Source organism: Pantoea eucrina, assembly GCF_002095385.1.
Classification (GTDB): domain Bacteria; phylum Pseudomonadota; class Gammaproteobacteria; order Enterobacterales; family Enterobacteriaceae; genus Pantoea; species Pantoea eucrina.
Map to the genome: position 1 here is coordinate 1 of NZ_MIPP01000003.1, position 115,343 is coordinate 115,343.

Sequence of the window (115,343 nt, forward strand, 5' to 3'; positions counted from 1 at the left end):
CCGGCTCGCCCTGCTGCTGACGACAGGCGCTGACGCCCGCCAGCGGCAGCTGCAGGTTGCGCGCCACGTCGGCGGCCAGCGCTTTAACCGGCGAGATATAAAGCACGCGCGTGGTTTCTTGGTGCGCAACGGCGGCATCCGGACTGCGCTCGCGAAACAGCGCATCGATGGCGTGCAGAAACGCCGCCAGCGTTTTGCCGGAGCCGGTCGGCGCCACAACCAGCGTATGGCTGCCGCCGGCGATCGCCTTCCAGGCCGCCTGCTGAACCGGCGTCGCCTGATCAAACGTCTGTGTAAACCACAGGCGCGTGGCGGGTAGAAAGTGCGACAGCGGTGGGACAGACATCCCGGACTCCTTGCGGGTAAGAGGGCGCGATTAGCAGTGTAGTCGCCCGCGCGCGGCTGAACAGGTTATATACTTGATGCTCAGCGATTTATTACGGGAGCTTGTTATGAACAGCGTAAAAAAGGCGTTACTGGCGCTGGCGCTGCCGGTCAGCGCGCTGGCCGCGCCGGTATTTACCCTGCAGTCGCCCGATTTTCAGGATGGCGGTATGCTGCAGAAGGCGTTTGCCGGCAATAAACCGGGCAATCCGGCGTGCAGCGGCGAGAACCTCTCACCCGCCTTCAGCTGGCGCGATGCGCCGCCGGGCACACGCAGCTTTGCGCTGCTGATGACCGATCCGGTGGGTGCGAAAGGGCTGGGCGTGGTGCATATGGTCGCCTATAACATTCCGGCGGAGCGGCAGCAGTTTGCGCGCGGCGAGCTGAGCAGGGGAACCGGTTATACCGGCGGCACCAACAGCCCCGGCACGGCGCGCTACTACGGACCCTGTCCGCCTGCGGGCAGCGGCATGCATCACTACAACTTTGTGATTATCGCCACCGATCTGCCGCCGGACAGGCTGCCAGCCGGGCTGACGCATGATGCGCTGATCGCTCAGCTTAAAGGCCATGCGCTGGCTGGTGCCACCCGCGTCGGCCGTTTTACCAACGATGAGTAAACCGCCACGCCCGCGACCTTGCCGGGCGGGCCGTTACCTGGCGTCCGCGGGCGCCAGCTCCAGCTCCAGCTGGTTTTCTGCCAGCGTTTTTCCCTGTGCGTCGATAAGCCAGGTCTGCACCCGCAGCGGGGCGGCGCTGATGGGGGTGAGCGGCACATCAAGCACCTTACGGCCGGTATCAGCGGCCGCCGTGACCTGCCAGCTGCGCCTGATAGCGCTGGGTGTTTTTGATGAAGTCCTGAATGTTCTTGCCCCGGCTAATGCCCGCGTTTTTAAACGTCTGGATCGGCTGGAAATTATGATACTTCCAGCGGGTCCAGAGCGGATCGCCGGGTTCGGTTGAGGCAGGCCACCATTCGCGGCGCGGAATGATCGTTTTCAGCGTCGCCAGGTCTGGCAGCGCCTGTGCACCAAACTCCGTGACGGTGGCCGTTTTTGCCGGTTCAAGCAGATTATTCAGCGTGCCAAAATACCAGCCCGCCCAGTAGTGCTCCTCCACAGCCGAATAAGGATGCACGATGCGGCTGCGATCTTCCGCCAGCGCGTCGGCTACCCGCCGGGTCAGGGTACGATTGAGATCTTTATGCCAGTCGGGAAAACGCTTTTCCATCCACGGCGAGTTAAACGGCGGCTCGTTCTGGCCGCCCCAGACCACGATAGCCGGCGAGTTGCCAAACTGCGCGGTCATGGCGCGGGTCTGCGCCACCGCGTTATCCGCAAAGGCGGCAGAGTCGTTATAGCCCCACTGCAGCGGCACATCCTGCCAGATCAGCAGGCCGCGTTCATCAGCCGCCTCATAAAGCGCCCGGCCCGCCACGTGACCATGCACGCGGATAGCGTTGGCGTTCATCTTCTCCACCAGCGTAAAATCGCGCAGATAGCGCGCTTTGTTCATGGTGCTGAGCCACGGGGAACCGAGGTAGTTGGTGCCGCGAACAAAGATCCGCCGATCGTTGATGCGCCAGCCCTGATTATTTTCCAGCGCCTCCACCTTGCGCAGACCGGTGCGGCTGCTGCGCCGATCCATCACGCCGCGATCGTCACGGAGCGTGGCGCTGACCTGATAAAGATGGGGTTTGCCGTAGCCCACCGGCCACCACAGCCACTCCACCAGCCGGGCAGAGATGGTCAGCCCGAGCCCGGTGCCGCCATATTTGCGGGTGGTCGAGGTGTCTGCCTGGCTGAACGATTCAAATATCAGCTGCTGCTTCTCCGGTGGAATACCGATGCCGGTGTCGCGCACCTGAAAGCGCAGCCGGTTGTGCGTGGCATCGCGCGTCACGGCCAGTTCAACCTCGCCCTGATGGGTAAACTTCAGCGCGTTGCTGATGAGATTGGTCAGGATCTGGCGCAGGCGTACGGTGTCAGCGAGAAAGGTGGCGGGAACATCCGGGGTGACGTTAATCAGCAGCTCCAGCGCTTTTTCACTGGCGGCCGGCATCAGCGGCCGGGCCACGGCGTGCAGAAACGGGCGGATCTCAAACTGCTCTTCATCCAGCTCAATTTTTCCCGCCTCTATTTTGGAGTAGTCGAGAATATCGTTAATGATGCGCAGCAGCACTACCGGGTGCATTTTTCCTGTGATGAGCAGGGCGTCACCGTCACGTTGTCCGATAGCGGGCAACCGGTGCCTGGCCGCCAGCCTCGCTGCGCACGCGGTAGCGCTGAGCGATACGCGGCATAATCTCCTGCGTTAACTCACGATCGGCTGCCTGCGCGTTACGCAGATAGAAGGTTTCACGCCGGGAGGCGGGCGCAAAGGTCTCGGGGATGGCATCGCTGATATCCGTCTCCGTATCCGGGATCACCACCAGCATCGGGACAATTTTACCTTCCGCCAGCAGGTTATCCATGATTTGCGGGATGCGTCCCTGGGTTACCACCGACAGCGCGGTGTCGCCAAAGCCGTGATAGAAATAGAGCACGGGCAGGGGATCCGCGGCGTCTGCCGCGCCCGGCGGTACCCAGACCGCCAGCTGTCGCTCGCGCTTCAGCACCTCTGAGTGCCAGGTCAGGGTATGGATTTCGCCATGCGGGACCTGACGCGTATCCAGCAGGCTGCCGGGCACCAGAATCAGGCTGGTATTGACCTGTCGCTGTGGTTTAGGCAGGGGATTGCCGGTATCGATGCTGCGAAAGCCATCTATATTAAAGAAATATTCATACAGGCTCGGGGCGAGCGGTGCGCTGGTAAAGCGCCAGATGCCGCGCTCATCTTTGGTCATGGGATGCGCGACATAGCGGTCAGGCGTGGCACCGGTGACCACATCCACCGCTTTTGCCGTCGGCGCCCAGAGCCGCCAGGTTATGCTGTTATCGGCGTTAACCGCAGAGAGATATTGTTCAGGGACCAGCGTATCCGGCGGGCGCTGCGGCAGAGGCTGCGCACCCGCTCCGGCGTTCCACAGCGCGGTGCAGATCAGGGCGATAAGTGAGTAACGCATCAGTTTTCCTTACCAATAAACGGTATCACAAGTGTGGCACAGGCCGCCTGAAATTGAGAGAAACGGTGAGAAAAGTGTGAGAACTGCAGGCAATTTGCAGGAAGCTTAGCGGGAATCGCGAACTGCGCTACCTTTAATAACGGGTGTTTACGCGTTAAATAATATCATTAATAGGGAGACAGCGGTGAAAATAGCCTGTTTAGCATGGGGGTCACTGATCTGGAAACCTGGTGAACTGCCGGTTGCCGGCGAGTGGCATGCGGATGGTCCGGCGCTGCCGGTGGAGTTCTGTCGCATTGGCGATGGCGGTGAACTGGCTACGGCGCTCTGTATGAACGCGGCACCGGTTAACGTTTACTGGGCAGTACTGGCGAGCGTTTCGCTGCCGGAAGCGGTGGCGGCACTGCGTCTGCGCGAGGCGATCCCTGATGAGCGTGAAGATGGCGTCGCATACTGCTGCAGCCGCAGCATACGCCGGGTGTGCTTAGCGACTGGGCGCAGGATCGCTGCCTTGATGCGGTGATCTGGACCGCGCTGCCGCCGCGCTATCAGCACCAGGAAGGCTTAATCCCCAGCTGCGACGAGGCGCTCGCGCATCTCGCCAGCCTGAGCGGTGAGGCGGCTGAACACGCATTTGATTATATTCGTCGCGTGCCGGCGCAGTTCGACACCGCTTATCGCCAGCGCCTGCAGGCGCTGATCGACACGTCAGCTCAAGTGGCGTAGAGCGGCGTAAAAGTTATCCTGAAGAATTTTGATGCGGTATGAGATGGCACTGTACCGTATCGTTGAACAGCTGATGGCAATATTTGCAGCTGAACCGGAAAGCTATAATGTGCCGGCAGCATTCTGGCAGAAAGCGTTACCGGTTAAAGCAGCGGACATGAAAAAGTATGTGGAGCGTATTCGCCAGGATAAGCAGCGGCGACTGCAGCAGAAAAAGCAGAAGGCTAATGATCTCAACGGAAGAGGTGAGGCGGGTAGCAGGGAAAACGGTCTGACAGAGTTCTGAGGTCATTGCGTCGTCACGGATGAAATCCATCATTTAACATAATATACATTATGTGCACTTTGGTAGTGGCCGGTAATCTATCGCAGAATAGACATTTATACAGAATCGGCCGCATGTACCTGGGCGCATTAATGGCGCCCCTACAAAACCGTATGCGGCCCGGATCCGACAACCGCGCGGGCCTGGGCGCCATTAATGGCGCCCCTACAAAACCGTATGCGATCCGGATCCGACAACCGCGCGGGCCTGGGCGCCATTAATGGCGCCCCTACAAACCGTATGCGATCCGGATCCGACAACCGGCGGGCCTGGGCGCCATTAATGGCGCCCCTACGGGATAACAATGCCAACCGTAGGGGACGCATTTATGCGTCCCTGGCGTATTTATGCGCCCGCGGTGATGTCCGGGCGCCATTAATGGCGCCCCTACGGGGTTTTATGGGCGTGCGTTGAATGATGACGTGTTATCCGGGCGCTCCGGCGAATTTTGTAGGGGGCGCATTAATGCGCTCCTGGTGAACATGCGCCCGCCCCCTGGTAAAAGAACATGCGCCCGACCCCGGCTCACGCATAAATCCGGCGACCGCCCGGCGGGATTCAATTAGCATGTATTCATGCGTCATCTTTTATCGTGGTACTTTCTGACAAAGTACCTCGGACAACCCGATCGGCCACAGGATGTGTTAAATGAAGATCCTTTCTGTTCAGTATCTGCGCGGGCTGGCCGCGCTGCTGGTTGTTGTTGCGCATAACGCGTTACTGTTACCGGATGGTATGGCGGCGCATATTCCGGGCGCGCTGGGCGTCGATATCTTCTTTATCATCAGCGGCTTTATCATGACCTTTATTACGGTACACTCCGCTGAACGTCCGCTGCCTTTTCTGATTAAGCGTTTCTTTCGCATCTGGCCGGTGTTTTTTCTGGTCTGGCTGGCGGCCTGGACGCTGGTGTATAACGAACGCGGATTCCAGCAGATGGGCTGCGTGCTCTACTTTTGTCTGCAGGATTACAGCAGCACCGGACCGGTGTTTGGTTACAGCGCGCTGGGGCCGCCGTGGACGCTGACTTATGAAGTGCTGTTCTATACGCTGTTCACGCTGGCGATGTGTATCAGCTATCGTCAGCGCAGTCTGGTTTGCAGCCTGATGTTTATCGTTGCCTCCGTCGGCTTTCAGCTGGCCTATAACGGCAGCGTCACCCTCTCCTCTCAGGCGTCTCCGGACCTGGTGGTAAACGCCTGGTGGCAGGCGTGGATCAAACTCAGCAGCAATACCATCGTATTTGAGTTTATTACCGGCATGCTGCTGGCCGAACTGGTCGTCAGCGGCAACATGCCAGCGCTGCGCACCCGCGGACAACGCATTGTCTGGTTAGCGCTCGCCGCCGCCGCGGGTATCGCATTATTGACAGGCCCGCAGCCATTTGGCCTGCACGGCGGCTACTGGCTGGCCGCCATTATCATGGCCTGCGTCATTCTGCTTAGTGACGAACGACAGTCAGCGCCGCAGCCGGTGCTGAATTTCCTCGGCAACATCTCTTACTCCCTCTATCTGGTGCACTATCCGCTGCGCCGCGTGCTGCTCAACCAGCTGCCGGCTGACGCCAGCGCAGGCACAAAGCTGCTGGTCTTTGCGCTGTCGGTAAGCGGCAGTATCGCGCTGGCTGCACTGCTGTTTCGCTATGTCGAACGCTACGCTATCCGCGCGGGGAAAAAGCTGGCCGATAGCTGTTATAGCTGGTTCTCCGTGCAAAAAAGCTGACCGAACAGCCGTGCCAGGCAGCTGAGGATACCTCCCCGCCGGGTGCTGTCCTGCTGATTGCGTCTGGCTGGAGGCGCTGGCCGATGAGGTAGGTCTGTTATTATGTTAAATAGCCCGGTTTACTCCGGGCTGCCAGCGGCGCGCTTGATCGGTGCAACCACCACGTTGACCCCGTTATCCTGCATGCGACGCAGCAGCGGCAGCGGCGTGCCCTGATTCACAATCACCACATCAAACTCGCGCAAATCGGCAAAGCGATGCAGCGCGCGCCGGCCAAACTTGGTGTGATCCATCAGCAGAATACGCTTCTGTGCCGACTCAAACATGGCGCGCTTGGTCTCTACCGTCTCTGCTGACTGATGAAACACCGCATCATCCACAATGGCGGACATGCTGACAAAAAAGATATCCGCGCGCAGCGAGGCGATCTCTTCGCGCGTCATGCGCCCCATAAACGCGTTACACCAGGGGTGATACTGCCCGCCCAGCCCCATCAGGGTAATATCCCGCCCGTTACGCAGCTCGTTCATAAGGGTCAGCGAGTTGGTGATCACCGTCAGCGGCGCTTTCGCGTAAAGCTGCCGCACCAGCTGAAATACCGTGGTGGAATCATCCAGAAACAGCGCCTGCCCTGGCTCCAGATAGCTGGCTGCAACTTCGGCAATCGCCTGCTTCTCCTCCAGCTGGCGCGTAGCGCGATAGATATCGCTCGATTCCACCAGGCTGGTTGAGGTAGCCGATACCACCCCGCGCGACTTATGCAGCAGGCCGCGCTCGACCATTTCATCAATATCACGGTGTGCGGTCATCAGACTGATACCAAACCGCGCGGTCAGATCTTCGATTCGTACGGCGCCCTCGGCCATGACCGCTTCCGCGAGCAGCTGGCGGCGCGCCTGCTGGCGTGCCTGGCGACTGTCGCCGGGCAGCGTATCCGCCGTGAAAACACCAGGCAGCGTGTCGTGTGGGTTATGCGCCATATAGATTCCGGAGAGGAGTAAAATGCAGGATTAGTTTTAATTACAGCGCGTTATACCCATTAATGCAAATAACCGATCGCCTGCACCCCGGCCAGCTGCGGCCAGCCGGGGATGCTGCGGTTACTGTTTAAGCACAAACGGTGAAATGAAGTTGCCGGCGTTCTCTTTGGTGATCAGCACGCAGTCAAACAGCTGTTTTTCAGCCGGTGCGCCGGTTTTTCCGGTTTTCAGGAAAGTATCTGCCTGCTCAATCGCTTTCTGTGCAAACAGCGCTACCGGCTGCATAACGGTATAGGCCAGCGTGCCGGCTTTCACCGCATCGACCGCGTCCGGCGTGCCGTCAAAGCCCCCGACCTTGATCTGCCCCAGTTTGCCGGCCTGTTTCAGAGCCGCAATAGCGCCCAGCGCCATCTCATCGTTACCGCTGATCACGCCTTTGATATCCGGATTCGCCTGCAGCAGCGACTGCATCTTGTTAAAGCCCTGCGTGCGATCCCAGTTCGCCACTTCCTGACCCGCCTTTTTCAGATCGGGATATTGCGACAGCACGGTATCAAAGCCGTTGGCGCGGGTTGCCGCATTATTATCCGAGGGCGGCCCTACCAGCTCAACATAGTTACCGCTGTCGCCCACCTGCTTCACCCACTCCATGGCACCAGCAGCGGCGCCCTGCGCGTTGTTTGAAACCAGCTGCGCTTTCGCCAGCCCGCTCTGATTCAGCTCTGCGTTAATGACAAACACCGGAATATTGGCGGCAATCGCTTTTTTCACCGAGCCGATGGAGCCGTCAGCGTTGGCCGGATCGAGGATGATCGCTTTAGACTTATTGGTGATGGCGGTATCGATCAGCTGGCTTTCCGCGTTGGTATCGCCTTTATGGGCGCTGACTTTGGCGCTGTAGCCAAGTTTTTCAGCCGCTTTCTGCGCGACCTGGCCCTCCGTCAGCCAGTAAGGGTTAGAGGGATCGTTGACGATAATGGTCATCAGACCTTTATCGGCCCAGCCTGGTGCAGCAAAGGTGCTGATGGCGACGGTAGCGGCAAGCATAAGACGTTTGGTAAACATAGTGACTCCGTTATTATCAGGGTACAGGTTTTTTTTACGGATAAACGCGCACCGCAGCGGCGCGCGCAATTCAGCGGCTGCGTCGCCCGTACTGCAGCGTATTCAGTAACACGGCCAGTACAATCACGGCCCCGGTAAACACCGTCTGCCAGTAGGCAGAAACGCCGATAATCACCAGACCATCAGAGAGAAAGCCAATCACGAATGCTCCCAGTAGCGTGCCGCGCACGTTACCGCGCCCGCCGGTCAGCGCCGCCCCGCCAATGACCACGGCCGCAATCGCCGTCAGCTCGTAGGTGGTACCCGCCGTCGGGCCGGCAGAGGTGAGCTGCGAAGAGAGCACCAGCCCCGCCATCGCGGCACAGATACCTGACAGCACATATACGCTAATCTTCACGCGTTTCACCGGCACGCCGGAGAGATCGGCGGCACGCTCATTGCCGCCTGACGCATAGAGCCAGCGGCCAAACGCGGTACGGCTCAGCAGAAAACCGCACGCCAGCGCCACCGCGCCGAGTACCAGCACGCCAACCGGAATGTTGAACAGCCGGTTAAACCCAAGCCAGTCAAAGCCGGTGTTGCCCAGGGATTCACTGCCGGAAAGCTTGTTATAGGTCAGACCGTTAGTCATCAGGAGCGCAATGCCGCGCGCCACATACATAGTGCCAAGCGTGGCCACGAAGGCGGGTACGCGGCAGATGGCAATCAGTACGCCGTTCACCAGCCCTACCAGCGCGCCCACGACCAGCGTCAGGATCGCCACGGCCCACACCGGCAGATAGAGCACTACGCCGAGCGCCTCAAGGCTGATGCCCTGCATCATAAAGCCCGCCATTACGCCAGCCAGTCCCAGCGTGGAGCCGACGGAGAGATCGATGCCGCCATTCAGGATCACCAGCAGCATACCGATAGCGGGCAGGCCGAATATCGCCACGTGTGACGCCATCGTCAGGAAGTTAGCTCCGCTAAAATAGTTAGGCGACAGAAACGAAAACGTCGCGATAATTACCAGCAGCGCAATAAAGGCGCGTCCCTCCAGCAGCAGGCGAGCCAGGTTAAGCTGTTTTGTAGTGCGGGAGGCATTCGCCGCGGGCGAGGTGGCCAGCGTTTGCGTTTGATCGGTCATACTTTTCACTCCGTTTTTCATGTTATGCCACCAGTGCTTCACCCGACGCCGCCATGATGCGCTCTTTACTCACGCTGGCGTCGAAAATGGCGGAGATACGTCCTTTGCTCATCACCACGATGCGGTGAGCGATGCTAAGACATTCACCAACCTCGGAGGTGGTATAAACCACCGCCAGCCCCTGCTTCGCACTCTCTGCCAGCAGGCGAAACACTTCTGCTTTGGCACCGATATCGATGCCGCGGCTTGGCTCATCGAGCAGCAGCACGTTGGGCCGCGTCGCCAGCATCTTGCCAATCACAACTTTCTGCTGATTACCGCCCGAGAGCGAGCCGATTGCCGCGTCACCGCCTGCGGTTTTCACCGTGACGTTGCGAATGGTATCGCTTACCAGCTGCTTCTCACGGCGGGCGGAGAGCATCAGTCCCCGGACAAACTCACCGATGCTGGCCAGCGACAGGTTCTCCCCTACGCTCATGGTCTGTACCAGTCCGTCGCGCTGCCGATCTTCCGGCACCAGCGCCAGCCCGATAGCGATACGCTGCGCCAGAGATAAGCGGCTAATCTCCGTCTCCTGCAGCCGGATATCGCCGCTGCTCTGCGCGATACGTCCGGCAATGCACTCCAGCAGCTCCGTGCGCCCTGCTCCCATCAGGCCATAAATACAGACTATCTCGCCCGCCTTTATGGTCAGCGACAGGTTGTCTACCAGCCGGATGCCGGTTTTACTCTTCACCGTCAGGTTCTCAACCGTCAGCGCGGGCGGGCCAAAGGCGTAACCCTGCGGCGGCGAGCCGAGATCGAAATGCTCCCCCACCATGTTGCGCACGATCCACTCAAGATCGATATCGCTGCGCTGCGCCCAGGCGGTCATCACGCCGTCGCGCAGCACAACGGCGCGGTCGGTGATCTCCAGCGCCTCCTCCAGATGATGGGAGATATAAACGATGGCGACGCCCTGGCTGGTGAGATCGCGGATCACCTGAAACAGCACCCGGACTTCGGCGGCGCTCAGAGCCGAGGTCGGTTCATCCATGATCAGGATCTGCGAATTTACCGACAGCGCCCGGGCAATCTCCACAATCTGCTGCTGGCCGAGACGCAGGTTCTCGACCGGCGTCAGCGGATCGATATCCTCTTCGAGCGCCGCCATCAGGTGCCGGGTCAGCCGTGCCTCTTCGTCGTAGTCAACGCCGGTAGCCCCCATGATTTCGCGTCCCATGAAGATGTTGTCACGGACATTCATATTGGGCGCGAGATTCAGCTCCTGATGAATAATGGAGATACCGCAGCCGCGCGCCTCGGTGGCGGAGTGAAATAGCTTACTTTCGCCATTGAGCAAAATTTCCCCGGATGTTGGCGTAATCACGCCGGATAAAATCTTCATTAAGGTCGACTTGCCGGCGCCGTTTTCACCAAACAGCGTGGTGACTTCGCCGCGGCGTATCTCAAAGTTCACGCCTTTTAGCGCATGCGTTGAGCCATACACCTTGCTGACGTTACGCGCCTGCAGCACCACTTCACCTTTTAACAGCGCCGGATTAACAGGAAAGGGTTTCATTTAACCTCCACGCTGACCGGTGTGATCAGCCAGTTACCGGCATTAAGGAGGCGAAACACCCCGATGACCTCCACGGTCTTGCCCGGCAGCGCGTTGCGGTCAAGCTTCTCCAGAACGCTTTTTTTCATGGCGCGGTTCAGCGCTGCCCCGGCGTTCTGATACTCAATCTGGTTGGTAAAATCGCCGAACTGAATAGTGCCGCTGGCGTCGCGCAGATCGGTACCGCTCAGGGCCGGCCCGGTCTGCAGGCGTACTTTCAGGCTCTCCGGCACGCCGGCGACCTGCAGCGGAAAAATCCCCTTCTCGCCCGGCTGCACTACGCCCTCCAGCCTGACCGGGATCACCGGCAGCGGCGAGCCGACACCATACTGCGCGGCGGCGGCCTGCTGGTTCGCCTGCAGCGCTGCGGCCAGCGTTTGCGCCGCAACGGCGCGACGCTCCACGCTCTGCTTCACCTCAGGAAAGTGCTGTTCCGCCCAGCTGTCTGGTGAAAAGCCCTGCTGCGTCTGCCCGGCGGCGTCGGTTCTGACAACGTGGGTATCCAGGGCAATGCCGGCTATGACGGCACAGCTCAGCACGGCGGTCAGCAGCAGGCGACGCCTGCGCTGCCGGTCAAGCTGGTGTGCGAGCACTGAAACATCAGACATAACGACACCTCATCGGGTTAACAGCCCGGAATTAACGCAGGCTGTGTTATATATGTGATAACTAATGTGATGAGAATTGTGCTGATGTGACTAAAATGTCAACAGCCCGGCGGCGATTTTTTCAGGAGAGCGATCTGGATCGCTGTTTGAACCGCAACCGCTGATAAAGGTTTAAATTCCCTTATTTCAGGGATGCTGGCGAGGATAAGTTGTCTGGAGGTGACTCAGTCGGGCGGTAATTTCGTGATCCTGCTCGCTAAGTGAGATGAAATATTTTACCTGTATTGAAATTTAATACGAAAGATATGTTATCTAAGTGAGAAAAGAAGTATCACTAGCAGCAGCATAATAATCACACGCCGTTAACACGGCATACGGCGGGATCACAGGCAGCCCGCAGCACATACCAGGTGGAGGTGTCGGTGGAGAGTGGCGATATCATTGTGGGCCTGGATTCAGGTACCTCGGTGGTCAAGGCGGTAGCCTTTGATTTGACCGGCAAACAGCTGGCCTGCGCGTCGGTACGTAACCGCTATTATCGCGCAGCAGGTGGCGCAGCGCAGCAGTCGATGTCACAAACCTGGCAGGATGCGGCCAGCGCCCTGCGTCAGCTCGGCGACCATATCGACAACCTGGCCGCCCGCGTAGTGGCGTTAGCCGTGACGGCTCAGGGGGACGGCAGCTGGCTGGTGGATGCGGAAGATCGGCCAGTGGGTGACGCCTGGATCTGGCTTGATGCCCGGGCGGCCCCCACGGTGGCCACGCTGAATCAGCACCCGCTGGCGCAGGCGCGCTTTAGCGCAACCGGCACCGGACTCAATACCTGCCAGCAGGGGGCGCAGCTGGCACACATGGACAGGCACTTTCCTGAACTGCTGGCAAAGGCTGACGTCGCGCTGCACTGCAAAGACTGGCTCTATCTTAACCTGACCGGCGTACGCGCCACCGACCCGTCTGAGGCGAGTTTTACCTTTGGCAACTTTCGTCACGCCGGCTATGACGACACCGTGATTGACGCGCTGGGGCTGACGCACCGGCGTCATCTGCTGCCGGAGATTGTCGAGGGCACAGAGACCACGCATCCCCTGACCCGCGAGGCGGCAGCGCTGACGGGCCTGCGGGCCGGGACCCCGGTAGTGCTGGGCTATGTGGATATGGCGATGACGGCGCTGGGCGCGGGCGTCCACACCGGCGAGGCCAATACCGCCTGTTCGATTGTGGGTTCAACCGGCGTCCATCTGCGCAGCGTTACTGTTGATGATGTCTGGCTCAATCCGGCGCAGACCGGCTACGTGATCCCGCTGCCGTGGCCCGGTTATGTCACGCAGGTTCAGACCAATATGGCCTCGACGCTGAATCTGGACTGGCTGCTGAATGTCGCCGGAGACCTGCTGCAGAGCTTTGGCTGCGAAACCGATCACGCCCGGCTGGTGGCGCAGATTGATAGCTGGCTGACGCACACCACACCCGGCACGCTGCTGTTTCATCCCTATATTTCACTGGCGGGCGAACGCGGTCCCTTCGTGAATGCCAGCGCGCGTGCCGGTTTTACCGGCCTGCACTATCAGCACACTTTTGGAGACCTGGTGCGCGGCGTGGTAGAGGGAATTGGTATGGCGGCGCGCGACTGCTACCAGGCGATGGGTCAGGATCGGCCCGGCGAGATCCGTCTGACCGGCGGTGCGGTGCGTTCAGCACCGCTGCGGCAGATCCTCGCGGCGGCTATCGGTGCCCCGGTGCGTATCAGTCAGCGTGAAGAAGCGGGCGCGGCCGGCGCGGCAATGATGGCCGCGGTTGCAGTGGGCGCGTTCTCTTCTATGGCCGCGTGTGCCGAAACCTGGGTCCGCCCGCTGCTTGACGCGCCGGAAACGCCGCAGCCCGATCTGATGCAGCGCTACGACGCGCTGTTTCCTCATTATCAGCAGATCCGCAGCGATCTGCCGGCCTGCTGGCAGGCGCTGAATACCTGTAACGGAGTCAATCATGAATGACACTATGCTGGATCTGTTTGTTATTGGCGGCGGCATTAACGGCGCCGGTATCGCCCGCGATGCCGCCGGTCGCGGCCTGTCGGTGGCGATGTGTGAAAAAGACGATCTGGCGCAGGGCACCTCCTCCCGCTCCGGGAAGCTGGTGCACGGCGGCCTGCGCTACCTGGAGTATTATGAGTTCCGGCTGGTGCGCGAAGCGCTGATTGAGCGGGAAGTGCTGCTGAATGCCGCCCCGCATATTATCTGGCCGATGCGCTTTGTGCTGCCGCACAGCCCCTCCGATCGCCCTGCCTGGCTGGTACGGCTCGGCCTCTTCTTCTATGACCATCTGGGCGGCCGTAAGAAACTGCCCGGCACCCGCACACTGGATCTGACGCGCGATCCCGAAGGCGCCCCGCTGCTCGACAGCTATAAAAAAGGGTTTGAGTACTCCGACTGCTGGGTCGATGACGCGCGGCTGGTGGTGCTGAACGCGCTGGATGCCGCTGAGCGTGGCGCAACCATTCTGCCGCGCACACGCTGCGTTGCCGCACAGCGCCTGGCCGGCAAGTGGCAGATAACCCTTGAAGATGTCAGCAGCGGCGAGCGCCGCACGCTGTTTGCGCGGGCAATCGTCAATGCGGCGGGGCCCTGGGTGCTGGACATTGTCAGCGACGTGACGCAGAGCCACAGCCAGCGCCGGGTGCGTCTGGTGAAAGGCTCACACCTTATCGTGCCTAAATTCTGGGAGGGTCAGCAGGCGTATCTGGTGCAGAACACCGATAAGCGCGTGATTTTTATCAATCCTTATGAAGGCGATAAAGCGCTGATTGGCACGACGGATATTCCGTGGGAAGGCAAAGCGGAAGCGGTGACCGCCGACGATACGGAACAACAGTATCTGTTAGACGTCGTTAACCGCTACTTCAAAGTTAAGCTGCGCCCGGCTGACGTTATTACCCGCTTCTCCGGCGTGCGTCCGCTGTTTGACGACGGCAAAGGCAACCCCTCCGCGGTGACGCGCGACTATGTGTTTGACCTCGATAACCAGCAGGATGCGCCGCTGCTGCACGTCTTCGGCGGGAAAATCACTACATTCCGCAAGCTGGCAGAGCACGCCCTGCAGAAGCTAGCCCCCTTCTTTCCGCAGATGGGCGCTGACTGGACGCGCGCGGCCACCCTGCCGGGAGGCGATATGGCTGACGCCGACTTTGAAACCTTCCTTGAGCAGTGCAAAGCGCGTTGGCCGTGGCTGCCGCAGCCGCTGCGTAAACACTACGCCCGCCTGTATGGGACGCGCATCGCGCAGCTGCTGGCAGACGCAACGGCGCTGAGCGATCTGGGGCGTCATTTTGGCGGGCTGCTGTATGAGGCCGAAGCACGCTATCTGGCTGACCACGAGTGGGCGCAGCAGGCGGAGGATATTTTGTGGCGGCGCACCAAGCATCAGCTGCACCTTACCCCGGCGCAGCGCGACGCGTTCATCACCTGGTTTGAAGCAGCTTCCGCGCGCGTGATCCCGCTGCGAGCCCGTGCAGGACAGGAGAACTGATATGGCCCTTACCCTTTCGCTTAATACGAATCCGCTGGTCAACCGCTTTGCCGATCCGCACGACTTAATTATCACGGTGGCGGAACAGATCCGCATTCGCGACCTGCAGCTGACCCATGAATTTATCAATCCGGGCTGGCCTGCCGCGACGATCACCGCCATGACGCGTCGTATGCAGCAGGCGCTGAACGCCACCGGCGTGCGCGTCACCTCCGGTATGACCGGCCCCTACGGGCGACTGAACCACTTTGGTCATCCCGATGCCGCGGTGCGCCGCTACTATATTGACTGGTTTAAAACCTTTGCGGATATCACCGCTGAACTGGGCGGTGTGGCTATCGGCTCGCAATTTGCCATTTTTACGCAGCGCGACTTCCGGGACGCAGAGCGCCGCGAAACGCTTATCGATATCGCCACTGACTGCTGGCAGGAGGTCGCTGAACATGCGCGCGCGGCGGGGCTGAAATATCTTTTCTGGGAGCCGATGAGTGTGGCGCGCGAGTTTGGCGAAACCATTCCCGCCGCGCTGGCACTGCAGCAGCGCCTGAGCCAGCGCGATTTTGCCCTGCCGATGTGGATGATGGCGGATATTGATCACGGTGATGTGACCTCGGCCGATCCGCAGGATTACGATCCTTACGCCTGGGCTGAAGCGGTGCCGCGCTGCTCACCGATCATTCATATCAAGCAGAGCATGATGGATAAAGGCGGGCATCGTCCGTTTACAATGCAGTACAATGACGGCGGCCGTATTCAGCCGCAGCCGCTGCTGGAGGCGCTGGCGCGTGGTGGCGCGCAGGATAATGAAATCTGCCTGGAGCTGAGTTTCAAAGAGCGCGAGCCCACCGACAGTCGCGCCGTGGCGGAGATCGCAGAGAGCGTCGCTTTCTGGGCCAGCCATATTGAAACCGGCGTGGCGGACCTGCATCTGGCGACGCACCGGCCCGCCGGAGCGCGCAGCTAAACACGCGGGCCGGAGCCCGCGTCGTCTTCTACTCTGAATGGACAAAGACATGAAATCCGCACCTGCTTCTGCCGATCGCGATGACTCTCTGGCGCTGCGTGCGGCCTGGCTGCACTATGTAGGCGGTCTGACTCAGGCTGAAGTCGCTAAACGACTGGGGTTGCCTTCGGTAAAAACGCACCGCCTGATTGCGCGCATGGTGGCGGAAGGCGCAGTAAAAATCACCATTGATGGCGATATTCTCGACTGCGTGGCGCTGGAGGATAAGCTGCGTCAGCACTTTGGCCTGCGGTTTTGTCAGGTTGCGCCCGATCTGGGTGAGACCGGGCTGCCGGTGCGGGCGCTGGGGATGGCTGGCGCGGACTATCTGCGCCAGCTGCTGCTCGGCGCGCCCGCGATTACGCTCGGGCTGGGGCATGGCCGTACCCTCTCCGCGGCGATCCATCAGCTGGCGCGCCTTGAGGCTCCCCAGGCGCGCTTTGTGTCGCTGCTGGGCTGCCTGACGCGCAACTATGCGCTCAACCCGCATGATGTTATGCACCGCATCGCCGCCAAAACCGGCGCGCAGGCTTACATGATGCCGGTGCCGTTCTTTGCGAACACTGAAGAAGATCGCGATGTTCTGCTGGCGCAGCGCGGCGTCAGCGAGATTTTTGATATGGCCGCGCGCAGTGAGGTCAAGCTGGTCGGTATCGGAACGGTAGAGCCGGCGGCTCAGCTGGTTGAAGCCGGCATGCTCGAAGAGGCGGAGATCAACGCTCTCTCTGCAGCCGGCGCGGTGGGAGAATTGCTGGGCCACTTTTTTGCCGCCGACGGCACGCTGATCTACAACTCACTGACGGCGCGGACACTTTCCGTGCCGCTCAGCCAGAACCGCAGTGAGATTGTGGCGCTGACGGGTGGCCTGAGTAAAGTGGCGGCTATTCGTGCCGTGCTGAGCAGCGGTCAGCTCTCCGGGCTGATCACCGATGAGGTCACGGCGCAGGCGCTGCTGATATAACGCTGACCGGTCAGTAAAATAGCGCTCTGCACCGCCAGGTTAAATCTGCGTGACCTCCGTTCCCTGCGCCGTCAGCAGCGCCTGAGCGGCCGGATCAAGCTCGCTGTCGGTAATCAGCTGCCTGAACGGCTGATGCGGCGCCAGCGCATAAGGGTGGATCTGACCAAATTTAGAGGAGTCGGTCAGCGCAATAGTGTGCGCAGGCTTTTCCAGCAGCGCATGAACCACATCGCAGCGCAGCATGTTGCGCCCGGTAAAGCCGGTGGCGCGATCCCAGCCATCAATGCCGATAAAGACTTTATGAAAGCTGAGCTGCTGAATACAGAGCCGGGTCAGCGGACCGACCACCGACTCACTGCTTTTCTGAAACAGACCGCCGAGAATAATGACGTCGCCGCCCTTTTCACGCAGCAGGCCGGCAATATAGTGGCTTACTGTGACCAGCGTAACGTCATGCCGCTCGCTCAGCGTCTGTGCCAGCAGCGCATTGGTGCTGCCCCCCTCAATAAATACCGTTTCCCCTGCATTCACCAGAGAGGCGGCATAATCGGCCAGCCGTTTTTTTACGGCAAGACGGGTTTGCATCCGGGCGCTGACGTCGTCACCGCCCGCAGCAACGGCGGAGCCATGCACCCGACGCAACAGCCCCTCTTTTTCCAGCTGGTTAAGATCCTGGCGCATCGTGACTTCAGAGACGCCGGTGGTCAGCGCCAGCTCGCTGACGCTGACGCTGCCGCGCGCGCTGAGCAGCTCGATAATTGACTGATGACGTGCGTTCATAGTGTCCTGCAGTTAGTCAGTAAGGCCCAGCGCCTGACGGCCGCGGGCGTTCAGATGCTGGGGCGTAAAGCGATCCTGCCAGTTAACCTCATAATTTTCACGCGGGAAATCACCGGGTGAAACACCCTCTGTCAGCGCCTGCGCCACCTGATGCGCGTAAGCGCGATTTTTGTCGCACATCGGCGCGGCCGGAATATACATCACATTACCCCAGCCCTGCTGATCTTCTACCGGCGCGACAGAATGTATCACATCGCAATGCCACCATACGGAATCGCCCGCTTCCAGCGCCGGAATGGAGCAGAGTCCGGCAATCAGTTCAGGATGCCAGCGCTCCGATACCGGCAGGACTTTACCCGGCTCAACCCCGCATAGCTCCTCTTCCGGTACATCGCTGAGCAGAGGACGCAGCAGCAGTAACGCCATTGCCTGCGGCACCGGCACAACGTGCAGCAAACCCTGACCCGGCTGCATATCAGAGAGCGCCGTCCAGCCCTGAAACGTACGGAATACCGAACATTTTGTGGTAGTACCGGACTGGTATTCATTTACCTCTGTGCGGTATGCCGCATCCCACGGGTCGTACTGTGCAAAGCGGTTATTAAAGATATGTCTGAATACCTGCTGATAAGCTGGCAGCAGCCAGCGCTCCAGCGCACCGGAATCGGTATGCGCACCGAGCCCTTTAGAGGTTGTGCCGGGCAGCCGCCGGCGGATGCGGTCGGGATAGATAATGCTGACATCAGGGTCAAACCAGCGTTTACCCTGAGAATCAAACCGCCACAGGTGATTGAGGAATCGCTGGGTGGCAGCCATCGCCTCACTCTGCCGCGCGGCCATCTGCGCCTGACTCCAGTAAATCGGATAGATTTCCGGCCGCGACGCCGCAAGATTGCCAAAGAAATCATCTCCCGGTCCCCGGTAGCCGGTCATAAAATCGTTATCGTCCAGATAACGCATCATCGATGCATCCCATCCCAGCGCGCATTCGCGGCTGAAATTACCTTTTACCACAACACAGCCGCGCCGCCGGATATGTGCTTTCTGCGCCTCACTGATTTCACCTGCGGCTATCGCCTGCCAGCTCAGCTGGGGCCAGGCGGAACCAGACTGCGCCTCTTCATTTCTGGCCGCGGTAAGCTCCGTCACCACGCTCTCCCGCACCTGCTTATACAGCGCCTCCACATCTCCGATCTGCTGGCGCAGCTGCTGCTTCATCTGACGAATGCTTTTTCTGAAATCGTCGGGCTGCTGCTCTGAAGAGAATACAGTGGTCACAGAAATCACCTCTCGCTCTGGTTTCAAATGAAAGTTAACTGAATTTCATTCATAACATGCAGCTGGCGTATAGCAAGTCAGCCGTGGCGGAAATCCGGACGCGGTCACAGCTGGCAGAAGGTTTCATTTGAAAGTGTGCGGTAATAGAGCGCTCAGCTCCTGCGGGCCGCCCTGCCCGCTGCTTATATTTTCTGTCAGGCGATTTCTTGCAGAGGAGGTTAACCCTTTTTATCATGGAAAAATTGTTTGTTGTAACTACTGAAGTGCTACCAGATAACGATACTGAATAAATTCCGTTTTCGTTGCCAGCCGGTCGTACAGCGCCCGTGCGGCGAAGTTTCCCTCCTGCGTGTTCCAGTAGACCCGTGAACAGCCGCGCGCTCTGGCCTGCTCATAGACGGCCAGTATCAGCGCCTCACCCGCACCGTTACCGCGCGCCGCTTCTGCGACAAACAGGTCCTGCAGATAACAGTAGTCACCGCGCGTCCAGGTGGAGCGATGCGTCAGAAAATGCACCAGCCCCACCATGCTGCCACCCTGCTCCAGCATCAGACAATACATCGGTTCCGCACGGGAGAGCATGCGCCGGTCGTCGCCTCATCAATCTCTGTCTGATAAAACTGCTGGTAGCCCTGCCATAACCGCAGCCAGGCCACATAATCCTCAGCCCGCAATGCCCGTATATTCATCGTCTCTCCTCACTTTGCCAGCGCACGGATAATCTCATCTGCAGCAATAACGCGATCGTCATTGGGTATCCATTTATTGGCCAGCATAATCAGCCCCACCCTTTGGGAAGGGATAAACACCGCATAGGCTGAAAAGCCATTGGTTGAGCCGGTTTTATTATACCAGGCGCGCAGCGGCACCGGCGCAGAAGGAGAAACCGGCGTGGCCCGCATACCGTTAAGTATGATTTTGCTGCTGTTCCCCGCCACCAGCTGCTGCTGAGTAACAGGCAGCGGGTAGTACTCCCACATCATCGCCTGCGTAAATGCCGCCGTGCGAAAATAGCCCTGATGGGTGGCAGCCACCGCCTGCCGCCAGGCGGGTACCACGTTAACCTCTCCCATCTGAATGCCGATCCAGCGAATCAGATCTTCTGACGTTGATTTCAGCCCATACGCTTCTGCATCCAGCGGCCCGGGCGTCACGCGCACCGGCCGGTTCTGTTTATCGTAGCCCTGCGCGTAATACGGCATGGCGCGCGGCGGCACCTGAAGAAAAGTACGATGCATTCCCATCGCCGGCAGCAGCATCGACTCCATTGCGCGCATAAATGACATATTCAGGCTCTTCGCCGCGATCATGCCGAGCATACCAATACCGAGGTTTGAATAGACGCGCTCTGTTCCCGGCTCTGCCTCAGGCTGCCACGCCTTATACCATTGCATCAGCTGCGCGCTATCCGTGACCTCCTCCGGCACAAACAGCGGCATGCCGCTGGTATGCGTCGCCAGGTTCAGCAGCGTAACGCGATCGAGCGCGCTGCCCTGCAGAGCAGGCAGCCACTGGCTGGCGCTGTCGCGAAGCTGCATTTTATGCTGCTGTACGGCGTAGCTGGCGAGCGTGGCGGTGAAGGTTTTGCTCAGCGAGCCGATCTCAAACAGCGTGCGGGAGGTGACCGGCTCTCCGCGATCGGTTGAAGTGACACCGTAACTATAAAAGGTCGTCTGGCCCTTGTTCAGCACGGCAACCGCCATGCCGGGGATCGCAAAGCGCGCCATCAGCGGCTCAATAATCTCATCCGGTGCCCGGGCAGCAGCGGAACTGGCGATAAACAGCAAAAATGTAGCCATAACGCGGCGTCGCATGAATAATCCTTATTCCTCAGAACCAAAAGCGGTGCGCATAGTATATCCGCCCCCGGCCCACCCCACATGCCCATTCGTGGTGTAAGTGAACAGAGTCACATCCTGAGTAAGCGGGTTTGCCGTTTTGGCTGCGCACTCCTATACCTTTGACGGATAAGCCTTCACCGTCAGGGAGCGTGCTATGGCTACTGTGTTAACCCGTAATGAGCGTCTCGACAGGCTGCGCCAGCGTCAGATTACACCGGTCCTGATTGCCGGAGGCGGCATAAACGGCATCAGTACCTTTCGCGAACTGGCCCTTCAGGGCATCCCGGCTATTCTGGTGGAGCGCGATGACTGGTGTCAGGCGGCAAGTGGTGCCCTGTCGCGCATGATCCATGGCGGCCTGCGCTATCTTGAAACCGGTGAGTTTGGTCTGGTTAAAGAGTCTGTGATCGAGCGCGACCGGCTGCTGAAAAACGCGTCGCACTATGTTTTCCCGCTGCGGACGACGGTCCCTGTGGAAAACTTCGGCGGCGGCATGGTCAACGCCACGCGACGGTTTCTGCGCCTTAGTGACAAACCTGCCCGGCGCGGTGCGCTGCTGATCAAAACCGGCCTCAGCCTGTATGACCTCTATACGCGCCAGTATGGCTCCATGCCTAAACATCAGGTACGAAGCGAGGCGGCAACCCGCGATCGCTGGCCGGGCTTTGCGCCGTGGGTGAAATATAGCGCCAGCTACTATGATGCGTGGATCAGCGCCCCTGAACGGCTGGGGCTTGAGCTGGTGGAGGATGCGGAGCGCGCCTGCAGCGACGCGCTGGCGCTGAATTATATGCAGTTAATCAGCAGCGACGGTGAGAGCGTCACGCTGAAAGATACGCTGAGCGGAGAGCAGTTTCGCCTGCAGCCACACGTGCTGGTCAATGCCGGCGGCGCATGGATTGATCAGCTTAACCAGCAGATCGCGCCCAAAAGCGCCCGGCAGAAGCTGATTGGCGGGACCAAAGGGTCACATCTGATCCTCGATCATCCGGAGCTGCTGCGCATGCTCGATGGTGAAATGGTCTACTTCGAGAATCAGGAGGGGCGCGTCTGCATCCTCTATCCGTGGGGAGGTAAAGTCCTGGCCGGCTCAACGGATATCCGCGTTGACGATCCCGATAACGTGGTCTGCGAGGCAGCCGAGAAAGCGTATATTCTTGAGTCGCTGCGCTTTGTCTTTCCTGAGGTGGTGGTGCCGGAGTCCGCCGTGGTCTACACCTTTTGCGGCGTACGTCCGCTGCCTGCCAGTGATGCAAAGCTGAGCGGTCAGATATCACGTAACCACTCGCTGGTGATGCTGCCGCCCGATCCCACCCGCGCCTGGAGCACGCTCTGCCTGGTAGGTGGTAAGTGGACCACTTTTCGCCGCTTCGGTGAAGAGGCGGCCGATCGCGTTCTGCGGCTGCTGGGCGAAAAGCGCCATGTTTCCACCACTGATTTAGCGATTGGCGGCGGGCGCGACTTCCCTGCTCCGGCGGCCCAGCCCGCCTGGATCGCCCAGCTGGCGCAGCAGCATGCGCTGCCGCTGCCGCGCGTCACGCAGCTGGTAAAACGTTACGGCAGCCGCGCCTTACCGCTGCTGTCGCTGCTGCGCGATGACGACCGTCCGCTGCATCACCACGCCGATTACAGCGCCACGGAACTGCGCTATCTGACAGAGCATGAGCAGGTGTGCCAGCTGGAAGATCTGCTGGTGCGCCGCACGTCGCTGGCGATCGGCGGCGAGCTGACCCCGCCGCTCATTCAGGAGATCTCGCTGCTGATGGCGCAGACGCTGGGCTGGAGCGAGCGGCAGCGGGTACAGCAGCTGCAGCGCTGCTGCGCGTCGCTGGCGCGTTTTCACGGCCTGCATGGCCTCTACCCTACGGTGATGCAGCAGGAGGCACAGCATGTCAGCGAGCAGTAAGGCACGCATGAAGCGGTTATTCCGTCACGGCCGCTGTCTGGACGTAGCGGTCGATCACGGTATTGCCAATGAACCCGATTTTCTGCAGGGGCTTGAGAATATTGACGCGGTGATGCAGAACCTGATTGCCGCGCAGCCCGATGCGATTCAGCTCAATTACGGACAGGCAGATCTGCTGCAGTGCGCGGAAGGAGTGAAACCCGCTCTGGTGCTGCGCACCGACGTCGGCAACGCCTATAACGCCGTGCGCCATCGCGAGATGTGGGCAGTGCTGCATAATCCCGATGAGCCGATTCTGGCGGCGCTGCAGCTGGATGCGGCCGCCGTGGTGGTGAATCTTTATCTTATCCCCGATGAACCCGCGATTTTTCGCATGTGCATCGAAAATATTGGCCGGCTGCGCCATGCGTGCGACCGCTACGGCATGCCGCTGATGATTGAGCCGCTGGTGATGGCACCCGCCGGTCAGGGGGCCGCCTACGGTTCACTGGGCGATGCAGAGCAGATTGTTCCGCTGGTGCGGCTGGCGCGCGAACTGGGCGCCGATATTATCAAAGCGGATCCAACCGACAACCCGGCTGATTTTCATCGCGTGGTAGAGGCGGCGCGCTGTCCGACGCTGGTGCGCGGTGGGGGTAAAGGCGAGATCGGTGCGGTACTGCACAAAAGCGCGCTGCTGATGGCGCAGGGCGCCAGCGGCATGGTGTATGGGCGCAATGTTTATCAGCACGCCTCTCCAGCACGGGTCGTCGCCGCCCTGATGGCCATTATTCATCAGGGTGTTAGCGGCGAGGATGCGCTGGCCCTTTATCAGCAGGCTGACGCCTGACCTGGCGCACGTTCTGTGCGCGCTCTCCTCTGCGGTTTTACGGAGCCGGATATGAAAATCCTGGGTATTGATGCCGGTAATACGATGATCAAGGCGGTGCTGTTTGATCTCAGCGGGACGATACTGGCCGTGGCTGAGCATAGCGGCGAAACGCTGCAGCCGCAGGAGGGCTACGCCGAGCGTTCGATAGCCGCCATCCGGCACGGTACTGAACAGGCGATCCGTCACTGCCTGCTGCAGGCGGGCACGGACGCACAGGATATCATTGCAGTGGGCGCCGCCGGACACGGCAATGGCCTCTATACGCTGGACCGGGCGCTGCAGCCGCAGCTTGGCATTCAGTCGATCGATCGGCGGGCGGACGATATTGTCGCTGCGCTGGAGCAGGCTGAAAAACAGCACGCCATTTATACCCTCTCCCGCCAGACGCCGTGGGCAGCCTCCACGCCGGTGCTGCTGAGCTGGGTTAAACAGCACCAGCCTCAGATATGGCAGCAGATCGGTGCGGTACTGAGCGCTAAAGATGTTATCGTCCATTTTCTCAGCGACGCGCTCAGCAGCGACTATTCAGATGCGGCGGGTGCCGGGCTGATTGACTATCGCGTTCGCGATTACAGCAGTGAACTTCTGGCACTCTATGACATTGAGGAGGCAGCAGCCTGGCTGCCGCCGCTGCGTGAATCGAGCGCTGTCAGCGGTTATGTTACCGCGCTGGCGGCGGCACGCACCGGTTTGCCGGCGGGTATACCGGTGGTGGCGGGTCTGTTTGATGTGGTGGCCAGCGCAGCGGGATCGGGGGTCGTCAGCTGCGGTGACGCCTCAATCGTAGCAGGTACGTGGAGTATCAATCAGGTTGTGGTGGATAAACCTGACTATCTTCGCCCGGTTTCCATGAGTTCAATGATAGAGCGGGATCGCTTTATGGCGATTGAGGCCAGCGCAACCTCGGCGGCCAACCTCAACTGGTTTCTGCGGGAATTTGACGACCGGCGCGGAGGAAAAGGCGCGGTGCAGAGCAGTGAGTGCGTGGCGCAGATCCGTCAGGATCCGCATCTGCCGTTTTATCACCCCTACCTCTACTCCGGCCGCAAACCGGAACCGGCCCGCGCCGGCTTTTACGGGCTGGGCGGCTGGCATACCCGTGCAGATATGCTGTTTGCCCTGTTTGAGGGCGTGACCTTTGCTCACCGGGCGCATATTGACCGGCTGCACGCTGCCGGCCTCCCTTTTACCCGCGCAACGCTCTCAGGCGGCGCCGCGCGCAGCGTCATCTGGCCGCAGATGTTTGCCGACGTTCTGAATATCCCGGTGCGGGTGGCAGAGTGTACGGAAACCGGCGCGCTGGGCGCCGCGCTCTGTGCAGGCGTTGGCGTGGGCGTGTGGCGGGATCTGACGGATGCGGTGCAGCATGCGGTGCGTCTGCAGCCGGAAGAGCGGCAGCCACGGCCGGAGTGGGTCAGCTTCCACGACGCGCGCTATCACCAGTTTAAAAAACTGGAGCTGGCGATGCGCGACATCTGGCGCGAGACCCGCTGATACTCAGCGACACTGGCTGGTGCAGTTCTGTACACAGATTTGCGCCAGCGAGCCACATCCGCCGCCGCTATCATTTTTGCACTGTGACTGCTGTACGTAGCAGTTTTGCTGACAGGCCGACAGATCGCATTTTGACGCGATCGGGGTAAACATAGCAGACGGCGATTTGGGCGACGGCTGCCAGCTGCTCTGCGCCATCGCGTTTACGCTGCACGCCATCATTAACGCAATTATCCACTTCATGATTAATCCTCCGCTCTGAAGCTTTAAGTATGCGCAAAATCTGGTCAGAATGCCGCATGAAACAAAAGATTCATGCACATAGAGTTGCACTATAAAAGTGCGAACGCACTGCAACAATCGTTTCATCATTATGTCTCTTTTATAAAAAACCATAGTTATCAACACGCTGTCTGTTGGCGCGCATCTGGTACAGAAGTTGCAGTATCCCCCTGTCTGAGCACAGGAGAGCATGATGAAAGTGATTGTTATTGGCGCCGGTATCGGCGGAATGAGTGCTGCTATCGCCCTGGAACGGGCGGGCTTTGAGACGGAAGTCTATGAGGCTGTTGCGGAGATGAAGCCGGTTGGCGCAGCCATTTCCGTCTGGCCTAACGGCGTGAAATGCCTGAATGCCCTCGGTCTGAAACAGCCGCTGCGCGCGCTGAGCGGCAATATGGCCTGGATGGCTTATCACGATGCGCGAAGCGGTGCCCCCCTGACCCGCTTCAGCCTGGATCCGCTGGTGCAGCGCACCGGTGAATATCCTGCGCCGGTATCACGCGCCGGGCTGCAGGCGATGCTGCTTGATACATATGACCGGACGCGCGTTCGTTTTGGCAGGCGCGTCACGCATGCTGAACAAACCTCGCAGGGCGTTACCGCTTTCTTTGCCGACGGCAGCGAAGCCACAGGCGACCTGCTGATCGCTGCGGACGGCACGCACTCTGTACTGCGCGAGGCTGTTCTGGGCGAGCGCGTGGCGCGTCGCTATGCGGGCTATGTAAACTGGAACGGGCTGATTAACGTGGACGAAGCGATAGCACCCGCCGATCAGTGGACCACTTTTGTCGGCGACGGCAAACGCGTGTCGCTGATGCCGGTTGCCGGCAACCGCTTCTACTTCTTCTTTGATGTGCCGCTACCTGCCGGCCTCGCTCAGGATCGCACCACGCTGCGCGCCGATCTCAGCGGCTATTTCGCCGGCTGGGCCGAACCGGTGCAGCGGCTGATAGCGCAGCTCGATCCGCTCACCACTAACCGGGTCGAAATACACGATACCGAACCCCTTACCCGCTTTGTGCGCGGACGCGTGGCGCTGCTGGGCGATGCAGCCCATAGCACCACCCCCGATATTGGTCAGGGCGGCTGCGCGGCAATGGAAGATGCCGTGGTGCTGGCACAAACGCTGGCGACACATTCGCTGGGGGTGGAAGATGCGCTGCTGCGCTATCAGGCGCGCCGGCTGGACCGTACCCGCGACCTGGTGCTGAAGGCACGCAAGCGCTGCGACGTGACGCACGGTAAAGAGCCCGCGCTGACGGCAGCCTGGTATGAAGAGCTAAAAACCGAAAACGGCGAGCGGGTGCTGGCTGGCATGTGCGACACAATCTGCGGTGGCCCGATGGGATAGCGCGCCACCGCTTCTGCCCTACTCTGCGCTTAATCCGCGATGGCGCAGCATCGGCTCTGGCGCTGGCGCTTTACCGCGCCAGCTCAGCCAGACGTGCTGCAGATCGCTGCTGTTTCCGCGTGACAAGACCAGATCCCGGAAGCGCTGCCCGTTCTCCCGCGTCAGGCCACCCTGTTCAGTGAACGCCTGATAACCATCGTCAGCCAGCATCTGCGTCCAGATATAGGCGTAGTAGCCTGCCGCATATCCTCCTCCCCAGATGTGACGAAAATAGCTGGAGCGATAGCGCGGCGGCACCGCTGCCAGCGCAATGTTTTCTGCCTGCAGCGCCTGCCGTTCAAAATGTTCCACATCCTGTGGCTTATCGTGCGCGGAGAGGGAGTGCCACTGCAGATCCAGCAGCGCCGCGGCCAGCAGTTCGGTCATGTCATAACCTTTATTAAAGGTAGCGGCCTGTACCATTTTTTCGCGCAGCGCAGCGGGCATCGGCTCCCCGGTTTCCCAGTGGCGCGCATAGCTGGCGAACACCGCCTTATGACTGGCCCAGTGTTCGTTAATCTGCGACGGAAACTCCACAAAATCGCGCGGCGTGGCCGTACCGGAGAGGCTGGCGTAGCGCTGGCTGGCAAACAGGCCGTGCAGCGCATGACCAAATTCGTGGAACAGCGTGATAACATCATCCCAGCTCAGCAGCGCCGGCTGGCCAGGCTGCGGTTTGGTATAGTTGCAGACGTTGTAGATCACCGGTTTCTGATCCAGCAGCGCAGACTGGTCAACAAAGTTGCCCATCCATGCCCCGCCGCTTTTATTATCACGAGCGAAAAAGTCGGTATAAAACAGCGCCAGCGGCGTCTCATCGGCGTCGAAAATCTCATAGACGCACACATCCGGATGATAGACCGGCAGATCGTGGCGCTGGCTGAACCGAATACCGTAAAGCTGCGTGGCGGCCCAGAACGCGCCGCGCTCCAGCACGCTATCCAGCGCGAACCAGGGGCGAATAGCGTCTTCATCAAAGTCATATTTCGCCTGGCGCACCTGCTCTGCGTAAAAATTCCAGTCCCAGGCGCGCAGGTCAAATCTCTGCTGCTGCTCAGCCATCAGCTGTTCTATTTCTGCGGCCTCGCGCCCGGCGCGCTGGCAGGCTGCCGGCACAATATTGCGCATAAAGTCCAGCGCGGCCTCCGGCGTTTTCGCCATCTGATCCTGCAGGTTCCACGCCGCATAGCTGCTATAGCCCAGCAGCGCCGCCTGCTCCGCCCGCAGCTGCGCCATACGCGAAACCAGCGGCCGCGTATCGTTAACATCGTTACGCTCACAGCGCTTCAGCGCCTGCTCAAACAGCGCTTCCCGCGTGGCGCGGATGGTTAACCGGCTCAGCGCTGGCTGCTGCGTGGTGTTTTGCAGCGGGATCAGCCACTGATTATCCAGACCACGTGCGGCCGCAGCGGCACGCGCCTGCTCCAGCGCTGCATCGTCGAGTCCCGCCAGCGCCTCCGGGCTGCTGACGGTATAAGCGGCTGACTGCGTCGCCGCCAGCAGACGGTTACCAAAGCGGGTGCTGAGGCCTGCCAGCTCCTGATTGATGTCGCGCAGCCGCTGTTTTTCATCATCACTCAGGCTGGCTCCGGCCAGCTGAAACGCCTGCCGGGTAACCTCCGTCAGCCGCACCGCCTCTGCGTCCGGGCAGGCGATGCTGCGCTGCTGCCAGACCGCCTCCAGCCGGGCGAAGAGCGCGCTATTGAGGTAGATCTCATCGTGCAGCGCCGCCAGGGCGGGCGTAATGATCTCTTCCACCTCCTGCAGGCGTGGCGACGTATTCGCTGCCGTCATGGCTGAAAAGACCTGCCACACCCGGCTCAGTAAGAGGCCGCTGCGCTCCAGCGCTTCAAACGTATTAGCAAAGTCCGGTGGCGCAGGGTTTGCGATAATCGCGGCGACTTCGCGGCGTTTCTCTTCGATGCCCGCTTCCAGCGCCGGCAGAAAATCGTCTTCGCTTATCTGATCGAACGGCGGCGCCTGATACGGCAGCGTGCTGGCGCTAAAAAAGGGATTGGCGGATCGGTTCATTATCGCTCCTGATGATCAGCAACGCCGCAATAGCCTGCGGCAGAGAGCCTTTATCCTGGCACGCCGGTGTGCGGGCAACAACCCGGCGTGCTGCCCGCCCTCTCTTTTTGCCACACCGGCTGGCCATTTACCCAGGTCTGCGCAATGTTGCGATCGTCACCCAGCGTCATCAGAACAAACAGCTGCTCGAAGATATCTTTACTGTTGCCATGACGCAGCTGCTGCAGCGGCGATACGGCCGGATCCAGCACCACAAAATCCGCCTCTTTGCCGGGCGTAAAGCTGCCAATTTTATCGTCGAGATCCAGCGCCTGCGCCCCGCCCAGCGTGGCGCGATAAAGCGCTTCGCAGGCGGTCAGCTTATAGTGCTGCAGCTGCCCGACTTTATACGCCTCGCCCAGCGTCTGCAGCAGGTTGAAGGTGGTACCAGCGCCAACGTCGGTGCCGATCCCCATGCGCACGTTCTCCTGCCAGCAGCGTTTGAGATCAAACAGCCCGCTGCCAAGAAACAGATTTGAAGTAGGGCAAAATGCGATGGCTGAACCGGTGTCGTGCAGGCACTGCCACTCATGGTCCTGCAGATGCAGGCAGTGGGCAAATACGCTGCGTGCGCCGGTGAGCTGATAGTGGTGATAGACATCGAGATAGCCGTTGCGCTCGGGAAAAAGCTCTCTGACCCACGCCACCTCCTGCGGATTTTCACTCAGGTGCGTGTGCAGCCAGGTATCGGGAAACTCTCTCCGCAGCTGACGCACCCGTTCCAGCAGCTGTGGCGAAGAGGTCGGCGCAAAGCGTGGCGTCAGCGCATAGCCAAGACGGCCGCGCCGGTGCCAGCGTTCTATCAGCGCCCGCGTCTGCTGATAGCTCGTTTCGGGGGTTTCAGTCAGGTAGTCCGGCGCGTTGCGGTCCATCATCACTTTACCGGCAATGAGCCGCATGCTGAGCCGCTCCGCCGCGCTGAAAAGTGCGTCAACCGACTGCGGATGCACCGTGCCAAACACCAGCGCGGTAGTGGTACCGTTAGCCAGCAGCTGCTGCAGGAAAAAATCGGACATCTTTGCCGCATGGGTTGCACAGTGATACTGCTGCTCAACCGGAAAGGTATAGTTATTCAGCCAGGTCAGCAGCTGTTCGCCAAACGCGCCCATCATTTCCGTCTGCGGATAGTGAATATGGGTATCGATAAACCCCGGCACAATCAGCTTGCCGCGCAGGTCCGTGACCCGCCGGCTATCCACCCGTGGCGCCGCGCTGCTCCAGCTCTCCAGGCTGACAATTTTTCCTGCACGCAGCGTGAGCAGACCATCAGCGAGATAGCGTGCGGCGTCACTCAGCGCCTCAGGCTGATCTACCGTGCGGGTAAAATCAAAAAAACTGGCGCGCAGCAGCGTCTCGTTGTCAGCATTCATAACTCATCCTCTCAGTAAGATAAAATGAGAGTGCAAAAGCCGTGCCAGCGCCTGGCTATTTATCTGCCAAATCATAGGGTTAGATTAAAATAAAAGCAACCGAATGCGCAAACGATTACGCGCTTCTGCGCCGGCGTTAAGATGCGCTGGCGACCGCTGGCTCTGCGCCGTGATGCGTCAGCGCGGTGCACGCCTGCACCCTGTTAACGCATGCTGGCGACAGAGAGTTTGCCAGCCGCTTTTTTTCAGCAGGCGAAGAATGATGGTGATATGGTTAAACGCGGACTACCTGAAAACAGTTAAGGAACAGTGAGATGATTATTTTTGTTACCGGTGCTACTGCGGGGTTTGGTGAAAGTATTACCCGTCGCTTCATTGCCACAGGCCATAAAGTGATCGCCAGCGGGCGGCGCGCCGAACGGCTGCAGGCGCTGAAGGATGAGCTGGGTGAAAACCTCTATACCGTTCAGCTCGATGTGCGTAATCGTGCCGTTATCGAGGAGGTCATCGCTGCGCTGCCGGCAGAGTGGCGCAACATTGATGTACTGGTCAACAACGCCGGCCTGGCGCTGGGCACTGAGCCAGCCCATAAAGCCAGCGTCGATGACTGGGAGAATATGATCGACACCAATACCAAAGGCCTGGTTTTCATGACCCGGGCGCTGCTGCCTGCCATGGTAGAGCGCAACGTCGGGCATATCGTCAATATCGGTTCCATTGCCGGCAGCTGGCCCTATGCGGGCGGCAACGTCTATGGCGCAACCAAAGCGTTTGTGCGCCAGTTCAGCCTGAATCTGCGTACCGATCTCCACGGCACCGCGCTGCGCGTGACCGATATCGAGCCGGGTCTGGTAGGCGGAACGGAATTTTCCAACGTGCGCTTTAAAGGCGATGACGATCGCGCCGGCGCGGTGTATGAAGGTACAACGGCGCTGACGGCAGAGGATGTCACCGAGGCCGTTTACTGGGTAACCACGCTGCCAGCGCACGTCAATATCAACACGCTGGAGATTATGCCGGTCAGCCAGACCACCGCCGGGCTGAAAGTGCATAAAGACGCATAACCGTGTGTGACAACGTCACCTGATAGCACCGGGTGACGCTGTTACGCTTTTCCCCAGCCGGTGACAATAATCAGCATTCCGCACAGCGCTATCAGCGCGCCCGCCCAGTCCCATGCGCTCAGCCGTACCCCATCTACCACGCGCAGCCAGATCAGCGCCGTAAATACATAGACGCCGCCATACGCCGCGTAAACCCGCCCGCTCGCCGCCGGATGCAGCGTGAGCAGCCAGACAAATAGCGCCAGACTCGCCGCAGCCGGCAACAGCAGCCAGGCGCTCATCCCTTTACGCAGCCAGAGCCAGGGCAAGAAACAGCCCGCAATCTCTGCGACAGCCGTAATGAAAAATAATAGTGCGGTCTTGATCAGCATAACCCTGCTCTCTGTTCCCTCAACGCACTGCACACCGCTGGTGAGCAGCAAAAGCAGGATGATATACTAGCCGCTGTTACGGCAACAGCCTCGCACGGCTGACCGGGTCTGACTAAAGGACAATATCATGAAAAACTATGCTTCCGTTCTGTTTACGGCGCTGCTGACGGCCAGCGTGCTGCTGAGCGCTCCCTTTGCCGCTGCCCGTACCGATCGCCTGATCGTGGAAGATGGCAATAGCGCGGCCAGCAATGAAGCCGCCCGCCAGAGTAAAGAGCAGTGGAACGATATGCGTAATCTGCGCAGCAAGATTAATACCCGGACAGAGAAAGAGTTCGACAAAGCGGACCGCGCGTTTGATACCCGCGACGCCTGCGACAAGAGCTATAACGTCAACGCTTACTGGGAAGAGAATACCCTGCGCTGCCTCGATCGCCGCACCGGTCGTCCGGTCGCGCCGTAACGCGGCGCTGCTGCTATAGTGTTCAGAGAGACAGTCAACAAGGAGTTTGCGATGAAAAAGGGTTCTCTGGTACTGCTGCTGGGTGTGATGACGCTGCCGCTGATGGCTCAGGCCTCCTGCGACAGCGTTCGCGCCGATATCAGTAAAAAAATTGTCAGTAATGGCGTGGCGGAGTCAGATTTTACGCTGGATATCGTGCCAAACGATCAGGCCGATCAGGCGGGCGGTCAGGTGGTCGGCCACTGTGAAAATGATACGCAAAAAATTGTTTATAAAAAGAATATGCGGGACGCAGAGGGCAGCGCCCCCGACAGCGCCGGCAGCTCTCAGGATATGTCAGCGCAGTAACCTGCAACCGGGGCAGCCGCCGCTGCCCCGCTTCTTCTCTTCTATTCCATCTCCGGTCGCTGACGCGGCATCAGCCAGGCGATCCACACCGTCAGCAGCGCGATCAGCAAGGCCACGATAAATACCCAGTGCAGCGATGCGGCAATCTGGGTCGTCCAGAGCTGCAGTTCTGCAACCGGCAGCGCCTCCCGGCTTTCCGGCGACATGATTTTTTGCATCGGATCCTCCGCCTGCGGCAGCCGCTGCGCCAGATTGATGTTTAAAACCGCCCCCATTAGTGCGGTGCCCAGCGCTGAACCAAGCATCCGGCTGAACATAATAGAGGCGGTACAGATACCGCGGATCTCATACTGCGCATGGTTCTGCACGGAAACCAGAAACGTGGTGCTGGTCATGCCCATGCCGGTGCCGATAACAAAGGCCGTAAAGCCCGCCTGCAGCACGGAACTTTCCGCGTGGAGCAGCAGCAGCAGCGCGCTGCCGGCGATCAGTAACAGTGCGCCAAGCTGAGCGGTGAAGCGATAAGAGGTCACGAGCATCAGGCGACCGCTGAGCGTACTGGCAATCGGCCAGCCAATTGACATCATCGCCAGCGCGCTGCCCGCCTGCAGCGGCGTACCGCCGGTGATCCCCTGGATCCAGGTGGGCAGAAACGCGCTGATGCCCATCATGGTGGCGCCGATAATCAGATTACCGGCGTTGCCTGCCACAATCAGACGGCTGCGCCACAGCGCAAGCGGGAAAAGCGGTGCCGCCGTCTGCTGTTCGTGCCGTTTGAGACGCCAGCCTGCCACGCCTGCCAGCAGCAGAAACGGCAGCAGCCAGTAGCCGAGCGCTTCCGCCTGCAGCAGCGCCACCAGCAGCGCAGTGACGCTGATCATCAGCCAGCAGCTGCCGGTAATATTCAGCGCACCCGCTGCGGAGACCGGGCGGGCGGGCAGGAAACGCGCCAGCAGCAGCATAGAGATCAGCCCTATCGGCACGTTGACCCAAAAGATCACCGCCCAGCTAAAGTGCTGCACCAGCCACGCACCGCTAAGCGGTCCGATAATTGCCGCCACGCCCCAGACGCTGGAGAGCCAGCCCTGAACGGTGGCGCGTTCACGCGGGGAGTAGATATCCGCCACAATGGTAGTGGTCAGCGGCATAATGGCACCCGCTCCCAGCCCCTGAAAGGCGCGAAACAGAATGAGCCATGTCATGGTATGAGCAAAGCCGCACAGCACTGAGCCAAACAAAAACAGCGATACCCCGACAAAAAGAGCCGCTTACGTCCCCATATATCGGCTAAACGGCCATAAAGCGGCACGCTCACCGCCTGCGTCAGGAGATAAATAGAAAATACCCAGCCAAACTGCGCGAAGCCGCCCAGATCGGCAATGATCGTAGGCATCGCCGTCGCCACAATCGTCACCTCAATTGCGGCCATAAACATAGCCAGCATACAGGCAAACAAAATCCATGGACGATGGCTGCGCAAAACTTCAGCGTGCTCTGACATAACGCTCCTTATCCCGTTTTACTCTCTCTTATCCCGCCACACAGCCCGTGCTTATGTGACAGGGTAACCTTTTTCGATGAGTTTTTTTTATTGTCATACCATCCCGCACCCGGTGCGGGCTGCAGGCGGTTTTGACCCCTCACTGTCAGCTGTTTTTTGCGTTAAATGCTGGCGTTGCCGATCAGAGATTGCTATAGACTTTTAGCCGTCAGGTTAATTATCTGTGAATTTATGCCGAATTAACGCAGGCAACCCGCACCTTAACCATAAAATTTTGCTATCGAACGCGGCCTCTTATCCTGCCGCTCAGCAGAGCAATCATAGCTGATAGTTCTGTTTATTCAGGGAGAAAACGGTTATGCCTCACGCATCGCTGATCCGGCGCACCGGATTGGCTCTTCTCACTCTTACGCTACTCGTTGCGCTTCTGATCTGGGGCATTGGTCCGGATACGCTGCGCGCCCGCCAGACCGATCTGATCTATCTTGGCCAGCAGCATCTCTGGCTGGTTTTCTGGTCCATGCTCTGCGCCCTGCTGGTGGGGATCCCTGCCGGGATTGTGCTGAGCCGTCCTTTTGCGCGACGTCAGGCTGAATATGTTATGCAGATCTTCAACGTCGGCAATACCCTCCCGCCTCTGGCCGTGCTGGCGCTGGCTATGGTCGTGGTGGGCATCGGTGAGCGACCGGCGCTGATTGCGCTGTTTCTTGCTTCGCTGCTGCCCATTGTGCGCAATACCTATGCCGGCCTGTGCGCGGTTCCACCTGCGCTGACCGAGGCGGCTAAAGGCATTGGCATGACCCGCCTGCAGCGGCTGCGCCAGGTTGAGCTGCCGGACGCGCTGCCGGTGATATTAGCCGGCGTGCGCATCGCCACCGCAATTAACGTCGGCACCGCGCCGCTGGCCTTTTTGATAGGCGCCAGCAGCTATGGCGAGCTGATTTTCCCCGGGATCTATCTGAACGATTTCCCGACGCTGATTCTGGGTGCGGCCGCTACCGCGCTGATTGCCCTGATCCTGGACATGCTGCTGGCCGCGCTGGGCCGCATTCTTTCGCCACACGCTGCAACTTAACTCATGGAGCACGTTTTGATGACCCCCACCAGGCTGTTTTTCAACCGGCTGCGCGGCGCTGTGCTGGCCCTGAGCGCTGCGCTACTGCTTAATCAGTCAGCGCTGGCGGCTGCGCCTATTACGCTCTCAACCAAAAGCTTTACTGAACAGCATATTTTGTCTGCCCTGTCCGTTTTATGGCTGCAGAAAAACGGGTTTACGATCGTCCCTAAGACCAATATTGCAACCACCATCAGCCGTAATGCCATGATCAACAAACAGATCGATATGACATGGGAATATACCGGCACCTCGCTCATTATTTTTAACCACATCAGTAAGCCTATGTCTCCTGAACAGGCGTGGGAAACAGTAAAAAAGCTGGATGCGAAACTGGGCCTGGTCTGGCTTGAACCGGCACCGATGAACAACACTTACGCTTTCGCCATGCAGCGACGTCGCGCAGAGCAGGAGGGTATCACCACCCTGTCGCAGCTGGTCAGCAAAATGGAGCAGGTGCGCGCCAGCGATCCGGAGCATAACTGGCGGCTGGGACTCGACCTGGAGTTTGCTGGTCGCTCCGATGGCCTGAAGCCGCTGCAAAAAGTTTATCAACTGCCGCTTGATCGCCCGCAAATCCGTCAGATGGATCCCGGCCTGGTCTACAACGCGGTCCGTGACGGGTTTGTGGACGCCGGCCTGATTTATACCACTGATGGCCGTGTCAAAGGCTTTGACCTGCTGGTATTGAAAGATGATAAGCACTTCTTCCCCAGTTACAACGTCACGCCAGTGGTACGTAAAGAGGTGCTCGCTGCACATCCGGGCCTGGAGAAAGCGCTGAATCAGCTGTCAGCATTGATTACTGATGACGCTATTTCAGAAATGAACAAGCGGGTGGATATCGATCATCAGTCACCCGCTCAGGTTGCACGCGATTTCCTCCAGACCCGCAACATGCTGTAAGGAGACACCATGGATACCCTCTATTACATCACTGATAACTGGCAGATGCTGCTCGGCCTGACCTGGCAGCACACCTGGCTGGTGCTGGTGGCGGTTGGTTTTGCCATCCTGGCTGGCGTACCGCTGGGCATTTTAATTGTCCGCTTTAAGTGGCTGGCGACACCGGTGCTGGGCGTCGCCACTATTGTACTGACCATTCCGACTATTGCGCTGTTCGGGCTGATGATCCCGTTGTTTTCGCAAATCGGCCAGGGCATCGGCGCCCTGCCCGCCATCACGGCAGTGTTTCTCTATTCGCTACTGCCTATTGTGCGGAACACCCATACGGCGCTGGAAAACCTGCCCTCCGGACTGCGCGAAGCGGGACGCGGCATCGGTATGACGTTCTGGCAGCGGCTGCGCTGGGTAGAGATCCCGATGGCGCTGCCGGTGATTTTCGGCGGCATCCGCACGGCGGTGGTGATGAACGTCGGCGTTATGGCGATCGCCGCCGTTATCGGTGCAGGCGGTCTCGGACTGCAGCTGCTGGATGGCATCGGCGGTAGCGATGTACGCATGCTTATTGCCGGCGCGCTGATGATATGTCTGCTGGCTATCTTTCTTGACTGGCTGCTGCACCGGCTGCAGCTGGCACTGACCCCGAGGGGGATTCGCTAATGATTAAACTGGAAAACCTGACGAAAACCTTTACCCAGAAGAGCGGCGCAGCTTCAATGCGGTTGATAACGTCAGCCTGGAGGTACCGGCAGGCGAAATGTGCGTGCTGCTCGGCCCTTCCGGCTGCGGCAAAACCACCACGCTGAAGATGATTAACCGGCTGATACCGGCCAGCGGCGGCCGGATTTATATCAACGGAGAGGATACCAGCGGCCAGGATACGGTAACGCTGCGCCGCAATATCGGCTATGTGATCCAGCAGATTGGCCTGTTTCCGAACATGACGATTGAGGAGAATATTACGGTGGTGCCGCGTATGCTGGGCTGGGATAAAAAGCGCTGCCGCGAACGGGCTACGGAGCTGATGAGCATGGTGGCGCTGGACCCGACTAAATTTTTGCATCGCTATCCGCGTGAAATGTCCGGTGGTCAGCAGCAGCGTATTGGCGTTATCCGCGCCCTGGCCGCCGATCCACCGGTATTGCTGATGGATGAGCCGTTTGGCGCCGTCGATCCGATAAACCGCGAAGTAATCCAGAACGAGTTTCTGGAGATGCAGCGACAGCTGAAAAAAACGGTCATGCTGGTCAGCCACGATATTGATGAAGCGCTGAAGCTCGGCGATCGCATTGCGGTGTTTGGTCAGGGAAAAATTGTGCAGTGCGCCAGCCCGGATGAGCTGCTGGCAAAACCTGCTAATGACTTTGTCGGATCCTTCGTTGGTCAGGATCGCACCCTTAAGCGCCTGCTGCTGGTACAGGCGGGCGACGTCACTGACCAGCAGCCCACCATTACCGTACGCCGCAGCACGCCGCTTACAGAGGCCTTTGCCACCATGGATGACAACGATATGCGTTCCGTTACGGTTGTCGATGAGGATGGCAGGCCGCTCGGATTTGTGAAGCGGCGCGAAGCGCGCGGCGCTGCCGGCCAGTGCGGAGAGCTGCTGCACCACTTTCGCGTCACCGGTAAAGCTGAAGAGAACCTGCGCGTGGTGCTGTCAAAGCTGTATGAGCACAATACCGTCTGGATGCCGATTGTCGATGAAGATGGGCGCTACAGCGGCGAAATTTCGCAGGATTACATTGCGGATTATCTCAGTTCTGGCCGGACCCGCCGCCGTCTGAACCCCTGAACGCTGCGTGCGCCGGAAGCGGCGCACGCGTGGCTCGTTAATCGTGTTCTGACAGGCTGACAGCTGCGGGTCAGCCAGCTGCGGGTTGTGCCCTGGTAAAGGAAAACGCCGGCCCGGTTAACGCCTCCGGATCGATATAGCGCGTGAGATCGCGCTGCTCAGCGCGCGGCAGATAAGGCAGCTCTCCCAGCAGCGGCGCGGCAAGCCGGTCGCGCAGCACGCTGACAATCTCCGCATAGTGAGCCAGGCCCGGATTGATGCGGTTTGCGACCCAGCCTGCCAGCGTCAGGCCATCGTGCGCAATCGCCTCCGCTGTCAGCAGCGCATGATTAATACACCCCGTTTTTATCCCCACGACCAGCACGACCGGCAGCTGCTGCTGTACCCAGCTGGCGAGCGGCTGCCGATCGTTTATCAGGCTGCGCCAGCCGCCTGTGCCCTCCACGATCACATATCCCGCCTGCGCCTGCAGATCGGCCAGATGACGATCCAGCAGCGCGTAATCGATATGCTGCCGTGCCCCCGGTCCGGACGCATCATCGGTCAGAATAACCGGATTAACCGCCGGATAGCTGAGCGTCAGCCCTGACGCCTGCTGCAGCAGTTCTGCATCGCGGTTGCGTAATCCTTCCGGCGTGACGCGCGCCTCTTTTGCCACAGGTTTAAAACCTGCGGCGCAGATGTTTGCCTGTGCCAGCAATTGCAGCAGCGCACATGCAACCACTGTTTTTCCTGCTCCGGTATCGGTACCTGTGACAAATAGCGTTTTCACCTGTTCCACTCCTTCCAGTAAGCAGCATGGATAGCCTGCGAAGAAGGCAGTGTAGGTAATTGACGCCGCCGGATGCTTGCGTTAGCGCAAACTTAAGGTGGGCTGTAGTTATCCCTGCAGCAGTTTAATCAGCAGATGACCGTTATAGAGGGCATCTTTGATCAGCGCTGCCGCCCCCAGCGTACCGGGATCGCTCATTAACGCAGGCACCAGCTCCAGATCGCGGCTGTAAGCGGGCAGCGCCTGCTGCCGGATAGTGCTGTTTATGGCGGGGAAAAGTACGTCTGCCGCCTGATTGAGTGGCGAACCGATAAGAATTTTTTGCGGGTTGAAAATATTCACCATCATCGCCAGCATACGCCCGACGTGATGCCCCACGCCGGCAATCGCATCGTGCGCCAGCCGGTCACCCTGCTGCGCAGCGCGGCAGAGGTTTTCCAGCGTCAGCGGCTGCTGATGCAGCGGGCTGTCAGGCTGTAGCGCCAGCCGCTGCTGCGCCAGCTGCAGCAGACTGGAAGTGCTGGCCACGGTCTCCAGGCAGCCGTGATTACCGCAATAGCACTGCTGGCCCCAGGGATCGATCTGGGTATGCCCTATCTCCACCAGCGCACGGCCGCTTTTATGCAGCAGCTGACCGCCACTGATGACCCCTGCGCCTACGGTCTCATCAATAACAATCTGAATAACATCCTGCGCGCCGCGCGATGCGCCAGACTGCGCCTCTGCCAGCGTCCACGCTGAGATGTCATGCTGCACAAACACCGGCAGGCCGGAACGCTGCGCCAGCGTTTCGCCCAGCGGCATATCCTCTACATCATAGCCCGGCATGCGATGAACCACGCCGGAGGCGGCGTTGATAAGCCCCGGGGTGGTGATAGCGATAGCTGTCAGACGCTCCAGCCGCTGCTGATGCCGGATAAAGAACGCATCCACCAGCGTCTGCAGCGTCTGCAGCAGCGGCACGTCAGACGTCACGGGCAGCGGCAGGCGATCCTCTTCCAGTGCGCGGCTGCTTAAATCGCGCAGCGTCAGCGTGATTGCGCCGGGCTGAATACGTATCGCCAGATAGTGCCACGCCAGGGTATCGAGCACGAGACCAATCGCCGGACGACCGCGGCTGCCCGGCTCCTGAAACTCCGTTTCCTGCACCAGATGCGCATCCAGCATTTCGCGTACAATTTTAGTAATGCTGGCGGGTGCCAGCTGCGCCCGCCTGGAGAGTTCAATACGTGATATCGGCCCATGCTGGTCAATCAGACGGTAGACTACGCCTGCGTTAGTCTGTTTGATGTGGTCAATATGACCAGGCTGACTCTCCCGATTCACACCCTGCTCCCGGATATTTTCGCGCTTCTAAATAAACATTCGCTATGGTGAGGCACTTTGCCGGAGAGCGTTAACTATTTGGCTGGAAATGTGACTGGTCGCACAGATTGTTCGGCTCCGTCTGCCCTGATTGCGTCAGATTTCAGCGTTTTCCAGCATCAGCGCCTGCATGTTGCGCATCTGGGCGGTGGGTTCCCGCAGCGCTGACCAGACCAGCCACACTTCCGAGCGCGCATCGCTCTCCTCCAGCGGGATCCAGATCAGATCGGCGAGCCGCGCCCGGGCAAACGCAGCGGGCAATACCGAGATCCCCAGCCCGGTCGCTACCAGTCCCAGAATCGTCATCGCCTCACCCGCCTCCTGCGTGATAACCGGGCTGACGTGATAGCGATGCAGCAGGGCCAGAATGTCACCGTAGAGCGCAGTACCGCTCTGCGCGTCAAAGAAGATAAACGGCTCCCCGGTCAGGCGCGAACGGAAAGGCTGCGGTGCTGCGCCAGCGGATGATCGCGGTGCATCACCGCATATAACGGCTCCCGCAGCAGCAGCTGGTAATGCAGATCTGCCGGCAGCGGCGTATTGCGCATCACACCCAGATCGAGCTGGCCATCAAGCAGCGGCGTCAGCTGCTGGCGGGTGTTGTGCTCCTGCATATGAATATGCACTTCCGGCCAGCGCTGACGAAAACGAAACAGCGCATCGGAAACCAGTCCGGTAAACGGGGCTGATGAGGTGAAACCGATGCGCAGTTCGCCCTGCTGCCCCTGATGAATGCGTGCCGCCCGGTCAGCGCTCTGGTTTACCTGCAGCAGAATAGCGCGCGCATCCTGCAGAAAAGCGGCACCGGCCGGCGTCAGCTGTACACTGCGATTGGTGCGCACCAGCAGTCGGGCCTGAATGCTCTGCTCCAGCTGCTGGATCTGCTGGCTGAGCGGCGGCTGAGAAATATTAAGGCGCCGCGCCGCGCGGCCAAAATGCAGCTCCTCAGCGACAGCAATGAAATAGCGCAGGTGACGCAGCTCGATAGCCATATTTTTAACATATCAGTTGAGAGGATTAATATATTGTACATCTCATTAACGCCTTTCTACAGTAAATCACTCTCTCTCAATAAGGATATCCTGTGAGCCGTCTTACCTCGCTGATATGGCGTAACCCTATCGACGTCACTGCTGACGCCACCCCGTCCCGCATCGGGCGCGACTCACCGCAGTTCCTGCCGGTGACGCTGGCGCTGTTTTCTGCCGGCCTTGCCACTTTTGCTCTGCTCTACTGCGTCCAGCCTATTCTGCCGGTGCTGTCGCAGCAGTTTGGCATTACGCCGGCGCAAAGCAGCATCTCGCTCTCGCTCTCTACCGGATTGATGGCGCTGGGGCTGCTGTTTACCGGTCCGCTTTCAGACGCTATTGGCCGTAAGCCGGTGATGGTAACGGCGCTGATGCTGGGGGCGCTGTGTACGCTGCTGTCGGCGATGATGCAGAGCTGGCACGCCATTCTGCTGATGCGTGCGCTGATCGGCCTGTCGCTCAGCGGCGTGGCCGCCGTTGGCATGACCTATCTGAGCGAAGAGATGCATCCCCGGGTGGTGGCTTTTTCGATGGGACTCTATATCAGCGGTAACTCCATTGGCGGCATGAGCGGCCGTCTGCTCACCGGGGTGATCACCGATCTCTTTTCCTGGCGAATCGCCATTGGCGTCACCGGCTGCTGCTCGCTGGCGGCGGCGCTGATGTTCTGGAAAATCCTGCCCGCATCGCGTCACTTCCGCCCCGCCTCGCTCCGCCCGCGCCATCTGCTGATCAACTTCCGCCTGCACTGGCGCGACGGCGGGCTGCCGCTGCTGTTTGCCGAAGCCTTTCTGCTGATGGGCGCGTTTGTCACCCTGTTTAACTATATTGGTTACCGGCTGATGAGTGCGCCGTGGACTCTCAGCCAGGCGGTAGTAGGATTACTGTCGCTGGTCTATCTCACCGGCTCATGGAGTTCGCCAAAAGCAGGAGCCCTGACCGGCCGCTTTGGGCGCGCGCCGGTGATGCTGAGCGCTATCGCTATTATGCTGGCCGGACTGCTGCTGACGCTGGCACCCACCCTGTGGCTGATCGTTCCCGGCATGCTGCTCTTTACCGCCGGTTTTTTTGCCGCTCACGCCGTTGCCAGCGGTTGGGTGGGAACCCGCGCCCGGCGCGCCCGAGGCCAGGCCTCTTCACTCTATCTGTTCAGCTACTATGCCGGATCCAGCCTGGCCGGTACGGCGGGCGGCCTGTTCTGGCATAGTTACGGCTGGCCGGGCGTCACGTTATTTATTACGCTGCTGCTGCTGCTGGCACTGCTCACCGGTTTTCTGCTGCTGCGCCGCCGCCTCTGACCCGCGCTTATGGCCAGGCGGAGCGCCCCGGCTCCGCTTCTGCCACCTTTCTCCAGGTCCACCTGAAACAAAACTGCAATTCATCGTTATAATCTTTTCTATTCCAATAATAGTCAGACGTTTTTTTTTACAGCAATGAGGTGGTTAATGGCGCTTTTTTACTATGTTGATAAACATGCCGGGTATAACAATAATCATGTGGTGCACGCAAAAGGCTGCCCGTTCCTGCCTGCCGACCCTGCGCGGCGCTTTCTTGGCACTTTTTATGCGCCGAACGCGGCGATCCAGCAGGCGCGTAAATTCTATCCGGGCGCCATGGGCTGTGAGCACTGCTGCCCGGTGGGTGTAAAAAAAACCTGACCCCCTGCAATAGCGTGGCCCTGAAACATATGGTGTGACTCTGATAATTCTGGTCTGAAGTCACACTGTTATAAATAAGGGTTACGTCGCCACTCTGTCAGCCCTGAATTCCGCGCTTTTCCCCGCCAGCGGCTGATGCCGGTAATAAACAGAGGAATAAAAAAGCCTTAGCAGGTTTCCATCTGCCGGTTCATCAGCCACAATAGAGATAATTTGTGACGCAGATCACCTTTGAGGCGTCTCTGCTCCCGTTAACCTGCTGTCTGACTAATTTGAACTTCATGCAAACATCTACCGTTTCCCGTAAAACAGCCTGGCTACGCGTTGTCCTGCTGGCCATTGCGGCGTTTGTCTTTAATACCACTGAATTTGTGCCGGTCGGCCTGCTTTCTGATATTGCAGCAAGCTTTACGATGAAAACGGCAGATGTGGGGATCATGCTCACCATTTATGCCTGGGTGGTGGCGCTGCTGTCGCTGCCGCTGATGCTGCTGACGCGCAACGTTGAGCGGCGTCTGCTGCTGGCGGTGCTGTTTATTCTCTTTACCGGCAGCCACGTGCTCTCAGCGTTTGCCTGGGATTTCCGCTCTCTGGTGGTGTCCCGTGTCGGGATTGCGCTGTCACACGCCGTGTTCTGGTCGATTACTGCCTCGCTGGCTATTCGCGTGGCACCGGCAGGTAAAAAAACGCAGGCGCTGAGTATGCTTGCCACCGGAACCGCACTGGCAATGGTTCTGGGGGTGCCTATCGGGCGCGTAATCGGGCAGTATCTCGGCTGGCGCACCACGTTTGGCATGATTGGCCTCTCGGCGCTGGTGCTGATGATCCTGCTGGTGCGTGTGTTACCGCGGCTGCCCAGCGAGCATACCGGCTCACTCAGCAGCGTGCCGATGCTGTTCCGCCGTCCGGCGCTGGTGACGATGTATCTGCTGGTGACGCTGGTGGTCACGGCGCACTACACCGCTTATAGCTATATTGAACCCTTTATGCAGGTGGTAGCGAACGCGGATGCCAATTTTACCACCCTGCTGCTGCTGCTGTTCGGCTCTGCGGGCATTCTCGGCAGTATTCTGTTCAGTACGCTGGGTAACCGCTTCCCGTCTGCGATGTTAATCGCTGCTATTGCGCTGATCACGCTCTGTATGGGACTGCTGATTTTTGCAGCGGTGCGCCCGACCGCCATTATCACCCTCTGTATTATCTGGGGCATGGCGATGATGATGATCGGACTGGCGATGCAGGTTCGCGTGCTGTCACTGGCCCCGGATGCCACCGATGTGGCGATGTCGCTCTTCTCCGGTATTTATAATATCGGTATCGGAGCCGGCGCACTGCTCGGCAGCCAGGTCAGCCAGCATCTGCAGCTCTCAGACGTGGGTAACGTCGGGGCGCTGATAGGGCTTTTCTCGCTGTTCTGGTGCGTGGCGATTTTCCGCCGCTATCCGCAGTTACGCTCTAATGGCTGACTGACTGACCGGCAGCTGCAGGGATGCACGTTGCCGGATCCCGCTTTTTGTATTACGCCTCGCATCCTGTCCGTTTTGCCCTTTATAATCCCACTGACTCTCTCCGCAGGGACCGTTATGAACAGTAAACGAGTAACGCTGATTCTGTCGCGCGCCGTCAGCCACGTCATGCTTGAGGATATCCGGGCGATTGTGCCAGCCGCTGCGCTGAGCGTTTTTATCAATACCCTGGATGAAACCCGCTACGCCACGGTTGAGTGCCTGCAGAGCGAAGAGAACTGTGCGCTGCTCGCCTCCGCTATTGTGGTCTGGCGTCAGCTCGGGCAGATTCAGCACATTGACTACCATAAAGGCGATCGCCTGCGGCAGATCGCGGATGCCACGCAGTTTGAACTGTTCAGCATGATGAAAACGCAACGCGCGCTGCTCCGGCTCGCTTAATAAGGATTGCTATGAAGATTGGTTTGCTGTTTCCCATTGCCATTATTGTTGCCGGCGTAACGTTTCTGGCCTGGTTTATCGCCAGCGGTGCAGCGGTGCCGGGGTCGTAAAGCGGCACCGCTGCGGCGGCGGCAGCCGACGTCTGCGCCTTAACGGATATGCTTCTGGCTAAAGAGCAACGCCGCGCCGCTCAGCAGCGACATCGCCATCAGATAATAGCCCGGTGCCAGGCTACTTCCCGTCCAGCTAATCAGCAGCGTGCAAATCAGGGGCGCAAAGCCGCCAAAGAGGGTAACGGCGACGTTATAGCTGATCGCCATGCCGCTGGCGCGCGTGCCCATCGGAAAGAGATCGGCCATCACTGAAGGCACCACGGAGAAGTAGACCGACTTCAGCAGCGCCATCCAGCAGACCAGCAAAATCAGCGTCACCGGCGTGGTATGGTTCGCTAACAGCCGGAACGCCGGCCAGATGGTAACCATTAGCAGTATCAGCGATCCCCACATCAGCGGTGCGCGGCCAACGCGCTCCGCCCACAGGCCCATCAGCGGCGTCACCAGCGTCAGGATCACCCCGCCCAGCAGCGTAGCGGTAAAGGCCGCGCTGCCTGAAAGGTGCAGATTTTTGGTCGCCCAGGTCGGCACATAGTTCAGCATGTAGTTAACCGCCGTCGAGATCACCATCAGGCCAATCGCCAGCAGCATCAGCTGCTTCTGGCGCCCGAACAGGCGCTTCAGCGGCGCGGGCTCTGGCGGGCGGCCGGCAAAGCTTGCGGGCTCATGCACATGGCGGCGGATATAGAGACCCAGCGGACCAATCAGCAGCCCAAAGGCAAACGGAATGCGCCAGCCCCACGCCTGCATTTCACTTTCGCTCAGCAGCTGCGTCAGCCCCAGCCCAAACGCAGAGGCCATCAGCGTACTGGCTCCCTGGGTCGCGAACTGCCAGCTGGCAATAAAGGCTTTGCGCTCGGGATAGTGCTCCACCAGAAAGGCCGTCGAGCTGCCAAACTCGCCGCCAGCTGAAAATCCCTGAATTAGCCGCGCTACCAGAATCAGCAGCGGCGCCAGCAGCCCGATGTGCGCATAGCCCGGCATAAAAGTGATGATCGCCCCGCCCAGCATCATCAGATTGATTGAGAGCAGCAGCGCCCGCTTGCGTCCGTGGCGATCGGCGTAGTTACCCAGCACGATTGCCCCCAGCGGGCGGATCAGAAATGAGACGCCAAAACTGCCAAAGGTCAGCAGCAGCGAGACCGCCGGATCGCTGACCGGGAAAAACGCGTGGGCAATATAGCTGGCAAAAAATCCATATACCGCAATATCAAACCACTCCAGGGCGTTGCCGATGCAGGTGGCAAACAGCGTTTTATGCAGCGCAGGTTTACTCCCCGCGAGCGTGGCGGCCGGGTTCAGGCTGCTCATTGTGCACCTCCTGCTCTGGCACGATGCTGTGCAATAAGCGCGTCACCCCGCTCGCCCAGATCCCACAGCAGCGCGGTCATGATCTGCAGCCCTTCGCGCGCCACCGGCGTCAGCAGATGCTCATTGACGCCATGCTGCCCGCAGGCCGGATAGGAGTGCGGCACCCAGAGCGTCGGTAATCCCAGAATGTCCGCAAACACATCGTTCGGCAGCGATCCGCCCAGATTCGGCAGCAGCGCCGGAGGCTGCTCACACAGCGCCGTCATGGTATGCATGACCCACTCCACCAGCGGATCGGTCGGATCAAAACGCGTTGCCGGCGATCCGTGCAGCACCTCAACCTCAACGTCAGTAAAGCCTGCGGCGGCAAGGTGACCCGTAACGTGCTCGCCCAGCCGCTGCCAGTCGGTTCCCACCACGAAGCGCAGCTGGCATACCGCCGTGGCGCTGGCGGGGATAGCATTCATCGGGCGTGCCGGATTGCCGGTGATAAAGGTCAGCACTTCCAGCGTGTTCCAGCCATAAAGGCGTTCGGCAGGCGTCAGCCCCGGCTCCCCCCAGTTGCAGACAAGCGCAGGATCGCCCGGCATGCCGCCCACGCGGATGCTGCTCAGGATCGCACGCACCGCGGGCGTCAGAGAGTCAGGTTTCAGCGCGGCGACCTGCAGCTCACCGCGGGCGCTTATCAGTGCTGCGATCGCATGGGCCAGCCGGGTACCGGGGTTACTCAGCAGGCCGCCCCAGTTGCCGGAGTGACAGGCGTTGTCGCGCGCGTTGATGGTGAGACGAAAATTCACCGCGCCGCGTGAGCCGAGAAACAGGGTCGGACGGGGTGCGCTGACGCGCGGTCCGTCTGACGCGATAAAGAGATCCGCCTTCAGCAACGCAGCATGTTCCCGGCAGAGTTCCGCCAGGCCCGGCGAGCTAATCTCCTCACCCATTTCAAACAGCAGTTTGCAGTTAAAGCCGAGCCGGCCGCCCCGCGCGTGCCAGACCTGCTCCAGCGCCGCCAGATTTATGCAGTGCTGGCCTTTATTATCCGCGCTGCCGCGCGCATACCAGCGATCGCCCTCTGCCGTCAGCTGCCAGGGATCCAGATCGGCGCGCCAGTTTTCATCGTCACCAAAGACCACATCGCCGTGACCATAGCTCAGCAGCGTGGGCAGCGTCGCCGCTTCCATACGGATGGCAACCAGGAACGGCGGCTTATCCGCCAGCGGGTTGGCGATAAAGTGCAGCTCAAAACCGAGCGCGCTCAGCTGCGGGCCGATCTCCTCGCGCAGGTAATGCGCCAGCTGCGGCGCACGATCTGGTCGCTGACTCTCCGTGCGCAGCGCCACGCGTCTCGCCAGCAGCTGCTGAAACTCACCGCTGTCGAAGTAGCGCAGCGCGGCTGATATCGCCCGATCTCGTGTCATGTTTGCATCTCTGTTTGCGTTATTGTGCTGACATAGTTACGAAATCACTGCTTTGCCACAATTATCAATTTATCGAGTATGCTTTGCTTTTACAGCAAAGCTTCCCTGCCCGTTTCTGAGGCATGCACTATCATGAGGCACGTCGATGTTAAGCACTGAACTTCGCTATTTTCTGGTGGTTGCCCGGGAAGGATCGCTCAGCGCGGCCAGCGCGCAGCTCTACGTGGCCGTTTCCGCTATCAGTCGTCAGATACAGCGGCTGGAGACGCAGGTTGGCACGCCGCTGTTTCAGCGCCACGCGCGCGGGATGGTGCTGACGGAGGCGGGGGAAATCTTTGCGCATCACGTGCGAAAAACGCAGCTTGATATGGAGTATGCCCTGGCGGAAATCAACGGATTACGTGCGATGCGGCGCACGCTGATCCGCGTGGCCTGTACCGATGGTCTGGCGTTCAGCCTGCTGCCGGCGCTGATCGCCGCGTTTCGCGCTGACCACCCGGCCACGCTGTTTGAGGTACAGGTGGCAGACGCACAGGGTGTGGCAGAGCAGCTGCGTCAGGGCGCGTGCGATATTGCGCTGCAGTTCAGCCTGCGTGCTGAACAGGGAGTGGAGGTTATCGGCTCCTGGCCTGCGCCGGTGTTGCTCCTGATGCAGCAGCAGCACCCGCTGGCCGCAGCGTCCGCTATTACGCTGGCGCAGCTCAGCCACTATCCGCTGGCGCTGCCGCAGCAAAATACGACCGTACGCCAGCTGTTTGAACTGGCGAGCCACATGAGCGGCCAGCTGATTGAGCCGGTGTTAACCTGCGACAACTTCTCGGCGCTGTTTAACTTTCTGCTGCAGACGCCGCAGGCGGTGACAATCTGCAGCGCCTTTACCGTACGCGGCCAGACCGGACGGCATCAGCTCGCCCTGCGGAGCATTAATATCGAACAGCTCAGTCAGCGTACACTCCAGCTGCAGGCGCAGTCAGGGCGGCCCTGACGCTGTTCCTCGCGTTCCTGCAGCAGCAGCTGAGCGCAGAAGATCCAGCGCTTACTGCTTAATATCGACCGGATAGAAGTTGTGCTTGCCAAACGGATCAACCTGATAGCCGCTGACCGACTTGCGCACCGGTTCAAAAATAGTGGAGTGTGCGATCATGACCGCCGGCATCTGGTCATGCATCATCTGCTGCGCTTCCTGATAGAGCGCAACGCGCCGCTCGTGATCCTGCTCGGCGCGCGCGGCGGTGATGATTTTCTCAAACGGCTGATAGCACCACTTTGACGAGTTGGAGCCGCCATTCGCTGACGTGCAGCTGTAGAGCGGACCAAAAAAGTTATCCGGATCGCCGGTGGCGGTGGTCCAGCCCATCAGCGCCGCCTGATGCTCGCCGCCCTTGACCCGCTTAAGATATTCGCCCCACTCATAGCTGACGATGCTGGCTTTGATGCCCACCTGCGCCCAGTCCGCCTGAATCATCTCAGCCATCCGGCGCGCGTTGGGATTATAGGGGCGCTGCACTGGCATCGCCCAGAGCGCGATTTCGGTACCGGGTTTGATGCCCGCCTCCTGCAGCAGCGCTTTGGCCTGTTGCGGATCGTAGGCGTAATCTTTCAGCTGCCGATCCGCGCTCCAGACGCCCGGCGGCAGAATGTTTTTCGCTACCGTGCCGGTGCCTTTGAAGATTGCGTCGATAATCGCCTGTTTATTGATGGCCATTGCCAGCGCCTGGCGCACCTTCACATTATCCAGCGGCGCTTTGGTGGTGTTAAACGAGAGAAAACCGGTGTTCAGGCCCGACTTCTGCTCCAGCGTCAGATCGGGATTGTTGCGCATCTTATCGAGATCGGCCGGATTCGGGAACGGCATAACCTGGCACTCATTTTTCTCCAGCTTCGCCAGTCGCACCGAGGCGTCCGGCGTGATTGAAAATATCAGCCGATCCAGTTTTGCTTTGCCCTGCCAGTAAGCCGGGAACGCCTTATACAGAATGCGTGAATCTTTCTGATACTGCACCAGCTCAAACGGGCCGGTGCCAATCGGCTGCATATCAACCTTTTCCGGCGTGCCCGCCTTCAGCATTTTGTCCGCATACTCGGCGGAATGAATGGAGGCGAAATACCACGCCAGATCGGCGAGAAAAGGCGCTTCCGGGTGCGCCAGCGTGATACGCACGGTGTGATCATCTACGCGGTCAATGGCGGTGATGAGTTTTGCCAGCTCCAGGCTCTCAAAGTTCGCGTAGTTGCCGCCGGATACGGTGTGATAGGGATTTTTTGCATCCATCTGCCGCATAAAAGAAAAAATCACGTCGTCCGCATTGAAGTCGCGTCCCGGCGTGAAAAGTTTATTGCTGTGGAATTTTACGCCTTTGCGCAGATGGAAGGTGTAAACCCTGCCATCGGGGCTGATCTCCCAGCGTTCTGCCAGCGCAGGCTGTAAATCGGTCGTGCCGGGACGGAAGTCCACCAGCCGGTCAAACAGCGGTACGGCGCTGGCATCCACGCTGGTGCCGGAGGTATAAAGCTGCGGGTTAAAGTTTTCCGGGGAGCCTTCAGAACAGTAAACCAGCGTCTTCGCTGACACACCGCCCGCCACAGCCACGCCCAGCAGGCTTAGCGCCAGTTTGCTCATCATCATTTTCATACTGTTTCTCGCTTTTTATTGACTTATGTTGGTCTGCATCGCTATTTATTTCATTGATAACATGTTTTCACCGCCAGGCGTATCACCTGCGGACCCTTACTGATAAGGAATTGTGATGACAGACCAGCTTGCCCGGGAACTGACCCGGCGGTTTTATCGTTATCTGGCGGTCTCCAGCCAGAGTGATGCAAAGTCCACCACCCTGCCCAGTACGCCCTCTCAGCATGAGATGGCTGCGCTGCTGGCACAGGAGCTGCGAGACCTGGGGCTGCAGCAGGTCGAGATTGACCAGCACGCCACCGTAACCGCCGTTAAGCCCGGCAACACGCCTGGCGCACCCCGTATCGGTTTTATTACCCATATTGATACCGTGGACGTTGGCCTCTCGCCCGATATCCATCCGCAGACGCTGACCTTTACCGGCGACGACCTCTGTCTTAATGCTGAGCAGCAAATCTGGCTGCGCGTGGCGGAACATCCGGAGATCCTGCCTTACCGCGGTCAGGAGATTATTTTCAGCGACGGCACCAGCGTGCTGGGTGCCGATAACAAAGCTGCGGTAAGCGTGGTGATGACGCTCATGGCGAATCTGCAGGGCGCGCACGGCGATGTCGTGGTCGCGTTTGTGCCGGACGAAGAGATTGGGCTGCGCGGTGCCAAAGCGCTGGATCTTGAGCGGCGTTTTAACGTCGATTTCGCCTGGACCATCGACTGCTGTGAGCTGGGAGAGGTGGTCTATGAATGCTTCAACGGCGCCAGCGCTGAGCTGGTGTTTAGCGGCGTGCCGGCGCATCCGATGTCAGGGAAAGGGGTGCTGGTCAATCCGCTGCTGATGGCGCATGATTTTATCAGCTGTTTTGATCGCCAGGCGACGCCGGAACAGACCGAGGGCCGCGAAGGCTATATCTGGTTTAATGAGATGCAGGCGAACGCCAGCCAGGCGGTGCTGAAAGCCTCCATTCGTGATTTCGATCTGCAGGGTTTTGCCGCGAAGAAACAGCAGCTGGCAACGGTTGCCGAACAGATTGCCGCCCGCTATCCCACCGGCAAGGTGGCGCTGACGATAGGCGACGTTTACAGCAATATCAGCAATGCGATTGGTGAAGATCGCCGCGCCATCGATCTGCTGTTTGCCGCGCTGGCGCAGGCTGGCGTGACGCCGAAAGTGATCCCGATGCGCGGTGGCACCGATGGCTCTGCGCTGTCAGCGAAAGGTCTGCTGACGCCTAACTTTTTTACCGGCGCGCACAATTTTCATTCGCGCTTTGAGTTTCTGCCGATCCCCTCGTTTGTGAAGTCGTATCAGGTGGCGGAGGCGCTCTGCGCGCTGGCTGCCAGGCCAGCCTGACAGAGGGCAGGCGTTGCGCCTGCCCCTCTTTATCAGGGCTGTTTGCTGGCGGTCACGTCAATGCCCGGAAAATATTTGGCTGCCAGCCGGGTCACGGTGCCGTCCGCCTGAACCTTGCTGATAGCTTCATCCAGCGCCGTTTTCAGCTGGCTGTCGCCTTTGCGCAGTCCATAACCGATGCCGGTGCCCAGGATAGCGTCATCCTCAACCGGTCCGCCGGCAAAGGCAAAACCTTTCCCCTGCGGCTTATCCAGGAAGCCGGACTGCCCGGCCGCCGACATCACCAGCGTGCCGTCCAGACGACCGGCGACCATATCGTTATAGACCTGGTTCTGATCCTGATAGGACGTTACCGTCACGCCCTGAGGCTCCCAGTGTTTCTTCGCATAGGTCTCCTGAATAGAGCCCTGCAGCACGCCGACCGATTTGCCTTTCAGCGCATCTGCTGAAGGCTGCAGCTTCTCGCCCGCTTTCACAATCAGCATGCTGGGAATACGGTAAATCGGTTTGGTGAAATCGATGCTTTTTGCCCGCGCCTCGGTGATGTTCATCGCGGAGTTAATCGCATCAAACTTTTTCGCCTGCAGCGCCGGGATCAGCGCATCAAAGCTGCTCTCCACCCAGCTGCAATTGAAGTTGCCGGTTTTACAGATGGCGTTACCCAGCTCAATATCAAAGCCTTCCAGCTCGCCGTGCGCGTTGCGGCTCTCAAACGGCGGGTATTGTGACTCCACGCCATAGCGCAGACTGGTCTGCGCCAGCGTCTGTGCCGATGCGATCATGCCCAGTGCAATAAACAGCGCGTTTAGTTTTTTCATTATATGTCCTCTTTTACCCTGTAACCCGGCAGAGCGCAGCTGCGCCCGCCTCAAGTGTGGCGTCATCTTTAGCAAACGAAAGACGGATTAATCGGTTATCGGTGCCATCTGAATAAAACGCTGAGAGCGGAATGGTCGCCACGCCGTAATCAACGATAAGACGTTTTACCATTTCGCTGTCGCTCTCGTCACTGAAATCGCGAAAGCTCGCCAGCATAAAAAAGGATCCGCTGGCGGGCAGCAGCCTGAACGGTGACGCCTGCAGCAGCGTGGCCAGCCGGTCGCGCTTTGCCTGATAGAGCGCAGCGAGCTGCAGATAGTGCTCCGGCTGCGCGAGATAGCAGGCAAACCCCGCCTGCATCGGCGTGTCTGCCGCGTACATCATGAACTGATGGATCTTGACGATTTCTGCCATGATCGCAGCCGGTGCCAGCGCGTAGCCAACCCGCCAGCCGGTGACGTGAAAGGTTTTGCCAAATGACGAGACGATAACGCTGCGCTGCGCCAGTTCCGGATGGGTCGCCATACCGCAATGCTGACGGCCATCAAACAGAATATGCTCATACACCTCATCTGACAGCACAATAATATCGGTGTTGCGCGTCAGCTGCGCCAGCGCGCTCAGGTCTGCCGGCGTCAGCACCTGTCCGGTCGGATTATGCGGCGTATTAATAATGATCATGCGGGTACGCGGTGAGAGACGGGCGCGTACCTCATCCCAGTTAATGGCAAAATCGGGCTGCTGCAGCTTGATCCCTACCGGCGTGGCGCCCTGCAGGCGCACCACCGGCGCATAGCTGTCGAAGGCTGGCTCAAAAAAAATCACTTCATCGCCTGCGTGCACCAGGGCTGAAATCGCCATATAGAGCCCCTGGCTGGCGCTGCCGGTGATCAGCACTTCGCTGTCAGCATCATAATGCTGGCCATAAAGCGTGCGCACTTTTTCCGCCAGCGCGTTTTTCAGCGCCGGCAGGCCGGTCATCGGCGCGTACTGATTCTGGCCGTCGCGCATCGCCTGCGCCACCAGCTCCACCAGCAGCGGATCGCAGGGAAAATTGGGGGCGCCCTGCGACAGGTTAATCGCCTGATGGCGGGCCGAGAGCTGACCGATCACGCTAAAGATCGTGGTGCCCACATCGGGCTGTTTTGAACAGAGAGAAACTGGCGTGGTGATGCTCATTGCTGCGGCCTCGCTGACTGACAGAGTAAGATTGAAAGATCAGATCGTTATTCAACGCATAGCGCCTTGAGACGACAAGCGAATTGTCGTCATAATAGCCATGAGAAAATTGCATAGCTGAGGATGTTATGGCCTGTTCTGCTCCTCCCCTGACAGCGATTAACGCGTTTCTGGTGACGGCGCGCTGTCTCAATCTGACGCATGCGGCGCGCGAGCTGTACCTGACGCAGAGTGCGGTAAGCCGCAAAATTGCCACGCTGGAAAACTGGCTGGGCTTTGCGCTGTTTCAGCGCCATGCGCGTGGCCTGCGGCTGACTGAACGCGGCGCGGCGCTGCTGCCGGAGCTGCAGCAGAGCTATCAGCAGCTGCTGGCGGTAACGGAACGGGCGCGCCAGCCGTCGCAGACGCTGCGGCTGAAAGCGCCCAGCTGCATTATGCGCTGGCTGCTCCCGCGCCTGATTGCGTTTGAACAGCGCTACCCGGCAACGCATGTCGCGCTGACCACGACCCAGGAGCATCTCTCTCAGCTGGAGGAGTTCGATGCGGCGATTGTTTATGGTCTGCCGCCACCCGATGCGCTGCGGCTGTTTGATGAGCGTCTGACACCGGTGCTGGCCGCCGGGATGGCGATCCCGCAGCGAATTGAAGAGATGAGCGCGCTGACGTTTCTGCATCCGACGCCAGACCGGCGTGACTGGCAGCACTGGCTGCAGCAGCAGCGGATTGAGCTGGTGATGCAGCGTAATCAGCATTTTGCCACGATGGATCTCGCTATCAGTGCGGCAATACAGGGGTTTGGTATTACGGTGGCGGATATCACGCTGATTGAAAACGATCTGCTGGCGCAGCGCCTGGTGACGCCGTTCCCCGGCAGCGTGGCAACCGGGGCGGCGTACAGTTTACTGCAGCGTCAGGATAAGCGCGTCCCGCCGCTGCTCGCTGAGCTGGTGTCGTGGCTCAGCCGTGCCTAAAAAGCGACCCACTCCTCACTGGCTGCGGGTTTCGCCGCCGGCGTAGCGCCAGCCAGCGCCGGACGACGCAGCGGAGCAGCGGAAACCGGCGGCGCATGATGAACCGGCGCGGCGGCAGAGAGGCGGAAACGCGCGACGGAGAGCTGCAGCGCTTCCGTCTGCCGCTCCAGCGCGCTCGCCGCCGCAGAGACCTGCTCAACCAGCGAGGCGTTCTGCTGCGTCACGCTGTCCATCTCCGTGACTGCGGTGCCAACCTGCGAGATCCCTTTACTCTGCTCTTCGGAGGCCGCAGCGATCTGTTTCATAATTTCGCTGACATCCTGCACGGACGTCAGGATCTGATCCATCGTGGTGCCGGCGCTGCTTACCAGCACGGAGCCTTTGTCCACCCGCTCCACCGAGTCGGCAATCAGGCTGGCAATCTCTTTTGCGGCTCCGGCGCTGCGCTGTGCCAGATTGCGCACCTCGCTGGCCACTACGGCAAAGCCGCGCCCCTGCTCACCGGCACGCGCCGCTTCAACTGCCGCATTGAGCGCCAGGATATTGGTCTGGAAAGCGATGCTGTTGATGACGCTGGTAATTTCAGCAATTTTCTTCGAGCTGCCGGAAATGCCCTGCATCGTGGCAACCACTTCGCCTACCAGCTGACCACCCTGCTGCGCGGTGCCGGTCGCGGTATCAGCCAGCGCGCTGGCCTGACGGGCGTTATCGGCGTTGAGTTTCACCGTCGCGGTGAGTTGCTCCATGCTGGCCGCGGTCTGTTCCAGCGCGGCCGCCTGCTCTTCGGTGCGTGAAGAGAGGTCATTGTTGCCGGCGGAGATTTCCGACGCGCCGCGGTAGATATTATCTGTCCCGCTGCGGATAGCGCTGACGGCATCGCGCAGGCTCTCCTGCATGGCGCGCAGCAGCGGTATCAGTTTGCCCACGCAGTTGCGGCCTGCATCCTCCATTGGCTGGCTGAGATCGCCCTGCGCGATCAGCGTAAAGTGCTCGCGGATCCGCGCCAGCGGCCTGACCAGCATGCTCACCAGATACCTGTCCGTAAACAGCAGGATCAGCAGACCTGCGGCCACCGCCATCACGATGATGACTTTGGTCATGCCTGTCAGCCGGTCTACCGTGACCCGTGTTGCATCCAGTTTGCTGCCCGCGGACTGATTAAAGGTTTCGGCAGTGGCGCCAAACGCGCGGCTCAGCGCCGGCGTCACGCCGGTCGCCTGCGCTTTGTACGCTTCAGGCGTGCCCTGGCGCGCCAGCGCGACCTGCGGCGCAATGCCCTCATCCAGCAGTTTCTGCCAGCTGTTGATTACGCTCTGCGCTGTTGCCGGATCCATCGGACCGGGTGCCATCGCTTTAAACTGATCCAGCTGCGCTTTCATGCTGCTGAGCGCCTGCTCAACGGGGGCAAAGGCTTCTGTGCTGATTGCCGCGCCGGCGGTACGGCTCTCCATGACGCGCGACAGACGCGTTACTACCCGAAAATATTGATCGTTGCCTTTGCTCAGCACCGTCATCTGATTCACCAGCTGGCGATCGACCTCATTGCCTTTCCCCAGCGCATTCAGCGCATAAACGCTGAACAGACCGACGCCGCACCACAGCAGGCAAAACAGCCCGAGCAGCGCCAGTAAAACCGCGCGAATCGTAAAATTTTTAAAGATACCCATACCTGTTCCCCTGGATTGATACGCGTTATCGCCCGATAAAATCGGGCATATTGCGGTTATCGGCAGCAGGCAGGGAAAATGTAACCGTTTTGTAAGCTAAATAAGCGCCAGCGCAGCGGGGGGGAACAGCGCGATCGTGCGCCGGTCTGCTACCGGCATTACAGCTGCACGTGGCTGCGCATCATCAGCCGGAACAGGCGCAAACGGCGACGCATAAAGCGCTTTTTTAAAGTGGTAACCGCACGGCCCTGTTCACCAAACGCGAGCGTGACATCCTCTCCGGTGCGCCAGACGGGCCACTCCGTTTCATTGCGACCGCGCAGGCGATAGCTGAATTCAGTGGCATCCCTGGCAAACGCCACCCAGTATGCGCTTACCTCTGCCGCCACAGTTTTGTCCGCGGCAGTATAAGGCCGGTTATCGGGCGGCGGCAGCGTCTCCAGCGCGTTAAACACATAGGGGATTTCATTACCGTGCCAGGCGCCGTGCGGGTAGAGATCGCGCGCATTTTCAGAAACATAGTTAAACCAGTAGCGCCAGACGGGCATGCCGGTACCGGACTGCGACTGCGCGATCAGCAGCGGCATGACGGTAAACGCCATGTCGCGTGCCACCGCGCGTCCCAGCAGCGCATCATCATGAATGTCATATAACCATTTCAGCAGGCGATAGGTGAAGCGGTTCTTTTCGCGCATCTGCAGCAGCACGCCGCGCGCGTCGACACCAAAATAGTTGAGTACGCTGGCTTCATCGCTGTTGCTGCCAATCATCAGCGGCACGCGATGCTGCCGGCCGGCGATAAAGGTGTCGAGCATCGGCTTTGGCAGCACGGCATCCCCGCTGATCGCTACCGGTCCCGGTGCCAGCGGCTGCGCCAGCGACCAGAATGCATCGCCGGGCAGCGCGCGCAGCTGTTCTGCCGTTGCGTTCTCCGGCAGTCCGAAATGGGCGGCGACCTCTATTCCCTTCTGCCGCGCCTGCGGCTGCGTCAGATCGGGCAGACTGTAGCTGCTCTGGACGATGCCTTTGTGAAACAGCCCTTCTGCCAGCGGTGAACAGCAGAGAGAGAGTACGCTGCGGGCGCCAGACGATTCACCAAATAGCGTGATATTGCGACGGTTGCCGCCAAAGGCGGGAATATTGCGCTGGATCCACTGCAGTGCCGCTATCTGGTCGAGCAGCGCAAAGTTATTGACGGTTGCGCCCGCCTTATACTGCGCATCCAGCGCCGGATGTGAGAAAAAACCAAGATGGCCCAGCCGGTAGTTAAGTGTGACCACCACCACGCCCTGGGCGGCCAGCGCTTTACCCTGATAGGGATCCAGGCTGCCGGCACCGAGGGTGAAACCACCACCGTGCAGCCAGACCATCACCGGCAGCGGTGCGCCAGGCTCAGGATCGGGGGTCCAGATATTGAGATATAAGCAATCTTCACTGAATGTGCCCGGATCGCCACCACCGATGCCGATACAGTATTCGCGATTTTGCCAGCTCGCCGCTCCCCACGCGGTCGCGTCGCGTGCGGTTTGCCAGGGGGTAACCGGCTGAGGCGGCCGCCAGCGTAGCGCGCCCGTCGGCGGCGCAGCATAAGGTATCCCTTTGAAAACATAGATGTCATCATCCATCAGGCCGCTGAGCTCGCCTTCTGCTGTCTTGATCCTCAGACGCGGTTCATTTTTCATATCGGGTTCCCTGATAAAGCGTGCCTCATTATTTGCAGCGACCTGATAAATGTCTATGTTCTTAAAGCATTTGCAGATTATGCCGAAACATGACCCGGATCGCTGAATGAGATCATCAAATATTTTGGCTTACTGTCGGCAGGCTGTTTAGTCTATTGTGGCGGGGCTGAATCCGGCAGGTCAGATGAGTTTCATCCTGAACGGGCGGATCTGATCGAATACCATGCTTACATCGGGGAAAAAGCGTAACCGTTCTGAACGGTGCCGCTGAGCAGAAGCGTATTTACATATGCGTCTGCCATTATAATGATAAAAAATCGCCGGCTGCTGAAATCATCGCTGATTTCGCTGACCGGCTCTCTGTTATCCCTCGTGAATTCCGCAGCGAATCAGACTGCGCTGCTGCATCTGCGCATAGAGCGCCATCTCATCCTGTACTGACGCGCCCAGCGCCGCTTCAAACGCTGCCTGACTGGCGTGACCCGCCTCGCGCGTTATTACCGCATTACCCAGATTAGACTGAAATATGCCCGCCGCGCTGACCGGCAAAAAATCTTCATACACGATAGGTTCTGCCTGCAGCCGGCCAGCCTGCAGCAGGGCTGACACGCTCTCTCCGGCGCGCGGAGGCTGCTGTTCACCGCGCTCCGTCAGACGATAGCGGAACCAGGCGAGCTGCTGCTCGCGCAGCGTCTCTTCATCATCAGGGAAATCACGAAATACCTCACTGAGGCGCTGCTGATGCTGCGCATTATCGCTGCCGGAGCCGGCGGCAGCCAGCAGCCGGTCATACAGAGCCCGGCCGGCCGGGGTCAGCGCTGCACCACGCTGCTCTATCTCGCCGAAGCGCGCCGTGTGCGTGCCCGGCGTACCGTCACTGAAATGCACCGCCTCTTCCAGCGCTTTAAAGCTGGTCTGCCGCAGCAGGATCGGAACCTGGCGCCGCGGCGGGCCTTCAATCAGCACTTTTGGCTCGATACCGCGCGACGGCATCAGCGCCTGCACGCGATCGATATCCAGCGTACGCGGCGTCAGATGGTTGATATGGCAGCCGCGGAAGCAGACAACGTCAGCGATCAGCCGGTGCTGCTGGCTCAGCGCATGATAGGTTTTGCTGTCCACCGTGGTCTGCGCGTGCCAGCGAAACGTTTCCAGCGCCTCGCTGACAAACGCGGCTGCGTCTCTGGCATTGAGGCCGCCCTGCTCCTGATGACGCCGGATAAGCCTGCGGCAGCCGGGCGTAAAGATGTCACGCGCGCCGAGTATCGCCATCGCTCGGGCGTGCAGCGCCGGATCGTCAATCAGCTCAGGACGCAGCAGCGACGTGAAAACGCGAAACGGATTGCGGCGCAGCGCGGTCTCGCTCACGGGCCGGAAAGCCGTGGAGTGAACCGGTACGCCCGCCTGGGACAGGTCGTAATAGCCCACCGGCTCCATGCCCATCACGGCAAACATCTCCCGCAGCAGAGAAAGCTCGGCGGCCGTCCCGACCCGGATAGCGCCATGGCGTTCAACGCTCAGCCGCGCCAGCTCATCCGCCGCTGCCAGCCGATCTTTCAGCGCGGGGTTCGCTTCCAGCGTGCGTTCATTAACCGCGCTGACCAGCTGCGTCAGCGCGCCATACTGCGGCACTTCCTGCTGATACATGGCCGACATGGCCTGTGAAAATAGCGTGCGGATCGCATCAGAGCTGAGAAAATTTTCCATAACAGGGGTCCTGAGCCGGAACAGTGCTGTTACTCTAAATCAAGGCACGCAGCGCAGGTAAAATTTTCCCTGAAGTGTGATCGCCCTGTCACTCCACGCCCGGTTTTGGATCGGCAAAGCGGTACTTGAGCACCAGCATCAGGGTTGTCAGCACGGCCGGTATCGCCAGCAGCAGGAAAATCTGGCTAAACGCCCAGCCCAGCGTCAGCAACTCTGCGCCGGCAAACGCGCTGAGAATCGCACCGATACGGCCTACGCCGTGCATCCAGCTTGAGCCGGTGGCGCGGGCGTGTGTGGGATAGAAGTGAGCGGAGAGCGCATTCATGCCGGTATTGGCGCCGTTAAAACAGAAGCCGCTGCAGAACGCGATTGCGCTCATCAATCCGACCTGCGCCGGAGAGAAGCCAAGCGCAACTATCGCAATGCCGCCGCAGAAGTAGATGGTCGCCAGCGCAAGACTGGCGTTCATGCGGTCCATCAGCCAGCCGGCAAACAGCGAGCCCAGCGTGCCGCCCGCCTGATACATGGCCGTGACAATCGCGGCCCCGGTGAGCGACATCCCCAGCGTGTTGATAAGCGACGGCAGCCAGCTGCCAATAAGGTAGACCAGAAACAGTCCCATAAAATAGCCGCCCCAGAGCATCAGGCTGCCAAACAGATAGGATTCTGATACCACGGTAGCTATCGCGCCGCGCCGCACGTTCAGAGTTTCACTGGCGTGATAGCGGCTGCCTGGCGCCACCTCTCCTGGCAGCATACGCTCAAGGATCGCGTGTATACGCGCCGCCGGCGCGCGCTGGTGAATCAGAAAACGCACCGACTCCGGCAGGCCATACATCAGCCAGGGCAGCACCAGCAACGGCAAAATGCCGCCCATGAGTAACACCGCGTGCCAGCTGTAGCGCGGTAGCAGCCAGGATGCTGCGAATCCGCCAGCCGCTGCGCCAAAGGTGAAGCCGCAAAAGACTACGGTGATAATAAAAGATCGGCGACGTTCAGGAGCATATTCCGCCACCAGCGTGCCCACGTTGGGCATGGCGGCGCCCAGCCCCAGTCCGGTCAGAAAGCGAAACAGCATCATCTGCTCGATGTTCTGCGCCAGCGCGGTGGCCAGCGTCCAGAGCCCAAAAAAGAGCACGCTGAGCAGGATCATGATGCGGCGCCCATAGCGGTCGGCCAGCGGCCCGGCCACCATCGCCCCCAGCGCCAGACCAATCAGCGCGGCGCTGATCACCATGCCCAGCTGATGGTTTGTTACGCCCCAGCCTGCTTTTAGCGCGGGCGCAATGAACCCCATCAGCGCGATATCCATACCGTCCAGTGCCACAATCACAAAGCAGAGCGCGATAAGCCGTTTCTGCCAGCGGCTCAGCGCATGACGGTTGATTAACTGGCGAACATCTACGGCTTCGGCGCTGGTCACGGTTTAACTCCTGCTGTTCAGCAAAAAGGTCATCAGTTTTGGTAAAAAAAACGGCGGATATGATAGCCCATCGTTAACCCTGCACTGCACAATTTTTTCACATGACGCCCATTTCACTCAAAAACAGAACGATTTAAGCCTCTGATAAAACATACTTTTGCAAAAACTGCTTTTCAGCCAGCCGGGACCAGGTTGCAAAAACAAGGGGTTAAGGGAGACCGTGTATGAAAAGACTTTTGTTAAATTCATTTTGCAATTAAGTTAACAGAACGCATTTTTGCTGGTTGCTCTCGCCAGCCCTTACGGATTACGTTGACCCTATGGATAAAAACACGGTTTTCAGCCAGCGCATTCGCCTGCGCCATCTGCACGCTTTCGTCGCCGTTGCGCAACAGGGAACGCTGGGGCGTGCAGCAGAGACGCTCAGCCTGAGCCAGCCTGCGCTCTCCAAGACCCTGAATGAGCTTGAAGAGCTGGCAGGCGCGCGCCTGCTGGATCGCGGGCGTTCAGGCGCGCAGCTGACCACGGCGGGCGAACAGTTTCTGGTTTACGCAGTAAAAGTGCTGGACGCGCTGAATCATGCTGCGCAAAGCTTTAACGCGCCGGCACCGGGACGGCCGGTTATTATCCGGCTGGGGGCGCTGACCACGGCGGCAATGGGCATGTTACCGCAGATTCTGAACCGCTTTCATGAGCAGCAGCCAAACACCACGGTGCAGGTAGCCACGCTGCACAACAACGTGCTGCTGGCCGGGCTGCGCGCCGGTGAATTTGATGTCGGCATTGGCCGCATGGCCAGCAGTGAAATGATGGCGGGGTTAAGTTATGAGTTGCTGTTTCTGGAGTCGCTGAAGCTGGTCGTCAGGCCGGAACATCCGCTTTTAAGTGACAACGTCACACTGTCCCGCGCCATGCAGTGGCCGGTGGTGATCTCGCCGGAAGGCACCGCGCCGCGGCGCATCGCGCAGCATATGCTGGATGAGCAGAGCTGCAGTTTGCCTCCGGACTGCGTTGAAACCTCCTCTACCTCCCTTGCCCGCCAGCTGGCGCTGCGCTACGACTACGTCTGGTTTGTTCCTTCTGGCGCGGTCAAGGAGGATCTTGAACACCATGCCCTGCATGCACTGCCGCTCGCCTCACCCGGTCCGGGCGAACCGGTAGGGATCATCACCCGCAGCGGCTATCCGCTCAGCCTCAGCGCTGAAGTGCTGATCGCCACGATCCGCAAGTTTCACCATTAGCGGCTGCGCTTTGCATGCCGCTCGCGGTTGTCGAGCCGCGCCTGCTCAGTTTTACGCAAACTCACATAAAGCGCGCCCGCACCGCCGTGCTGCGGCTGTGCGGTACAGAAGCTTTGCACCTGATCAAACTGCTGCAGCCAGCGCGCCAGATAGCTGCGCACAATGTTGGCATGCGACTCGTCATCACGTCCTTTGCCGTGAATAATCAGCAAATTACGCAGCCCCTGTCGGCGCGCTTCCTGCATAAAACTGAACAGCGACTGGCGGCAGGTCTCCACCGGCTGACGCAGCAGATTCAGGCTCGCCTCCAGCGGATATTTGCCCAGCCGCACTTTATCCACGACGCCCTGCTGAATGCCTTCTGCCCGGTACTCCAGCGGTGATGTGAGCGGGACAATCTCCAGAAAACCGCGCGTAAGAAAGTTCTCTTCGCTCTCCGGCGGCACAGTCCGTGGCGCTTTAGTGGAGGGCGCACGCAGCCACTGCGTATTAGCACAATCTTTCAGGGGCGTGACATCCCCCATGGCATCGCGGAACAGGTCTTCATCATCAAGGTTCATCATGTTTCCCCATACCCGTTTAAGCATATGCGCACGGCATACTGATAAAACTGAAGAATAGCAAAGGTTGCCGTACGGGGTAAAAGGTCTGCACCGCAGAGGCCGGATGCTGTTACGCCGCGCGGGTGAGATCAATCGGGCGAATACCCATTAATTGTAAGGTTTTTGTGCCAGATCCAGCCTGCATGCATTCACAGCAGGAAGAAAAATGGTAAAATTGACGGCAGTCAATAATCATCGAGCGTACAGATATGATCCAGGAAAAACGCAGCATTCGACGTATTCAGTCTGGCGGATGTGCGATCCACTGTCAGGATTGCAGTATCAGCCAGTTGTGTATTCCTTTCACACTGAATGAGCATGAGCTTGATCAGCTGGACAACATCATCGAACGTAAAAAGCCGATTCAGAAAGGCCAGACATTATTCAAGGCGGGTGACGAACTGAAGTCGCTGTATGCCATTCGCTCCGGCACAATCAAGAGTTATACCATTACCGAACAGGGCGACGAGCAGATCACCGGCTTTCATCTGGCAGGCGACCTGGTCGGGTTTGATGCCATCGTTAACGCTAAGCACCCGGGCTTCGCACAGGCGCTGGAGACGGCCATGGTCTGCGAAATCCCTTTTGAGACGCTGGACGATCTGTCAGGCAAAATGCCCGCACTGCGTCAGCAGATGATGCGTCTGATGAGCGGAGAGATTAAAGGCGATCAGGATATGATTATGCTGCTCTCCAGAAAAAATGCTGAAGAGCGGCTGGCCGCCTTTATCTGGAATCTCTCGCGGCGCTTTGGCCAGCGCGGTTTTTCGCAGCGCGAGTTCCGGCTGACCATGACGCGCGGCGATATCGGCAATTATCTGGGACTGACGGTTGAAACCATCAGCCGCCTGCTGGGGCGTTTTCAGAAAAGCGGCATGCTGGCTGTTAAAGGCAAATATATCACTATTGAAGATCACGCCCTGCTCTCTGAGCTGGCGGGTCAGGCGGAACAACCCGCCTGAGGCGTTGCCGGGTCAGTAATTGTTATTTTATTGATCCGGCTACACCTTTTCCGCTTCTGCACGCCCGGAACTTAGGCTATCTTTATTCCATATGGCCTGGGTCTAAGGAGAGTGCGCTATGTCCCGTTACCAACATGTTCTGGTCGCGATCGATCCTCAGCAGGACGATCAGCCGGCGCTGCGTCGCGCGGTTTATCTGAATCAACGCATCGGCGGAAAAATTAAAGCGTTTCTGCCTATCTATGATTTCTCCTATGAAATGACCACCCTGCTTTCGCCTGATGAGCGCACGAATATGCGCAAAGGGGTGATTAGCCAGCGCACCGAGTGGATCCGTGAGCAGGCGCAGGCCTATCTGGATGCCGGCGTAGATATCGAAATCAAAGTGGTCTGGCACAACCGCCCTTTTGAAGCGATTATTCAGGAGGTGCTGGCGCACAATCATGACCTGGTGCTGAAAATGGCACACCAGCATGACCGGCTGGAGTCGGTGATTTTTACCCCCACCGACTGGCATCTGCTACGTAAATGTCCCTGCCCGGTGTGGATGGTAAAAGATCAGCCGTGGCCGGAAGGCGGTAAAGCGGTGGTGGCGGTAAACCTCGCCAGCGAAGAGCCGCATCACGATGAGCTGAATCAGAAACTGATCCGCGAAACCGCGCGTCTGGCGGAAATGGTAAATCACACCGAGGTCCATCTGGTGGGCGCTTATCCGGTTACGCCGATTAATATCGCCATTGAGCTGCCCGATTTTGATCCCAGCGTCTATAACGACGCTATCCGCGGTCAGCATCTGGTGGCGATGAAAGCGCTGCGACAGAAATTCTCCATCGGTGAAGAGTTTACTCACGTCGCTAAAGGCCTGCCGGAAGAGGTGATCCCCGATATCGCTTCACAGCTGGATGCCGGTATTGTCGTGCTCGGTACGATAGGCCGTACCGGCCTCTCGGCGGCCTTTCTTGGCAACACCGCTGAGCAGGTTATCGACCATCTGCGCTGTGATTTACTGGCCATCAAGCCGGATGATTTTAAATCGCCGGTCGATCGTGATGATGAGGAAGATGAAGAGGATTAACCGTCACGGGCGCTGCGGCGCCCCTGCATGATGACGCCCGTCCTGATCCATTACCCCGCTTAACAACATCCTATACCGCAGCGCGTAGCCTGAACGGGCTACGCGCTTAACTGCCCGACAGACGCATTCGCGATTTCAGAAAAAATATTGCCGCAAAAAGAGACATGCATCCATACGGCATTCACGCTAAATTGGCTGAGACAGGCTGATTATTACATGCAATAATCAGCGGCTAATCTGTTATACATCAAGAGTCCAGCACGTTTTCGTACTCATTTTGCGTAAGGCGAAGGATCATTTTTATGAAGCTGAAGAACACCATTCTGGCGTCTACTCTGTTATCGCTGCTGGCAGCTAACGCGTTTGCTGCCAAAGAGCTGACGCCGGAACAAGCGGCCGGCCTGAAACCATTCGAACGTATTAATATCAACGGCCGCTTCAACGCAATCGGTGATGCCACCAGCGCAGTCTCGAGAGCAGCAGATGAGAAAGGCGCTGACTCGTTTTACGTTCAGGGCATCAATGATACCAACGGTAACGGCGGCAACTGGCGCGTCACCGCAGATTTATACAAAGCGGACGCCGCTAAAGCATCGACCGATACGCAGTATCGCGTGATCAACGGCGTTAAAGAGCTGCCGAAAGCGGAAGCCTACCGCCTTGAACCGTTCGACACGGTTTCAGTCAGTGGCTTCTTCTCCAGCCAGCCCGCGGTAAATGATGCGATCTCCAGAGCCGCACAGAAAAAAGGCGCCGCCTCATTCTTTATCGTGCGCCAGGTTGATGCCAATAACGGCGGCAATCAGTACGTCACCGCCTATGTCTATAAAGCTGATGCCAAAGCGCGTATCGTCCAGGATACATCAAACTCGATTCCTGCTGATTCTGAAGCCGGAAAAGCCGCGCTGGCCGCTGGCGGCGCAGCGGCGTCGCGCGTGGCGCTGCCGGGCGTAGCCTCTTCTGATACGCCAAGCACCAATGTAGGTCGCTTCTTTGAGACGCAGAGTTCAACCGGCAAACGCTATACGGTGAAGCAGTCAGATGGCCGCAGCGTGCAGGAAGTCAATGCGATTACCGCCGCGCAGATGCAGCCGTTTGATACCATCACCTTCTCCGATCATTTCGGCACGCCGACTGAGATTTCAGAGGCCGTCGGCAAGCGGGCTATCGCCAAAGGCGCGAAGTATTACCACATCACGCGCCAGTGGCAGAACCAGAGCGGTGGCAACCTTACCGTTACCGCCGACCTGTTTAAATAATGATGCAGCGGGGCAGCCAGACTGCCCTGCTGTTTGCATAGTTCCTGCACAAATCTGCATACTCTTGCATTGCCATCCCTCTCTCCTCCTCGTAAAATCTGCCGCCTGTTTTCAGGGGATTCCGTTTTAATCTGCGCCTGATGGTGCACTACACTTCTACGGAAAGTTCACGACCCAGCATACTCTGCTGTTCAGGAAAGGCATTTTGGATAAAAAATTAGGTCTTAGCGCGTTGACGGCTCTGGTGCTCAGCTCCATGCTTGGCGCGGGCGTGTTTAGCCTGCCGCAGAATATGGCGGCCGTCGCGGGGCCGGCGGCGCTGCTCATCGGCTGGCTCATCACCGGCGTGGGTATTATTTTTCTCTCCCTCGCAATGCTGCTGCTGACGCGGCTCAAACCGGAGCTCGACGGCGGTATCTTTACCTATGCCCGCGCCGGGTTTGGTGAGCTAACGGGATTCTGCTCGGCGTGGGGCTACTGGCTCTGCGCCGTGATCGCCAACGTCTCTTATCTGGTGATTGTGTTCTCTGCGCTGAGCTTTTTTACCGATACGCCGCAGCACGTGGTGTTTGGCGACGGTAACACCTGGCAGGCGATGCTGGGCGCTTCGGTGCTGCTCTGGCTGGTACACTGGCTGGTGCTGCGCGGCGTGCAGACCGCAGCGAGCATTAATATGCTGGCCACGCTTGGCAAGCTGGTCCCGCTGCTGCTGTTTGTGGTGCTGGCGCTGCTGGCATTTAATTATGACCGGTTCAGCTTCGATTTCAGCGGCGCTGAGCTGGGTCAGCCCCTGTGGCAGCAGATCAAGCAGACCATGCTTATCACGCTGTGGGTATTTATCGGCGTTGAGGGAGCGTGGTGGTATCGGCGCGCGCGCGCAATAAACAGGATGTGGGGCGCGCCACGCTGCTGGCGGTGCTGGCGGCGCTGCTGGTTTATCTGCTGGTCACGCTGCTCTCGCTGGGTGTTATCCCGCGCGCTGAGCTGGCGCAGCTGCGCAACCCGTCAATGGCGGGGCTGATGACGCATCTGCTGGGTCACTGGGGCGATGCGGTGATAGCGGCGGGGCTGATTGTCTCGGTCTGCGGCGCCTATCTCAGCTGGACCATCATGGCGGCTGAAGTTCCCTTTATCGCTGCCCGGCAGGGTGCATTTCCGCGCAGCCTCGCCCGACAGAACCGTCATAACTCGCCTGCGGCGTCGCTGTGGCTGACCAACGGCAGCGTACAGGTTTGCCTGATCGCCATCGCGCTGACCGGCGCTGACTACAATACCCTGCTCACGATCGCCTCAGAGATGATTCTGGTGCCTTACCTGCTGGTGGGACTCTATCTGATGAAGGTGGTGCGCGGCCAGCAGAAACCGCTGGCGATGAGCATCGGGCTGGGTGCCACGCTGTATGGCCTCTGGCTGCTCTACGCCTCAGGCCCGCTGCATCTGCTGCTCTCCGTGGTGCTTTACGCGCCGGGACTGCTGCTGTTTCTCTACGCGCGCCGCGGCGGACGCGGTGACAAACCGCTGCTGCAGCTGGAGCGCATGGCGATTGTGCTGTTGATGGCGGCATCGCTGCCCGCGCTGTGGCAGCTTACGCAGTAATCAATGCGCGAGTGCCGGAATGGAGACGCACAGCAGATCGTTCTGCTGTGTAAGATTGAGGGGTTTGCTGTATTCGTGGTGGATCCCATCAAGCTGTTCCGCAGAGAGCGGATAAGGCAGCTGGATATCAAACCGGCTGATATGCTGCTGCTCCGCCAGCGTGATCAGCCGGGCGATATTGATCTCATCGCTGACCTGCGTTGAAATGATTTGCAACGCTAATTCTTTCAAGTGATCGTCGCTGGCCTGTAAGCTGTGCGCAGACTTACGGGTCACCATGCCAAAAATGGGCATGACACCGTAAATGGCGTCAACAAAGCTCCAGCGTTTTTTGCAGGAAGCGGAGAGAAAGTCACTGTAATTGAAGCAGATGCGATCACTGTATCCGGCTGAAGCCAGCTCTTTATCAGACACCCTCGCACTCCTCCTGTTTTTCAATGCGGTTCCGAACCTTGCGCCTTAACGCGCCGCTAATAATGGCACATTTCACGGTATACATACCAGTGAGACAGGGATATTTCGTGCGGTAGCGTAGTGCTCAGGACCAGGAAAAGCTATGCTGCTGCCATTCTTTTTCAGCGCGCTTACCTATGAACAAAATTGTCTATGTTGAAGATGAGCCGGAAGTCGGCGAGCTGATCGCCGCCTATCTGGGTCGCCATGATATTGACGTGGTGGTCGAAACGCGCGGCGATCGCGCCGAGGCGACGATTCTTAACGTCCAGCCGGATCTGGTCCTGCTGGATATTATGCTGCCGGGTAAAGATGGCATGACGCTCTGCCGCGACCTGCGGGCGCACTGGAGTGGTCCCATTGTCCTGCTGACCTCGCTCGACAGCGATATGAACCATATTCTCGCGCTTGAAATGGGCGCCAATGACTACATTCTCAAGACCACGCCCCCTGCCGTGCTGCTGGCGCGGCTGCGTCTGCATCTGCGCCAGGCGGTGGTCAACAAGCCGGAGAGCACGCCGGCACAGCAGCAGTCGCAGAAAGTGCTGCGGTTTGGTTCGCTGACCATCGATGCGCTGAACCGTCAGGTGCTGCTGTTTGATGAGAACATTACGCTTTCAACGGCCGACTTCGATCTGCTGTGGCAGCTGGCGAGCCACGCCGGCGAGATCCTCGATCGCGACGCGCTGCTGATGACGCTGCGCGGCGTGAGCTATGACGGCATGGATCGCAGTATTGATGTGGCTATCTCGCGGCTGCGCAAAAAGCTCTATGACAGCGCGACTGAGCCGTTTCGCATCAAAACCATCCGCAACAAAGGCTACCTGTTTGCGCCTCAGGCCTGGGATACCCGCAGCTGATGAGAAAGCTCTTTATTCAGTTTTACCTGCTGCTGTTTGTCTGCTTTCTGGTGATGACCCTGCTGGTGGGCCTGGTGTATAAGTTTACCGCCGAGCGGGCTGGCCGGCAGTCGATGAATGACCTGATGGCCAGCTCGCTGTTTCTGATGCGCAGCGAGCTGCGCGAGATCCCGCCGCGCGACTGGAACAAAACTATCCGCAGTCTCGATCTTGACCTCTCTTTCGATCTCAATATCGAACCTATGAGCAAATACCAGCTGGATGAGAGGGATATGAAACGTCTGCGCGCCGGCGAAATTGTCGCGCTCGACGATCAGTACACCTTTCTGCAGCATATTCCCCGCAGCCACTACGTGCTCTCTGTCGGGCCTATCCCCTATCTGTTTTATCTGCATCAGATGCGGCTGCTCGATATTGCGCTGGTGGCGTTTATTGGTATGTCGCTGGCACTGCCGGTATTTATCTGGCTGCGTCCGCACTGGCAGGAGATGCAGCGGCTGGAGAAAGCCGCGGAGCGCTTTGGCCGCGGTGAGCTGGACGTGCGCACCCATTTTGAAAGCACCTCCAGCCTTCACAGTCTCGGCGTGGCGTTTAACCAGATGGCGGATAACATCAATACGCTGGTGGCCAGCAAAAAACAGCTGATTGATGGCATCGCCCACGAGCTGCGCACGCCGCTGGTGCGCCTGCGCTACCGGCTGGAGATGAGCGATAACCTGACAGAGGCGGAGTCCGCCGCGCTGAATCGCGATGTGGGCCAGCTGGAGAGCCTGATTGAAGAACTGCTGACCTATGCCCGGCTGGACCGTCCGCGGGTCGACCTGCATCTGCAGTCGTTCGACCTGGCGCAGTGGCTGCGGCTCTATATTGCTGATGTACAGAGTATGCAGCCGCACACGCAGATCGCGCTGGATATTCCGCAGCTGCAGAATACCGGCAGCGCCGACATGCGGCTGATGGAGCGGGTGCTGGATAACCTCGTCAATAATGCGTTGCGCTACGCTACTGAGCGGCTGCGCGTCAGCCTCTGGTTTGACGGCACAACCGGCATTTTGCAGGTAGAGGATGATGGTCCCGGCATTCCGGCCGAAGAGCGCCAGCGGGTTTTTGAGCCTTTCGTTCGTCTCGATCCCAGCCGCGATCGCGCGACCGGCGGCTGCGGCCTCGGGCTGGCTATCGTCCATTCGATTGCCCAGGCGCTGCAGGGTCAGGTGGTGATCGAGAGCTCGCCGCTCGGCGGCGCCAGCGTTCGCTTTTGCTGGCCGGTTGATTTACCCTTGCGTGAGACACCCCCCCGCTTACCCGCTTAAGGAGATCTGGCTGTGACATCAGCTTATCAGGAACTTACCCGCACGTTTCAGCGCCTTTCCCGTTTCGGTCACCTCGGTGCGATTGCCGGGGTTGATATGCAGACTACCATGCCGCCCGGCGGCAGTCAGGCGCGTGGCGAAGCGCTGGCCGAACTCAGCGTATTTATGCATGAGCTGCTGACCGCGCCGGCGCTGGAAGGGCTTTTCTCTGCTGCTGAGCAGGAGTCGCTGAACGATGTTGAGCAGGCAAACGTGGCGGAGATGCAGCGCGCCTGGCGTCAGGCAACGCTGCTTCCCGCCGCGCTGGTCGAAGCAAAATCGCTGGCGGGCTCGCGCTGCGAGCATGCGTGGCGATCGCAGCGCCCGGCGAATGACTGGCAGGGCTTCAGCGCTAACCTCAAAGAGGTTGTCCGACTGAGCCGGGAAGAGGCGCAGCTGCGCGCCGCTGCGGCCAGCACGTCGCGCTATGACGCGCTGCTGGATCTGTATGAGCCAGGCATGACCAGCGCCCGGCTTGACGCCACTTTTGGCGCGCTGAAAAGCTGGCTGCCTGATTTACTGCAGCGGGCGGTGGCAAAGCAGGCGCAGGCGCCGCTTCAGCCGCTGGGACCCTTTGCCGTTGAGTCACAGAAGCAGCTGGGGCTGAGCGTAATGAAGCTGCTCGGCTTCGATTTCAATCATGGTCGTCTGGATGTCAGCGCCCACCCTTTTTGCGGCGGTGTGCCGGACGACGTGCGCATCACCACGCGCTACAACGAAAGCGAGTTTCTCAGCGCCATGATGGGTGTGATCCATGAGACCGGGCACGCGCGCTACGAACAGAATCTGCCACAGCAGTGGCGCGGTCAGCCGGTGGCCCTGGCGCGCTCTACCGCGATTCATGAGTCGCAGAGCCTGTTTATGGAGATGCAGCTGGGCCGCAGCCGCGCCTTTTTGCAGCATATTCAGCCGCAGGTTGTCGCGCTGATGGGTGAGCAGCCTGCGCTGGAGACGCCTAACTTTATTCGTCTGGCGCAGCGCGTCAAGCCTGGCTTTATCCGCGTCGATGCCGATGAGCTGAGCTATCCGGCACACGTTATTCTGCGCTATGAGATTGAGCGCGCGCTAATTGAAGGTGAGATTGAGGTAGAGGATATTCCGGCGCTGTGGGATGAAAAAATGCAGCAGTCGCTCGGCATTGATACCCGTGGCAACTATCGCGATGGCTGTATGCAGGATATCCACTGGACCGACGGCGCGTTCGGCTATTTCCCGACCTATACGCTGGGCGCGATGTATGCGGCACAGCTTTATCAGGCAGTTAAGCGCGCGATCCCGCAGCTGGAGACGCTGATCCTCAACGGCGAGCTGCAGCCGGTATTTGACTGGCTGCAGCAGAATATCTGGCAGCACGGCAGTCGCTTCCCGACTGAACAGCTGCTGCGCAACGCCACCGGTGAAGCGCTGAATCCGGACTATTTCCGTCAGCACCTTGAGCAGCGCTACCTCGCCGATTGACCCCGCAGGCGGCCGCACCGGCCGCCGTTTTTCCGCCTTGTACAATCCGTTACACGCCGATACCAATCCCTCACGGAAAGCGAAATCGCTTTTTCATATAGTGTTTTCACCGGCCCCGCAGTGGGCTACATATGAAAAAATAGTCCGAGGATTAAGCGATGAAAAAATTATGTGCACTGGTAATCGCCGCTGCTATGGGTCTCTCTTCTGCTGCTTTTGCTGCTGAGACAACCGCTGCTCCGGCGGCAACTGCCACCACCAGCTCCACTACCGCTGCGCCAGCTAAACATAAAATGGTGCATCACAAACATAAAGCTGCTGCGCAGAAAGCCCAGGCTGCGAAAAAGCATCATAAAAAAGCAACCAAGCCTGCTGAACAGAAAGCGCAGGCCGCTAAAAAGCATCACAAAAAATCAACTCAGCCCGCTGCACAGAAAGCGCAGGCTGCCAAAAAGCACCACGTGAAATCCGCTAAACCTGCTGCACAGAAAGCGCAGGCGGCTAAAAAGCACCACGCTAAAGTTGCGCAGAAAGCGCAGGCAGCTAAAAAGCATCACAAAATGAAAAAATCAGCGAAATAAGTTCGCGCCAACACCACGATGTTGTTTAAAACACCCGGTTATGCCGGGTGTTTATTTACTGGAGTAGCGAAAAATGGTGCGTCGCTATCGCTTCGAAATTATTCTCTTTGTGATGATTCTCTGCGGCATTGTCGCGGCCAGTTTTTTTATTTGATGGCTGTAGCGCGCTGATTACTCCGATATTTCTCCCTTTTTTACCGCTCACCGACTATAGTTATCGCCTAAGCGTGATAACAAAAACTCCCTTTTATTCTCCCTGTCGAGAGAACTATGCGCCTGGCAATTCTGTTATTTATTGGTATTTTCGGCTTTACCCTCACAGCACACGCCGATGATGAAGACGGGCTGAGTCCCGAAGAGATCAAGACGCTGTTTTTTGGTAAAGACCATCGCCAGGCAATAAGCGACGTGGCCGCTGCGCCCTGGGATGCCATTGGTCAGCTGGAGACGGAAAGCGGCAACCTCTGCACCGCCACGCTGATCTCTGCTCATCTGGCCCTGACCGCCGGCCACTGCCTGCTGACACCGCCAGGCCGGTTCGATAAGCCGGTTGCGCTGCGCTTTATAGCGGGTGAAAAAGGCTGGCGTTACGAAATTCACGATATAGATGCCCGGGTTGAGCCGTCGCTGGCGCGGCGCCTGCAGGCCGATGGCGAGGGCTGGATTGTGCCCTCTGCCGCCGCGCCTTACGATTATGGTCTGGTGATCCTGCACAACCCCCCTTCAGGTATTGTGCCGATCCCGCTGTTTGATGGCTCTCGCAGCGATCTCACCGCCGCGCTCAAAGAGAGCGGACGCAAAGTCACGCAGGCGGGTTATCCGGCCGATCACCTCGATTCACTCTATTCGCATAGCGACTGTATAGTCACCGGCTGGGCGCAGCGCGCCGTGCTTTCGCACCAGTGCGATACGCTGCCTGGCGACAGCGGCTCCCCGCTGCTGCTGAAAAAAGATGATGGCTGGCAGCTCATCGCCGTACAGAGTTCGGCTCCGGCGCCGGTCGATCGCTATCGCGCGGACAACCGGGCCATTGCCGTGACCTCGTTTAAAGATAAACTCGAAGAGCTGGCTGAGTAAGCAGGCAGGCGCGCGATCACGCACACCTGCATGCGTTATGCATTCAGCTCAGCTGCTCCATCGCCTGCAGCACCCGCTTATCTGAAACCGGATAGGGAGTACCCAGCTGCTGAGCAAAGTAGCTGATGCGCAGCTCTTCAATCATCCAGCGGATCGCCACTACATCGGCATCATCCCGGCGCTGCGGCGGCAGCTTGCTGCGCCAGACGTTCCACGCCTGTTCCACCGCCTGTACCTTCAGCATGCGGGCGCGGTCGCTGTGCGGATCGGCGGGCAGCTTCTCCAGACGGCGCTCGATTCCCTGCAGATAGCGCAGCGTATCTCCCAGCCGATCGTAGCCGTTGCCGGTGACAAATCCGCGATAGACCAGACCGCTCATCTGCTGTTTGATATCCGCCAGCGCCAGCGCCAGCGTCATATCCACGCGGCCTTTCAGAAATTTGTTGATATTGAACACGCAGGTGAGGATCTGCTCAACCTGCTGCGCAATCGTCACCACGGTGTCGTTCAGCTCCGCCCGCACTTTATCGCGCAGCTGCTCAAAATTCTGCTGCTGCCACGCGGGGCCGCCCGCCTCCGCCATTAGCTTATCCACGCCGCAGGCAATACAGTCGTCTATCAGCTCCAGCACTTTGCCATACGGATTAAAGTAGAGCCCGAGCTTGGCTTTATTCGGCAGCTTTTCATGCAGATATTTAACCGGTGACGGAATGTTCAGCAGCAGCAGGCGACGCTGACCGCGCCACATCATCTTCTGCTGCTCCTCTTCACTGTCAAACAGGCGGATCGCCACGCTATCTTTTTCATCTACCAGCGCCGGCCAGGCTTTGACCTGATAGCTGCCGCGTTTCTGCTCATAACTCTGTGGCAGGTCGCCAAAACTCCAGATGTGCAGGCCGCTCTGCTCCAGACCATCATCGGCAACCTTCGACAGCGTCTCCTGCACTTTGCCTTTCAGCGCCTGTTTCAGCTGATGCAGATCTTTACCTTCCTGCAGCTTGCGGTTGTGCTCATCCACAATGCGGAACGTCATTTTAAGGTGATCGGGCACCTGATCCCAGTGCCAGGCATCGCGCTCAATCGTCACGCCTGACATGCGCCGGAACTCACGCTCCAGCGCATCCAGCAGCGGCTGTGCCAGCGGCTGAACGCGACCGAGAAACGCTTCCGCGTAATTGGGGGCCGGCACAAAATTGCGGCGCAGCGGTTTGGGCAGCGATTTAATCAGCGCGATGATAAGCTCACGCCGCACGCCGGGGATCTGCCACTCAAAACCCGCTTCATCCACCTGGTTCAGCAGCGGCAGCGGGATATGAACGGTCACGCCATCCGCATCGGCGCCTGGCTCAAACTGATAGGTGAGCCGCAGCTTCAGATCGCCCTGCTGCCAGACATTAGGGTAGTCGAGCTGGCTGACCTTATCTGCCCCCTCTTTGATCAGCATCTGCTTGTCGAAGTTGAGCAGGTCCGGATTCTCTTTACTGGCCTGCTTCCACCAGCTGTCAAAGTGACGGGCAGAGACCACCTCTTTGCCCAGACGGCGATCGTAAAAAGCAAACAGCGTTTCGTCATCCACCAGAATGTCGCGGCGGCGTGACTTATGCTCCAGATCCTCAACTTCACTGCGCAGCTTCAGGTTGGTGCGGAAAAAGGCGTGGCGCGTCTGCCAGTCGCCCTCAACCAGCGCATGGCGAATAAACAGCTCGCGGCTCAGCTGCGGATCGATGCGGCTGTAATTCACTTTACGCGCCTGCACGATGGGCAGCCCGTAGAGCGTTACCTTTTCCGTAGCCATCACCGCGCCCTGTGCTTTCTCCCAGTGCGGTTCGCTGTAGCTGCGCTTGATAAGGTGCTGAGCCAGCGGCTCAATCCACTCCGGATCGATGCGTGCCGCCACCCGGCCCCACAGGCGGCTGGTTTCTACCAGTTCGGCCACCACGGTCCATTTGGGCGGCTTTTTAAACAAACCGGAGCCAGGGAATATGGCAAAGCGGGCGTTGCGCGCGCCGGTAAACTCCTGCTTCTCCGCATCTTTCTGTCCGATATGCGACAGCAGGCCGGTCAGCAGCGCACAGTGTACCTCACGATAAGGTGCCGGCTCGCTGTTGACGGGCATCCCCTGTTCACGCACGACCTGACGCAGCTGGGTGTAGATATCCTGCCATTCGCGCACGCGCAGATAGTTGAGATAGTCACTTTTACACTGGCGGCGGAACTGGTTGCCCGACAGCGCTTTCTGCTGCTCCTGGATATAGTTCCAGAGATTAACAAAGGTGAGAAAGTCAGACTCTTTATCAGCAAAGCGGCGATGTTTCTCATCGGACGCCTGCTGTTTCTCGACCGGCCGCTCGCGCGGGTCCTGAATCGAGAGCGCCGCCGCGATAATCATCACCTCGCGCACGCAGCCAAAGCGCTGCGCCTCCAGCACCATCCGCGCCAGCCGCGGATCCACCGGCAGCTGCGCCAGGGTACGACCAGAAGGCGTCAGCCGGTAGTGCTCATTTTCATTAAGAGTAATGGCGCCCAGCTCTTCCAGCAGCCGCACGCCATCCTGAATATTTCGTTTGTCAGGCGCTTCCACAAACGGGAACGCCGCAATATCGCCCAGCCCCAGGGCGGTCATCTGCAGGATCACCGACGCGAGATTGGTCCGCAGGATCTCCGGATCGGTAAAAGCGGCCCGGCTGAGGAAATCAGCCTCGGAGTAGAGCCGGATACAGATCCCTTCCGAAACGCGGCCGCAGCGCCCTTTACGCTGGTTTGCCGAAGCCTGTGAAACCGGCTCAATCGGCAGGCGCTGTACCTTGGTGCGATAGCTGTAGCGGCTGATTCGCGCGGTACCGGGATCGATGACATATTTAATGCCCGGCACGGTGAGCGAGGTCTCTGCCACGTTCGTGGCCAGGACAATGCGCCGCCCGCTGTGGGACTGAAACACGCGATTCTGCTCGGCATTGGAGAGACGCGCGTAAAGCGGCAGGATCTCGGTATGCGGTAAATCGCGCTTCATCAGCGCATCGGCCGTGTCGCGGATCTCACGCTCTCCGCTCATGAAGATCAATATATCGCCACGGCTCTCCTGCCCCAGCTCATCCACGGCGTCAAAAATGGCCTGCAGCTGATCGCGATCGCTCTCGTCCGCTTCTTCCGCGATAGGCCGGTAGCGCACCTCCACCGGGTAAGTCCGGCCTGACACTTCGATAATCGGCGCATTATTAAAGTGACGCGAGAAGCGCTGCGGATCGATAGTGGCGGAGGTGATGATCACTTTGAGATCGGGGCGGCGCGGCAGCAGCTCACGCAGGTATCCCAGCAGAAAATCGATGTTGAGGCTGCGCTCATGCGCCTCATCAATAATGATGGTGTCGTACTGCAGCAGCAGCCGGTCCTGCTGGATCTCCGCCAGCAGGATACCGTCGGTCATCAGTTTGACCTGCGTGCTGTCGCTGACCTGATCGGTAAAACGGACTTTATAGCCGATGGTACTTCCCGGCGCGGTCTCCAGCTCTTCCGCTATGCGGCTCGCCACGGTGCGGGCTGCCAGACGACGCGGCTGCGTGTGCCCGATCAGGCCTTTCACGCCGCGTCCCAGCGCGAGGCAGATTTTTGGCAGCTGAGTAGTTTTACCCGATCCGGTTTCACCGGCAACAATCACTACCTGATGATCGCGAATCGCGTCTGATATCGCCTGCTGCTTCTGGCTGACCGGCAGATTTTCCGGAAAGGTGATGCGCGGGGTGCCCGCCACGCGCCGGGCGATGCGCTGTTCGGCAACGCTGAATTCCTCCGCCAGCTCTGCGGCAATGGTCTGCTGTGCGGCGCTGTTTTTCACCTTTGCCGCACCCTGCAGACGTCGCTGCAGGCGCTGGCGATCGCGCAGCGTCAGCGCATCAAGCCGGGCCCAGAGTGGAGCTAAAGGTGATTCAATGGATGATGACATAGGGATGGATTACCTGTTAGTGCAGCACGGCGGAAACACGCGCGGCGCCGGGACGCTTTCCCGGCAGATTCAATCAATTACCGGACGCCATAATAGCATATTCTCAGCCTGCTGGCTGAGCCGCTCCGGCTGGCTTATTCAATTAATTCGAACATTGGCCTCGAATTATTACGCTTTTACGCTGCCGGTGAACGCCGTAGAGTATGGCGCATTGAGCGGGAAGCCCGCCGCATAACCCACAGGAACCTATTATGAGCCACGTATTAATTCTGAAGTCCAGTATCCTTGCCGGCTATTCACAGTCAGGCCAGCTGGCTGATTTTTACGCTGAAGAAGCGCGCGCCAACGGCGACAGCGTAACCGTACGCGACCTGGCTGCCGATCCGGTACCGGTACTGGATGGTGAACTGGTGGGTGCTCTGCGTCCTTCAGATGCGCCACTTTCTCCACGTCAGCAGGAGGCGCTGGCGCTCTCTGATGCGCTGATCGCTGAGCTGCAGGCGCATGACACCATTGTTATTGCGGCACCGATGTACAATTTCAACATCCCGACGCAGCTGAAAAACTACTTTGACCTGATTGCCCGCGCGGGCGTGACTTTCCGCTACACCGAAGCGGGTCCGGAAGGTCTGGTTAAAGGCAAACGTGCGGTGATCCTGAGCAGCCGTGGCGGTATCCACAAAGATACCCCAACCGATCTGCTGACGCCGTATGTGAAGCTGTTCCTCGGCTTTATCGGCATCACTGACGTTGAGTTTGTCTTCGCGGAAGGTATCGCCTATGGTCCGGAAGTGGCGACCAAAGCGACCGCTGATGCGAAAGATGCGATTAAACAGCGCGTCTCTGCCTGATTAATAAAAAAAGATATTCTGCTTCATTTTACCGGGCCTGAGCGCCCGGTTTTTTATTTTAACGTCAATATATCTTTGCTTCCCGGCGGCTGCCCGCTTTTTTAATTTACACTGCAGTATCACTCTCTCATTCTGCTTTACGATCTCAACCCTGTTACTGACAACCCGCGCCCGCATTTTAATTAAAGCGCAGCACCGCCCGACGTTTAATAAAAATCGAAATACGAAAGTTTCCTCACCAGTAACGTGGCACGATTAATCCGCAATCAAATCCAGCTGTGCAGGCTGTAATTACATTTGAACTTTTCCTAAAATAATAATTTTTTTACCAGGAGAATAATATGGCCTTACTGTTATGCTATATCCATGTAAGCGATACGCTGCCCGGACAAACTGCAACCGTTAACTCTTTTTCGGGTGTGAGCGACAAGATTAAAATGTTTGAGATGCCCATTAAAAGAACGGGTAACTATGACGCACAGTTGAATGCCAATGTTAAAAACACTCGCGAAATCGCTGTAATTGAAGCTAAAAAGAAGATTTCGCAGCTGACATCAGCTTTTGAAAAACTTCATGGCACGGGCAATCGCACGCCATCTTCTTCCGTAACACGCCCTATCGCTGCACCGGTTATAGCGACGGCTGTAGCAGCGCCAGTTGCGAGAGTACCGGATATCTCTATCGCCCGACTGAGTGTGTCAGCATCTTCTCTGGCAGAAGCAAAACCTGACCCTGTCACCACTCAGGCAAAAACTACAGCCGGGCATAAAGGCGCGCCCTCATTGCTAACCCAAATTAAGCATCAATTTGCGCAGTTCTGGTCATCGATAAAAAGTTATATTTCGTCACTGACAGATGCATTCCGGCAGCAACAGAGCGAAAAAATAGCACACTTTGAAAATACCGCCAGAACCAAATCTGAAGGCTGTAAATCAATGACTGAAATAATAAACGCATATGACAATAGTCCTTCCAATGCTCTCTTTCTTTATAACGCAGTAAAACAGGAGCTAATATTTAATGCTATAAGTGACATCATTGATCAGGCAGGAAAAGAAAATAAAGAAATCGATCTGCGTAAGCTATGCGATCAGGCTAATCGCTATGCGGTTAATTCAGGCGCTAACGCCAGATTTTTCACGCTATCAAAAAATAACACTATCGGGCACAATATAAAATATGGCGTACCAACTATGCAGCAGCGCGTCAGTCGGGTAGAGGAAGACATTGGAAGTAAAAACGCAACCTCCGCAACCTTACGTCGTAATTCGCAGAGCTTAAGTGGGCGCCAGCGTGCTAACTCAGTACAGTCAATAACCCGGAGGATGGTTAATGACGCCTATTCAAAACTGTTTAATGATATACACAATGACAAAAGAAATATTTATGGTGCACGCCACAGCTTCGACCGTAACGAAATGCGTGCCGCGCTGCTTGAAGGGCAGCCGGCGCTGACAGGCTTAAGCACCAGCAGTGCAGCATAATGTCTGACAGCAGCAGATCCTTCGCAAGCCACACCCGGTGGCGGGAAAGCGCTGAGCCTCCCGCCACCGGTTACTTCTGCAGCCACTGGCCGTTGATGCCGCGCACATATTCCCCTGCGCTGGCCCGGCTCACCAGCTTCTCTCCGGCAATCCGCGCGACGTCGCTGGTTGTGAGTTTGTTTTCCCCGGCAATGCGCTGATACGCCATCCGGCGGCCCTCATTGATACGACTCACCAGCGCCAGCGTGACCTCATCCTGCTGCCGTGCAGCAACATAGCCGCTCAGCGTTTCTCCGACCCGCCCCTGCTGCCGCGCCTCATCCAGCGTCAGCGCATGGGCAGACCCGGTCAGCAAAACCAGCAGCAGCGCAACGGCGCGTATTGTTCGGTTGCGGGCCATCAGAACAGCCCGCTCTGATTCTGCAGCAGCGCCTCGACATCTTTATCCACTTTAATGTGGATCTCATGTTCAATTTTCACATTCATATTTATCGTAATCGGCGCATCAGGAGCGGCCACTTCAATCCGCGGTACGCATCCTGCCAGCATAATGCTGCCTGCCAGCAGCGCACCTCTTAACCTCATCATCAGGGATCCCTCTTTGATGGCAGGGTGGCGTTCTGCTCCACCCAGGATTGTAAATTATCGCCAAAGCGCAGGCTGCGCCATAGCTGGAACAAATTCTCCTGATGACGATAGTTGAGATTGATTGTCTGGCGCCGGTTGCTGAATTGGCTGACGCCGGTGACCTGCGACTGCATCATCAGATTACCGGTATTATCCAGATCGAGTGTGGCCCAGGAGCGTGAAATCTCCAGATAACGCAGCCAGCTGAGCGCTGCCCCGGCGGCGACATTGTCTTTTACAATCGCGTCTGCCGTATCCTTATCCAGCCGAAACGTGAGCGGCCCGCTGTTAGCAATCCAGCCATTTCTGATCAGCCACTGCGGATTACTGAGCCACAGCGGCAGCTCGCCATTAACCTTACCCGACATAGCAAACTGTTTGGGCTTGAGTGCCGTCACCAGCCGGCTGAGATCGATCTGGCGCAGCGAAATCCTGGCCGCTTCGCGCTGCGGCATGCGCAGCGCCGGCATACTGACGTGCCCGCCCAGTAAATCGAGCGTCACGTTACTCAGGGTAAGCGGCTGTCTCTCCTGCCAGGGATAGTAACCCTGCAGATCGGCCGTGATATTCTGCAACGCAAACTGATTGTTAACCTCGCGGATACGCAGCGAAACCGGTCCGCGCCGTCCCAGCTGCCACTGCTGAGCGCGGTAGCGAAACGGCAGCGCAAAATCGATGCCGTTGATGTCACTGTCCGGCAGCTGCAGGCTGCCCTGCTGAACCGCAAAGAAGCCGCCTGCCTGAAATGCCTGGCTGGCTCCGGCTGAAAACGCGACCTGCGCCCGCAGCTCACCGCTGCGGATACGCATTTTTAAGTCGCTGCTGAGCAGCGGCTGGAACACGCGCAGCGACTGTGCCGGCCACCAGGCCTCCCCGCGTAGCCGCTCACCATCCCAGCGCCCGTGCACGCGCAGCGGGCCGATATCTTCAGCGCGCAGTTCACCGCGCCATAAAAACCGTGCCGGATCGCGACCTTTCACATCAAACGTCAGCCCTGCAGGCGGCAGCCAGCCGCCGTAGCTGAAGTGCGTTTGTCCCGCATCAAGACGAAAACTGCCTGCAAAACCGGGCTGCGTGCTATCCCGCTGCCAGCGCAGCGGCGCAGTGAGCCGGATACGCGGCCGGTCAATCTGCACCGGCCCCCACGCCAGTTGATTCAGGCCGGTATTGAGCGTATCCAGCGTAATGCGCTGATCCAGCCAGCTGCCGGTGCCTGCGACATCCCACTCTGCGTTAAACGGCTGCAGTTTGCCGTCGCCCCAGTAGCGCCAGCGCCAGCTGCCGCTGTCTGGCCAGAACGCAGCGGCGCGGCCATCCAGATGCAGCGTAAAGTGACCATAGTCGCGCTTATGCGCCGTCAGAATCGCCTGCAGCCGGCCATCAATGCCCTGCGCTGAAAGCGAAACGCCCGCCAGGGGCCAGCGTGCTTCATCCACTTCAGGGAGATCCAGCAGCTGACCGCGCAGGCGCAGCAGTGCGCCTGGCTGGAACGTCAGCGTCGGCGCGCTGAGTGCGCCGCGCAGCTCGCCGGGCAGGCTGCCATAGAGCTGCAGCCCGGCAAATTTACTCTCGCCGGTAATGCGCAGCGGCAGCGCGTTATCCGTTACGCGCAGCGGTCCCGGCCCTACGCTCAGTACCACATTACCTTTACCGCCGCGCCCCTGCGTCAGCAGATTCAGCCGCCCCTGCACGCGCAGGTTGTCCATCCCCTGCTGCCATCCGGTCAGAGTCAGCCCCACGCCGCCTGACAGCATCTGACTGGCCAGAGGCCAGCGCCAGCGCCCGTCGGCGATCTGAAACGTATCGCGGTCGCTCTGCCACGGCAGCTCAAGCAGCGGTGTCTCATCGCCCTGCTCCTGAACGATCAGCTTACCCTGCTGCTGCTGCCACTGCAGATCCAGCGTCAGCGGCTGCGGCCACTGAGCCACGCTTAGCTCACTCTGCAGCGAGCCGGTTACTGGCAAGCCATCCGCAAATGTGGGCAGCGCTACGCTGCCATGTAACGCCAGCGGTTGTGTCAGAAAAGGATGTTGTAACTTAAGAGAGTCGACCGTCAGCGTCTGGCCCTGTAAGCGTGCGCTCAGGCTGAGATTATCGCCGCGATAGCGCAGCTGCTGCTGTTCCGGTGCAAGCGTGAGATCGAGTTCACCGGCATAGTGCTGCCACGGCAGGACGGCCAGCCTGCCGATATGCACATCGGCCCCCGGCAGGCGCTGCTGCCAGTCGGCCAGCGTACGCGGTACGGCAGAAGCTGGCTGCGGCGGCAGCGACTGCCAGCAGGCGCTGTTAAGCGTGACGCGCTGTGCGCTAAGCTGCCAGCGCTGCTGTGAGCGGCCCAGCGCCACCTGCTCAACCTTAGCCAGCGTACAGCTGCCCGTCAGGTAACGCAGCTGCGGCAACGTCACTGCGCCCTGCTGCCAGCCCGGCCTGCCCTCAATTTCGATGCGCGTCTCATCCGGCAGCCAGATGCCGGCCAGCCGTGGCAGCCACTGCGTCAGCGTCAGCAGCAGGCCCAGCAGCAGCAGAATCAGCGCCAGCAAGGCGGCAAGTAGTCGGCGAAGGCCACGCGTCATGGCGGGTAACTATCCTGTTGTTTATATTTTCCTGCCGAAATGATGGCACGTAATCATTCGCAAATGAAGGTGTTAGCCTGGCCTGCTGCGTGAAGAAAAGCAAAGTCGCGCAGAAACCGTTATCCTTTAATGATACCGACATGGCATTTTTCAGGAGCGAAACAATGAAAGTTGCGGTTTACAGCACCAAGCACTATGACCAGAAATATTTTGAACAGGTCAACGCCCGTTTTGGATTTGAGCTGGTGTTCTTTGATTTTCTGCTCAGCGAGGATACGGCAAAAAATGCTGCCAGCTGTGACGCGGTCTGTATTTTCGTAAATGACGACTGCGGCAGAGCGGTACTGGAAGAGCTGGCGGCATTGGGCATTAAGTATATTGCCCTGCGCTGTGCCGGATTCAACAACGTCGATCTGCAGGCGGCTGCTGAGCTGGGCATGGAGGTAGTACGCGTGCCCGCCTACTCCCCGGAAGCGGTGGCGGAACACACGGTGGGTATGATGTTGGCGCTGAATCGCCGCATTCATCGCGCTTATCAGCGCACCCGTGACGCAAACTTTTCGCTTGATGGCCTGACCGGCTTCAACATGCACAATAAAACCGCAGGCGTGGTCGGTACGGGGAAAATCGGCGTGGCTACGCTGCGGATCCTGAAAGGATTTGGCATGAAGCTGCTGGCCTGTGATCCCTACCCGAGCGACGCTGCGCTTGAGCTGGGTGCAGAATATGTCGATCTGAAAACGCTGTTTGCCCGCTCGGATGTGATTACGCTGCACTGCCCGATGACGCCGGAAAATCATCATATGCTTAACGCGCAGGCGTTCAGCGAAATGAAAGATGGCGTGATGATCATCAATACCAGCCGCGGCGGCCTGATCGATTCGCAGGCGGCTATTGAAGCGCTAAAACAGCAGAAGATCGGGTCGCTGGGAATGGACGTCTATGAAAATGAACGCGATCTGTTTTTTGAGGACAAATCGAACGACGTTATTCAGGACGACATTTTCCGCCGCCTCTCTGCCTGCCACAACGTGCTGTTTACCGGACATCAGGCGTTTCTGACCGCAGAAGCCCTGACCGCCATCTCAGAAACCACGCTGGGTAATCTGCAGCAGCTCGATCAGGGCGAAGCGTGCCCGAACCGGGTTAAGCCCTGAAATGGTGCGCCCGCATCAGCGGGCGCACGTGCCACCCATGAGCGCCTGTTCATCGCAGCGGCGGCCGTTTGACAGCTGACACATGCCGATACGTGAACCATCCAGCTGGCGGGAAAATGCCAGCGTGCCCCCGGCACCGCTGCAGCTGCTTTCTGCCATCGCGGACATCACGACGTGCGGCTGGACGTGAGCCGCGGTCGCCTGCTGCGGCGGTTCGTTATCAGGGGTACTGCTGCAGGCGGAGAGCAGCAGTGCTGCACCAGCCAGCAGTAAAGAGGCAGCTTTCATTAGTCGGACTCCGGGGACAGGGGACAAAAAGTGCTCACAGCATATGACAGCCTCTGCTGTGAATCGAGTGCGGACATAGCTTTTTACAAAATTTCAGACCTTTCATTGCAAGCAGAATTATCCTGAAGAGAAGATTTTTGCCGGTTATCTTCTAAAATAATCCGTTATTTCAATTGCTCAGGGGAAATTATGTTAACCGATATGCTGTTACGCATCGCGCTGGCCGGCGTTCTCGGCGGGCTTATCGGACTTGAGCGTCAGATGCGGGCAAAAGAGGCGGGTCTGCGTACCCATATTCTGGTGGGGATCGGCAGCGCCCTGTTTATGCTGGTCTCGAAATATGGCTTTGCCGATATGCTCAGCAGCGACCATGTGGGTCTTGATCCCAGCCGCATCGCGGCGCAGGTCGTCAGCGGTATGGGCTTTCTCGGGGCCGGTACCATCATTATTCAGAAGCAGATCGTAAAAGGCCTGACTACCGCAGCGGGCCTCTGGGTTACCGCCGCCATCGGTCTGGTTATCGGTAGCGGCATGTATGAAATTGGCATTTATGGCACGCTGCTGGCGCTGGTCGTGCTGGAGGTTTTTCGCCGCCTCAGCCACTGGCTGATTGGCCGCCATCATACGCTGATCGTGCATCTGAAAGCCAAAAGCGTCCCGCTGGTGTTACTGGTGCTGCAGCGTGAAGGGATCCGCTACGGGCATATCGCGGTGGTCAACCGTGACGAAGAGAGCGGCCTGTGTGAACTCAGCGTAGAGGTCACACTCTCCCGCCGGGCACCGCGCCACAGCCTTTATGAGAAGGTCATGGATATTAAAGGGGTGCAGTCACTGGAGATGGTATAGAGGCGCAGACAGAGCAAAATTATTAGCCACGGATGCGGCAACAGATTAAAAGCGTTCACGCGAGGCTGGTATTCGCGCGCGCAATCCGTACCATACGCATCCATAACTACAGGTTTATGACCGCCAATGCGGGTTTCAGCCGCCTGTTCTGTTCGCCGGCACTCTCAAGCGTGAAAATAATGTCAGAAAATCAAGACGTAACAAAAAAAGAGCAATACAACTTCAATAAACTGCAGAAGCGCCTGCGCCGCAACGTCGGCGAAGCGATTGCTGACTTCAACATGATTGAAGAAGGCGACCGCATCATGGTCTGTCTCTCAGGCGGTAAAGACAGCTATACCATGCTGGAGATCCTGCGCAGCCTGCAGCAGAGCGCGCCGGTGAATTTTTCGCTGGTGGCGGTCAATCTCGATCAGAAGCAGCCCGGCTTCCCGGCGCATATTCTGCCCGCTTATCTTGAGACGCTGGGCGTGGAGTATAAAATTGTCACCGAAGATACTTACTCTATTGTTAAAGAGAAGATCCCGGAAGGCAAAACCACCTGCTCACTCTGCTCGCGTCTGCGTCGCGGTATTCTCTATCGCACCGCCAGCGAACTGGGCTGTACTAAAATTGCGCTCGGCCATCATCGCGACGATATCCTGCAGACGCTGTTTCTTAATATGTTCTACGGCGGCAAAATGAAAGGCATGCCGCCCAAGCTGATGAGTGATGACGGCAAGCATATTGTTATCCGCCCTCTCGCCTACTGCCGTGAAAAAGATATTATCCGCTTTGCTGAAGCGCGCCAGTACCCGATTATCCCCTGCAACCTGTGCGGTTCGCAGCCCAACCTGCAGCGTCAGGTGGTGGCCGATATGCTGCGCGACTGGGATAAACGTTTTCCGGGCCGCATTGAAACCATGTTCAGCGCCATGCAGAACATTGTGCCTTCGCATATGGCGGATATCAGCCTGTTCGATTTCAAAGGCATCCGCCATGGCGATGAAGTGGTTGATGGTGGTGATATTGGCTTCGATCGCGAGACGCTGCCGATGCAGCCCGCGGGCTGGCAGCCGGATGAGGATGCAGCAGCCACCGCGGAGCTGCGGCTGGATGTATTAGAGATAAAGTAGTTCTGCTGAGAACTACAAAGGCGCGTATCCCGGCGGGAACGCGCCTTTTTTTATTGATGCGGCGGCGGATCGCTGATGGGTGGCACATCGGGATCGTGCGGCGGCTCCGGCTCCGGAATGGGCTGCGGCTGCGGAACAGGCTCCGGAATCGGCACCGGGTCGGTTGGGATCGGTTCACTGGCGTGGATAGCTTGCATCGCTTTCTCCTGTTGCGGAACGTACTTTAAGCGTAGGAAAGCTTTGCTGAACAAGCCAGCATAAAAAAAACCGGCCCTGGGGCCGGTGTCAGAGGAATTAACTGTGCTATGCAGTAATTCGCAAACAGGAAGTAAGACAATATGGAGTACAACGCCCATCGCCTGACGTTGCATTCACCTGCGAAAGAGAGTGTGCCGCGATTTTCCGCAGGGTGAGTTGATATCGATCAGGTTTTCCCGCTTTTGCTACAGCCATTTGCGTTTTTTCAGCCATACCGCCACGCCCCCGACCATCAGCAGCAGGATCAGACAAAACAGCAGAAAACCGTGCTGCCAGTTACCGCCCGGAATGCCACCGAGGTTGACGCCAAACAGTCCGGTAAGAAAGGTCGCAGGCAGAAAAATCATCGCCATCAGTGACATGGTATATGTCCGGCGGTTCATCGACTCCGCCAGCAGCGAGGCGACCTCGTCAGCGAGGATGCCGGTGCGCGCCACGCCGGCGTTGAGATCGTCCAGGCCGCGGCCCAGACGGTCCGCCACGTCCTGCATGCGTCGCCGGTCGTCGTCACTCATCCACGGGAGTTTCTCGCTGGCCAGTCGCGCATAGACATCACGCTGCGGTGCCATATAGCGGCGCATGACGATCAGCTGCTTGCGCAGCAGCGCCAGCTCGCCTCTGGCCGGCACCTGCTGATCCATCAGCGCATCTTCCAGCTCAATAATCTTGTCATGCATATCTTCAATGAATTCGCTGGCGTGATCGGTCAGCGCGTCGCAGACATCCACCAGCCAGCTGCCGCCGTCTGCCGGGCCATTACCATGCTGCAGCTCATTGAGCACTTCATCTATCGCGTTGACTTTGCGGCGGCGCGTAGAGACGATCAGTTTGTCATTGATGAATACGCGCATCGCCACCAGCTGATCGGGACGCGAGTCGGCGTTGTGGTTCACGCTGCGCAGCACAATCATAAAGCCGTCGCCAAGCCGCGTGACGCGCGGCCGCATACTGTCGCCTGCCAGCGCATCGCGCACGGCATCGGGGATCAGCGGCGTATTCTGCAGCCACTCCGCGCTCTGGCGCTGCGCGTAATTCAGATGCAGCCAGCAGTGGCGCTCGCAGTGGATGATATCGTCATCTTTAATCGCGATAACGCCACCTTTGCCATCAAACTGACAGGCAATAATGGCATCTGATACCTGTAATGCTTTCCCTTCAATAACGTTCACGTCCCCACTCCACGCTCTCAATCAACAGGCTACAGTCTAGCGCCGCGCCTTTCAGTTGCAATCGCGCCGGTGTATGCAAACGTGACGCAAGGTACTCAGTGCTTTTCAATCCACAACTCGCGGCTGTAAGCCACATCTTCCGGGTTGGTGATGGGATAGCCTTTTACCCACGGTTTTATCAGGCGGCCGTTTGTATATTGATATAGCGGTGCGATGGGTGCCTGGTCGGCAATGATCTGCTCCGCTTTGTTGTAATCTGCATTGCGCGCCTGCACGCTGGTTTCGATACTCGCTTTCGCCAGTAGCGCGTCATACTCCGCGCTGTTGAAACGCGCAATATTCCCGCTGTGGCTGGCCGTCAGCAGACTGAGAAAGGTAGAGGGTTCGTTATAATCACCGACCCACGAGGCGCGGATCACATCAAAATTTCCGCTGTTGCGGCTGTCGATATAGGTTTTCCACTCCTGGTTTTGCAGCGTAACCTCTGCGCCCAGCGTCTTTTTCCACATCGAGGCGACGGCGATAGCAATTTTCTGATGGCTTTCTGAGGTGTTATAGAGCAGCGTCAGATGCAGCGGCTTAGCTGGACCGTAGCCCGCTGCCGCGAGCAGCGCTTTCGCCTGCGCATTCAGCTCCTGCTGGCTATGCTGCTGCAGATAGCTCTGCTGTGACGTAAAACCGGCCGTCACATCGGGAGTGAAATGCCACGCCGGCTTCTCGCCGGTCCCCAGCACCTTCTCCGCAATAATGCGGCGATCGATACTCCACGAAAGCGCTTTACGCACGCGCACATCAGCCGTCGGTCCTTTCTGCGTATTAAAGGCGTAGTAGTAGGTCCCGAGCTGGTCAGGGGTATAGACCTCACCCGGCAGACTCTTTTTCAATAGCGCAAACATATTTTTCGGGAATGATTCGGTGATATCGATATCCCCGGCGCGGTAGCGCTTAGTGGCGCTGGACTCTTCATTGATGGGCAGAAAGGTCACCTGCGTCAGCACTGAATGCTTGTCGTCCCAGTAATGTTTATTGCGCACCAGAACAATCTTTTCATTTACGACCCGCGTTTGTAACTGATAGGCGCCATTTCCCACCAGCTTGCCCGGTGCGGTCCACGCGTCACCTTCAGCCTGGATAACTTTTTGCGGCACGGGAAACAGCGCGGCGTTGGCCATCATGGCTGGCAGCCACGGCACCGGTCGTGACAGCGTCACTTTCAGATGGGTGGCATCGGTGGCCGTTACGCCCAGTTTCTCCGGACTCATGCTGCCTTTGGTAATCGCTTCCGCATTTTCAATACCGCTCAGCGCCGCAAACCAGGCAAAAGGCGAACTGTTTTTCGGATCGACCAGACGCTGCCAGCTGTAGACAAAATCCTGCGCAGTGACCGGGCTGCCATCTGACCAGCGCGCATCTTTGCGCAGCGTAAACAGCCAGATTTTATTGTCATTACTGCTCCAGCTCTCAGCGACGCCGGGCACAATCTGGCCTTTTGCATCCTGGCTGGTGAGGCCTTCAAACAGGTCGCGCATGACCTGAATTTCCGGCAATCCCACGGCTTTCATGGGATCAAGCGAGGCGGGTTCATCTTTGATGTGGCGAACAATTGTCTGCTGGCTGGCGAGCTGCGCGCCAGCCGGTATCTCAGCAGCAGTAGCCGGGAAAAACGTGCTGCTGACGATCAGCGCCAGCGCCGTGGGGAAAAACAGAGGCTTCATCATCACTCCTTAACAGAAAAAAGGGCGACCTGAAGTGCGTAATGTCGCCAGCAACTCCGGCAACTGTAACGCAAATTGCTGATTGGTATGTAGCTATTTCCCGGTTTGCTGTTTACCGTTAATGTAGTGCCGGACAGGCGCGCGCCCCGCTCGTTTGCAGAGCCGCTCACAGGAGAGCCTGATATGTCATTTCATCACCCGCGACCGCAGCGCGGTCAGCTTGATGCGGTCTGGCAGCAGTATGGGCGCTCGGCGCTCGGCGCCCCGCTGCTCTGGTTTCCGGCGCAGTCAGCTGATGAAGAGAGCGGACTGATTATCGCCGGCACTCACGGCGATGAGAACGCCGCAATCGCCACGCTTTCCGCCGCGCTGCGGACGCTGCCAGCCTCCCTGCGCCGCCATCATGTCATTCTGGCCGTGAATCCGGACGGCTGTCAGCTCGGGCTGCGCGCCAACGCGCGCGGCGTCGATCTCAACCGTAACTTTCCCGCCGCTAACTGGCAGCGGGGCGATACGCACTACCGCTGGAACAGCGCCGCTGACGCACGCGATGTGGTGCTCTCTACTGGTGAGAAGCCCGCCTCCGAACCCGAAACCAGCGCGCTGTGCCAGCTGATCCATCAGCTGCAGCCGCGCTGGGTGGTCTCATGGCATGAACCGCTGGCCTGTATCGACGATCCCCATCACAGCGCGCTGGCGCGCTGGCTGGGTGAGCAGACCGCATTGCCGGTGGTAAGCAGCGTGGGATACGCCACGCCGGGTTCTTTTGGCAGCTGGTGCGCCGATCTGGGGCTACTCTGCATTACGGCGGAAATGCCGCCGATTTCCGTTGATGAGGCGACCGAACGCTATCTTGAGGCGATGATTAATCTGCTGCGCTGGTAGGCGCCGCATTAAGTGTGCCATAGCTGAATGAGAGCGCGGGATCGACATCTGCTGCCAGCCAGGTCGGGCCATCCAGATCGGTGAAGGCGGCCTGTGAAACCAGCGGCAGCGCGGCCCGGATAGCGCGCGAGGTACAGAGCATACAGCCCAGCATCAGCGTAAATCCCTGCTCACGCGCGGTAGCGGCCAGCGCCAGCGCCTCTGTCAGGCCGCCGGTTTTATCCAGTTTGATATTGATCATCTCGTAGCGCCCCGCCAGTTCCGCCAGGCTGTCGCGCGTATGGCAACTCTCATCTGCGCAGATCGGCAGCGGATGGACAAAATTTGCCAGCACAGCATCCTGCCCGGCGGGCAGCGGCTGCTCCAGCATCGCAATATTGAGATCCGCCAGCAGCTGACAGCGTGCCGCCAGCCCTTCCGCTTCCCAGGATTCATTTGCGTCGATAATCAGGGTCGCTTCCGGCACCGCGCTGCGGATCGCTACCAGCCGCTCACTGATCAGATGATTATCCATTTTCACTTTGAGCAGCTTTGCACCATGCTGCCACAGCGCCAGCGCGCTGCTGGCCATCGCTTCCGGCGTATCGATACTGATGGTGCGCGCCGTGGCTACCTGCCCGGCCAGAGGGCGATCGCACAGCGCGGCCAGCGTCTGCCCATGCTGCTGGCGTTCCAGATCCCAGAGCGCACAATCAATGGCATTGCGCGCCGCACCCGCCGGCATCGCCTGCTGCAGCGCGCTTCGGGTTAAGCCCTGCTGCAGCGCGGGCAGCTGAGCGGCAATCTGCGCCAGCACTGAGGCCTCGCTCTCACCATAACGGGCATACGGGGTCGCTTCTCCGGTGCCTTTAATACCATTCTCTTCAATTTCCACCACCACAACCTGCGCTTCCGTCCGGCTGCCGCGCGAGATAACGAACGGCGAATGCAGTGGCCAGGCTTCAGGATAACTCTTCACTGTTCTCATTTTTACACCTTAAAATTGTGCGCCTGATGTGAAGCTGAGCGATTATTGTAAGAAAGGTAATCGTAAACCCCTAAAAATTATGGCATAAACTTTAACGGTTTTCGTAAAGTTGCGCGCTGCGCTGACTTTTCATTTAAAAAGGAGATTGTATGTCACAGAACGTTCACTTTCAGGGTAATCCTGTTCCGGTTGCCGGCCACTTCCCGCAGGCAGGCGAGCAGGCGCAGCCTTTTACGCTGGTCACTAAAGATCTGGCTGATGTTTCGCTGGCAGACTATGCCGGAAAGCGCAAAGTGCTGAACATCTTCCCGAGTATCGATACCGGCGTCTGCGCCGCCTCGGTTCGCAAGTTTAACGAGCGCTCCGGTGATACCAGCAACACCGTGGTGCTCTGCATTTCAGCTGACCTGCCGTTTGCCCAGTCACGCTTCTGCGGCGCGGAGAACGTCGCCAATGTGGTCACGCTTTCCGCTATGCGCGGCTCTGAGTTCAAAGAGAATTATGGCGTCGCTATCTCTGACGGCCCGCTAAAAGGCCTGACCGCCCGTGCGGTAGTGGTGCTTGATGAGAATGACAAGGTGCTTTACAGCCAGCTGGTCAATGAGATCACCGAAGAGCCCGATTACGATGCAGCGCTGGCCGCGCTGAAGTAAGTTGCTCATAAAAAAACCGTCCTTACGGGACGGTTTTTACTGTTCAGAACAGGCCAGCGCCGCTACTCGCTCTCTCCGCGCTTCTGCCCTAATCCATATTCACGCAGTTTATTGGCAATCGCCGTGTGCGATACGCCCAGACGTTTGGCCAGCTTACGCGTGCTGGGATAGGAGAGATAGAGCCGGGTCAGTACCGAACGCTCAAAGCGGCCGGTGATCTCATCCAGCGATCCCTCCAGCGCCTCTTCACCCAGCGACACATCCAGCGCCTGCTCCGGCAGCACGATATCCTGCGGACGCAGCTCATAACCTTCCAGCTGCGTCATGGCCCGATAGAGCGTGTTTTTCAGCTGCCGGACATTGCCCGGCCAGCTGTAGCGCGTCAGGAACGGCAGCAGCTGCGGTGACAGGCGCGGGCGCGGCAGCCCCTGCTCATCGGCAAAACGCGCCACAAACATCTCTGTCAGCGGCAGAATATCAAGCGGACGCTCGCGCAGCGGCGGCAGATTCAGCGTCAGCACGTTGAGCCGGTAAAAGAGATCCTCGCGGAACTCCCCGCGCTGTACCATCTCAATCAGGTTCTTTTGCGTGGCGCAGATCACCCGGACATCAACATGCACTTCATGATCTTCGCCTACGCGGCGAAAGGTCCCGTCGTTGAGAAAACGCAGCAGCTTGGTCTGCATACGCGGCGACATCTCACCGATTTCGTCCAGCAGCACCGAGCCGCCGCTGGCCTGCTCAAAAAAGCCCTTTTTCCCCTCCAGCGCGTTGGGATAGCGCCGGCCGCGTGGCCAAACAGCTCGCTCTCCGCCACGTCGTCCGGAATCGAACCGCAGTTGAGCGCGAGAAACGGTTTTTTACCGCGTGCGCTGCGCAGGTGGCAGGCGCGCGCCAGCATATCTTTGCCGGTGCCGGTATCGCCCACAATCAGCAGCGGCGCATCGTGCATCGCCAGTTTACGCGCCTGCTCAATGACCTGACGCATTTTAGGCGTCACCGCCACGATATGGTCAAACTCGGACTCATCCGTGACGCTGAGATTCTGCAGCTGACGTCCCATACGCGCCGTGGACTTCAGCGTGATCATTGCGCCCACCGGGTTATCGCCCTGCTCATCGCTGTCTGCAAGGTAGATGGGTCGCGCTTCCAGCAGAAAGTCACGCCCCTGAATCACCACATGCTGGGTCTGCGCCTCTACCCGTTCGCTCTCCAGCCAGCGCTGAAAATTAACGCCGCCAATCAGTGACGCCACGCTGTGATTGCGGATTTTCTGCTCATCCAGCGCAAACAGATGCTGTGCCGCCGGATTGGCCAGCTCAATTTTGCCTTTAAGATCGATAGAGAAGACCGGCTCCGGCATCGCCACCAGCAGCGCGCTGAGCGCGCGATGTTCGCGCTCAGAGGGCAGATATGCCACGGTACGCACGTCGGTGACGCCGGGCGTGCGCCGGATCTCTGCCATCAAATTGCTGAAAGCGTCAAACTCCAGCGCAGAAAAGCTGAGATAGATGCGGCCCTGCGGGGCAATTTCGATGCCGCGTAAATCGATATTGCGGGCGACCAGCAGGTCGAGCAGTTCACGCGCCAGACCGATTCGGTCATGACAAAAAACTTCCAAACGCATGGCAGTAAGCCTTAGTCAGGTTTTGATTTCAGAGATAATACGCTAACTTGCAGCACCCCAGAAGGGCTGTGTCATGAAAAGTTGACAGTGCAGCACAGATTCCCCTTTTCGCCGGGTCAGACAGAGCTGCTTATGCCAGTAAAAAACGAAAAAGGCAACGTTTACGTTGCCTTTTAGCATGGAAGCAGAATGAAAGTGGCAGGAACGTTGATTATTTAGCACTCTGCTCTGAGGCGGAGCTGCCTTTTGCCAGCGAGGTTTTAAGCTGGCTCACCAGGTCGCGGCGGAAGTCGCCAAGGCGGGGTTTATCCTCTTCCAGCCACGGCAGCGGACGGCACAGCTCCATCGCTTTTATGCCCAGCCGCGCGGTCAGCAACCCGGCACCGATACCCTGTGCGGCACGGGCTGAAAGACGCGCCGCGATATCCTGCGACATCCAGTCCATCCCCACTTCGCGCACCAGTTCGGACGCGCCGGCAAAGGCCATATTGAGCAGCACCAGACGAAACAGACGGATACGGCTGAAATAACCCAGTTCGATGCCGTAAATCGCGGCGATACGATTCACCAGCCGCAGATTACGCCAGGCGATAAACGCCATATCCACCAGCGCCAGCGGGCTGACGGCAATCATCAGGGTCGATTCCGCGGCGTGGCGGCTGATTTCACTGCGCGCCTGGCGATCGAGTACCGGCTGCACCAGCTGTGCGTAGAGCGTGACAATCTCGCGATCATTATGCGTCTCATGCAGCGCGGCATACCAGCGCTGCAGCGCCGGATGCGCCTGATCGAGCCGCGCCTGCTGCGCGAGATTTTCACAAAAGGCGCGTGCTTTGCCGATGCCGTGACTCTGCAGCAGGTCACGCGCCACATCGCGCGATTCTGCGCGCTGGCGCAGCCGCCACAGACGCCGCCACTCCGCAATCAGTGCGCCGGCGCCAGCCAGCACAATCAGCCCGCCTGCCGCCCCGCTGCCCAGGGCAAACCAGTCGCGCGCCTGCCACGCATCGTGCATAAACTGTACGCCCTGAGCCAGCAAGCTCACGGTGAACACCGCCACGCCGGCAGCGGCTATTTTACGCCACAGGCTGCGTTTAGGTCGCAGCGCCGCCTCCACCATCTTTTCACCGGCGCCTTCAGGCAGCGGATCTGCCCCGGTCGCTGCGACAAAATCGGCGGTTTTTACGTCAAACGTCTGCGCAGCACGCAGCGGCGGCTGCGCATCGCTGCTGAGCGGACGGGCAAAATCGATTCGCGCTTTTAACGGCGTCTCATCACTCATCGCAATTTATCTCCCAGTAAAAATTCCAGCGCGGCATCCATGCGGATATGCGGCAGAGGCCGGTCTATATCCAGCGATTGCGGCCGGAATTGCTCAAACTGAAACCCCTGCTGCTGCCAGAAGCTGTTCCCCGGCAAACGGGGCGGCACCTCACCCGGATAAACGGTGAGCGGCTCACCATCTGTCAGCCGCTCACCGCGCAGTGCCGGCAGCTTTTCGCCCCGGTGATCCACCAGGCCGCTTTCGGTAGCCTGTATAGCGGCCAGTCCGAGGCAATCCATGCTGATACCTTCAAATGCGGCGTTCTGCCAGGCATCCTGTACCAGCTGCTGCAGCAGCGACACCATATTGGCGTGCTGATCGGCGGTGATGTGATCGGCTTTCGTCGCGGCAAACAGCAGCTTGTCTATCACCGGGGAGAAGAGGCGCCGGAACAGGGTCCGCTGGCCGTAATGAAAACTCTGCATGAGCTGAGTCAGCGCCAGACGCATATCGTTAAACGCCTGCGGCCCGCTGTTCAGCGGCTGCAGGCAGTCCACCAGCACAATCTGCCGGTCAAAACGCAGAAAATAATTTTTATAGAAGCCTTTCACCACGTGCGAACAGTAGTAGTTATACCGCTGCTGCAGTACGGCAAAATTACTGCCGGCCGGCGCCTGTGCCAGTTTGCTCACAGCCTGCTCATCCGCATCGGGCCACGGGAAAAACTGCAGCGCCGGCGCGCCCGCCATCTCGCCCGGCAGCACAAAGCGGCCCGGCTGAATAAAGTGCAGCCCCTGGCTTTTGCAGTGGTGCAGATAATCTGTCCAGGCGGCGGCAATCTCTGCCAGCTGGTTTTCATTCGCGGGTGCCAGCGGATCGAGGTTATGGCAGAGCTCACGCCAGCGGGCTGACCATTTCTCTCTGTCGCCCTGCAGCAGTCCGCGCATCTGCCGCGACCAGCTGACATAATCCTGCGCCAGCATGGGCAGATCGAGCAGCCATTCACCGGGATAGTCAACGATCTCAAGATAGAGCGTGGCGGTATCTTTGAAGTGACGCAGCAGCGAGTTATCAGGCCGGTAGCGCAGCGCGAGGCACATTTCGCTGACGCCGCGCGTTGGGGTGGGCCATGCGGGTGGCGCGCCGTAGAGCTGAGCCAGCCCTTCATCATAGGTAAAGCGCGGCGTACCGAGCTCGCGCTGCGGCACGCGCTTGACGCCAAGTAAACGCTCTTCGCGTACCACTGAAAACAGCGGCAGGCGCGCGCCGTGATGGACGTTCAGCAGCTGATTGACCAGCGAGGTAATAAACGCGGTCTTGCCGCTGCGGCTCAGTCCGGTGACCGCCAGGCGCAGATGACGATCCACGCCGCGGTTCATCAGCGCGACAAGTTCATTTTGCAGTTTTTTCATCGTTCTCCCTGATGAATCGCGCTGACAGACGGCGAAACGCCCTGCTCAGCAGCGGTTCCAGGGCGGCCGCCAGCAACAGGCGCAGCGGACGGCGCGCCACCGATTTAACAGCCCAGCCGGCGAGCCCGCCGGGACCATATGTTACCGCACTGATAATGATGAATTTTCCGGCCGACTTCAACGCAGGCGTTGCGCGACGGCGCAGAGCAGTCATTCGCTGAGTATGCATAAAGCCCCTTATGAGTTGAGATGCGGACCCGCGAGGGTCCGGGGATCAGAGCTGACGAAAACGGCTGCGCACGCTGAAGGTTTCAGAGGTCACGTAACGCTCTACATCGCGAACGCTGCGCTCATCCTGGCTCAGGGTCAGCGCCAGCTCATCCAGCAGTTCACGGGCCGTTGGCTGCTTCTGATCCGGCAGCGTGGCCGGTTTCTCATCCAGCACATAGCCGAGAATAAAATAGGCGGTCACGGTGATCATAAACAGGCCAAAGAACAGTGACAGCACGACGATGACGCGCAGCAGACGCACCGGTATGTCGAGATATTCCGCTACGCCGGCACATACGCCGCGTACTTTGCCCTGCTGCGGAATGCGCCAGAGTTTGCGATCGCCTGTCATGGCTGCCTCCAGTTTGGATGCTCCGCATCAAGAATCGCTTCCAGCGCCTGAACGCGTTCGCGCATACGTTGCGCCTCCTGCGTCAGCTGCTGCAGCCGCTGCATATCATTATTTGACAGTTCACCTGCGCTGCGCCGGTTGCTGTAATGCAGCCATAACCAGATGGGTGCGACAAACAGCACAAAAATCGTCAGGGGTATGGCAAGAAAAAGTGCGCTCATTGACTCTCCTTAATCATCTACACCGTTTCAGCCGGGCCCGAAAACGGGCCCGGACGCGATCACTCACCGCGGTTCATTCTGGCTTTCAGTGCGGCAAGCTGCTGGCTGATTTCATCATCAGCTTTCAGCTCAGCAAACTGCTGATCCAGCGTTTTTGATTTACCAAAGCGCTGGCTTTCCGCTTCAGCTTCCATATGGTCGATACGACGTTCAAAGGACTCAAAGCGCGCCATCGCATCATCAATTTTGCCGCTGTCGAGCTGACGACGAACATCGCGTGATGAGGAAGCCGCCTGATGGCGCAGCGTCAGCGCCTGCTGGCGGGCGCGGGTTTCACCGAGCTTATTTTCCAGCTCGCCGATCTCGCCTTTCATTCGCTCCAGCGTTTCATCCACCTGCGTTGATTCCTGCTGCAGCAGGCTAATCAGATCGGTGAGTTTCTGTTTCTCAATCAGCGCAGAGCGTGCCAGATCCTCTTTCTCTTTGCTGATAGCCAGCTCCGCTTTTTCCTGCCACTCCGACTGCTGGACCTCAGCCTGTTCAATACGGCGCAGCAGCTGCTTTTTCTCAGCCAGCGCGCGCGCTGAAGTTGAACGTACCTCAACCAGCGTGTCTTCCATTTCCTGAATCATCAGGCGTACCAGTTTCTGCGGATCTTCTGCGCGCTCAAGCAGCGAGTTAATGTTAGCGTTTACGATGTCAGCGAAACGAGAAAAAATACCCATAATGATGTTCCTCAATATTGTCATGTATATGGTCGGGACGCCTGTAGTGCTTACAAGATGCGTGCCAACTTTTAAGTAACTGATTTTATTGAGTGCGCTGGGTTTACATTCCTGCTGCGAAAGGCCAGGATGAGTAAATTACACAACTGTTGGTGAAATTCATCATGGCTAATGGCAACGATAACCTGCTGGGCGAGTCGAATAATTTTCTTGAGATGCTGGAGCAGGTGTCTCAGCTGGCACCGCTGGAAAAACCGGTGCTGGTCATTGGTGAGCGCGGCACCGGTAAAGAGCTGATCGCCAGCCGGCTGCACTATCTGTCTGAACGCTGGCAGGGCCCTTTTATCTCGCTTAACTGTGCAGCGCTTAATGAGAGCCTGCTCGACTCGGAACTCTTCGGGCATGAGGCGGGCGCTTTTACCGGCGCGCAGAAGCGTCATCTTGGCCGCTTTGAGCGCGCCGACGGCGGCACGCTGTTTCTTGATGAGCTGGCGACCGCACCGATGCTGGTTCAGGAGAAGCTACTGCGCGTAATCGAATATGGCCAGCTGGAGCGCGTTGGCGGTAATCACGCGCTGCAGGTTAATGTACGCCTGGTCTGCGCCACCAATGAAGATCTGCCCGCGCTTGCTGCTGCCGGAAAATTCCGGGCGGACCTGCTGGATCGTCTCGCCTTTGATGTGGTGCAGCTGCCGCCGCTGCGCCAGCGACGCAGCGATATTCTGCTTATGGCGGAGCATTTTGCTATTCAGATGTGTCGCGAGCTGCGTCTGCCGCTGTTTCCCGGCTTCAGCGAACGTGCGCAGCGGGAGCTGCTGGATTACCACTGGCCCGGCAATGTGCGCGAACTGAAGAATGTCGTGGAGCGTTCCGTGTATCGTCACCGCAGCACCGAAGAGCCGCTGGACACGATCATCATCAATCCGTTTGCTTCACGTGCCACAGATTCAGCAGAGCCGCAGCGCCCTGCCGAATCTGCAGTCCTGCCCGCGCTGCCGCTCGATTTGCGCCAGTGGCAGTATCAGCAGGAGCGCGCGCTGCTGGAAGTGAGCCTGCAACAGGCAAAGTTTAACCAGCGGCGCGCGGCCGGGCTGCTGGGTGTGACCTATCATCAGCTGCGGGCAATGATGAAAAAGCATGATATTCAGGTACGGGATGAGGGTGAGCAGTAAGGTGGCAGCAAGGCGGCAAGTGAAGCAGCGACCGGGAGCATACATCAGTATGTAACCGCTTCTGCTGAACGCGGCCAGTGCAGCTGCCGCAGACCAGACAGCCTTTTTTCAAACTGACTGGTGTGGCAGCAAGGCGGCAAGTGAAGCCGCGACCGGGAGCATACATCAGTATGTGACCGGTTCTGCTGAACGCAGCCAACGCCGCTGCCGCGCCAGTCAGGAAGAAAAAAAAAGCCCGCACAGGGCGGGCAACATAATACTGGAAGCAATGTGAGCAATGTCGTGCTCTTCTCCGGCAGAGCCACCGGTGAAGCGCAGGTGAATAATAATCATTCCTATTATCATCTGTAAAGCTTTATTGAGAATTTTTCTCATTCCCACACAGTTACTGCGCCTGCTTTCTGGACGATATGGCTGTTATTGCTGCTGGCGTGCGGGGGAGTTTGGGAACTCTTACCGGTTTGCGATACACTCTGGCTATTGCCTCAGAATCGTTGAGTTCTATGCTAAAAATTCTCTTCTCGCTGCTGCTGAGTTTCAGCGCTTTGAGCGCGTCTGCTGCGCCTGCGGAATCGATCCGTCAGACCGGCTTTGTCTATTGTGTAAACGGCAGCGTTAACACTTTTAACCCGCAGATGGTCAGCAGCGGCCTGGTGGTTGATACCCTGGCCGCGCAGCTCTACGACAGACTGCTGGACGTTGACCCTTACACTTATCGTTTAATACCCGATCTGGCGCAGAGCTGGGAAGTGCGCGATAACGGCGCAACCTACCGGTTTCATCTGCGGCGGAATGTCTCTTTCCAGCATACCGCCAGCTTTACGCCCCGCCGCACGCTGAACGCCGATGATGTGGTATTCAGTTTTGCGCGGATGTTTGACCGGCATCATCCGTGGCATAATGTTAACGGCGGCAGCTATCCCTATTTTGACAGCCTGCAGTTTGCCGACTCCGTCCAGAGCGTCAAAAAGCTGGATCGCTATACCGTGGAGATCCGCCTGAACGCGCCTGACGCCTCTTTTTTATGGCATATCGCTACCCACTACGCGCCGGTACTGTCACAGGAGTATGCCGCGCAGCTGGATGCCAAAGGGCAGCAGGAGAAGCTGGATCGCGAACCGGTGGGCACCGGCCCCTATCAGCTGAGCGAGTATCGTACCGGGCAGTATCTGCGTCTGGCGCGCAATCCCTGGTACTGGAAGGGCATACCGCGCCTGCAGCAGGTGGTGATTGACCTGGGCGTTGGCGGCACCGGACGCCTGTCAAAACTGCTGACCGGCGAGTGTGACGTACTGGCTTATCCGGCGGCGAGCCAGCTCTCGATCCTGCGCGACGATCCGCGTTTGCGCATGACGCTGCGCCCCGGCATGAATATCGCTTATCTGGCGTTTAACACCCGCAAAGCGCCGCTGGACCGGCCTGAAGTGCGGCACGCGCTGGCGCTGGCAATCAATAATGAGCGCCTGATGGAGTCCATTTATTACGGCACGGCGGAAACTGCGGCGTCTATCCTGCCGCGCGCCTCGTGGGCCTATGACAGCGACGCCCGCGTAACGGAATATAATCCGGACAAATCGCGCGCGGCGCTGAAAGCCCTCGGCATCGAAGACCTGACGCTGCGTCTGGTGGTGCCAACCACCTCCATGTCCTGGAACCCCAGCCCGCTTAAAACCGCCGAGCTGCTGCAGGCGGATCTGGCGCAGGTCGGCGTTAACGTTATTATCACCCCGGTTGAGGGCCGCTTTCAGGAAGCGCAGCTGATGGCGATGAACCACGATTTAACCCTGAGCGGCTGGGCCACCGACAGCAACGATCCTGATAGCTTCTTCCGTCCGCTGCTCAGCTGTGCGGCGATCCGTTCCCAGACCAACTATGCTCACTGGTGTTCCCCGGCGTTCGATGAGTCTCTGCAGCGCGCCCTGCTCTCTCAGCAGCTCTCCGCGCGGATTGAAAGCTATGACCATGCACAGCAGCTGCTTGCTCAGGAGCTGCCGGTATTGCCGCTCGCCTCTTCACTGCGCGTGCAGGCGTACCGGCACGATATTCAGGGGCTGGTACTGAGTCCGTTTGGCAACGCCTCTTTCGCCGGCGTACATCGTGATGAGCAGAGCGGAGAGTAACCGATGATTATCTATTTACTGCGCCGTTTGCTGCTGCTGGTGATCACCCTGTTTCTGCTGTCGCTGGTGAGCTTCAGCCTGAGCTATTTCACCCCAAACGCGCCGCTCGAAGGCGCGTCGCTTCTCGATGCGTGGTGGTTCTGGACCCAGGGTTTGCTGCAGTTTGATTTTGGCGTCTCCAGCATTAACGGGCTGCCGGTTGATCTGCAGCTGCGTGAAGTCTTCCCCGCCACGCTGGAGCTGTGCGTGCTCGCGTTTATGCTCGCGCTGCTGGCCGGTATTCCGCTCGGTATCTGTGCCGGGGTCATGCGTAAAAAATGGCCGGACAGAGCGATCAGCGCGCTGGCGCTGCTGGGCTTTTCCATGCCGGTATTCTGGCTGGCGCTGCTGTTTACCCTGTTTTTTTCACTAACGCTCGGCTGGCTGCCGGTATCGGGTCGATTCGACCTGCTTTATCCGGTGCAGAATGTCACCGGGTTTGCGCTGATCGACGCCTGGCTGAGTCCGTCGCGCTGGCGTCATGAGATGCTGCTGAGCGCGCTGTCACATATGGTGCTGCCTGTGATCGTGCTCGCCGTAGCACCCACCACCGAAGTGATCCGGCTGCTGCGCATCAGTACCAGTGAAGTGATGGATAAAAATTATGTTAAAGCGGCGGCTACCCGCGGCCTGTCGCGCTTCACCGTAATCCGCCGTCACGTGCTGCATAACGCTCTGCCACCGGTGATCCCGCGGCTGGGACTGCAATTTTCGACCATGCTGACGCTGGCGATGATCACCGAAGTCGTTTTCAACTGGCCGGGTCTGGGACGCTGGCTGATTAACGCCATCCGCCAGCAGGATTATGCGGCCATTTCCGCTGGCGTAATGGTTGCGGGCGGGCTGGTGATTATCGTCAGCGTTCTCTCTGATATTCTTGGCGCCGCCCTGAACCCGCTAAAGCACAAGGAGTGGTATGCCCATCGATAACGTTTACGCCGAGAAGCGGCTGCCAAGCACGCTGCGCCTCAGCTGGCATCACTTCTACCGCGATACGGGCGCGATGATCGGCCTGTATGGCTTTGGCACGCTGCTGCTGCTCTGCCTGTTTGGCCGGCTGATCGCGCCGTATGGCATCGATCAGCAGTTTCTGGGCTATCAGCTGCTGCCGCCCTCCTGGTCACGCTACGGCGACGTCTCATTTTTCCTCGGCACTGACGACCTGGGCCGTGATGTGCTGAGCCGCCTGCTGAGCGGCGTGGCGCCGACGGTGGGTTCCGCGCTGGTGGTGACGCTGCTGGCCGCGCTGGCCGCGCTGCTGCTGGGTATTCTGGCGGGCATGACGCGCGGCGTGCGTTCCGCCGTGATGAACCACGTTCTGGATACGCTGCTGTCAATTCCGTCACTGCTGCTGGCGATTATCGTGGTTGCTTTTCTCGGGCCGCAGCTGGCGCACGCCATGCTGGCGGTGCTGCTGGCGCTGATCCCGCGGCTGGTACGGGAGATCTACACCGCCGTGCACGATGAGCTGGAGAAAGAGTATGTTGTGGCGCTGCGTCTGGACGGCGCCCGCAATCTCAGCATTCTCTGGAACGCGGTGCTGCCCAATATCCTGCCGCTGCTGATTGGTGAGTTTACCCGCTCACTGTCGATGGCAATCCTGGATATCGCCGCGCTGGGCTTCCTGGACCTGGGCGCACAGCTTCCTTCGCCGGAATGGGGAGCGATGCTGGGAGATGCGCTGGAGCTGATCTATGTTGCGCCCTGGACGGTGATGCTGCCGGGTGCGGCGCTGATGATAAGCGTCCTGATTGTTAACCTGCTGGGCGACGGTATCCGTCGCGCGGTTGAGGCGGGAGCTGAATAATGCCGCTACTGGATATCCGCAATCTGACGATTGAGTTTATGACGCCCGAAGGGCCGGTCAAGGCGGTGGACCGCATTAACCTGACGCTGAGCGAGGGAGAGATCCGCGGGCTGGTGGGGGAATCAGGCTCCGGAAAAAGCCTGGTGGCTAAAGCGATCTGCGGCGTTACGAAAGATAACTGGCGCGTTACCGCCGATCGTATGGTGTTTGACGACATCGATCTGCAGCGTCTTTCGCCGCGCGAACGGCGTAAAATCATGGGGCACAATGTCTCGATGATTTTTCAGGAGCCGCAATCCTGTCTCGATCCCTCGGAGAGCGTCGGCCGCCAGCTGATGCAGGCGATCCCACGCTGGACGCATAAGGGCCGCTGGTATCAGCGCCTGTGGTTCTGGCGCAAAGCACGCGCTATTGAATTACTGCACCGGGTAGGTATTCGCGATCACAAAGATATTATGCGCAGCTTTCCCTACGAACTTACCGAGGGCGAGTGTCAGAAAGTGATGATAGCGATTGCGCTGGCAAATCAGCCGCGCCTGCTGATTGCCGATGAGCCGACTAACGCCATGGAGCCTACCACCCAGGCGCAGATATTTCGCCTGCTGAGCCGCCTGAACCAGAATAACAACACCACGATTCTGCTGATCAGCCACGATCTGCGCACCATGAGCAAATGGGCTGACCGCATTAACGTGATGTATTGCGGACAGACGGTGGAGACCGCGCAGAGCGAAGAGCTGATGAGCACGCCGCACCACCCCTACACGCAGGCGCTGATCCGCGCGATGCCCGATTTTGGCAGCGCGCTACCGCACAAAAGCCGTCTGAACACGCTCTCCGGCGCGATTCCGTCGCTGGAGCATCTGCCGATTGGCTGCCGGCTTGGCCCGCGCTGCCCCTACGCGCAGCGCAAATGCGTTGAAACGCCGCGCCTGACCGGCAGTAAATCGCATCTGTTTGCCTGTCACTTTCCGCTTAACCGGGAGCGTCAGTAATGGAAACCCTGCTGGAAGTACGCAACCTGAGCAAAACCTATCGCTATCGCACCGGGCTGTTTCGTCGCCAGCACGTCGAGGCGGTAAAAAATGTCAGTTTTACGCTGCGTGAAAAGCAGACACTGGCAATCATTGGCGAGAACGGCTCCGGCAAATCCACGCTGGCCAAGATGCTGAGCGGCATGGTGGCTCCGAGTGCCGGTGAAATGCTGATTGACGATCATCCGCTGAGCTATGGCGACTACGGCTATCGCAGCCAGCGCATCCGGATGATTTTTCAGGACCCGTCGACCTCGCTGAATCCGCGCCAGCGCGTCAGTCAGATCCTCGACCTGCCGCTGCGTCTGAATACGGAGCTGGATGATGAGGCGCGCGAGCAGCGTATTATCAGCACGCTGCGTCAGGTCGGGCTGCTGCGCGACCATGCAGGATACTATCCGCATATGCTGGCGCCGGGCCAGAAGCAACGCCTGGCGCTGGCGCGGGCGCTGATCCTGCAGCCCAAGGTGATCGTGGCCGATGAGGCGCTCGCCTCGCTGGATATGACCATGCGCTCTCAGCTGGTTAACCTGATGCTGGAGCTGCAGGAGAAACATGGCATCGCCTATATCTACGTCACGCAGCATCTTGGCATGATGAAACATATCAGCGATCAGGTGCTGGTGATGCATCAGGGTGAAGTGGTTGAGCGCGGCGGCACCGCGGATGTTTTAGCCTCGCCGCTGCATGAGCTGACCAAAAGGCTCATCGCCAGCCACTTTGGTGAAGCGCTGACCGCTGAAGCCTGGCGGCGCGCGCTCTGAATGCCGCCCGTCTCGCGGAAAACGCGGTGCGGTTTACCGTATTTGACACAGACGTGCTAGAATCCGCACGTCGATTAACGTCGGTCGTATACTTTTTAATCATCACGACCGCCAACAACAATGACCATAAGGATTACAGCTATGGGTTTTCTTTCCGGTAAGCGCATTCTGATTACTGGCGTTGCCAGTAAACTCTCCATCGCCTACGGTATTGCGCAGGCGATGCATAAGCAGGGCGCAGAACTGGCTTTCACCTACCAGAACGACAAACTGAAAGGTCGTGTGGAAGAGTTCGCTAAAGAATTGGGTTCAGACATTGTTCTGCCTTGCGATGTTGCAGAAGATGAGAGCATCACTGCCCTGTTCACTGAGCTGGCAAAAACCTGGCCAAAATTTGACGGTTTCGTGCACTCTATCGGCTTTGCCCCGGGCGATCAGCTGGATGGTGACTACGTCAATGCCGTGACCCGCGAAGGTTTTAAAATCGCGCACGACATCAGCGCTTACAGCTTCGTGGCAATGGCCAAAGAGTGCCGCGCGATGCTGAACCCGAATGCAGCCCTGCTGACCCTCTCTTATCTGGGCGCAGAGCGTGCTATTCCAAACTACAACGTTATGGGTCTGGCGAAAGCGTCGCTGGAAGCTAACGTACGCTACATGGCTAACGCAATGGGTCCGGAAGGCGTGCGCGTCAACGCCGTATCTGCGGGTCCAATTCGTACCCTGGCTGCCTCCGGCATCAAAGATTTCCGTAAAATGCTCTCCCACTGTGAAGCGGTTACCCCGATTCGCCGTACGGTGACCATCGAAGACGTAGGTAACTCTGCGGCCTTCCTGTGCTCCGACCTGGCAGGTGGTATCACCGGTGAAGTTGTTCACGTTGATGGCGGCTTTAGCATTGCTGCGATGAACGAGCTGGAACTGAAATAAGTTTTGCAGGGGCGAGCCTGACTCGCCCCACTCCCTCTTTGACCGCACTATATACCCATTCGATATTAATTATTCCCCTTCATTCTTTTGCCTGTGCCTGACCATCAGCGACGATAAGCCTGCCCCCGAGTGGCGACACGCTTTTCAGAATTTCCCGTCGTACGCTCAGCCCGAATTTAGCGAAAGGATGGATTATGGAACAACGCCGTTTTACCGGCCATAACCTCTGGCTGTATGAAAGCCAGGCTCGCCCATACACCTCCACCACTGCCCCGCTGGTCCCCGAGGCCGCCCTGGTTAACGATCGATTCCTGCTTGGTCTGCAGCAGGAAGTAACGGTTTTACAGCCGCTGTTTCGCCGCTTTCAGCCGGCATTGCTGGCGGCTCGCGATGTAAGCCAGCTGTTGTTTCCCGACAGCCTGACGGCATCGCAAACGCATACGCTGACACTCTATGACCGGCTAAGCGCGGCCCTGACGGTCGCCCAGGTAGCGGGCGTTCAGCGCCTGTGCAATCACTACTCAGCGCGCCTCAACCCGCTCCCCGGTCCCGACTCTTCCCGCGAGAGCAACAATCGCCTGACGCAGATGACGCAGTATGCCCGTCAGCTGGCGATGCAGCCGGCGCTTATTAACGCTCACAGCCTCGGCGCGCTGGAGGCGGTGGGACTGACAGAGCCCGATATCATCACGCTGACCCAGATTATCGGTTTCACAGGATTCCAGGCGCGGATGGTGGCTGGCGTGCAGGCGCTGCTGGCACAGCCGGTACGCTGGATCCCCGGCGCATCAGTGCCGCCCGACGCCTGCGCCACGCTGTTTGCTGAAGATAATCTCTGCTCGCCCGGGCTGAAGCCGCTGGAGCGACGTTACGCCAGCCTGCAGCAGCTGAGCGCGCAGGCTGACTGTCTGAACGATAGCGATCTGGAGCCGCTGAGCTGGCTGCTGATGTATGATGCGCCGGTTCTGAGCGGCCTGCAGCGCCTGAAACAGCAGCTGCTGCCGGTTAACCCGGAGGCGGAAGCGCTGGCGCTGGCGGTCAGCGCGCGTATTCTCGGCTGTCGTCAGCGTTTTACACGCTACGCCGGTGAGTGGCGTGAAGCGTTGCTGGCTGACGCTGCGCATAATCGCGACGCGGTGGCTGCGCTGAGCGGGCAGCTGACGCGTCAGCCCGATCGGTTTAGTGCCGCCCACCTGCAGCCGCTGATCAACAGCGGCTGGGATCATACCGCCCTGTTTACGCTGTTGCAGAGAGTGGCGCTGGCCAGCTGGGAAGACCGGCTTACTATGGCGCTGGCAGAGACGCGTCAGTCATGAAGATGGCGGCGCGCCTCATCAAAAAAGTGCTGCGCCAGCGGTGAGGCACGTCCCGGCTCTGCGATCACCAGCGCAGCCTGTCGTCCCATTGGTGCCATATCGATCGGGCGCCGCGCCAGGTTCTGCAACAGTTCGGGCAGCAGATGTCCGCACGGTGATACCATTACGCCGAGGCCAACCTGTGCGCTCTGCAGCAGTTGCATAATGGAGGCGCTCTCAACGATCACACGCGGCAGCACACCGGTTTCGCGCAGCTGGCCATCAAGATAACGCCGGAAATAGCGCGTGGGTTCAGCCAGACAGAGCGGCTGCGCTGCCAGGGTATGCAGTGAGAGCCGCTGCTGCTTCAGCAGCGCCGGAAAGTGCTGCGGGTTAAAAATCGCTTCCACTCCGCCGTCGTTCAGCAATGCCGTCTGAAAGTGCAGCTCGCGCAGGGACGTCAGCTCAAAAAAGCCGATGCCGCCGTCAACGGTATGGCTGTTCAGCGCTTCCAGTAACTGATCGGCGCTCATCGCCGCGACGCGATAGTCCAGCTGAGGATAGCGCGCCTCGACCGCTTTAAGCAGCGCCGGCAGTGCCACGCTGCACTGCGGCATCACGCCCAGCCGCAGCGTACCGTTTACGCCATGCTTAAGAGATTCAACCTCCAGCTTCAGTCCCTGATAGACAGAAACAATTTCCCGCGCCCAGGTCAGCACCCGCTCACCTTCCGGGGTAAAGCCGTCAAAGTTGTTACTGCGGTTAATCAGCGATAACCCCAGCTCACGCTCGAGGTTTTTGAGCCGCATTGAGAGCGTAGGCTGGCTGACAAAACTCGCTTCTGCCGCCCGGCCAAAATGGCGCTCCCGCTCAAGATTACACAGGTAAATTAATTGTTTTATGTCTATTTTGATTACCTATCAACGACTTATGAACTATAAAACATCTGATAAAATTATTATGTACTAACCTGCGTAATAAATAAAAAATTGCTCAGATACAGAGTGCGGATGATCAGGTAGCTCAGCATGAATGTCAAAATGAAACATCTGTGTGCCGCATCTCGCACGTTACCTTCTCATTACGATGACATCATTCAGCGGCTCACCTTCCATAACCTCGCCCTCTTCCGTCGCCAGGCTGTAGCGGTACATCTTGCACGGCCCTGAGTAGCCGTTGCACTGATACACAATTATGCTGCCGGGCTTTACCGCTGCAGCTGAGACCTGATCCCCATTGATTAATACACCGTGATGTGGCAGATGCCTGGCTTATTAATTCCAGCAAAAAACCGCCTGGGGGCGGTTAAAAAACGGTGTGAATCGCTGCTCTTTGGCTGAATTACAACCTGCCAATGGCCGCTACTCCTTGCTGGATAATTCGTTAGCCGATTTTCTCCAGAGAAGCCCGGCTCTTTCTACTGAGGTGCGACACGAACTGGTATAACTTCATTCATGCTTTTCGGACGCATAGGGAATGTTTCTGACTCTATGGCTCCTTTTATAGCGTCGACTGCTGCAGCACAGAGCTTTTGGTTTCCTTCAAGCACCATGACATCCGTAGGCTGCTGGCCTACTGGCTGTGTAACTTGCAGGGTGCAGATCTTGCCTCGGTATAGATCAGTATCAAAGAGGCGATATTGTATGGCAGAAGTGAACTGGCATACCCACAGAAGTGTATCTCTGTCTGCTTTCGCCTGAGGAATTTGCGACTCACATTGATTCTTCAACCCGACCGCAGTTGGAAATTTAGAAGATTGCTTCGCCTTTAGTCTGGCCTGAGATTGCGGATTAGACTGACAACCAGCCAGCAGTACGACAAGAGCTAAAAAAAACGATTTTTTCATCATGGCTTCCATGCGGGTAATTTGGTCTCTTATATCACCCAAATTACCCGCATGGAAAGTTACACCTAGCCAGGGCTAACATTCCCTGAATGCATCCTGTTGCGAGGCTCTGTTTTCGTCAATCCTGCTGATGGCTCTTAATTTGCCGTTGCACTCATTCAGCGAATCCAGCAGCCGCAAGTTAAGCAGGATGCCGTCACCCCAGGTCGTCAGTTTCGGAAGAGCTGGCACCGGGCAATTACTGAGCAGGCTTGCCGGTATCGGCAGCTGCGGCTCCTTTTCTGTTCAGGGATTGATGACAGGGTGAACAGAACAAGCCCGGTTAAACTTCTTACTGCCACCTGAGGAACTTCCCTGATCCTTCCCGCCGCTAAATGCCCGATGCAGCTTTAGTTGATCATAATGAGAACGCCGCGATTACGGCTATTCGCGTGTAAAAGATGCCCGCTGTCTCACGGATAGATTTGAGATCGCTTTGAGTGGCGGGGGTGAAAACGAAAAAGGCACTGCCGAAGCAGTGCCTTTGGTGTTGCAAAATGAGAGCTGGACCGCCGTCGGGGATTTTAACCCCGCTCTCTGCCCTAAGTAGCCAGCGCTCTGTCCAATGAGCTAACGGCGGATAACTGCGGTGCCAGACGTTTTCAGATTGCTGTTAAAGCAGCTGGTGAGCCTTACCCGATGGCAAACTGATACTGCCCGCGAAGGCAATTTAACGTATGACCTGATTATAACATATTGGTTACCCGACGATGCCGGGACAGAGCAAACAGAGGGGCAAGCGCGGTCTGGCCAGCTGTCAGCTGGCTCTGTCTGAGCCGGTAAGCGATACGGGCCGGGGGATAACTCATAAGCATTAATGATAAATAAACATTTACTTATAGGATTATTCTGATACATTAGGTGTGCAAAGATTGCACACAGCAAAAGGACTATAAAAATGAAAAAAGTCGCCACGCTTCTGGTTTTAACTGCAGCATTTGTTTTTTCAACGGCAGCGGTTGCCTGTCCTAAAGGGACCCACCCTCACGGCGGTACCGGCTCGCACCATGCTGGCGGTACGTGTTATTGATTCCTGTAAGTGCGTTTGCAGGATAAAGAGCCAGCGTTGTTCTCAGCCAGCCCACCGACAGGTGGGTTTTTTTATGCCCTCTGCGCTTCATAACCGGTAAGCGCTGCGCACAAAAAAGCTGCCCGCAGGCAGCTTCAGGGTAATGCCCTACCCGGCGCTTATCTCCGGCACTCGCAATGGCTTAGCTCTTGAAAGGGCAGCGCCACTATCGCAAATATCAGTCCGGCACGTTTAACAATGATTGCGATATTCACTATTAGCAGGCTTATAAATCAGCTTACCCCGAGCGCCTGTTTGACTTCATTCGCAATTTTTTCAACCTGCGGGCCATAGATCACCTGCACATCATGTTCCGTCACGCGGTTAACGCCGTTAGCTCCGGTGGAAAGCAGCGTCTGATCAACTACCTCATTCATTGCCTTGACGCGTACCCGCAGGCGGGTAAAGCAGCAATCGACTTCCTCTATATTCGCTTCGCCGCCCAGACCGCTGATAATGACTCTGGTACGCTCGTCTGCCGTGACCTGCGGCGCTTTCTGCTCATCTTCACTCTCGCGTCCCGGCGTCTCTACCCCCATACGCGTGATGACCAGGCGAAACAGATAGTAATAAAGCGGCGCGTAACAGGCACCCAGCACTAGCGTCCACCACCAGTGGGTCTTACTGCCGCCGAGAATGCCGAATACCACCAGATCGATAGCGCCGCCCTGCACGTTGCCAATCATCAGGTGCAGCATCGACATCAGCATAAACGAGAGGCCGGTCAGCAGCGCATGCAGCACATAAAGTACTGGTGAGACAAAGATAAAACAGAACTCCAGCGGCTCAGTAATACCGGTGGTAAATGAGGTCAGCGCCCCCGCCAGCACCAGCGCTTTTACCCGCTGCTTATGCTCCGGACGGGCCGTATGGTAGATCGCCAGGGCGGCGGCCGGCAGACCAAACATCATGACCGGGATTTTGCCCTGCGCCAGAAACTGCGTGGCGGTGCGCACGGTGTCATCCGGAATCGCCCCCGGATGCGTCAGCGAACTGTTAAAGATATTGAGCGCGCCGACGACGCTCTGCCCCTCGACGGTGGCCATCCCGCCAATCGGGGTAAAGCGCACCGTCTCGTTCAGAATATGGTGCAGGCCGGTCGGGATCAGCAGCCGTTCGCACGCTCCCAGCAGAAAGGCGCCATATTGCCCGCTTTTACCAATCATCTCTCCGACCCAGGCAATACCGGCTCCGATAGTTGGCCAGATGAGCGCCAGCAGCACGCCCGCCAGCGGCAGCACAACCACGGTAATAATCGGCACAAAGCGGCGTCCGCCAAAAAAGCTGATCGCCACCGGAAGCTGCTGAGTATAAAAGCGGTTGTGCAGTACTACCGTAAGCAGCCCGGCAATCACCCCGCCCAGTACGCTCATGTTGTAGGTAAAAATGCCCAGCATCTGGATATATTCTGCCGACAGCATCATCGCGCTGGTTTGATCCATCCCCGCCTGCTGCAGCGCCTGCGGCGTGGTGGTTGCGGCGGTCAGCCCTTTGGCTGCCAGGGTGGCGCTGATGCCTGTGTTCATCATCAGATAACCAATGACGGCGGCAAAAGCGGCCGTGGGTTTCTCCGCTTTCGCCAGCCCGATTGCGCTGGCAACGGCAAAGAACAGCGGCAGGTTGGCAAAAAGTGCACCGGCAACCTTGCGGATAAAGCCGATGATCAGCTGTGGCACCTGCATCTGTGCAAAGGCTTCACCGGTGATCGCCGGGTTCTGCAGCGCGGCGGCCAGTCCGAGAAATATGCCAGCGGCGGCGATAACCGAGATAGGCATCATCAGCGCTTTACCAAACGCGTGGATCTGGCTGGTGAGTTGTTTCATGACGCGCTCCTTCACACGGTGAAAGAGCAATTATTAGCCACTATTACGCTGCTTACGCAGCCGCGTGTCTCTCAGAGCTGAGGTAATTTGAATTAGATCACAGTTTGTCGCCATGGCGATAAACGCCGCCTATCGCTCAATTAAGTCAATCAATTAGACAACCTCTGTTCTCAGTCGCACACTTCTTTTCAACAGAAGACATATTCTGATAACAACTCATAAACAATAAGCCTGCGACTACCATGAAATTTAAACGTAAAATTCAGCCTTACCGCGCTGCTGCTGGCGGCTGGGGTTCACTGGAAGCGACCACCCGTTTCGTATTTGACAGCAAAGCTGCCCTGAAAAATATGCGTAATCTGATGCGCATGAACAAAGCGCGCGGCTTCGACTGCCCCGGCTGTGCCTGGGGCGATGATAATAAAAGTACGTTTAGCTTCTGTGAGAACGGCGCCAAAGCGGTGACCTGGGAAGCGACGCGACGCGTGGTCGAGCCTGCGTTTTTTGCTCAGCACAGCGTCAGCACGCTCTATCAGCAGAGCGACTATTTTCTCGAGTATCAGGGGCGTCTGACGCACCCGATGCGCTATAACAGCACCACCGATCACTATGAACCCATCAGCTGGGATGCGGCGTTTGCGCTGATTGCTCAGCACCTGAAAGCGATGGACCATCCCGATCAGCTGGAACTCTACACTTCCGGGCGCGCCAGCAATGAAGCCTCCTGGCTCTATCAGCTGTTTGGTCGTGTGATGGGCACCAATAACTTCCCTGACTGTTCCAACATGTGCCATGAAGCCAGCGGCAGCGGCCTGAAACGCAGCATCGGTGTCGGAAAAGGCACCATTCGTCTCGACGATTTCGATCACGCTAACGCCATTTTTGTGCTCGGGCAAAACCCGGGGACCAACCATCCGCGCATGCTGCACAGCCTGCGTCACGCTGCCGATCACGGCGCAAAAATTGTGACATTTAATACCCTGCGTGAACGTGGTCTGGAGCGCTTTGCCGATCCGCAAAAGCCGCTGGAAGTGGTCACATCCAAAGCCGGCACCATCAGTTCCGCCTACTATCAGCCCAACCTCGGTGGCGATATGGCCGCCCTGCGCGGCATGGTGAAAGCGCTGCTGGAAGTGGAGCGCGCGCGCCTTGCTGCCGGTGAGCCGGGCATTTTCGATCGGACGTTTATCGCCGCAAATACGCAGGGCGTTGAGGCCTATCTGGACGCGGTAGATAACACCTCGTGGCAGCAGATTGTGCAGCAGTCAGGCCTGAGCGAAGCGCAGATCCGCGAAGCGGCGGCCATTTATCAGAGCGCGGAACGGGTGATTATCACCTGGGCGATGGGGATCACGCAGCATAAGCACTCCGTCGACACCGTACGCGAAATCGTCAACCTGCAGCTGCTGTTTGGTCAGCTGGGTAAAAAAGGTGCCGGCCTCTGCCCGGTACGTGGCCACAGCAACGTGCAGGGCAACCGCACCATGGGTATCGATGAAAAGCCTTCTAAGCCTTTCCTTGATGCCATGGGCGCCCATTTTGGTTTTGAACCCCCGCGTAATGCCGGTCACAACACCGTTGAAGCGCTGGGCGCCATGCTGCGTGATGAAGTGAAAGTGCTGATTGCTCTCGGCGGCAATCTGGCGGCGGCAGCGCCCGACTCTCCGGTTACGGAAGCCGCGCTGCAGCACTGTGGTCTGACGGTGCATATCAGCACCAAGCTCAACCGCAGTCATCTGGTGCCGGGTCATGAAGGGCTGATCCTGCCTACGCTGGGCCGCACCGAGCGCGATCGACAGGCTGGTGGTAATCAGTTCATTACCGTTGAGGACTCATTCAGTATGGTTCACGCTTCAGAAGGCGTGGGCATCCCGCTGGCGGAGACGCAGCGTTCAGAAACCGCCATTGTGGCAGGTATCGCCCACGCGACGCTGGGCAGCGATCATATCGACTGGCTCGGCATGGCGGCGGACTACAATATTATCCGCGATCATATCGCCGCGACGATCCCGGGCTTTGCTGATTTCAATACAAAGTGCGACCAGCCTGGCGGTTTTTATCTCGGCAACGCGGCGGCAGAGCTGCGCTTTAATACGCCATCGCAGCGTGCTGAATTCAGCGCGTCCGCCCTGCCCGACTCGCTGTTTCCTCAGCTCGGCAGCGACGTGACCGTGCCGTTTACGCTGCAGACGCTGCGTTCACACGATCAATACAACACCACGATTTACGGTCTCGACGATCGCTATCGCGGCGTCTATGGTCAGCGTGAAGTGGTGTTTATTCATCCTGAGGATATGGCGGCGCTGGGCTTTACCGAAGGCCAGCAGGTGGATATTGAAACCCTCTGGAATGATGGCCTGACCCGTCGCGTCAGCGGCTTTAAACTGGTGCCGTACAATATTCCGCGCGGGAATCTCGCAGCCTACTATCCGGAAACCAACCCGCTGGTACCGCTCTCAAGCTACGGCGATATCAGCGGAACGCCGACCTCTAAATCGGTGCCGGTGAAGCTCACGCTTAGCGCCGCCCTGCCCACGCAGCGTATCGCCTGATTACGCGTTATTCTCTGAAACAAAAGCCGCGCTCTGCGGCTTTTTAACCCGTTTTAACCTTGCCGCGCGCCCCTGATTCGCGTAAAACTGTCCACCGCTCTTAGGCCACGAAACTGACTAAATTATGTTCCAGGATAACCCGCTGCTCGCGCAGCTGAAAGAGAAGCTTCACGCGCAGAATCCGCGCGCCGAAGGCGTTGTGAAAGGCACAGAAAAAGGCTTTGGCTTCCTTGAAGTTGATGCTCAGAAAAGCTACTTCATTCCGCCACCGCAAATGAAGAAAGTGATGCACGGCGATCGTATCACCGCGGTGATCCACACCGATAAAGATCGTGAAAGTGCAGAGCCGGATACCCTGATTGAGCCGTTTCTGACGCGCTTCGTCGGCCGGGTGCAGAAAAAAGACGATCGTCTCGCCATCGTGCCGGATCATCCGCTGCTGAAAGATGCCATTCAGTGTCGCGCCGTGCGCGGTCTGACGCACGATTTCCAGAACGGTGACTGGGCTGTGGCTGAAATGCGTCGCCATCCGCTGAAAGGCGATCGCGGCTTTTATGCTGAGCTGACTGAATTTATCGTTACCGCAGACGACCACCTGGCGCCGTGGTGGGTCACGCTGTCGCGCCATAACCTGGAGCGCGAAGCGCCAGAGAGTGAATGCGGCGGAATGCTGGATGAGCAGCTGACGCGTGAAGATCTCACCGCGCTGAATTTTGTCACCATCGACAGCGCCAGTACGCAGGATATGGACGATGCGCTCTATGCGGAAGCGCAGGCGGATGGCAGCCTGCTGTTGACCATCGCTATTGCCGATCCGACCGCTTACGTAGCGGAAGGCAGCGAGCTTGATAAGCTGGCCGCCCGGCGCGCGTTTACCAACTACCTTCCCGGCTTTAACATTCCTATGCTGCCGCGCGAGCTCTCCGATAATATCTGTTCGCTGCGCCCGCATGAGAAACGTCCGGTGCTCGCCTGCCGGGTGACGGTCCAGCCGGATGGCGCACTCGCTGACGA

At 58.5% G+C, this 115,343-nt stretch carries 101 protein-coding genes, 1 tRNA gene and 8 pseudogenes (1 of these 110 running past the window's edge); 57 read left to right on the top strand and 53 right to left on the bottom strand.

The features are described from left to right. On the bottom strand, positions 1 to 346 hold a 346-nt coding region (locus HA43_RS02490), incomplete at its 3' end, for a DEAD/DEAH box helicase (RefSeq protein ID WP_128083768.1). Positions 347 to 452: 106 nt separating this feature from the next. On the opposite strand from HA43_RS02490, the gene HA43_RS02495 reads away from it, so the two are divergent. After that, entirely contained in the window at positions 453 to 1,004 is a 552-nt protein-coding gene (locus HA43_RS02495) for a YbhB/YbcL family Raf kinase inhibitor-like protein (protein WP_094110889.1), read from the top strand. Between the two features lie 33 nt (positions 1,005 to 1,037). Here the strand turns inward: HA43_RS02495 and HA43_RS19290 are convergent, their stop codons facing one another. The 3 genes and pseudogenes from HA43_RS19290 to HA43_RS02505 all read right to left on the bottom strand — a co-directional run. Beyond that, a complete protein-coding gene (locus tag HA43_RS19290; protein ID WP_280173556.1) occupies positions 1,038 to 1,160 on the bottom strand; it encodes a hypothetical protein in 123 nt (40 codons plus the stop codon). Between the two features lie 22 nt (positions 1,161 to 1,182). Next, positions 1,183 to 2,577 carry an ATP-binding protein gene (locus HA43_RS02500; protein ID WP_094110890.1) on the bottom strand — a complete coding sequence of 465 codons (1,395 nt, stop codon included), beginning with the start codon at positions 2,575 to 2,577 and terminating at the stop codon, positions 1,183 to 1,185. Between the two features lie 55 nt (positions 2,578 to 2,632). After that, positions 2,633 to 3,448: pseudogene (locus HA43_RS02505) on the bottom strand (esterase); the annotation flags it as partial. Between the two features lie 184 nt (positions 3,449 to 3,632). On the opposite strand from HA43_RS02505, the gene HA43_RS19115 reads away from it, so the two are divergent. The 4 genes from HA43_RS19115 (at position 3,633) to HA43_RS02520 (ending at position 6,221) form a co-directional block, all read left to right on the top strand. Then, a complete protein-coding gene (locus tag HA43_RS19115; RefSeq protein WP_244555204.1) occupies positions 3,633 to 3,971 on the top strand; it encodes a hypothetical protein in 339 nt (112 codons plus the stop codon). Further along, complete coding sequence (locus tag HA43_RS19120; RefSeq protein ID WP_244555205.1) at positions 3,929 to 4,174, top strand: hypothetical protein; 246 nt, start codon at positions 3,929 to 3,931, stop codon at positions 4,172 to 4,174. The genes HA43_RS19115 and HA43_RS19120 overlap by 43 nt, the downstream gene beginning before the upstream one ends. Before the next feature lie 43 nt (positions 4,175 to 4,217). Further along, positions 4,218 to 4,460, top strand: coding sequence for a hypothetical protein (locus HA43_RS02515; protein ID WP_128083769.1), 243 nt, complete (start codon positions 4,218 to 4,220; stop codon positions 4,458 to 4,460). A 687-nt stretch (positions 4,461 to 5,147) separates the two neighbouring features. Beyond that, entirely contained in the window at positions 5,148 to 6,221 is a 1,074-nt protein-coding gene (locus HA43_RS02520) for an acyltransferase family protein (protein ID WP_094110893.1), read from the top strand. A 119-nt stretch (positions 6,222 to 6,340) separates the two neighbouring features. On the opposite strand, the gene HA43_RS02525 is transcribed toward HA43_RS02520, so the two are convergent. The 5 genes from HA43_RS02525 to HA43_RS02545 all read right to left on the bottom strand — a co-directional run bounded on the left by HA43_RS02525 (position 6,341) and on the right by HA43_RS02545 (position 11,600). Next, entirely contained in the window at positions 6,341 to 7,201 is an 861-nt protein-coding gene (locus HA43_RS02525; RefSeq protein WP_094110894.1) for a DeoR/GlpR family DNA-binding transcription regulator, read from the bottom strand. A 120-nt stretch (positions 7,202 to 7,321) separates the two neighbouring features. After that, positions 7,322 to 8,266, bottom strand: coding sequence for a D-ribose ABC transporter substrate-binding protein (locus HA43_RS02530; protein WP_071668919.1), 945 nt, complete (start codon positions 8,264 to 8,266; stop codon positions 7,322 to 7,324). Positions 8,267 to 8,336: 70 nt separating this feature from the next. Then, positions 8,337 to 9,392, bottom strand: coding sequence for an ABC transporter permease (locus HA43_RS02535; protein WP_071668920.1), 1,056 nt, complete (start codon positions 9,390 to 9,392; stop codon positions 8,337 to 8,339). A gap of 22 nt (positions 9,393 to 9,414) precedes the next feature. Then, entirely contained in the window at positions 9,415 to 10,953 is a 1,539-nt protein-coding gene (locus HA43_RS02540) for a sugar ABC transporter ATP-binding protein (protein WP_094110895.1), read from the bottom strand. Next, a complete protein-coding gene (locus HA43_RS02545; RefSeq protein ID WP_094110896.1) occupies positions 10,950 to 11,600 on the bottom strand; it encodes a DUF2291 family protein in 651 nt (216 codons plus the stop codon). Before HA43_RS02545 ends, HA43_RS02540 begins: the two co-directional genes overlap by 4 nt. A 422-nt stretch (positions 11,601 to 12,022) precedes the next feature. Between HA43_RS02545 and HA43_RS02550 the strand changes: the two genes are divergently transcribed. The 4 genes from HA43_RS02550 to HA43_RS02565 are packed head-to-tail and all read left to right on the top strand — an operon-like array spanning position 12,023 to position 17,086. After that, positions 12,023 to 13,591, top strand: coding sequence for an FGGY-family carbohydrate kinase (locus HA43_RS02550; RefSeq protein ID WP_071668820.1), 1,569 nt, complete (start codon positions 12,023 to 12,025; stop codon positions 13,589 to 13,591). Next, positions 13,584 to 15,122 (top strand): glycerol-3-phosphate dehydrogenase, encoded by a 1,539-nt coding sequence (locus tag HA43_RS02555; protein ID WP_094110897.1) that lies wholly within the window; start codon positions 13,584 to 13,586, stop codon positions 15,120 to 15,122. The genes HA43_RS02550 and HA43_RS02555 overlap by 8 nt, the downstream gene beginning before the upstream one ends. Before the next feature lies 1 nt (position 15,123). After that, complete coding sequence (locus HA43_RS02560; protein ID WP_094110898.1) at positions 15,124 to 16,086, top strand: sugar phosphate isomerase/epimerase family protein; 963 nt, start codon at positions 15,124 to 15,126, stop codon at positions 16,084 to 16,086. A 49-nt stretch (positions 16,087 to 16,135) separates the two neighbouring features. Then, on the top strand, positions 16,136 to 17,086 hold the full coding sequence (locus HA43_RS02565; protein ID WP_094110956.1) for a sugar-binding transcriptional regulator: 951 nt from the start codon (positions 16,136 to 16,138) through the stop codon (positions 17,084 to 17,086). Positions 17,087 to 17,125: 39 nt separating this feature from the next. Here HA43_RS02565 and HA43_RS02570 read toward each other — a convergent pair whose 3' ends face one another. The 4 genes from HA43_RS02570 to ampC all read right to left on the bottom strand — a co-directional run bounded on the left by HA43_RS02570 (position 17,126) and on the right by ampC (position 20,958). Beyond that, positions 17,126 to 17,866, bottom strand: a complete 741-nt coding sequence (locus HA43_RS02570; RefSeq protein ID WP_094110899.1) for a DeoR/GlpR family DNA-binding transcription regulator — start codon at positions 17,864 to 17,866, stop codon at positions 17,126 to 17,128. 12 nt (positions 17,867 to 17,878) lie between these two features. Next, positions 17,879 to 19,084: a YbiU family protein gene (locus HA43_RS02575; RefSeq protein ID WP_416339808.1), complete on the bottom strand. Its 1,206-nt coding sequence runs from the start codon at positions 19,082 to 19,084 to the stop codon at positions 17,879 to 17,881. 315 nt (positions 19,085 to 19,399) lie between these two features. Next, positions 19,400 to 19,726 (bottom strand): GNAT family N-acetyltransferase, encoded by a 327-nt coding sequence (locus tag HA43_RS02580; RefSeq protein WP_244555206.1) that lies wholly within the window; start codon positions 19,724 to 19,726, stop codon positions 19,400 to 19,402. Between the two features lie 116 nt (positions 19,727 to 19,842). Beyond that, complete coding sequence (ampC, locus tag HA43_RS02585; RefSeq protein ID WP_094110901.1) at positions 19,843 to 20,958, bottom strand: class C beta-lactamase; 1,116 nt, start codon at positions 20,956 to 20,958, stop codon at positions 19,843 to 19,845. 181 nt (positions 20,959 to 21,139) lie between these two features. Here ampC and HA43_RS02590 point away from each other — a divergent pair, with 181 nt between their 5' ends. Genes HA43_RS02590 through HA43_RS02600 form a run of 3 tightly spaced genes read left to right on the top strand, consistent with a single transcriptional unit; the run spans position 21,140 to position 25,256 of the window. Next, complete coding sequence (locus tag HA43_RS02590; protein ID WP_094110902.1) at positions 21,140 to 22,891, top strand: glycerol-3-phosphate dehydrogenase/oxidase; 1,752 nt, start codon at positions 21,140 to 21,142, stop codon at positions 22,889 to 22,891. Next, positions 22,875 to 23,720 (top strand): class I fructose-bisphosphate aldolase, encoded by an 846-nt coding sequence (locus HA43_RS02595; protein WP_094110903.1) that lies wholly within the window; start codon positions 22,875 to 22,877, stop codon positions 23,718 to 23,720. The genes HA43_RS02590 and HA43_RS02595 overlap by 17 nt, the downstream gene beginning before the upstream one ends. Positions 23,721 to 23,771: 51 nt before the next feature. Then, positions 23,772 to 25,256, top strand: a complete 1,485-nt coding sequence (locus HA43_RS02600) for an FGGY-family carbohydrate kinase (protein ID WP_039384372.1) — start codon at positions 23,772 to 23,774, stop codon at positions 25,254 to 25,256. Between the two features lie 3 nt (positions 25,257 to 25,259). Here the strand turns inward: HA43_RS02600 and HA43_RS02605 are convergent, their stop codons facing one another. Next, on the bottom strand, positions 25,260 to 25,499 hold the full coding sequence (locus tag HA43_RS02605) for a hypothetical protein (protein ID WP_039384375.1): 240 nt from the start codon (positions 25,497 to 25,499) through the stop codon (positions 25,260 to 25,262). Between the two features lie 232 nt (positions 25,500 to 25,731). Between HA43_RS02605 and hpxO the strand changes: the two genes are divergently transcribed. Beyond that, positions 25,732 to 26,889 (top strand): FAD-dependent urate hydroxylase HpxO, encoded by a 1,158-nt coding sequence (hpxO, locus tag HA43_RS02610; protein WP_094110904.1) that lies wholly within the window; start codon positions 25,732 to 25,734, stop codon positions 26,887 to 26,889. Positions 26,890 to 26,907: 18 nt separating this feature from the next. Here the strand turns inward: hpxO and dcp are convergent, their stop codons facing one another. Further along, positions 26,908 to 28,959, bottom strand: coding sequence for a peptidyl-dipeptidase Dcp (gene dcp, locus HA43_RS02615; RefSeq protein ID WP_094110905.1), 2,052 nt, complete (start codon positions 28,957 to 28,959; stop codon positions 26,908 to 26,910). A 50-nt stretch (positions 28,960 to 29,009) separates the two neighbouring features. After that, positions 29,010 to 30,368 (bottom strand): guanine deaminase, encoded by a 1,359-nt coding sequence (guaD, locus tag HA43_RS02620; protein WP_094110906.1) that lies wholly within the window; start codon positions 30,366 to 30,368, stop codon positions 29,010 to 29,012. Positions 30,369 to 30,682: 314 nt separating this feature from the next. Here guaD and ydfG point away from each other — a divergent pair, with 314 nt between their 5' ends. Continuing rightward, on the top strand, positions 30,683 to 31,432 hold the full coding sequence (ydfG, locus tag HA43_RS02625) for a bifunctional NADP-dependent 3-hydroxy acid dehydrogenase/3-hydroxypropionate dehydrogenase YdfG (RefSeq protein WP_039384381.1): 750 nt from the start codon (positions 30,683 to 30,685) through the stop codon (positions 31,430 to 31,432). A 41-nt stretch (positions 31,433 to 31,473) separates the two neighbouring features. On the opposite strand, the gene HA43_RS02630 is transcribed toward ydfG, so the two are convergent. Then, entirely contained in the window at positions 31,474 to 31,800 is a 327-nt protein-coding gene (locus HA43_RS02630; RefSeq protein WP_039385939.1) for a YnfA family protein, read from the bottom strand. Positions 31,801 to 31,930: 130 nt separating this feature from the next. Between HA43_RS02630 and HA43_RS02635 the strand changes: the two genes are divergently transcribed. Continuing rightward, entirely contained in the window at positions 31,931 to 32,266 is a 336-nt protein-coding gene (locus HA43_RS02635) for a DUF1283 family protein (protein ID WP_094110907.1), read from the top strand. Positions 32,267 to 32,317: 51 nt separating this feature from the next. Next, a complete protein-coding gene (locus tag HA43_RS02640; protein ID WP_039384385.1) occupies positions 32,318 to 32,614 on the top strand; it encodes a DUF1161 domain-containing protein in 297 nt (98 codons plus the stop codon). 41 nt (positions 32,615 to 32,655) lie between these two features. On the opposite strand, the pseudogene HA43_RS02645 reads toward HA43_RS02640, so the two are convergent. Then, positions 32,656 to 34,115, bottom strand: a pseudogene (locus tag HA43_RS02645) (MDR family MFS transporter). A 358-nt stretch (positions 34,116 to 34,473) separates the two neighbouring features. Between HA43_RS02645 and HA43_RS02650 the strand changes: the two are divergent. From HA43_RS02650 to osmV, 4 genes and pseudogenes are all read left to right on the top strand, one after another. After that, positions 34,474 to 35,190, top strand: a complete 717-nt coding sequence (locus HA43_RS02650) for an ABC transporter permease (RefSeq protein WP_071668829.1) — start codon at positions 34,474 to 34,476, stop codon at positions 35,188 to 35,190. A gap of 18 nt (positions 35,191 to 35,208) precedes the next feature. Then, positions 35,209 to 36,135, top strand: a complete 927-nt coding sequence (locus HA43_RS02655; RefSeq protein ID WP_094110908.1) for a glycine betaine ABC transporter substrate-binding protein — start codon at positions 35,209 to 35,211, stop codon at positions 36,133 to 36,135. A 9-nt stretch (positions 36,136 to 36,144) separates the two neighbouring features. Continuing rightward, the gene (osmW, locus tag HA43_RS02660; RefSeq protein WP_039384394.1) at positions 36,145 to 36,792 is read left to right on the top strand and encodes an osmoprotectant ABC transporter permease OsmW; all 648 of its coding nucleotides are present in this window, start codon (positions 36,145 to 36,147) and stop codon (positions 36,790 to 36,792) included. Continuing rightward, positions 36,792 to 37,927 (top strand): annotated as a pseudogene (gene osmV, locus HA43_RS02665) (osmoprotectant ABC transporter ATP-binding protein OsmV). The gene osmW and the pseudogene osmV overlap by 1 nt, the downstream one beginning before the upstream one ends. Before the next feature lie 70 nt (positions 37,928 to 37,997). Here the strand turns inward: osmV and bioD are convergent. The 3 genes and pseudogenes from bioD to HA43_RS02680 form a co-directional block, all read right to left on the bottom strand. Then, positions 37,998 to 38,699 carry a dethiobiotin synthase gene (gene bioD, locus HA43_RS02670; protein WP_094110909.1) on the bottom strand — a complete coding sequence of 234 codons (702 nt, stop codon included), beginning with the start codon at positions 38,697 to 38,699 and terminating at the stop codon, positions 37,998 to 38,000. A 108-nt stretch (positions 38,700 to 38,807) separates the two neighbouring features. Continuing rightward, positions 38,808 to 40,025, bottom strand: coding sequence for a sugar metabolism global transcriptional regulator Mlc (gene mlc / locus HA43_RS02675; protein ID WP_094110910.1), 1,218 nt, complete (start codon positions 40,023 to 40,025; stop codon positions 38,808 to 38,810). Positions 40,026 to 40,160: 135 nt separating this feature from the next. Next, positions 40,161 to 41,056, bottom strand: a pseudogene (locus HA43_RS02680) (LysR family transcriptional regulator). A gap of 128 nt (positions 41,057 to 41,184) precedes the next feature. On the opposite strand from HA43_RS02680, the gene HA43_RS02685 reads away from it, so the two are divergent. The 5 genes and pseudogenes from HA43_RS02685 to HA43_RS18790 all read left to right on the top strand — a co-directional run bounded on the left by HA43_RS02685 (position 41,185) and on the right by HA43_RS18790 (position 44,767). Further along, on the top strand, positions 41,185 to 42,390 hold the full coding sequence (locus HA43_RS02685; RefSeq protein ID WP_223811754.1) for an MFS transporter: 1,206 nt from the start codon (positions 41,185 to 41,187) through the stop codon (positions 42,388 to 42,390). A gap of 147 nt (positions 42,391 to 42,537) precedes the next feature. Next, positions 42,538 to 42,788: pseudogene (locus tag HA43_RS02690) on the top strand (hypothetical protein). A 243-nt stretch (positions 42,789 to 43,031) separates the two neighbouring features. After that, a complete protein-coding gene (locus HA43_RS02695) occupies positions 43,032 to 44,216 on the top strand; it encodes a sugar transporter (RefSeq protein WP_094110957.1) in 1,185 nt (394 codons plus the stop codon). Positions 44,217 to 44,333: 117 nt separating this feature from the next. Next, the gene (locus HA43_RS02700) at positions 44,334 to 44,657 is read left to right on the top strand and encodes a hypothetical protein (RefSeq protein WP_094110911.1); all 324 of its coding nucleotides are present in this window, start codon (positions 44,334 to 44,336) and stop codon (positions 44,655 to 44,657) included. Between the two features lie 11 nt (positions 44,658 to 44,668). Beyond that, entirely contained in the window at positions 44,669 to 44,767 is a 99-nt protein-coding gene (locus HA43_RS18790; RefSeq protein ID WP_139239671.1) for a YoaK family small membrane protein, read from the top strand. 39 nt (positions 44,768 to 44,806) lie between these two features. Here HA43_RS18790 and HA43_RS02705 read toward each other — a convergent pair whose 3' ends face one another. Continuing rightward, positions 44,807 to 46,081, bottom strand: coding sequence for an MFS transporter (locus tag HA43_RS02705; RefSeq protein WP_094110912.1), 1,275 nt, complete (start codon positions 46,079 to 46,081; stop codon positions 44,807 to 44,809). Next, on the bottom strand, positions 46,078 to 47,499 hold the full coding sequence (locus HA43_RS02710; RefSeq protein WP_094110913.1) for a M20 family metallopeptidase: 1,422 nt from the start codon (positions 47,497 to 47,499) through the stop codon (positions 46,078 to 46,080). The genes HA43_RS02705 and HA43_RS02710 overlap by 4 nt, the downstream gene beginning before the upstream one ends. Before the next feature lie 145 nt (positions 47,500 to 47,644). On the opposite strand from HA43_RS02710, the pseudogene HA43_RS02715 reads away from it, so the two are divergent. After that, positions 47,645 to 48,546 (top strand): annotated as a pseudogene (locus HA43_RS02715) (LysR family transcriptional regulator). Here HA43_RS02715 and HA43_RS02720 read toward each other — a convergent pair. Then, positions 48,536 to 50,122, bottom strand: coding sequence for an ABC transporter substrate-binding protein (locus HA43_RS02720; RefSeq protein ID WP_280173555.1), 1,587 nt, complete (start codon positions 50,120 to 50,122; stop codon positions 48,536 to 48,538). The pseudogene HA43_RS02715 and the gene HA43_RS02720 overlap by 11 nt on opposite strands. A gap of 124 nt (positions 50,123 to 50,246) precedes the next feature. On the opposite strand from HA43_RS02720, the gene pepT reads away from it, so the two are divergent. After that, positions 50,247 to 51,479, top strand: coding sequence for a peptidase T (gene pepT, locus HA43_RS02725; protein WP_094110915.1), 1,233 nt, complete (start codon positions 50,247 to 50,249; stop codon positions 51,477 to 51,479). 32 nt (positions 51,480 to 51,511) lie between these two features. Here pepT and HA43_RS02730 read toward each other — a convergent pair whose 3' ends face one another. Both HA43_RS02730 and HA43_RS02735 read right to left on the bottom strand, forming a co-directional pair. Continuing rightward, complete coding sequence (locus HA43_RS02730; RefSeq protein WP_039384421.1) at positions 51,512 to 52,297, bottom strand: transporter substrate-binding domain-containing protein; 786 nt, start codon at positions 52,295 to 52,297, stop codon at positions 51,512 to 51,514. 13 nt (positions 52,298 to 52,310) lie between these two features. Further along, positions 52,311 to 53,477, bottom strand: coding sequence for a methionine aminotransferase (locus HA43_RS02735; RefSeq protein WP_094110916.1), 1,167 nt, complete (start codon positions 53,475 to 53,477; stop codon positions 52,311 to 52,313). Positions 53,478 to 53,605: 128 nt separating this feature from the next. Between HA43_RS02735 and HA43_RS02740 the strand changes: the two genes are divergently transcribed. Beyond that, positions 53,606 to 54,448 carry a LysR substrate-binding domain-containing protein gene (locus HA43_RS02740; protein ID WP_094110917.1) on the top strand — a complete coding sequence of 281 codons (843 nt, stop codon included), beginning with the start codon at positions 53,606 to 53,608 and terminating at the stop codon, positions 54,446 to 54,448. Here the strand turns inward: HA43_RS02740 and HA43_RS02745 are convergent. From HA43_RS02745 to HA43_RS02760, 4 genes are all read right to left on the bottom strand, one after another. Next, positions 54,445 to 56,115 (bottom strand): methyl-accepting chemotaxis protein, encoded by a 1,671-nt coding sequence (locus tag HA43_RS02745; RefSeq protein ID WP_039384427.1) that lies wholly within the window; start codon positions 56,113 to 56,115, stop codon positions 54,445 to 54,447. The two genes, HA43_RS02740 and HA43_RS02745, sit on opposite strands and share 4 nt — an antisense overlap. 158 nt (positions 56,116 to 56,273) lie before the next feature. Next, positions 56,274 to 57,797, bottom strand: a complete 1,524-nt coding sequence (locus HA43_RS02750; protein WP_094110918.1) for a carboxylesterase/lipase family protein — start codon at positions 57,795 to 57,797, stop codon at positions 56,274 to 56,276. A 363-nt stretch (positions 57,798 to 58,160) separates the two neighbouring features. Further along, the gene (hglS, locus tag HA43_RS02755; RefSeq protein ID WP_094110919.1) at positions 58,161 to 59,504 is read right to left on the bottom strand and encodes a 2-oxoadipate dioxygenase/decarboxylase HglS; all 1,344 of its coding nucleotides are present in this window, start codon (positions 59,502 to 59,504) and stop codon (positions 58,161 to 58,163) included. Positions 59,505 to 59,592: 88 nt separating this feature from the next. Continuing rightward, positions 59,593 to 60,927 (bottom strand): MFS transporter, encoded by a 1,335-nt coding sequence (locus HA43_RS02760; protein ID WP_094110920.1) that lies wholly within the window; start codon positions 60,925 to 60,927, stop codon positions 59,593 to 59,595. Positions 60,928 to 61,247: 320 nt separating this feature from the next. Here HA43_RS02760 and HA43_RS02765 point away from each other — a divergent pair, with 320 nt between their 5' ends. Beyond that, positions 61,248 to 62,168 (top strand): LysR substrate-binding domain-containing protein, encoded by a 921-nt coding sequence (locus HA43_RS02765; RefSeq protein ID WP_071668841.1) that lies wholly within the window; start codon positions 61,248 to 61,250, stop codon positions 62,166 to 62,168. On the opposite strand, the gene smrA is transcribed toward HA43_RS02765, so the two are convergent. Continuing rightward, positions 62,165 to 62,728, bottom strand: a complete 564-nt coding sequence (smrA, locus tag HA43_RS02770; protein WP_071668842.1) for a DNA endonuclease SmrA — start codon at positions 62,726 to 62,728, stop codon at positions 62,165 to 62,167. The two genes, HA43_RS02765 and smrA, sit on opposite strands and share 4 nt — an antisense overlap. Positions 62,729 to 62,979: 251 nt before the next feature. Here smrA and HA43_RS02775 point away from each other — a divergent pair, with 251 nt between their 5' ends. From HA43_RS02775 to HA43_RS02790, 4 genes and pseudogenes are all read left to right on the top strand, one after another. Continuing rightward, positions 62,980 to 63,732 carry a fumarate/nitrate reduction transcriptional regulator Fnr gene (locus HA43_RS02775; protein WP_039384441.1) on the top strand — a complete coding sequence of 251 codons (753 nt, stop codon included), beginning with the start codon at positions 62,980 to 62,982 and terminating at the stop codon, positions 63,730 to 63,732. Between the two features lie 118 nt (positions 63,733 to 63,850). Then, complete coding sequence (gene uspE, locus HA43_RS02780; RefSeq protein ID WP_071668843.1) at positions 63,851 to 64,807, top strand: universal stress protein UspE; 957 nt, start codon at positions 63,851 to 63,853, stop codon at positions 64,805 to 64,807. Between the two features lie 302 nt (positions 64,808 to 65,109). Further along, positions 65,110 to 66,066 (top strand): DUF1471 family protein YdgH, encoded by a 957-nt coding sequence (ydgH, locus tag HA43_RS02785; RefSeq protein WP_039384446.1) that lies wholly within the window; start codon positions 65,110 to 65,112, stop codon positions 66,064 to 66,066. 205 nt (positions 66,067 to 66,271) lie between these two features. Continuing rightward, positions 66,272 to 67,662: pseudogene (locus HA43_RS02790) on the top strand (basic amino acid/polyamine antiporter). Here the strand turns inward: HA43_RS02790 and HA43_RS02795 are convergent. Beyond that, on the bottom strand, positions 67,663 to 68,076 hold the full coding sequence (locus HA43_RS02795) for a hypothetical protein (protein ID WP_065649316.1): 414 nt from the start codon (positions 68,074 to 68,076) through the stop codon (positions 67,663 to 67,665). 176 nt (positions 68,077 to 68,252) lie between these two features. Between HA43_RS02795 and rstA the strand changes: the two genes are divergently transcribed. From rstA to HA43_RS02820, 6 genes are all read left to right on the top strand, one after another. After that, positions 68,253 to 68,975: a two-component system response regulator RstA gene (gene rstA / locus HA43_RS02800; protein WP_039384454.1), complete on the top strand. Its 723-nt coding sequence runs from the start codon at positions 68,253 to 68,255 to the stop codon at positions 68,973 to 68,975. Then, positions 68,975 to 70,285 carry a two-component system sensor histidine kinase RstB gene (rstB, locus tag HA43_RS02805; protein WP_039384456.1) on the top strand — a complete coding sequence of 437 codons (1,311 nt, stop codon included), beginning with the start codon at positions 68,975 to 68,977 and terminating at the stop codon, positions 70,283 to 70,285. Before rstA ends, rstB begins: the two co-directional genes overlap by 1 nt. 12 nt (positions 70,286 to 70,297) lie before the next feature. Further along, positions 70,298 to 71,782: a carboxypeptidase M32 gene (locus tag HA43_RS02810; protein ID WP_039384459.1), complete on the top strand. Its 1,485-nt coding sequence runs from the start codon at positions 70,298 to 70,300 to the stop codon at positions 71,780 to 71,782. Positions 71,783 to 71,940: 158 nt separating this feature from the next. Continuing rightward, positions 71,941 to 72,363 carry an acid resistance repetitive basic protein Asr gene (gene asr / locus HA43_RS02815; protein WP_039384462.1) on the top strand — a complete coding sequence of 141 codons (423 nt, stop codon included), beginning with the start codon at positions 71,941 to 71,943 and terminating at the stop codon, positions 72,361 to 72,363. Between the two features lie 73 nt (positions 72,364 to 72,436). Next, positions 72,437 to 72,517 (top strand): small membrane protein YdgU, encoded by an 81-nt coding sequence (gene ydgU, locus HA43_RS19470; RefSeq protein WP_459213502.1) that lies wholly within the window; start codon positions 72,437 to 72,439, stop codon positions 72,515 to 72,517. Between the two features lie 116 nt (positions 72,518 to 72,633). Then, positions 72,634 to 73,440 carry a trypsin-like serine peptidase gene (locus HA43_RS02820; protein ID WP_094110921.1) on the top strand — a complete coding sequence of 269 codons (807 nt, stop codon included), beginning with the start codon at positions 72,634 to 72,636 and terminating at the stop codon, positions 73,438 to 73,440. 43 nt (positions 73,441 to 73,483) lie between these two features. On the opposite strand, the gene hrpA is transcribed toward HA43_RS02820, so the two are convergent. Then, positions 73,484 to 77,380, bottom strand: coding sequence for an ATP-dependent RNA helicase HrpA (gene hrpA / locus HA43_RS02825; RefSeq protein ID WP_094110922.1), 3,897 nt, complete (start codon positions 77,378 to 77,380; stop codon positions 73,484 to 73,486). Between hrpA and HA43_RS18615 the strand changes: the two genes are divergently transcribed. The 3 genes from HA43_RS18615 to HA43_RS02835 all read left to right on the top strand — a co-directional run bounded on the left by HA43_RS18615 (position 77,367) and on the right by HA43_RS02835 (position 79,715). Then, entirely contained in the window at positions 77,367 to 77,615 is a 249-nt protein-coding gene (locus tag HA43_RS18615; protein ID WP_128083770.1) for a hypothetical protein, read from the top strand. The two genes, hrpA and HA43_RS18615, sit on opposite strands and share 14 nt — an antisense overlap. A 16-nt stretch (positions 77,616 to 77,631) precedes the next feature. Next, positions 77,632 to 78,231 carry an FMN-dependent NADH-azoreductase gene (gene azoR, locus HA43_RS02830; protein ID WP_094110923.1) on the top strand — a complete coding sequence of 200 codons (600 nt, stop codon included), beginning with the start codon at positions 77,632 to 77,634 and terminating at the stop codon, positions 78,229 to 78,231. Positions 78,232 to 78,572: 341 nt separating this feature from the next. Beyond that, positions 78,573 to 79,715: a hypothetical protein gene (locus HA43_RS02835; RefSeq protein WP_094110924.1), complete on the top strand. Its 1,143-nt coding sequence runs from the start codon at positions 78,573 to 78,575 to the stop codon at positions 79,713 to 79,715. Between the two features lie 70 nt (positions 79,716 to 79,785). On the opposite strand, the gene HA43_RS02840 is transcribed toward HA43_RS02835, so the two are convergent. The 3 genes from HA43_RS02840 to HA43_RS02850 are packed head-to-tail and all read right to left on the bottom strand — an operon-like array spanning position 79,786 to position 82,915. Next, positions 79,786 to 80,115: a YdbL family probable chaperone protein gene (locus HA43_RS02840; protein ID WP_094110925.1), complete on the bottom strand. Its 330-nt coding sequence runs from the start codon at positions 80,113 to 80,115 to the stop codon at positions 79,786 to 79,788. After that, the gene (locus tag HA43_RS02845; RefSeq protein WP_094110958.1) at positions 80,115 to 80,300 is read right to left on the bottom strand and encodes a YnbE family lipoprotein; all 186 of its coding nucleotides are present in this window, start codon (positions 80,298 to 80,300) and stop codon (positions 80,115 to 80,117) included. Before HA43_RS02845 ends, HA43_RS02840 begins: the two co-directional genes overlap by 1 nt. 2 nt (positions 80,301 to 80,302) lie before the next feature. Next, positions 80,303 to 82,915 (bottom strand): YdbH family protein, encoded by a 2,613-nt coding sequence (locus HA43_RS02850; protein ID WP_094110926.1) that lies wholly within the window; start codon positions 82,913 to 82,915, stop codon positions 80,303 to 80,305. A 164-nt stretch (positions 82,916 to 83,079) separates the two neighbouring features. Between HA43_RS02850 and HA43_RS02855 the strand changes: the two genes are divergently transcribed. Further along, positions 83,080 to 84,072 (top strand): 2-hydroxyacid dehydrogenase, encoded by a 993-nt coding sequence (locus tag HA43_RS02855; protein ID WP_094110927.1) that lies wholly within the window; start codon positions 83,080 to 83,082, stop codon positions 84,070 to 84,072. 15 nt (positions 84,073 to 84,087) lie between these two features. Here HA43_RS02855 and HA43_RS02860 read toward each other — a convergent pair whose 3' ends face one another. Then, a complete protein-coding gene (locus HA43_RS02860) occupies positions 84,088 to 84,360 on the bottom strand; it encodes a putative hemolysin (RefSeq protein WP_039384475.1) in 273 nt (90 codons plus the stop codon). Positions 84,361 to 84,549: 189 nt separating this feature from the next. On the opposite strand from HA43_RS02860, the gene HA43_RS02865 reads away from it, so the two are divergent. Further along, on the top strand, positions 84,550 to 85,206 hold the full coding sequence (locus HA43_RS02865; protein ID WP_039384476.1) for an MgtC/SapB family protein: 657 nt from the start codon (positions 84,550 to 84,552) through the stop codon (positions 85,204 to 85,206). A gap of 179 nt (positions 85,207 to 85,385) precedes the next feature. Beyond that, positions 85,386 to 86,321, top strand: a complete 936-nt coding sequence (gene ttcA / locus HA43_RS02870; RefSeq protein WP_039385949.1) for a tRNA 2-thiocytidine(32) synthetase TtcA — start codon at positions 85,386 to 85,388, stop codon at positions 86,319 to 86,321. Between the two features lie 50 nt (positions 86,322 to 86,371). On the opposite strand, the gene ynaL is transcribed toward ttcA, so the two are convergent. The 3 genes from ynaL to HA43_RS02880 form a co-directional block, all read right to left on the bottom strand. Next, complete coding sequence (gene ynaL, locus HA43_RS18970) at positions 86,372 to 86,518, bottom strand: proline-rich small protein YnaL (RefSeq protein ID WP_166713867.1); 147 nt, start codon at positions 86,516 to 86,518, stop codon at positions 86,372 to 86,374. 246 nt (positions 86,519 to 86,764) lie between these two features. Continuing rightward, positions 86,765 to 87,748: a zinc transporter ZntB gene (gene zntB / locus HA43_RS02875; RefSeq protein WP_039384477.1), complete on the bottom strand. Its 984-nt coding sequence runs from the start codon at positions 87,746 to 87,748 to the stop codon at positions 86,765 to 86,767. A 95-nt stretch (positions 87,749 to 87,843) separates the two neighbouring features. After that, a complete protein-coding gene (locus HA43_RS02880; RefSeq protein ID WP_094110928.1) occupies positions 87,844 to 89,463 on the bottom strand; it encodes a peptide ABC transporter substrate-binding protein in 1,620 nt (539 codons plus the stop codon). 183 nt (positions 89,464 to 89,646) lie between these two features. Between HA43_RS02880 and mpaA the strand changes: the two genes are divergently transcribed. Further along, positions 89,647 to 90,348, top strand: a complete 702-nt coding sequence (gene mpaA / locus HA43_RS02885) for a murein tripeptide amidase MpaA (RefSeq protein WP_094110929.1) — start codon at positions 89,647 to 89,649, stop codon at positions 90,346 to 90,348. Here the strand turns inward: mpaA and ycjG are convergent. Beyond that, positions 90,329 to 91,315 (bottom strand): L-Ala-D/L-Glu epimerase, encoded by a 987-nt coding sequence (gene ycjG / locus HA43_RS02890; RefSeq protein ID WP_094110930.1) that lies wholly within the window; start codon positions 91,313 to 91,315, stop codon positions 90,329 to 90,331. The genes mpaA and ycjG overlap by 20 nt on opposite strands. Positions 91,316 to 91,464: 149 nt before the next feature. On the opposite strand from ycjG, the gene tpx reads away from it, so the two are divergent. Further along, a complete protein-coding gene (tpx, locus tag HA43_RS02895; RefSeq protein WP_039384481.1) occupies positions 91,465 to 91,968 on the top strand; it encodes a thiol peroxidase in 504 nt (167 codons plus the stop codon). Positions 91,969 to 92,030: 62 nt separating this feature from the next. Here tpx and tyrR read toward each other — a convergent pair. The 7 genes and pseudogenes from tyrR to pspA all read right to left on the bottom strand — a co-directional run bounded on the left by tyrR (position 92,031) and on the right by pspA (position 97,839). Further along, positions 92,031 to 93,595: pseudogene (gene tyrR, locus HA43_RS02900) on the bottom strand (transcriptional regulator TyrR). Between the two features lie 211 nt (positions 93,596 to 93,806). After that, positions 93,807 to 94,877 (bottom strand): YcjF family protein, encoded by a 1,071-nt coding sequence (locus HA43_RS02905; RefSeq protein ID WP_094110931.1) that lies wholly within the window; start codon positions 94,875 to 94,877, stop codon positions 93,807 to 93,809. After that, on the bottom strand, positions 94,874 to 96,271 hold the full coding sequence (locus HA43_RS02910; protein ID WP_039384484.1) for a YcjX family GTP-binding protein: 1,398 nt from the start codon (positions 96,269 to 96,271) through the stop codon (positions 94,874 to 94,876). Before HA43_RS02910 ends, HA43_RS02905 begins: the two co-directional genes overlap by 4 nt. Continuing rightward, positions 96,252 to 96,500 (bottom strand): phage shock protein PspD, encoded by a 249-nt coding sequence (pspD, locus tag HA43_RS02915; protein ID WP_039384485.1) that lies wholly within the window; start codon positions 96,498 to 96,500, stop codon positions 96,252 to 96,254. The genes HA43_RS02910 and pspD overlap by 20 nt, the downstream gene beginning before the upstream one ends. A gap of 45 nt (positions 96,501 to 96,545) precedes the next feature. Next, the gene (gene pspC / locus HA43_RS02920) at positions 96,546 to 96,893 is read right to left on the bottom strand and encodes an envelope stress response membrane protein PspC (protein WP_039384486.1); all 348 of its coding nucleotides are present in this window, start codon (positions 96,891 to 96,893) and stop codon (positions 96,546 to 96,548) included. Continuing rightward, complete coding sequence (gene pspB, locus HA43_RS02925; protein ID WP_039384488.1) at positions 96,890 to 97,114, bottom strand: envelope stress response membrane protein PspB; 225 nt, start codon at positions 97,112 to 97,114, stop codon at positions 96,890 to 96,892. Before pspB ends, pspC begins: the two co-directional genes overlap by 4 nt. 59 nt (positions 97,115 to 97,173) lie before the next feature. Beyond that, a complete protein-coding gene (gene pspA, locus HA43_RS02930; protein WP_071668851.1) occupies positions 97,174 to 97,839 on the bottom strand; it encodes a phage shock protein PspA in 666 nt (221 codons plus the stop codon). Positions 97,840 to 98,003: 164 nt separating this feature from the next. Between pspA and pspF the strand changes: the two genes are divergently transcribed. The 8 genes from pspF to HA43_RS02970 all read left to right on the top strand — a co-directional run bounded on the left by pspF (position 98,004) and on the right by HA43_RS02970 (position 107,021). Beyond that, positions 98,004 to 99,011: a phage shock protein operon transcriptional activator gene (pspF, locus tag HA43_RS02935; RefSeq protein WP_094110932.1), complete on the top strand. Its 1,008-nt coding sequence runs from the start codon at positions 98,004 to 98,006 to the stop codon at positions 99,009 to 99,011. A 503-nt stretch (positions 99,012 to 99,514) separates the two neighbouring features. Beyond that, the gene (sapA, locus tag HA43_RS02940) at positions 99,515 to 101,131 is read left to right on the top strand and encodes an ABC transporter substrate-binding protein SapA (RefSeq protein WP_094110933.1); all 1,617 of its coding nucleotides are present in this window, start codon (positions 99,515 to 99,517) and stop codon (positions 101,129 to 101,131) included. 3 nt (positions 101,132 to 101,134) lie between these two features. Next, a complete protein-coding gene (gene sapB, locus HA43_RS02945; protein ID WP_039384506.1) occupies positions 101,135 to 102,100 on the top strand; it encodes a putrescine export ABC transporter permease SapB in 966 nt (321 codons plus the stop codon). Continuing rightward, positions 102,087 to 102,977: a putrescine export ABC transporter permease SapC gene (gene sapC / locus HA43_RS02950; protein ID WP_039384510.1), complete on the top strand. Its 891-nt coding sequence runs from the start codon at positions 102,087 to 102,089 to the stop codon at positions 102,975 to 102,977. Before sapB ends, sapC begins: the two co-directional genes overlap by 14 nt. Next, entirely contained in the window at positions 102,977 to 103,972 is a 996-nt protein-coding gene (sapD, locus tag HA43_RS02955) for a putrescine export ABC transporter ATP-binding protein SapD (RefSeq protein ID WP_039384513.1), read from the top strand. Before sapC ends, sapD begins: the two co-directional genes overlap by 1 nt. Continuing rightward, the gene (gene sapF / locus HA43_RS02960) at positions 103,972 to 104,775 is read left to right on the top strand and encodes a putrescine export ABC transporter ATP-binding protein SapF (protein ID WP_039384515.1); all 804 of its coding nucleotides are present in this window, start codon (positions 103,972 to 103,974) and stop codon (positions 104,773 to 104,775) included. Before sapD ends, sapF begins: the two co-directional genes overlap by 1 nt. Before the next feature lie 141 nt (positions 104,776 to 104,916). Then, on the top strand, positions 104,917 to 105,705 hold the full coding sequence (gene fabI, locus HA43_RS02965; protein ID WP_039384517.1) for an enoyl-ACP reductase FabI: 789 nt from the start codon (positions 104,917 to 104,919) through the stop codon (positions 105,703 to 105,705). Positions 105,706 to 105,899: 194 nt separating this feature from the next. Further along, positions 105,900 to 107,021: a CMD domain-containing protein gene (locus HA43_RS02970; protein ID WP_094110934.1), complete on the top strand. Its 1,122-nt coding sequence runs from the start codon at positions 105,900 to 105,902 to the stop codon at positions 107,019 to 107,021. Here HA43_RS02970 and HA43_RS02975 read toward each other — a convergent pair. From HA43_RS02975 to HA43_RS02990, 5 genes are all read right to left on the bottom strand, one after another. Continuing rightward, on the bottom strand, positions 107,012 to 107,908 hold the full coding sequence (locus tag HA43_RS02975; RefSeq protein WP_094110935.1) for a LysR family transcriptional regulator: 897 nt from the start codon (positions 107,906 to 107,908) through the stop codon (positions 107,012 to 107,014). The two genes, HA43_RS02970 and HA43_RS02975, sit on opposite strands and share 10 nt — an antisense overlap. Before the next feature lie 509 nt (positions 107,909 to 108,417). After that, positions 108,418 to 108,849 (bottom strand): cell envelope integrity TolA C-terminal domain-containing protein, encoded by a 432-nt coding sequence (locus HA43_RS02980; RefSeq protein ID WP_244555207.1) that lies wholly within the window; start codon positions 108,847 to 108,849, stop codon positions 108,418 to 108,420. A 72-nt stretch (positions 108,850 to 108,921) separates the two neighbouring features. Next, positions 108,922 to 109,113 (bottom strand): Rz1-like lysis system protein LysC, encoded by a 192-nt coding sequence (gene lysC / locus HA43_RS19400; RefSeq protein ID WP_422662155.1) that lies wholly within the window; start codon positions 109,111 to 109,113, stop codon positions 108,922 to 108,924. Between the two features lie 277 nt (positions 109,114 to 109,390). Then, positions 109,391 to 109,465 (bottom strand) — tRNA-Lys (locus HA43_RS02985). Between the two features lie 722 nt (positions 109,466 to 110,187). Next, a complete protein-coding gene (locus HA43_RS02990; RefSeq protein WP_039384533.1) occupies positions 110,188 to 111,777 on the bottom strand; it encodes a PTS transporter subunit EIIC in 1,590 nt (529 codons plus the stop codon). Positions 111,778 to 112,019: 242 nt separating this feature from the next. On the opposite strand from HA43_RS02990, the gene HA43_RS02995 reads away from it, so the two are divergent. Together HA43_RS02995 and HA43_RS03000 are read left to right on the top strand one after the other, a co-directional pair. Next, the gene (locus HA43_RS02995; RefSeq protein ID WP_094110937.1) at positions 112,020 to 114,329 is read left to right on the top strand and encodes an FdhF/YdeP family oxidoreductase; all 2,310 of its coding nucleotides are present in this window, start codon (positions 112,020 to 112,022) and stop codon (positions 114,327 to 114,329) included. Positions 114,330 to 114,453: 124 nt separating this feature from the next. After that, a protein-coding gene (locus HA43_RS03000; protein ID WP_094110938.1) for an exoribonuclease II crosses the window boundary here: on the top strand, positions 114,454 to 115,343 show its 5' end (the start). 1,045 nt of this gene lie beyond the right edge of the window; only the first 890 of its 1,935 coding nucleotides appear in the window; its start codon is at positions 114,454 to 114,456; its stop codon lies beyond the right edge, outside the window.

Coding starts and splice junctions, on each gene's coding strand:
- HA43_RS02495 (WP_094110889.1), top strand. CDS start 453: ATGAACAGCGTAAAAAAGGCGTTACTGGCGCTGGCGCTGCCGGTCAGC.
- HA43_RS02520 (WP_094110893.1), top strand. CDS start 5,148: ATGAAGATCCTTTCTGTTCAGTATCTGCGCGGGCTGGCCGCGCTGCTG.
- HA43_RS18615 (WP_128083770.1), top strand. CDS start 77,367: ATGGATGATGACATAGGGATGGATTACCTGTTAGTGCAGCACGGCGGA.
- HA43_RS02545 (WP_094110896.1), bottom strand. CDS start 11,600: ATGTCTGATGTTTCAGTGCTCGCACACCAGCTTGACCGGCAGCGCAGG.
- ampC (WP_094110901.1), bottom strand. CDS start 20,958: ATGCGACGCCGCGTTATGGCTACATTTTTGCTGTTTATCGCCAGTTCC.
- HA43_RS02730 (WP_039384421.1), bottom strand. CDS start 52,297: ATGAAAAAACTAAACGCGCTGTTTATTGCACTGGGCATGATCGCATCG.
- HA43_RS02740 (WP_094110917.1), top strand. CDS start 53,606: ATGGCCTGTTCTGCTCCTCCCCTGACAGCGATTAACGCGTTTCTGGTG.
- HA43_RS02720 (WP_280173555.1), bottom strand. CDS start 50,122: ATGATGAGCAAACTGGCGCTAAGCCTGCTGGGCGTGGCTGTGGCGGGC.
- HA43_RS02605 (WP_039384375.1), bottom strand. CDS start 25,499: ATGAAGTGGATAATTGCGTTAATGATGGCGTGCAGCGTAAACGCGATG.
- HA43_RS02590 (WP_094110902.1), top strand. CDS start 21,140: ATGGCTACTGTGTTAACCCGTAATGAGCGTCTCGACAGGCTGCGCCAG.
- sapF (WP_039384515.1), top strand. CDS start 103,972: ATGGAAACCCTGCTGGAAGTACGCAACCTGAGCAAAACCTATCGCTAT.
- tpx (WP_039384481.1), top strand. CDS start 91,465: ATGTCACAGAACGTTCACTTTCAGGGTAATCCTGTTCCGGTTGCCGGC.
- ydgH (WP_039384446.1), top strand. CDS start 65,110: ATGAAGCTGAAGAACACCATTCTGGCGTCTACTCTGTTATCGCTGCTG.
- pspB (WP_039384488.1), bottom strand. CDS start 97,114: ATGAGCGCACTTTTTCTTGCCATACCCCTGACGATTTTTGTGCTGTTT.
- HA43_RS02640 (WP_039384385.1), top strand. CDS start 32,318: ATGAAAAAGGGTTCTCTGGTACTGCTGCTGGGTGTGATGACGCTGCCG.
- HA43_RS02995 (WP_094110937.1), top strand. CDS start 112,020: ATGAAATTTAAACGTAAAATTCAGCCTTACCGCGCTGCTGCTGGCGGC.
- HA43_RS02980 (WP_244555207.1), bottom strand. CDS start 108,849: ATGATGAAAAAATCGTTTTTTTTAGCTCTTGTCGTACTGCTGGCTGGT.
- ttcA (WP_039385949.1), top strand. CDS start 85,386: ATGTCAGAAAATCAAGACGTAACAAAAAAAGAGCAATACAACTTCAAT.
- HA43_RS02540 (WP_094110895.1), bottom strand. CDS start 10,953: ATGAAACCCTTTCCTGTTAATCCGGCGCTGTTAAAAGGTGAAGTGGTG.
- rstA (WP_039384454.1), top strand. CDS start 68,253: ATGAACAAAATTGTCTATGTTGAAGATGAGCCGGAAGTCGGCGAGCTG.
- HA43_RS02515 (WP_128083769.1), top strand. CDS start 4,218: ATGGCACTGTACCGTATCGTTGAACAGCTGATGGCAATATTTGCAGCT.
- HA43_RS02745 (WP_039384427.1), bottom strand. CDS start 56,115: ATGGGTATCTTTAAAAATTTTACGATTCGCGCGGTTTTACTGGCGCTG.
- ynaL (WP_166713867.1), bottom strand. CDS start 86,518: ATGCAAGCTATCCACGCCAGTGAACCGATCCCAACCGACCCGGTGCCG.
- HA43_RS02535 (WP_071668920.1), bottom strand. CDS start 9,392: ATGACCGATCAAACGCAAACGCTGGCCACCTCGCCCGCGGCGAATGCC.
- HA43_RS02835 (WP_094110924.1), top strand. CDS start 78,573: ATGGCCTTACTGTTATGCTATATCCATGTAAGCGATACGCTGCCCGGA.
- hpxO (WP_094110904.1), top strand. CDS start 25,732: ATGAAAGTGATTGTTATTGGCGCCGGTATCGGCGGAATGAGTGCTGCT.
- osmW (WP_039384394.1), top strand. CDS start 36,145: ATGGATACCCTCTATTACATCACTGATAACTGGCAGATGCTGCTCGGC.
- HA43_RS02600 (WP_039384372.1), top strand. CDS start 23,772: ATGAAAATCCTGGGTATTGATGCCGGTAATACGATGATCAAGGCGGTG.
- HA43_RS02655 (WP_094110908.1), top strand. CDS start 35,209: ATGACCCCCACCAGGCTGTTTTTCAACCGGCTGCGCGGCGCTGTGCTG.
- HA43_RS02580 (WP_244555206.1), bottom strand. CDS start 19,726: ATGCTCTCCCGTGCGGAACCGATGTATTGTCTGATGCTGGAGCAGGGT.
- dcp (WP_094110905.1), bottom strand. CDS start 28,959: ATGAACCGATCCGCCAATCCCTTTTTTAGCGCCAGCACGCTGCCGTAT.
- HA43_RS02990 (WP_039384533.1), bottom strand. CDS start 111,777: ATGAAACAACTCACCAGCCAGATCCACGCGTTTGGTAAAGCGCTGATG.
- azoR (WP_094110923.1), top strand. CDS start 77,632: ATGAGCCACGTATTAATTCTGAAGTCCAGTATCCTTGCCGGCTATTCA.
- HA43_RS02595 (WP_094110903.1), top strand. CDS start 22,875: ATGTCAGCGAGCAGTAAGGCACGCATGAAGCGGTTATTCCGTCACGGC.
- HA43_RS02700 (WP_094110911.1), top strand. CDS start 44,334: ATGAACAGTAAACGAGTAACGCTGATTCTGTCGCGCGCCGTCAGCCAC.
- HA43_RS02710 (WP_094110913.1), bottom strand. CDS start 47,499: ATGACACGAGATCGGGCGATATCAGCCGCGCTGCGCTACTTCGACAGC.
- ycjG (WP_094110930.1), bottom strand. CDS start 91,315: ATGAGAACAGTGAAGAGTTATCCTGAAGCCTGGCCACTGCATTCGCCG.
- ydfG (WP_039384381.1), top strand. CDS start 30,683: ATGATTATTTTTGTTACCGGTGCTACTGCGGGGTTTGGTGAAAGTATT.
- HA43_RS02650 (WP_071668829.1), top strand. CDS start 34,474: ATGCCTCACGCATCGCTGATCCGGCGCACCGGATTGGCTCTTCTCACT.
- HA43_RS02500 (WP_094110890.1), bottom strand. CDS start 2,577: ATGCACCCGGTAGTGCTGCTGCGCATCATTAACGATATTCTCGACTAC.
- rstB (WP_039384456.1), top strand. CDS start 68,975: ATGAGAAAGCTCTTTATTCAGTTTTACCTGCTGCTGTTTGTCTGCTTT.
- HA43_RS02765 (WP_071668841.1), top strand. CDS start 61,248: ATGGATAAAAACACGGTTTTCAGCCAGCGCATTCGCCTGCGCCATCTG.
- guaD (WP_094110906.1), bottom strand. CDS start 30,368: ATGAATGCTGACAACGAGACGCTGCTGCGCGCCAGTTTTTTTGATTTT.
- HA43_RS02705 (WP_094110912.1), bottom strand. CDS start 46,081: ATGAGCAGCCTGAACCCGGCCGCCACGCTCGCGGGGAGTAAACCTGCG.
- pspF (WP_094110932.1), top strand. CDS start 98,004: ATGGCTAATGGCAACGATAACCTGCTGGGCGAGTCGAATAATTTTCTT.
- HA43_RS02820 (WP_094110921.1), top strand. CDS start 72,634: ATGCGCCTGGCAATTCTGTTATTTATTGGTATTTTCGGCTTTACCCTC.
- HA43_RS02850 (WP_094110926.1), bottom strand. CDS start 82,915: ATGACGCGTGGCCTTCGCCGACTACTTGCCGCCTTGCTGGCGCTGATT.
- HA43_RS02865 (WP_039384476.1), top strand. CDS start 84,550: ATGTTAACCGATATGCTGTTACGCATCGCGCTGGCCGGCGTTCTCGGC.
- HA43_RS02840 (WP_094110925.1), bottom strand. CDS start 80,115: ATGGCCCGCAACCGAACAATACGCGCCGTTGCGCTGCTGCTGGTTTTG.
- HA43_RS02775 (WP_039384441.1), top strand. CDS start 62,980: ATGATCCAGGAAAAACGCAGCATTCGACGTATTCAGTCTGGCGGATGT.
- hglS (WP_094110919.1), bottom strand. CDS start 59,504: ATGGAAAATTTTCTCAGCTCTGATGCGATCCGCACGCTATTTTCACAG.
- sapA (WP_094110933.1), top strand. CDS start 99,515: ATGCTAAAAATTCTCTTCTCGCTGCTGCTGAGTTTCAGCGCTTTGAGC.
- HA43_RS02860 (WP_039384475.1), bottom strand. CDS start 84,360: ATGAAAGCTGCCTCTTTACTGCTGGCTGGTGCAGCACTGCTGCTCTCC.
- HA43_RS02525 (WP_094110894.1), bottom strand. CDS start 7,201: ATGGCGCATAACCCACACGACACGCTGCCTGGTGTTTTCACGGCGGAT.
- HA43_RS02855 (WP_094110927.1), top strand. CDS start 83,080: ATGAAAGTTGCGGTTTACAGCACCAAGCACTATGACCAGAAATATTTT.
- pspA (WP_071668851.1), bottom strand. CDS start 97,839: ATGGGTATTTTTTCTCGTTTCGCTGACATCGTAAACGCTAACATTAAC.
- pspC (WP_039384486.1), bottom strand. CDS start 96,893: ATGACAGGCGATCGCAAACTCTGGCGCATTCCGCAGCAGGGCAAAGTA.
- HA43_RS02970 (WP_094110934.1), top strand. CDS start 105,900: ATGGAACAACGCCGTTTTACCGGCCATAACCTCTGGCTGTATGAAAGC.
- mpaA (WP_094110929.1), top strand. CDS start 89,647: ATGTCATTTCATCACCCGCGACCGCAGCGCGGTCAGCTTGATGCGGTC.
- pspD (WP_039384485.1), bottom strand. CDS start 96,500: ATGCATACTCAGCGAATGACTGCTCTGCGCCGTCGCGCAACGCCTGCG.
- HA43_RS02575 (WP_416339808.1), bottom strand. CDS start 19,084: ATGAAGCAGCAGCTGCGCCAGCAGATCGGAGATGTGGAGGCGCTGTAT.
- sapC (WP_039384510.1), top strand. CDS start 102,087: ATGCCCATCGATAACGTTTACGCCGAGAAGCGGCTGCCAAGCACGCTG.
- uspE (WP_071668843.1), top strand. CDS start 63,851: ATGTCCCGTTACCAACATGTTCTGGTCGCGATCGATCCTCAGCAGGAC.
- HA43_RS02845 (WP_094110958.1), bottom strand. CDS start 80,300: ATGAGGTTAAGAGGTGCGCTGCTGGCAGGCAGCATTATGCTGGCAGGA.
- HA43_RS02695 (WP_094110957.1), top strand. CDS start 43,032: ATGCAAACATCTACCGTTTCCCGTAAAACAGCCTGGCTACGCGTTGTC.
- HA43_RS02560 (WP_094110898.1), top strand. CDS start 15,124: ATGGCCCTTACCCTTTCGCTTAATACGAATCCGCTGGTCAACCGCTTT.
- HA43_RS02565 (WP_094110956.1), top strand. CDS start 16,136: ATGAAATCCGCACCTGCTTCTGCCGATCGCGATGACTCTCTGGCGCTG.
- HA43_RS02735 (WP_094110916.1), bottom strand. CDS start 53,477: ATGAGCATCACCACGCCAGTTTCTCTCTGTTCAAAACAGCCCGATGTG.
- sapB (WP_039384506.1), top strand. CDS start 101,135: ATGATTATCTATTTACTGCGCCGTTTGCTGCTGCTGGTGATCACCCTG.
- HA43_RS02555 (WP_094110897.1), top strand. CDS start 13,584: ATGAATGACACTATGCTGGATCTGTTTGTTATTGGCGGCGGCATTAAC.
- HA43_RS02635 (WP_094110907.1), top strand. CDS start 31,931: ATGAAAAACTATGCTTCCGTTCTGTTTACGGCGCTGCTGACGGCCAGC.
- fabI (WP_039384517.1), top strand. CDS start 104,917: ATGGGTTTTCTTTCCGGTAAGCGCATTCTGATTACTGGCGTTGCCAGT.
- asr (WP_039384462.1), top strand. CDS start 71,941: ATGAAAAAATTATGTGCACTGGTAATCGCCGCTGCTATGGGTCTCTCT.
- smrA (WP_071668842.1), bottom strand. CDS start 62,728: ATGAACCTTGATGATGAAGACCTGTTCCGCGATGCCATGGGGGATGTC.
- HA43_RS02750 (WP_094110918.1), bottom strand. CDS start 57,797: ATGAAAAATGAACCGCGTCTGAGGATCAAGACAGCAGAAGGCGAGCTC.
- sapD (WP_039384513.1), top strand. CDS start 102,977: ATGCCGCTACTGGATATCCGCAATCTGACGATTGAGTTTATGACGCCC.
- hrpA (WP_094110922.1), bottom strand. CDS start 77,380: ATGTCATCATCCATTGAATCACCTTTAGCTCCACTCTGGGCCCGGCTT.
- HA43_RS18790 (WP_139239671.1), top strand. CDS start 44,669: ATGAAGATTGGTTTGCTGTTTCCCATTGCCATTATTGTTGCCGGCGTA.
- HA43_RS02910 (WP_039384484.1), bottom strand. CDS start 96,271: ATGAAAAAACTGCAAAATGAACTTGTCGCGCTGATGAACCGCGGCGTG.
- HA43_RS02530 (WP_071668919.1), bottom strand. CDS start 8,266: ATGTTTACCAAACGTCTTATGCTTGCCGCTACCGTCGCCATCAGCACC.
- HA43_RS02880 (WP_094110928.1), bottom strand. CDS start 89,463: ATGAAGCCTCTGTTTTTCCCCACGGCGCTGGCGCTGATCGTCAGCAGC.
- HA43_RS02570 (WP_094110899.1), bottom strand. CDS start 17,866: ATGAACGCACGTCATCAGTCAATTATCGAGCTGCTCAGCGCGCGCGGC.
- HA43_RS02905 (WP_094110931.1), bottom strand. CDS start 94,877: ATGAGTGATGAGACGCCGTTAAAAGCGCGAATCGATTTTGCCCGTCCG.
- pepT (WP_094110915.1), top strand. CDS start 50,247: ATGACAGACCAGCTTGCCCGGGAACTGACCCGGCGGTTTTATCGTTAT.
- ydgU (WP_459213502.1), top strand. CDS start 72,437: ATGGTGCGTCGCTATCGCTTCGAAATTATTCTCTTTGTGATGATTCTC.